At 70.8% G+C, this 102,772-nt stretch carries 87 protein-coding genes, 1 pseudogene and 1 riboswitch; of the genes and pseudogenes, 28 read left to right on the top strand and 60 right to left on the bottom strand.

Annotated features, from left to right (window positions below):
- Positions 1–517 precede the first annotated feature (517 nt).
- Positions 518–1,645 (bottom strand): WecB/TagA/CpsF family glycosyltransferase, encoded by a 1,128-nt coding sequence (locus Apa02nite_RS51045; RefSeq protein WP_239164324.1) that lies wholly within the window; start codon positions 1,643–1,645, stop codon positions 518–520.
- 62 nt (positions 1,646–1,707) lie between these two features.
- On the opposite strand from Apa02nite_RS51045, the gene Apa02nite_RS15205 reads away from it, so the two are divergent.
- The 4 genes from Apa02nite_RS15205 to galT all read left to right on the top strand — a co-directional run bounded on the left by Apa02nite_RS15205 (position 1,708) and on the right by galT (position 5,510).
- Positions 1,708–2,640: a sulfotransferase gene (locus Apa02nite_RS15205; protein WP_067688622.1), complete on the top strand. Its 933-nt coding sequence runs from the start codon at positions 1,708–1,710 to the stop codon at positions 2,638–2,640.
- Positions 2,637–3,551, top strand: coding sequence for a glycosyltransferase family A protein (locus Apa02nite_RS15200; RefSeq protein WP_203825511.1), 915 nt, complete (start codon positions 2,637–2,639; stop codon positions 3,549–3,551). Before Apa02nite_RS15205 ends, Apa02nite_RS15200 begins: the two co-directional genes overlap by 4 nt.
- A gap of 91 nt (positions 3,552–3,642) precedes the next feature.
- Complete coding sequence (locus tag Apa02nite_RS15195) at positions 3,643–4,419, top strand: DeoR/GlpR family DNA-binding transcription regulator (protein WP_067688616.1); 777 nt, start codon at positions 3,643–3,645, stop codon at positions 4,417–4,419.
- On the top strand, positions 4,416–5,510 hold the full coding sequence (gene galT, locus Apa02nite_RS15190; protein WP_067688614.1) for a galactose-1-phosphate uridylyltransferase: 1,095 nt from the start codon (positions 4,416–4,418) through the stop codon (positions 5,508–5,510). Before Apa02nite_RS15195 ends, galT begins: the two co-directional genes overlap by 4 nt.
- A gap of 250 nt (positions 5,511–5,760) precedes the next feature.
- On the opposite strand, the gene adhE is transcribed toward galT, so the two are convergent.
- Positions 5,761–8,355, bottom strand: coding sequence for a bifunctional acetaldehyde-CoA/alcohol dehydrogenase (gene adhE / locus Apa02nite_RS15185; RefSeq protein ID WP_239164323.1), 2,595 nt, complete (start codon positions 8,353–8,355; stop codon positions 5,761–5,763).
- Between the two features lie 168 nt (positions 8,356–8,523).
- On the bottom strand, positions 8,524–9,741 hold the full coding sequence (locus Apa02nite_RS15180) for an NADP-dependent isocitrate dehydrogenase (RefSeq protein WP_067688608.1): 1,218 nt from the start codon (positions 9,739–9,741) through the stop codon (positions 8,524–8,526).
- 111 nt (positions 9,742–9,852) lie between these two features.
- Here Apa02nite_RS15180 and Apa02nite_RS15175 point away from each other — a divergent pair, with 111 nt between their 5' ends.
- Positions 9,853–10,464, top strand: a complete 612-nt coding sequence (locus Apa02nite_RS15175) for a hypothetical protein (protein ID WP_203825509.1) — start codon at positions 9,853–9,855, stop codon at positions 10,462–10,464.
- A gap of 267 nt (positions 10,465–10,731) precedes the next feature.
- Here the strand turns inward: Apa02nite_RS15175 and Apa02nite_RS15170 are convergent, their stop codons facing one another.
- The 7 genes from Apa02nite_RS15170 to icmB form a co-directional block, all read right to left on the bottom strand.
- Entirely contained in the window at positions 10,732–11,325 is a 594-nt protein-coding gene (locus Apa02nite_RS15170) for a pentapeptide repeat-containing protein (protein WP_203825508.1), read from the bottom strand.
- 49 nt (positions 11,326–11,374) lie between these two features.
- Positions 11,375–12,934 carry a bifunctional phosphoribosylaminoimidazolecarboxamide formyltransferase/IMP cyclohydrolase gene (gene purH, locus Apa02nite_RS15165; protein ID WP_203825507.1) on the bottom strand — a complete coding sequence of 520 codons (1,560 nt, stop codon included), beginning with the start codon at positions 12,932–12,934 and terminating at the stop codon, positions 11,375–11,377.
- The gene (purN, locus tag Apa02nite_RS15160; protein ID WP_067688599.1) at positions 12,931–13,548 is read right to left on the bottom strand and encodes a phosphoribosylglycinamide formyltransferase; all 618 of its coding nucleotides are present in this window, start codon (positions 13,546–13,548) and stop codon (positions 12,931–12,933) included. The genes purH and purN overlap by 4 nt, the downstream gene beginning before the upstream one ends.
- Positions 13,549–13,593: 45 nt before the next feature.
- The gene (locus Apa02nite_RS15155) at positions 13,594–15,030 is read right to left on the bottom strand and encodes a cell division protein PerM (RefSeq protein WP_203825506.1); all 1,437 of its coding nucleotides are present in this window, start codon (positions 15,028–15,030) and stop codon (positions 13,594–13,596) included.
- Positions 15,031–15,139: 109 nt separating this feature from the next.
- Complete coding sequence (sucD, locus tag Apa02nite_RS15150; RefSeq protein ID WP_203825505.1) at positions 15,140–16,024, bottom strand: succinate--CoA ligase subunit alpha; 885 nt, start codon at positions 16,022–16,024, stop codon at positions 15,140–15,142.
- Between the two features lie 4 nt (positions 16,025–16,028).
- Positions 16,029–17,207: an ADP-forming succinate--CoA ligase subunit beta gene (gene sucC, locus Apa02nite_RS15145; protein ID WP_203825504.1), complete on the bottom strand. Its 1,179-nt coding sequence runs from the start codon at positions 17,205–17,207 to the stop codon at positions 16,029–16,031.
- Between the two features lie 518 nt (positions 17,208–17,725).
- On the bottom strand, positions 17,726–18,130 hold the full coding sequence (gene icmB, locus Apa02nite_RS15140; RefSeq protein ID WP_203825503.1) for a coenzyme B12-dependent isobutyryl CoA mutase small subunit: 405 nt from the start codon (positions 18,128–18,130) through the stop codon (positions 17,726–17,728).
- A gap of 391 nt (positions 18,131–18,521) precedes the next feature.
- Here icmB and Apa02nite_RS15135 point away from each other — a divergent pair, with 391 nt between their 5' ends.
- Together Apa02nite_RS15135 and Apa02nite_RS15130 are read left to right on the top strand one after the other, a co-directional pair.
- Entirely contained in the window at positions 18,522–19,277 is a 756-nt protein-coding gene (locus tag Apa02nite_RS15135; protein WP_203825502.1) for a M23 family metallopeptidase, read from the top strand.
- Between the two features lie 118 nt (positions 19,278–19,395).
- On the top strand, positions 19,396–20,232 hold the full coding sequence (locus tag Apa02nite_RS15130; protein ID WP_239164322.1) for a M23 family metallopeptidase: 837 nt from the start codon (positions 19,396–19,398) through the stop codon (positions 20,230–20,232).
- A 74-nt stretch (positions 20,233–20,306) separates the two neighbouring features.
- Here Apa02nite_RS15130 and pcrA read toward each other — a convergent pair whose 3' ends face one another.
- Complete coding sequence (gene pcrA / locus Apa02nite_RS15125; RefSeq protein WP_157441333.1) at positions 20,307–22,820, bottom strand: DNA helicase PcrA; 2,514 nt, start codon at positions 22,818–22,820, stop codon at positions 20,307–20,309.
- A 171-nt stretch (positions 22,821–22,991) separates the two neighbouring features.
- Here pcrA and Apa02nite_RS15120 point away from each other — a divergent pair, with 171 nt between their 5' ends.
- Both Apa02nite_RS15120 and Apa02nite_RS15115 read left to right on the top strand, forming a co-directional pair.
- Positions 22,992–24,833: a bifunctional metallophosphatase/5'-nucleotidase gene (locus Apa02nite_RS15120; protein ID WP_203825501.1), complete on the top strand. Its 1,842-nt coding sequence runs from the start codon at positions 22,992–22,994 to the stop codon at positions 24,831–24,833.
- Between the two features lie 295 nt (positions 24,834–25,128).
- Positions 25,129–25,443, top strand: coding sequence for a chorismate mutase (locus Apa02nite_RS15115; RefSeq protein WP_067689076.1), 315 nt, complete (start codon positions 25,129–25,131; stop codon positions 25,441–25,443).
- Between the two features lie 387 nt (positions 25,444–25,830).
- Here the strand turns inward: Apa02nite_RS15115 and Apa02nite_RS15110 are convergent, their stop codons facing one another.
- The 7 genes from Apa02nite_RS15110 to Apa02nite_RS15080 form a co-directional block, all read right to left on the bottom strand.
- The gene (locus tag Apa02nite_RS15110) at positions 25,831–26,838 is read right to left on the bottom strand and encodes an ABC transporter ATP-binding protein (protein ID WP_203825500.1); all 1,008 of its coding nucleotides are present in this window, start codon (positions 26,836–26,838) and stop codon (positions 25,831–25,833) included.
- A complete protein-coding gene (locus Apa02nite_RS15105; protein WP_067688573.1) occupies positions 26,831–27,841 on the bottom strand; it encodes an ABC transporter ATP-binding protein in 1,011 nt (336 codons plus the stop codon). Before Apa02nite_RS15105 ends, Apa02nite_RS15110 begins: the two co-directional genes overlap by 8 nt.
- Positions 27,842–27,866: 25 nt before the next feature.
- Positions 27,867–28,805, bottom strand: a complete 939-nt coding sequence (locus Apa02nite_RS15100; protein ID WP_067688571.1) for an ABC transporter permease — start codon at positions 28,803–28,805, stop codon at positions 27,867–27,869.
- Positions 28,798–29,724 carry an ABC transporter permease gene (locus tag Apa02nite_RS15095; protein WP_067688568.1) on the bottom strand — a complete coding sequence of 309 codons (927 nt, stop codon included), beginning with the start codon at positions 29,722–29,724 and terminating at the stop codon, positions 28,798–28,800. Before Apa02nite_RS15095 ends, Apa02nite_RS15100 begins: the two co-directional genes overlap by 8 nt.
- A 128-nt stretch (positions 29,725–29,852) precedes the next feature.
- The gene (locus Apa02nite_RS15090; protein WP_203825499.1) at positions 29,853–31,490 is read right to left on the bottom strand and encodes a peptide ABC transporter substrate-binding protein; all 1,638 of its coding nucleotides are present in this window, start codon (positions 31,488–31,490) and stop codon (positions 29,853–29,855) included.
- 247 nt (positions 31,491–31,737) lie between these two features.
- On the bottom strand, positions 31,738–32,403 hold the full coding sequence (locus Apa02nite_RS15085) for a response regulator (RefSeq protein WP_067688562.1): 666 nt from the start codon (positions 32,401–32,403) through the stop codon (positions 31,738–31,740).
- Positions 32,400–33,659 (bottom strand): PspC domain-containing protein, encoded by a 1,260-nt coding sequence (locus Apa02nite_RS15080; protein ID WP_067688559.1) that lies wholly within the window; start codon positions 33,657–33,659, stop codon positions 32,400–32,402. Before Apa02nite_RS15080 ends, Apa02nite_RS15085 begins: the two co-directional genes overlap by 4 nt.
- Positions 33,660–33,792: 133 nt before the next feature.
- Between Apa02nite_RS15080 and Apa02nite_RS15075 the strand changes: the two genes are divergently transcribed.
- The 3 genes from Apa02nite_RS15075 to Apa02nite_RS15065 are packed head-to-tail and all read left to right on the top strand — an operon-like array spanning position 33,793 to position 36,859.
- Positions 33,793–35,205: a PspC domain-containing protein gene (locus Apa02nite_RS15075; RefSeq protein ID WP_203825498.1), complete on the top strand. Its 1,413-nt coding sequence runs from the start codon at positions 33,793–33,795 to the stop codon at positions 35,203–35,205.
- Entirely contained in the window at positions 35,202–35,561 is a 360-nt protein-coding gene (locus Apa02nite_RS15070; protein ID WP_203825497.1) for a hypothetical protein, read from the top strand. Before Apa02nite_RS15075 ends, Apa02nite_RS15070 begins: the two co-directional genes overlap by 4 nt.
- Before the next feature lie 53 nt (positions 35,562–35,614).
- On the top strand, positions 35,615–36,859 hold the full coding sequence (locus Apa02nite_RS15065) for a phosphatidylserine decarboxylase (RefSeq protein ID WP_067688549.1): 1,245 nt from the start codon (positions 35,615–35,617) through the stop codon (positions 36,857–36,859).
- 260 nt (positions 36,860–37,119) lie between these two features.
- Here Apa02nite_RS15065 and Apa02nite_RS15060 read toward each other — a convergent pair whose 3' ends face one another.
- The 5 genes from Apa02nite_RS15060 to Apa02nite_RS15040 all read right to left on the bottom strand — a co-directional run bounded on the left by Apa02nite_RS15060 (position 37,120) and on the right by Apa02nite_RS15040 (position 43,742).
- Positions 37,120–38,028 (bottom strand): CDP-alcohol phosphatidyltransferase family protein, encoded by a 909-nt coding sequence (locus Apa02nite_RS15060; RefSeq protein ID WP_083971174.1) that lies wholly within the window; start codon positions 38,026–38,028, stop codon positions 37,120–37,122.
- A gap of 226 nt (positions 38,029–38,254) precedes the next feature.
- Positions 38,255–39,142, bottom strand: coding sequence for an NUDIX domain-containing protein (locus Apa02nite_RS15055; RefSeq protein ID WP_203825496.1), 888 nt, complete (start codon positions 39,140–39,142; stop codon positions 38,255–38,257).
- 54 nt (positions 39,143–39,196) lie between these two features.
- Positions 39,197–40,144 carry an NUDIX hydrolase gene (locus tag Apa02nite_RS15050; RefSeq protein ID WP_067688540.1) on the bottom strand — a complete coding sequence of 316 codons (948 nt, stop codon included), beginning with the start codon at positions 40,142–40,144 and terminating at the stop codon, positions 39,197–39,199.
- Positions 40,145–40,275: 131 nt separating this feature from the next.
- A complete protein-coding gene (gene guaA / locus Apa02nite_RS15045) occupies positions 40,276–41,823 on the bottom strand; it encodes a glutamine-hydrolyzing GMP synthase (RefSeq protein WP_203825495.1) in 1,548 nt (515 codons plus the stop codon).
- An 83-nt stretch (positions 41,824–41,906) separates the two neighbouring features.
- Positions 41,907–43,742, bottom strand: coding sequence for a S8 family serine peptidase (locus tag Apa02nite_RS15040; protein ID WP_203825494.1), 1,836 nt, complete (start codon positions 43,740–43,742; stop codon positions 41,907–41,909).
- Between the two features lie 145 nt (positions 43,743–43,887).
- Between Apa02nite_RS15040 and Apa02nite_RS15035 the strand changes: the two genes are divergently transcribed.
- Both Apa02nite_RS15035 and Apa02nite_RS15030 read left to right on the top strand, forming a co-directional pair.
- Positions 43,888–44,994 carry an LCP family protein gene (locus Apa02nite_RS15035; protein WP_203825493.1) on the top strand — a complete coding sequence of 369 codons (1,107 nt, stop codon included), beginning with the start codon at positions 43,888–43,890 and terminating at the stop codon, positions 44,992–44,994.
- A gap of 27 nt (positions 44,995–45,021) precedes the next feature.
- A complete protein-coding gene (locus Apa02nite_RS15030) occupies positions 45,022–46,449 on the top strand; it encodes a M1 family metallopeptidase (RefSeq protein ID WP_203825492.1) in 1,428 nt (475 codons plus the stop codon).
- Positions 46,450–46,563: 114 nt separating this feature from the next.
- On the opposite strand, the gene Apa02nite_RS15025 is transcribed toward Apa02nite_RS15030, so the two are convergent.
- Positions 46,564–47,685: a GuaB3 family IMP dehydrogenase-related protein gene (locus tag Apa02nite_RS15025; protein ID WP_203825491.1), complete on the bottom strand. Its 1,122-nt coding sequence runs from the start codon at positions 47,683–47,685 to the stop codon at positions 46,564–46,566.
- Positions 47,686–47,737: 52 nt separating this feature from the next.
- Entirely contained in the window at positions 47,738–49,225 is a 1,488-nt protein-coding gene (guaB, locus tag Apa02nite_RS15020; protein ID WP_067688517.1) for an IMP dehydrogenase, read from the bottom strand.
- A gap of 120 nt (positions 49,226–49,345) precedes the next feature.
- On the opposite strand from guaB, the gene Apa02nite_RS15015 reads away from it, so the two are divergent.
- Complete coding sequence (locus tag Apa02nite_RS15015; RefSeq protein WP_067689071.1) at positions 49,346–49,747, top strand: DUF5319 domain-containing protein; 402 nt, start codon at positions 49,346–49,348, stop codon at positions 49,745–49,747.
- Positions 49,748–49,820: 73 nt separating this feature from the next.
- Here the strand turns inward: Apa02nite_RS15015 and Apa02nite_RS15010 are convergent, their stop codons facing one another.
- Positions 49,821–50,669 (bottom strand): response regulator transcription factor, encoded by an 849-nt coding sequence (locus tag Apa02nite_RS15010; RefSeq protein WP_067688514.1) that lies wholly within the window; start codon positions 50,667–50,669, stop codon positions 49,821–49,823.
- Between the two features lie 231 nt (positions 50,670–50,900).
- Here Apa02nite_RS15010 and Apa02nite_RS15005 point away from each other — a divergent pair, with 231 nt between their 5' ends.
- Positions 50,901–51,287 carry a WhiB family transcriptional regulator gene (locus tag Apa02nite_RS15005; RefSeq protein WP_067688511.1) on the top strand — a complete coding sequence of 129 codons (387 nt, stop codon included), beginning with the start codon at positions 50,901–50,903 and terminating at the stop codon, positions 51,285–51,287.
- Between the two features lie 159 nt (positions 51,288–51,446).
- Here the strand turns inward: Apa02nite_RS15005 and Apa02nite_RS15000 are convergent, their stop codons facing one another.
- The 8 genes from Apa02nite_RS15000 to Apa02nite_RS14965 form a co-directional block, all read right to left on the bottom strand.
- Positions 51,447–53,072, bottom strand: coding sequence for a molybdopterin-dependent oxidoreductase (locus tag Apa02nite_RS15000; protein ID WP_203825490.1), 1,626 nt, complete (start codon positions 53,070–53,072; stop codon positions 51,447–51,449).
- A 63-nt stretch (positions 53,073–53,135) separates the two neighbouring features.
- A complete protein-coding gene (locus Apa02nite_RS14995; protein WP_203825489.1) occupies positions 53,136–54,608 on the bottom strand; it encodes a peptidase M16 family protein in 1,473 nt (490 codons plus the stop codon).
- Between the two features lie 46 nt (positions 54,609–54,654).
- Positions 54,655–55,833 (bottom strand): ROK family transcriptional regulator, encoded by a 1,179-nt coding sequence (locus Apa02nite_RS14990; RefSeq protein WP_203825488.1) that lies wholly within the window; start codon positions 55,831–55,833, stop codon positions 54,655–54,657.
- 31 nt (positions 55,834–55,864) lie between these two features.
- On the bottom strand, positions 55,865–57,121 hold the full coding sequence (locus tag Apa02nite_RS14985) for a sugar ABC transporter permease (RefSeq protein WP_203825487.1): 1,257 nt from the start codon (positions 57,119–57,121) through the stop codon (positions 55,865–55,867).
- On the bottom strand, positions 57,118–57,921 hold the full coding sequence (locus tag Apa02nite_RS14980) for an ATP-binding cassette domain-containing protein (RefSeq protein WP_067688500.1): 804 nt from the start codon (positions 57,919–57,921) through the stop codon (positions 57,118–57,120). Before Apa02nite_RS14980 ends, Apa02nite_RS14985 begins: the two co-directional genes overlap by 4 nt.
- A 145-nt stretch (positions 57,922–58,066) precedes the next feature.
- Positions 58,067–59,167 carry a sugar ABC transporter substrate-binding protein gene (locus Apa02nite_RS14975; RefSeq protein WP_203825486.1) on the bottom strand — a complete coding sequence of 367 codons (1,101 nt, stop codon included), beginning with the start codon at positions 59,165–59,167 and terminating at the stop codon, positions 58,067–58,069.
- A gap of 293 nt (positions 59,168–59,460) precedes the next feature.
- A complete protein-coding gene (ybaK, locus tag Apa02nite_RS14970) occupies positions 59,461–59,943 on the bottom strand; it encodes a Cys-tRNA(Pro) deacylase (protein WP_203825485.1) in 483 nt (160 codons plus the stop codon).
- A gap of 21 nt (positions 59,944–59,964) precedes the next feature.
- A complete protein-coding gene (locus Apa02nite_RS14965; protein WP_067688491.1) occupies positions 59,965–61,155 on the bottom strand; it encodes a class I SAM-dependent methyltransferase in 1,191 nt (396 codons plus the stop codon).
- A gap of 220 nt (positions 61,156–61,375) precedes the next feature.
- Here Apa02nite_RS14965 and groES point away from each other — a divergent pair, with 220 nt between their 5' ends.
- A complete protein-coding gene (groES, locus tag Apa02nite_RS14960) occupies positions 61,376–61,684 on the top strand; it encodes a co-chaperone GroES (RefSeq protein ID WP_067689062.1) in 309 nt (102 codons plus the stop codon).
- A 73-nt stretch (positions 61,685–61,757) separates the two neighbouring features.
- The gene (gene groL / locus Apa02nite_RS14955; protein ID WP_203825484.1) at positions 61,758–63,404 is read left to right on the top strand and encodes a chaperonin GroEL; all 1,647 of its coding nucleotides are present in this window, start codon (positions 61,758–61,760) and stop codon (positions 63,402–63,404) included.
- 53 nt (positions 63,405–63,457) lie between these two features.
- Here the strand turns inward: groL and Apa02nite_RS14950 are convergent, their stop codons facing one another.
- The 12 genes from Apa02nite_RS14950 to Apa02nite_RS14895 all read right to left on the bottom strand — a co-directional run bounded on the left by Apa02nite_RS14950 (position 63,458) and on the right by Apa02nite_RS14895 (position 74,732).
- Entirely contained in the window at positions 63,458–65,260 is a 1,803-nt protein-coding gene (locus tag Apa02nite_RS14950; RefSeq protein ID WP_203825483.1) for an ABC transporter ATP-binding protein, read from the bottom strand.
- The gene (locus tag Apa02nite_RS14945) at positions 65,257–66,942 is read right to left on the bottom strand and encodes an ABC transporter ATP-binding protein (protein WP_203825482.1); all 1,686 of its coding nucleotides are present in this window, start codon (positions 66,940–66,942) and stop codon (positions 65,257–65,259) included. Before Apa02nite_RS14945 ends, Apa02nite_RS14950 begins: the two co-directional genes overlap by 4 nt.
- A 42-nt stretch (positions 66,943–66,984) precedes the next feature.
- Positions 66,985–67,239 (bottom strand): hypothetical protein, encoded by a 255-nt coding sequence (locus Apa02nite_RS14940; protein WP_067688483.1) that lies wholly within the window; start codon positions 67,237–67,239, stop codon positions 66,985–66,987.
- Positions 67,240–67,248: 9 nt separating this feature from the next.
- Positions 67,249–68,301 (bottom strand): tRNA (adenosine(37)-N6)-threonylcarbamoyltransferase complex transferase subunit TsaD, encoded by a 1,053-nt coding sequence (tsaD, locus tag Apa02nite_RS14935; protein ID WP_203825481.1) that lies wholly within the window; start codon positions 68,299–68,301, stop codon positions 67,249–67,251.
- Positions 68,294–68,731, bottom strand: coding sequence for a ribosomal protein S18-alanine N-acetyltransferase (gene rimI, locus Apa02nite_RS14930; RefSeq protein WP_203825480.1), 438 nt, complete (start codon positions 68,729–68,731; stop codon positions 68,294–68,296). Before rimI ends, tsaD begins: the two co-directional genes overlap by 8 nt.
- Positions 68,731–69,387, bottom strand: a complete 657-nt coding sequence (gene tsaB / locus Apa02nite_RS14925; protein ID WP_203825479.1) for a tRNA (adenosine(37)-N6)-threonylcarbamoyltransferase complex dimerization subunit type 1 TsaB — start codon at positions 69,385–69,387, stop codon at positions 68,731–68,733. Before tsaB ends, rimI begins: the two co-directional genes overlap by 1 nt.
- A 10-nt stretch (positions 69,388–69,397) precedes the next feature.
- Positions 69,398–70,081 (bottom strand): uracil-DNA glycosylase, encoded by a 684-nt coding sequence (locus tag Apa02nite_RS14920; RefSeq protein WP_067688472.1) that lies wholly within the window; start codon positions 70,079–70,081, stop codon positions 69,398–69,400.
- Positions 70,078–70,527 (bottom strand): tRNA (adenosine(37)-N6)-threonylcarbamoyltransferase complex ATPase subunit type 1 TsaE, encoded by a 450-nt coding sequence (gene tsaE / locus Apa02nite_RS14915; protein ID WP_067688470.1) that lies wholly within the window; start codon positions 70,525–70,527, stop codon positions 70,078–70,080. Before tsaE ends, Apa02nite_RS14920 begins: the two co-directional genes overlap by 4 nt.
- Positions 70,524–71,594, bottom strand: coding sequence for an alpha/beta fold hydrolase (locus tag Apa02nite_RS14910; protein WP_067688468.1), 1,071 nt, complete (start codon positions 71,592–71,594; stop codon positions 70,524–70,526). Before Apa02nite_RS14910 ends, tsaE begins: the two co-directional genes overlap by 4 nt.
- A 46-nt stretch (positions 71,595–71,640) precedes the next feature.
- Complete coding sequence (gene alr, locus Apa02nite_RS14905; protein ID WP_203825477.1) at positions 71,641–72,762, bottom strand: alanine racemase; 1,122 nt, start codon at positions 72,760–72,762, stop codon at positions 71,641–71,643.
- 137 nt (positions 72,763–72,899) lie between these two features.
- The gene (locus Apa02nite_RS14900; RefSeq protein WP_203825476.1) at positions 72,900–74,351 is read right to left on the bottom strand and encodes an NAD(P)H-hydrate dehydratase; all 1,452 of its coding nucleotides are present in this window, start codon (positions 74,349–74,351) and stop codon (positions 72,900–72,902) included.
- A gap of 12 nt (positions 74,352–74,363) precedes the next feature.
- Positions 74,364–74,732, bottom strand: coding sequence for a holo-ACP synthase (locus Apa02nite_RS14895; protein WP_203825475.1), 369 nt, complete (start codon positions 74,730–74,732; stop codon positions 74,364–74,366).
- A 131-nt stretch (positions 74,733–74,863) separates the two neighbouring features.
- Between Apa02nite_RS14895 and Apa02nite_RS14890 the strand changes: the two genes are divergently transcribed.
- On the top strand, positions 74,864–75,151 hold the full coding sequence (locus tag Apa02nite_RS14890) for a hypothetical protein (RefSeq protein ID WP_203825474.1): 288 nt from the start codon (positions 74,864–74,866) through the stop codon (positions 75,149–75,151).
- The gene (locus Apa02nite_RS14885) at positions 75,148–76,647 is read left to right on the top strand and encodes an alpha/beta hydrolase (RefSeq protein WP_203825473.1); all 1,500 of its coding nucleotides are present in this window, start codon (positions 75,148–75,150) and stop codon (positions 76,645–76,647) included. The genes Apa02nite_RS14890 and Apa02nite_RS14885 overlap by 4 nt, the downstream gene beginning before the upstream one ends.
- A 31-nt stretch (positions 76,648–76,678) precedes the next feature.
- Here the strand turns inward: Apa02nite_RS14885 and glmS are convergent, their stop codons facing one another.
- A complete protein-coding gene (gene glmS / locus Apa02nite_RS14880; RefSeq protein WP_203825472.1) occupies positions 76,679–78,562 on the bottom strand; it encodes a glutamine--fructose-6-phosphate transaminase (isomerizing) in 1,884 nt (627 codons plus the stop codon).
- Between the two features lie 166 nt (positions 78,563–78,728).
- On the opposite strand from glmS, the gene Apa02nite_RS14875 reads away from it, so the two are divergent.
- Both Apa02nite_RS14875 and Apa02nite_RS14870 read left to right on the top strand, forming a co-directional pair.
- Positions 78,729–79,484 (top strand): MmpS family transport accessory protein, encoded by a 756-nt coding sequence (locus Apa02nite_RS14875; RefSeq protein WP_203825471.1) that lies wholly within the window; start codon positions 78,729–78,731, stop codon positions 79,482–79,484.
- Between the two features lie 29 nt (positions 79,485–79,513).
- The gene (locus Apa02nite_RS14870; protein WP_203825470.1) at positions 79,514–80,680 is read left to right on the top strand and encodes a pyridoxal phosphate-dependent aminotransferase; all 1,167 of its coding nucleotides are present in this window, start codon (positions 79,514–79,516) and stop codon (positions 80,678–80,680) included.
- Between the two features lie 45 nt (positions 80,681–80,725).
- Here Apa02nite_RS14870 and glmM read toward each other — a convergent pair whose 3' ends face one another.
- From glmM to rplM, 3 genes are all read right to left on the bottom strand, one after another.
- Positions 80,726–82,078, bottom strand: coding sequence for a phosphoglucosamine mutase (glmM, locus tag Apa02nite_RS14865; protein WP_203825469.1), 1,353 nt, complete (start codon positions 82,076–82,078; stop codon positions 80,726–80,728).
- 164 nt (positions 82,079–82,242) lie between these two features.
- Positions 82,243–82,767 carry a 30S ribosomal protein S9 gene (gene rpsI / locus Apa02nite_RS14860; protein ID WP_067688442.1) on the bottom strand — a complete coding sequence of 175 codons (525 nt, stop codon included), beginning with the start codon at positions 82,765–82,767 and terminating at the stop codon, positions 82,243–82,245.
- Between the two features lie 20 nt (positions 82,768–82,787).
- A complete protein-coding gene (gene rplM, locus Apa02nite_RS14855; protein ID WP_067688439.1) occupies positions 82,788–83,231 on the bottom strand; it encodes a 50S ribosomal protein L13 in 444 nt (147 codons plus the stop codon).
- Positions 83,232–83,880: 649 nt separating this feature from the next.
- On the opposite strand from rplM, the gene Apa02nite_RS14850 reads away from it, so the two are divergent.
- Positions 83,881–85,026, top strand: a complete 1,146-nt coding sequence (locus tag Apa02nite_RS14850) for a uroporphyrinogen-III synthase (RefSeq protein WP_203825468.1) — start codon at positions 83,881–83,883, stop codon at positions 85,024–85,026.
- A gap of 702 nt (positions 85,027–85,728) precedes the next feature.
- The gene (locus Apa02nite_RS14845; RefSeq protein WP_239164321.1) at positions 85,729–86,184 is read left to right on the top strand and encodes a nitroreductase family deazaflavin-dependent oxidoreductase; all 456 of its coding nucleotides are present in this window, start codon (positions 85,729–85,731) and stop codon (positions 86,182–86,184) included.
- A gap of 321 nt (positions 86,185–86,505) precedes the next feature.
- Here Apa02nite_RS14845 and Apa02nite_RS14840 read toward each other — a convergent pair whose 3' ends face one another.
- From Apa02nite_RS14840 to Apa02nite_RS51910, 4 genes are read right to left on the bottom strand one after another with little or no spacing between them, the layout of a single operon-like run.
- A complete protein-coding gene (locus tag Apa02nite_RS14840; protein WP_067688433.1) occupies positions 86,506–87,120 on the bottom strand; it encodes a GTP-binding protein in 615 nt (204 codons plus the stop codon).
- Positions 87,101–87,463 carry a DUF742 domain-containing protein gene (locus tag Apa02nite_RS14835; protein ID WP_067688431.1) on the bottom strand — a complete coding sequence of 121 codons (363 nt, stop codon included), beginning with the start codon at positions 87,461–87,463 and terminating at the stop codon, positions 87,101–87,103. Before Apa02nite_RS14835 ends, Apa02nite_RS14840 begins: the two co-directional genes overlap by 20 nt.
- Positions 87,464–87,507: 44 nt before the next feature.
- Positions 87,508–87,915, bottom strand: coding sequence for a roadblock/LC7 domain-containing protein (locus tag Apa02nite_RS14830; RefSeq protein ID WP_083971164.1), 408 nt, complete (start codon positions 87,913–87,915; stop codon positions 87,508–87,510).
- Entirely contained in the window at positions 87,912–90,944 is a 3,033-nt protein-coding gene (locus Apa02nite_RS51910; RefSeq protein ID WP_275412466.1) for a sensor histidine kinase, read from the bottom strand. Before Apa02nite_RS51910 ends, Apa02nite_RS14830 begins: the two co-directional genes overlap by 4 nt.
- A 660-nt stretch (positions 90,945–91,604) precedes the next feature.
- Between Apa02nite_RS51910 and Apa02nite_RS14820 the strand changes: the two genes are divergently transcribed.
- The 4 genes from Apa02nite_RS14820 (at position 91,605) to Apa02nite_RS51905 (ending at position 97,579) form a co-directional block, all read left to right on the top strand.
- Positions 91,605–93,194: a hypothetical protein gene (locus Apa02nite_RS14820; RefSeq protein ID WP_203825466.1), complete on the top strand. Its 1,590-nt coding sequence runs from the start codon at positions 91,605–91,607 to the stop codon at positions 93,192–93,194.
- 180 nt (positions 93,195–93,374) lie between these two features.
- A complete protein-coding gene (locus tag Apa02nite_RS14815; RefSeq protein WP_239164325.1) occupies positions 93,375–93,755 on the top strand; it encodes a ribonuclease domain-containing protein in 381 nt (126 codons plus the stop codon).
- Positions 93,756–93,985: 230 nt separating this feature from the next.
- Positions 93,986–94,060, top strand: a riboswitch (cyclic di-GMP riboswitch).
- A gap of 25 nt (positions 94,061–94,085) precedes the next feature.
- Positions 94,086–94,496, top strand: coding sequence for a hypothetical protein (locus tag Apa02nite_RS14810; RefSeq protein ID WP_203825464.1), 411 nt, complete (start codon positions 94,086–94,088; stop codon positions 94,494–94,496).
- Between the two features lie 110 nt (positions 94,497–94,606).
- Positions 94,607–97,579, top strand: a complete 2,973-nt coding sequence (locus tag Apa02nite_RS51905; RefSeq protein WP_203825463.1) for a DUF5305 family protein — start codon at positions 94,607–94,609, stop codon at positions 97,577–97,579.
- 35 nt (positions 97,580–97,614) lie between these two features.
- Here the strand turns inward: Apa02nite_RS51905 and thiC are convergent, their stop codons facing one another.
- The 6 genes and pseudogenes from thiC to thiO form a co-directional block, all read right to left on the bottom strand.
- The gene (gene thiC / locus Apa02nite_RS14800; protein WP_203825462.1) at positions 97,615–99,132 is read right to left on the bottom strand and encodes a phosphomethylpyrimidine synthase ThiC; all 1,518 of its coding nucleotides are present in this window, start codon (positions 99,130–99,132) and stop codon (positions 97,615–97,617) included.
- 70 nt (positions 99,133–99,202) lie between these two features.
- Positions 99,203–99,976 (bottom strand): bifunctional hydroxymethylpyrimidine kinase/phosphomethylpyrimidine kinase, encoded by a 774-nt coding sequence (thiD, locus tag Apa02nite_RS14795; RefSeq protein WP_203825461.1) that lies wholly within the window; start codon positions 99,974–99,976, stop codon positions 99,203–99,205.
- Between the two features lie 239 nt (positions 99,977–100,215).
- Positions 100,216–100,806 (bottom strand): annotated as a pseudogene (locus Apa02nite_RS14790) (thiamine phosphate synthase); the annotation flags it as partial.
- Positions 100,800–101,546 (bottom strand): thiazole synthase, encoded by a 747-nt coding sequence (locus Apa02nite_RS14785; protein ID WP_067696193.1) that lies wholly within the window; start codon positions 101,544–101,546, stop codon positions 100,800–100,802. The gene Apa02nite_RS14785 and the pseudogene Apa02nite_RS14790, both read right to left, overlap by 7 nt.
- A 2-nt stretch (positions 101,547–101,548) precedes the next feature.
- Complete coding sequence (thiS, locus tag Apa02nite_RS14780; protein WP_067696191.1) at positions 101,549–101,749, bottom strand: sulfur carrier protein ThiS; 201 nt, start codon at positions 101,747–101,749, stop codon at positions 101,549–101,551.
- Complete coding sequence (thiO, locus tag Apa02nite_RS14775; RefSeq protein ID WP_203825512.1) at positions 101,740–102,744, bottom strand: glycine oxidase ThiO; 1,005 nt, start codon at positions 102,742–102,744, stop codon at positions 101,740–101,742. Before thiO ends, thiS begins: the two co-directional genes overlap by 10 nt.
- Positions 102,745–102,772 lie beyond the last annotated feature (28 nt).

Here is a 102,772-nt window from a genome sequence, read left to right as displayed (position 1 = left end):
GGCTCGTTGTGACCTGCGCGGGTCGCGGCTTGTCGTGCTCGCTGCGTGAGGCCGCGGCCACCTCAGACACTTCCGCGGGTCCCGGCGTCGGCGTCGGGTTCGAGGGCGGTGACAGTCCTCGGTGGGGTTGTGCGTGCATATACCGCCCCCGGGCGGGCTGCAGACGCACGCGATCGGCCAATGCGGACTCCCACCGCCCTCCCCGCAGCGGCAGGCACCTCCGATCGGGCCTCAAGCACACCCCCTGCCACCACCCGAGCCGCCCGCGTGCTCCGCGTCCCCCGGCTGGCACTCAGGGGTGCCTCCAGACCGGTGAGACAACCCCCACCACCAGCCGGGACACCGCGGCTGGCACTCAGGGGTGCCTCCACGCCGTCGAGACAACCCCCACCACCAGCCGGAGTGGAAGTGAGGGGTTGGGGTGGGCTTTGGGCCGCGCCGGGGGGAAGGCGAGCTGTGTTGGGGAGGGAGGGAGGGTCGGTCGGGGTGGTCTGGGTGCCGGGTTCGCCGGAGGGGGCTAGGCGCGGCGGGCGCGGCGGCGGGCTCGGGCCAGTAGGCGCAGGGCGTAAGGGGCGTCGTCGCGGAGGTAGCGGCGGGCCAGGCGGCGGGGTTCGGTGCCGAGGCGGTGGGCCCATTCCAGGCCGGTGCGCTGCATCCAGCGCGGGGCCCGGTGCACGTCGCCGGCGACGAAGTTGACCGCCGCGCCGCAGCCGACGAACCAGGTGGCCGGGAGGTCGCGGCGGAGGCGCTCGATCACGTACTCCTGCTTGGGGAAGCCCAGGCCGACGAAGACCAGGTCCGGCCGGGCCGCGGTGACCTGCGCGCAGAACGCGGCGTAGGTCGTCTCGTCCTGCTCGAAACCGAAGGGCGGGCTGATCGTGCCGGCGATGCGCAGGCCCGGGCTCGCGGCCACGAGCCGGGCCGCGGCGCGCACCGCGCCGGACGCCCGCACCTCACGCACCCGCACCGAGCCGGCGGACACCCCCCGCTCCGCGCCGACGCCGAGCACCGCGGCCCGCTCACCGGCGACCGGCGTCTCGGCGGTCGGTTCGGTCAAGGCCGCGCTGCGCGGGCCGAACGGGGTCTCGGCGGTCGGACCGGTCAAGGCCGCGCTGCGCGGGCCGAACGGGGGCTCGGCGGTCGGTTCGGGCGAGGCCGTGGTGCGCGGGCCGAACGGGGGCTCGGCGGTCGGGCCGGTGAGGGCCGTGGTGCGTGGGGTGAGCGGGAGCTCGGCGGTCGGAGCGGTCAGGGCCGTGGTGCGGCGGCCCGGGCCGTCCGGGGTGATGACGCGCGGGGCCGGGGTGCCGCCGATGACGAAGACCGAGCGGGCGTCGCGGCCCAGGCCCTCGGAGAGGGTCCAGATCAGGCTGCTGCCGGCCACCCGTTCCGGGAGCGGCGCGCCGCCCAGCCGGCTGGCCCAGATCAGCGGCATGCCGTCGGCGACGATCAGGTCGGCGTCGTCGAGGTGGCGGCGGACCCTCGGATCGGCCGCGGCGCGGCGCAGGATGTCGATGTTCGGGGTGATGATCCGGCCACCGTGACCACGGGACAAAGCGTCCCTGACCACGGCGACCACCTCGTCCTCGGTGATCCGGTCGATGCCGGTGCCGTCCAGGTGCACACGGTCGAAAGCCTCGATTGACACCTGACGCCTCCTTTTGCCTGCTTCACTCGTTACCAGAGCGAAACGAGCGAAGGCGGGCCAAAGTGGCACAAGTGCTATTTCTGGGCGGATTGGGGCGAAGCGGCACCACTCTCGTCGAACGTCTGCTCGGCGAGCTGCCCGGGGTCTGTGCGCTCGGCGAGGTCGTGCACCTCTGGCAACGCGATCTGCGCGACGACGAACGGTGCGGCTGCGGCGCCCAGTTCTCGGCCTGCGTGTTCTGGCAGCAGGTCGGCAAGACCGCGTTCGGCGGCTGGTCCGAGGTCGACGTCGACCGGGTGCACGCGCTGCGCGACGCGGTCGAGCGGACCCGGCACATCCCGCGGCTCGCCGCCGGGGGCGCCGCCAGTGCCGAGGTCCGCGAGTACGCCTCCTTCTACGCCCGGATCTACGACGCCGCCGCCGAGGTATCCGGCGCTCAGCTGATCGTCGACTCCTCCAAACACTCCGCGCTGGCCCACCTGCTGCGCGCGGCCGGCGGCATCAACCTGCGGGTGGTGCACGTGGTCCGGGACGCGCGCGGGGTCGCCTACTCCTGGACCAAGCGGGTCGCCCGGCCGGAGAGCGACGACGGCGACGAGATGACCAGGTACTCCCCCGGCCGCTCCGCACTGCTCTGGAACGCGCACAACGCCGCGTTCGGCCTGCTCGCCCGCCGTGGCGTGCCGGTCCGCCGGATCCGTTACGAGGAGTTCCTGGCCGACCCGCGGGCCGGGCTGATCCGGTTGGCCGACTTCGCCGGTATCACCCTGCAGCCCTGCGACCTGGACTTCCTCCGGCCCGGCCACGCCGACCTGCGGGTCGGGCACAGCGCGGCCGGCAACCCGATGCGCTTCACCGTCGGCCGCCTGGCGCTGCGCCAGGACGACGCCTGGATGCGATCACTTCCGGCCGCGCAGCGCCGCCTGGTGGGCGCGGTGTGCGGACCGATGCTGCGTGCGTACGGCTACCCGCTGAACCCACAGGAGGCGCGATGAACTGGCCGTCGGTCGGGGTAGTCATCCCCACCCGGAACCGCCCGGAGCTGGTCCGGCGCTCGATCGAGGCGGTACGGGCCCAGCGCTATCCGGGCGAGCTGAAGATCGTCGTGGTCTACGACCAGACCGAGCCGGACTACCTGCTCGCCTGCGCCGAGGACGTACCGGTGCTGGTTCTGACCAACTGGCGGCCCGCCGGTCTGGCCGGCGCCCGGAACACCGGGGTCCTGGCCCTGGAGACCGAGCTGGTGGCGTTCTGTGACGACGACGACCGCTGGCTGCCGGACAAGCTGCGCCGGCAGGTGGCCGCGCTGCTGGCCGAGCCGGACGCCGAGTTCGCCACCTGCGCGATCGAGGTGGAGTTCGAGGGGCACACCACGCCGCGGCTGGCCCAGCGCAGCCGGGTGACGGTGGAGGACCTGGCCCGGTCCCGGATGGCGATGCTGCACTCGTCGTCGTTCCTGATCCGCCGGGAGGCGCTCGCCGAGGACGCCGTCGGGCTGGTCGCCGAGGACGCGCCGGGCAGCCAGAACGAGGACTGGGACCTTTTGCTCAGGGCGGCCCGCCGGACGCCGATCGTGCATGTGGACGAACCGCTGGTCCAGGTGCTCTGGGGACGCAGTTCGCACTACGCCTACGAGTACGCCACCAAGATCTCCTCGCTGCGCTGGATGATGCAGCGGCACCCGGAGATCAGTGGCTGCCGCCCCGGAGCCGCCCGGGTCTACGGGCAGTTGGCCTGCTGGTCCGCGGCGACCGGCAACCGCAGTCAGGCCTGGCAGTTCAGCAAGGAGGCGGTACGCGCGAACTGGAAGGAACCCCGTACCGCGATCGCGCTGGCCGCGATGACGGGCGCGGTGAAGGTGGAGAACGTACTTTCGGCCCTGCACAAACGGGGTAGGGGTATCTGAAGTCACTCTTCCGCGCACACCCGACCACACGGTAGTGTTCAAGTGTGTTTGAATTCGTGCGGAAACCCCGGCTAAAGATGGTGGATTGCTGATGCTCGCACAGCAGCGTCAAGCCGCGATCCTCGACCGGGTCCGTGCCACCGGCGGTGTCCGGGTCAGCGAGCTCGCCACCGAGTACGGCGTCTCCGACATGACCATCCGCCGTGATCTCGAGTCGCTCGCCGATCGTGGGCTGCTGGCGAAAGTACACGGTGGAGCCACCACGGTCAGCCCCGGTTCCGCACACGAGCCGGGTTTCGCCGCCAAGTCGGTGCGCCAGCGCGACGAGAAGGCCGCCATCGCGGCCCGCGCGGCCGCCCTGGTCTCCCCCGGCGACGCCATCGCGCTCTCGGCCGGCACCACCACGGCCGACCTGGCCCAGCGGCTGGTCGACGTCCCGTCGCTGACCGTGGTGACCAACTCGATCCCGGTCGCCGACGTGTTCTACCGCGCCGGCCGGCCGGACCAGACCGTGGTGCTCACCGGCGGCACCCGTACCCCGTCCGACGCTCTGGTCGGCCCGGTCGCGGTCGCCGCGATCGGCACCCTGCACCTGGACATGCTCTTCCTGGGCGTGCACGGGATGAGCGAGCGCGCCGGCTACACCACGCCCAACCTGATGGAGGCGGACGTGAACCGCGCCCTGGTGGAGGCCGCGGAACGCCTGGTCGTGCTCGCCGACAGCACCAAGTGGGGCACCGTCGGCATCTCCTCGATCGTGCCGCTGGAACGCGCCGACGTCCTGATCACCGACGACGGCCTGGACGCCGCCACGCGCGCGCTCCTCACCGAAACCGTCCCCGAACTCGTGGTGGTGAATCCCCAGTGACACCCCTTCGCTCCACCGTCCACCTCTCCGACGGCCGCGAACTCATCTATTTCGACGAGAAGCCGGACTCCGGCCGCGCCGAATGGAAAGACACCCGCGAGCTGCCACCGCCTCCACCGGCCTCCCAGCTGCGGTACGACCCGCTGGTCGACGAGTGGATCGCGGTCGCCGGACACCGGCAGACCCGGACCTTCCTGCCGCCCTCGGACGCCTGCCCGCTCTGCCCGACCTCGCCGCGGTTCGCCAGCGAGATCCCCGCGCCGGACTACGACGTGGTGGTCTTCGAGAATCAGTTCCCGTCGTTCAGCTACCGCGAGGTGCCGGGCGGGGAGATCACCGAGCTGACCGGCATGGTGCCGGTGCGCCCGGGGCTGGGCCGCTGCGAGGTGGTCTGCTTCACCAGCGACCACAACAGCGCGTTCGGCTCGCTGCCGCCGTCCCGGGTGCGCACCGTCGTCGACGCGCTCGCCGACCGGACCGCGGAGATGTCCGAGCTGCCGGGCGTCGCCCAGGTGTTCCCGTTCGAGAACCGGGGCGTCGAGATCGGCGTGACGCTGCACCACCCGCACGGCCAGATCTACGCGTACCCGACGGTGCCGCCGCGGACCGCCGCGATGCTGCGGGCCGCGACGAAGCACGCCGAGAAGACCGGCGGGCGCAACCTGTACGCCGACGTGCTCGCCGCCGAGCAGGAGGCGAAGGTACGGGTGATCGCGGCGAACGAGCACTGGACCGCGTACGTGCCGGCCGCCGCCCGCTGGCCGTTCGAGGTGCAGCTGGCCCCGCACCGCCGGGTCGCCGACCTGCCCGAGCTCGACGACGCGGAGCGGGACGCGTTCGGCCCGCTCTATCTCGACGTGCTGCGCCGGTTCGACGGGCTGTTCGGCAAGCCGATGCCGTACATCTCGGCCTGGCACCAGGCGGTCGTGGGCGAAGGCCGCGACCTGGGTTATCTGCACCTGCAGGTGTTCAGCATCCGGCGGGCCGCCGACAAGCTGAAGTTCCTGGCCGGCTCGGAGTCCGCGATGGGCGCGTTCGTCAGCGACGTGGTTCCGGAGAAGGCCGCTCAGCTCCTGCGTGACGCCGGCTGACCCGTTTCGCTCCAACAGGCTCTCCGCGTTCGCGCGGGGAGCCTGCTGGCGTTTCCGGGCCGTTTGCGGGGCCGAGGGGGGTGCGGGCGGCGGAGGGGGACAGCGGGGGCCCGGGACAAGGCCCCCGCTGAAGGGGACGGTGAGCGGCATACCCAAGCCCACCACCCGCACCACTGAGACAAACGAACCTGCTTACCCGGTGGTTACGATATGAAACATCCCTTTTGCGCTTTTTTGGAGACGTTCGGGCTCAGCGGCCGTAGTAGGCGTTCTCCATGAGCTGCCGGAGGTCGGCGAGCATCGGCATCCGCGGGTTGGCCGGCGCGCACTGGTCGAGGTAGGCGTTCATCGCCTGCTGCGGCAGCGCGGCCACGAACGCCGCCTCGTCCACCCCGGCGCCCTGGAACGACGGCGGGATGCCGACCGCGTCGCGCAGCCGTTCCACCGCGCGGGCGTAGGACTCGACACCCTCGGCGGGCGTGGCGGCCGGCAGGCCCAGGTGCCGGGCGATGTCCTGGAAGCGCTCCGGTGCGATGTAGCGCTCGTACTTCGGCCAGCTGTTCAGCTTGGCCGGCACGGTGCCGTTGTGCCGGATCACGTGCGGCAGCAGGATCGCGTTGGTCCGGCCGTGTGCGACGTGGAAGGTGGCGCCGAGGGTGTGCGCCATGGCGTGCACGATGCCCAGGAACGCGTTGCCGAACGACATCCCGGCGATCGTCCCGGCGTTGTGCATCTTCTCCCGGGCCAGCGGGTCGTCCCCGCCGTCGTGGACCGCGCGCTCCAGGTTCTGGAAGATCAGTTTGATCGCGTGCAGGGCCAGCCCGTCGGTGAAGTCGCTGGCGTAGACCGAGACGTACGCCTCGGTGGCGTGGGTGAGCGCGTCGAAGCCGCTGTCCGCGGTCACCACGGCCGGCAGGTCCTTGGTCAGGTGCGGGTCGATGATCGCCACGCTCGGGGTGAGCGCGTAGTCGGCCAGCGGGTACTTCTGCCCGGTGGCGGTATCGGTGATCACCGCGAACGGGGTGACCTCGGCGCCAGTGCCGGAGGTGGTCGGCACACAGACCAGCTTGGCGAGGCTGCCCAGGGTGGGGAACTTGAAGGCGCGCTTGCGTACGTCGAAGAATTTCTCCTTCATGTCGCCGAAGACCACGTCGGGGTGCTCGTAGAGCAGCCACATCACCTTGGCCGCGTCCATCGGGGAACCGCCGCCGAGCGCGATGATGGTGTCCGGGCGGAACGAGCGCATCAGCGCCGCGCCCTTCTGCACGGTGTCGATGCTCGGCTCCGGCTCCACGTTGTCGATCACCTGGATGGTCACCGGCGTGGACCGCTCGCGCAGCACGTTGCTGATCCGGTCGACGTAGCCGAGCCGGGTCATGGTGTGGTCGGTGACGATGGTGACCCGGGAGACCTCCGGCATGTCCTTGAAGTACCGGATCGCGTGCGGTTCGAAGTACATCTTCGCCGGCACCTTGAACCACTGCATGTTGTTCGTCCTACGACCGATCCGCTTGATGTTGAGCAGGTTGAGGGCGGACACGTTGTCGGAGACCGAGGTGTGCCCGTAACTGCCGCAGCCGAGGGTCAGCGACGGCCGGAACCCGTTGTAGATGTCGCCGATGCCGCCCTGCGAGGCCGGCGCGTTCCAGATGATCCGGACCGCCTTCATCCGCTTGCCGAACCGTTCGGAGAGCTCGACGTCCTTGGCGTGCACCACGGCACTGTGGCCGAGGCCGTGGAACTCGACCATCTGCTCGGCGTACCGGATGCCCTGCTCCTCGTCACTGGCCGTGAGCACGGCGAGCACCGGGCAGAGCTTCTCCCGGCTCAGCGGCTCGGCCGGGCCGACCTCGCTGATCTCGGCGAGCAGGATCGAGGTGTCCGCCGGCACGCTGAACCCGGCCTGCTCGGCGATCCAAGCCGACGACTGGCCGACGACCGCGGCGTTCAGCTTCTCGCCCACGCAGTCCTCGCCGTCACCGTCCGGCGGGAAGATGAAGTTCTGCAGGAGCTGCTTCTCCTCGGCCGACACCAGGTAGGCGTGCAGCCGGGCGAACTCGGTGAGCGCCTGCTCGGCTATGTGCCGGTCCAGGATCACGGCCTGCTCGGACGCACAGATCATGCCGTTGTCGAAGGTCTTCGACAGCACGATGTCGTGAGCGGCGCGGACCACGTCGGCGGTCGGGTGCACGTACGCCGGGACGTTGCCGGCGCCGACACCGAGGGCCGGCTTGCCCGTCGAGTACGCGGCCCGGACCATCGCGTTGCCGCCGGTGGCCAGGATGGTGGCGACTCCAGGATGGTTCATCAGCGCGCCGGTCGCCTGGATCGAGGGCTGCTCGACCCACTGGACGCAGTTCTCCGGGGCGCCGGCCTCGATCGCCGCGTCCCGGACCACCCGGGCCGCCGCCGCGCTGCACCGCTGCGCGGCCGGGTGGAAGGCGAAGATGATCGGGTTGCGGGTCTTCAGCGCCAGCAGCGCCTTGAAGATCGTGGTCGAGGTCGGGTTGGTGACCGGGGTGACCGCGCAGACCACGCCGACCGGGTCGGCGATCTCGGTGATCCCGTTGATGTCGTCACGGCGGATGATGCCGACCGTCTTCATCCCGGCCATGCTGTTCGTGACGTGCTCGCAGGCGAAGATGTTCTTGACGGCCTTGTCCTCGAACACGCCCCGGCCGGTCTCCTCGACCGCCAGCGCGGCCAGTTCCCCGTGCTTGTCGAGCGCGGCCACCGAAGCCTTGCCGACGATGTAATCGACCTGTTCCTGGGTGAAGCCGGCGTAGTCGGCCAAGGCCTTCTCCGCGCCACGCACCAGATCGTCGATCGCCGGGATGTCGCCCACGGTCATCTCCCCCTCGGGTCGGTCGGCGGATTCCTCCGCCTCCCTCATCCTTCGTGGCGAGCGTGCCGGGTCGCTGCGGCTCAAGGTCTCCGGCGTACGGGTACAAGGTCCCGAAACGGCGAGAAGCCCGCCGGCCAGTGACCGACGAGCTTCCTTCCGTACGAAGAATCAGGCGACCTTGCGGGCCAGATTCTCGTCGAGCGCGTTCATGAACTCGTCCGTCGACAGCCACGGCGCGTCCCGGCTGATCAGCAGCGCGAGGTCCTTGGTCATCTGACCGCCCTCGACGGTCTCGATGCAGACCTGCTCCAGAGCCTCGGCGAACTGGGTGACCTCCGGCGTCCCATCCAGCTTGCCGCGGTGCTTCAGGCCGCCGGTCCACGCGAAGATCGAAGCGATCGGGTTGGTCGAGGTCTTCTCGCCCTTCTGCCACTGCCGGTAGTGCCGGGTGACAGTGCCGTGCGCGGCCTCGGCCTCGACGGTCTGGCCGTCCGGGGTCATCAGCACCGAGGTCATCAGACCGAGCGAGCCGAAGCCCTGCGCGACGGTGTCGGACTGCACGTCACCGTCGTAGTTCTTGCAGGCCCAGACGTAGCCGCCCTCCCACTTCATCGCGGCGGCGACCATGTCGTCGATCAGCCGGTGCTCGTAGGTGATGCCGGCGGCCGTGAACTGGTCCGCGAACTCGGTCTCGAAGATCTCCGCGAACAGGTCCTTGAAGCGGCCGTCGTAGGCCTTCAGGATGGTGTTCTTGGTGGAGAGGTAGACCGGGTAGTTGCGGGCCAGGCCGTAACGGAACGAGGCGCGCGCGAAGTCGCGGATCGACTCGTCGTAGTTGTACATCGCCATGCCGACGCCGCCACCGGCCGGGAAGTCCGTGACGTGGAACTCCATCGGCGCCGAACCGTCCTCCGGCGTGAAGGTGACGGTCATCTTGCCGGCGCTGGGCGCGACGAAGTCGGTGGCCTTGTACTGGTCGCCGTGCGCGTGACGGCCGATGATGATCGGCTTGGTCCAGCCGGGTACCAGACGAGGCACGTTCTTCATGATGATCGGCTCGCGGAAGACCACGCCGCCGAGGATGTTACGGATGGTGCCGTTCGGCGAACGCCACATCTTCTTGAGGCCGAACTCCTCGACCCGGGCCTCGTCCGGGGTGATGGTGGCGCACTTGACGCCGACGCCGTGCCGCTTGATGGCGTTGGCGGAGTCGATCGTCACCTGGTCGTCGGTCTCGTCCCGGTACTGGATCGAGAGGTCGTAGTACTCCAGGTTGACGTCGAGGTAGGGCAGGATCAGCTGCTCACGGATCTGCTTCCAGATGATCCGGGTCATCTCGTCGCCGTCGATCTCAACGACCGGGTTCTTGACCTTGATTTTCGCCATCGGCCGGCGCTCCTCTCCCGAAACACATGCTTAGCAGTACGAGCGTACTGCCCGCCCGCTGAAGATCGCCGGGCGGCCCCGAATGGTGACCTCCCTCTACCATTCCAGGCCGTGCAGATCCGGCGTGGCGATCAGCGATACCAGCCCCAGCACGGCGGCCGGCGATACGAGACCCTGCTCCAGGTGGTACGCCTGCTCGGCGTGCTGCTGGCGGTGCTGTCGGTCGCCGCGTTCTACGTGCTCATCGGTGACCATCTGCGGGACGACGTCCTCACCCTGGCCCGCGACCTGAGCGGCGGGACCGACCGAGGCATGGCCGTCGCCGCCTGGGTGTTCCTGAGCGTCCCGGTCTGGCTCTTCGTCACCATCACGCTGGTCTTCCGGCGGTCCCGCTGGCTCGGCGTGGTTCCGGCCGGCATCGTCGCGGCTCTGCTGCTCGTTCCGATGCAGCCGTTCTGGCCGACCCGGCGCCAGGCGGTCGAGGACCTGGTACACGGTCCCGGCGCGGCCGGGTTCGCCGACGGGCTGCGCTGGAGCGGCGCCACGCTGATCCTGCTGCCGGCCCTCGTCGCCGCCCTGGAGCTCTTCGACGGGGCGGTCTACCGCCGCGGCAAGCCGGCCGACGGCCCCGCCCGGCGCGGCCACCTGGTCTGGATCGTGGTGGCGGGCGGCGCGACGCTCAGCCTGGGCGCGCTGGTCATCGGGGTCGCCGTCGCCGGCTGAGTCAACACTTGCCGGCGACGTCGCCGGGGGAACCGTGCTGCGGCTGCTCGACGTGCCGGCCGCCGGCACCCTCGGCGGGCTGGCCGCCGCCCTGGTCTGGATCGTGGGGCTGGGCCCGGCGCAGGCCGCTGCCGGCTGACCGGCGCGGGCATGACCGGCGCACGCCCGGCGGGCTTCAACGAGCTGCTGCACTTCCCGGTCCGGCTCACCATCGTGTCGCTGCTCGCACCGGCCGCGCACGTCGAGTTCAGCTTCCTGGCGGGGCGCTCAGGGACTGACGAGGGCCCCGTGCGCGCGGGCGAAGTGCGCCGCCTGCACCAGGTCGAGTTTCGCGCCGGTGATGTCGACGTCCCGCAGCGGCGCGCCGTCCAGGTCGGCGCCGCGCAGGTCGGCGCCCTTCAGGACGGCGTCCTTGAGCCGCGCGTTGGTCAGATCGGCGCCGGTCAGGTCGGCCTTCGACAGGTCCGCGCCGGTCAGGTCGGCCTCCCGCATCCGCAGCGCGCCGAACCGGATGCCGGTCAGGTCCAGCCCGCGCAGCGAGACGAAACCCCAGTCCCCGCCGTCGACGGTGAGCGGCCGCAGCACGCAGTCGATGAAACTCGTCCCGGTCAGCTTGCAGTCGACGAAGACCGCGTCGAAGAACGAGCAGCGCTGCAGCGTGCACTGCAGGAACGCGGAGCGCTGGAAGGTCACCGCGTTGAACTTGACGTTGCCGAACCCACAACCCTCGAACGTGACCGCGGTGAGCTGCGCCTCGCTCCAGTCCACGTCGTGGAAGACACAGTCCTCGTAGTGGACGTGCTCGTCCTCGGCCAAGGCCCAGTCCGTACCGGAGAATCGCTCACCCACGACGTGCCGCATCGGTCCCCCTGTGGAAGGCCCCGGGCATCGCCCGGGGCCGACCGGAAAATCAGTGGTAGAAGTGCCGAGTGCCGGTGAAGTAAACGGTCAGACCGGCCTTCTCCGCCGCCTCGATCACCAGGTTGTCACGGATCGAACCGCCCGGCTGGACGACTGCCGTGATCCCGGCCTCGATCAGCACTTCCAGGCCGTCCGGGAACGGGAAGAACGCGTCCGAGGCGGCCACGCTGCCGGCCGCCCGCTCGGCGCCGGCCCGGGAGACCGCGAGCCGGGCCGAGTCGACCCGGTTCACCTGGCCCATCCCGACGCCGACCGTGGCGCCGTCGCTGGCCAGCAGGATCGCGTTGCTCTTCACGCTGCGGATGGCCCGCCAGGCGAAGGTCAGGTCGCGGAGCACCTCGGGGGACGCCGCGGCGCCGGTCGCCAGGGTCCAGGTGGCCGGGTCGTCACCGGGGGCGTCGATCCGGTCGACGAGCTGCACCAGCGCGCCGCCACCGATCTGCCGCAGTTCGGCACGCGCCGGGCTCCACGCCGGGGCGACGAGCACCCGCAGGTTCTTCTTCTCCCGCAGCAGCGCGAGGGCCTCCGGCGCGTACGACGGCGCCACGATCACCTCGGTGAAGATCTCCGCGACCTGCTTGGCCAGCTCCGCGGTGACCTGCTGGTTGACCGCGATGACGCCGCCGAACGCGGAGACCGGGTCGCACTCGTGTGCCTTCCGGTGCGCCTCGGCGACGTCCGCGCCGATCGCCACGCCGCACGGGTTGGCGTGCTTGATGATCGCCACGGCCGGGTCGGTGAAGTCGTTCGCGGTGCGCCAGGCGGCGTCCGCGTCGACGTAGTTGTTGTAGGACATCTCCTTGCCGTTGAGCTGCTCGGCCTGAGCCAGCCCGACGGGGGCGTTCGCGTCCACGTAGAGCGCGGCCTGCTGGTGCGGGTTCTCGCCGTACCGCAGGGTGCTCTGCTTGGTCAGCGCGACACCGGCGAAGTCCGGCCAGCCGGACGGGGCCAGCACGGTGGCGGTCCAGTTGGCGACCGCGACGTCGTACTCCGCGATGTTGATGAATGCGCGGGAGGCGAGCACCTTGCGCTGATCGAGCGTGAAGCCGCCGTTCGCGAGCGCCTCCAGGATCAGCGGGTAGCCCGCGGTGGAGACCACGACCGCGACCGAGGCGTGGTTCTTGGCCGCCGCGCGGACCATGGCCGGGCCGCCGATGTCGATCTTGGCGATGCACTCCTCCTCGCCGGCGCCGGAGGCGACCGTCTCGGAGAACGGGTAGAGGCTGCTGACCAGCAGGTCGAACGGCTCGATGCCGTGCTCTTGCAGCTCCTGCGCGTGGCTGTCCAGCCGCAGGTCGGCGAGCAGACCCGCGTGCACCTTCGGGTGCAGGGTCTTGACCCGGTCACTGAGGATCTCCGGGAAGCCGGTCAGGTCCTCGACCCGGGTCACCGGCACACCGGACTTCTCCACGGTGGCGGCGGTCGAACCGGTCGAGACGATCTCCACCCCGGCGGCGTGCAGGGCCTGGGCGAGTTCGACGATCCCGGCCTTGTCCCACACGCTCAGCAGCGCCCGCTTGATCGTCCTGCGCCCGTCATCGGTGCTCACGGAATCCGTACCTTCCTGTTCTCGATGGTCCAGCCGTCGCGGACCAGCCGGCCGACGAAGTCGACAAGCTGGGCGCGCTCGGCCACCTTGATCCGCTCGGTCAGCGTCTCCTCCGTGTCACCGTCGAGCACGGGGACGCTGACCTGGGCGATGATCGGTCCGGTGTCGACACCGGCGTCGACGAAGAAGAGCGTGGCTCCGGCGAGCTTCACGCCGTAGGCGAGCGCGTCGCGCGGACCGTGGATGCCCGGGAACGACGGCAGCAGCGCGTTGTGCGTGTTGACGTACCGGTCGCCGAACGCGTCGAGGAACTGCTTGCCGACCAGTTTCAGGAAACCGGCCGAGATCACCAGGTCGGGGCGGTGCTCCGCGACGTGCGCGGTGAGCGCGGCATCCCAGTCGTCGCGGGTCGGGTAGGCCTTCACCGAGTCCACGAAGGTGGGTACGCCGGCCGCGGCCGCGTGGTCGAGACCGGCGATGCCGTCCCGGTCCGCGCCGACCGCGACCACCTCGGCACCGTACGCCGGGTCGCGGGCCGCTTCGAGAAGAGCTTGCAGGTTGCTGCCCGATCCGGAGATCAGGACGACCAGCCGGGCGGGCGCGGGGTCAGTCACCTCAGCACCCTATCCGGGCCGCCCAGGTCAACCGAAATCGGGCGGTTACTTGCGGGCGCCGGCCCGGCGGGGCGCGTTGAAGGCCCGCGCGGCGGCCGCGCCACCGAGCACCGAGACCGCGGCGACGATCGCGGCGACCACGCCCACCTGCACCGCGGCCGGCCCGATCTCCGCCAGCCGGCCACCGCCGACCGGTCCGCCGGAGCACCAGGCGAGCGCGGCCATCACCAGTCCGGTCACCGGCCCGGCCAGCAGGCTCGCGCCGAACAGCAGCGACCAGGCCGGCTCCGGCGCGTCCGCTCCCGAGCCCTCGCCCGGCCGCCAGGCGTGCGCGCGGCCGTACCGCAGCCGCTGGGTGAGGCCCCAGCCGGCCACCCCGCCGGCGATCACCGGGAGCAGCAGGAGCAGGCCACCGGCCGAGCCCATCGGACCGTTCGGCAGGCCGGCCAGCAGCGGCACGGTGGGCAGGTCACCGACCGACACCTCGGTCAGCCGGATCGCCGAGCCGGTGCCCAGCGCGAAGCCCGGCCCGAGCAGGTAGGCGGCGGCCCAGATCGCGGCGTTCGCCGCGTAGGCCACGCTGATCAGGGTGATCCCGGCCTGGCCGGCCACCCCGGTGTGATAGGCCGAGATGATCTTCGCGGCGTCGCCGCCGCCGAGCGCGATCGACAGCCCGCCGACCGCGGCGCCCGCGCCGACCATCAGGAACGCCGCGACCGTGCCGGTCCGGACACCGTGTCGCAGCGCGGGCGGCACCCGCCGGGCCAGCGTGGTGACCGCGTCGCTGCCGCGCAGCGCGCCGATCAGGGCGCCGAACAGACCGAGGACCAGGAAATGCAGCGCGGCGCGGGTGGTGGAGACGTGGGTGCCGCGGCCGTCGACCAGGTGCGCGGTCAAGGCGCCGACCATGGCGTACGACAACCCGACGCTCACCGTCACCAGCGCCGCCGAGCGGATCGAACCGGAGCGCCGGGCCCCGATCGCCCTGGTCACGTGCAGCCCGGCCCGGTTCAGCCGGCCCAGCACCAGCACGGTGAGCAGCAGCGGCGCCAGCCCGAGCGACCCGATCGAGGTGCCGATCGGCACACCGTGGCCGAGCAGCCAGGCGGCCGCACCGGCGTGCATCGCCCCGGCCAGTCCACCGGCGCCCTCCAGCGTGCGGGCCAGCCCGAGCACCGCGGCGACCGGAAGATACGTCAGCAGCGCCGCCCAGAGCGTCGCGAAGAGCACCGCCACCGGCAGAGGCGCGCCCCGCCGCTCGGACGGCCGGCGCTGGGTGGGCACCCGGACCGTCTCGTGCCGGGCCAGCATCGCCTCGTCGACGACGATGGTGTCCCGGTTCTCCGCCGCCTCGGCGGCGTCGGTTGCCGCGCGCTCCGCGGAGACGTCGAGCGCCTCGGTGTCTCGCACGACAGACTTCAGCGCCTCGGCGACCGCGAACGGGTCCTCCGAGCCGCCGGGACGGTCGGTTGTGCTGGGCATCGCGACTACCTTGTCACGCCGTGGCGCTCACGGCGATGCAGAAACAGCGGCGCGCCGCTCTTTACTGCGAGGCAGAAAGAGCGGCGCACCATCTCGTACAGATTTCCGGTCAGCTGCTCATGACCTCGCGCATGAGCTGAGCGGTCTCGCTCGGCGTCTTGCCGACCTTGACACCGGCCGCCTCGAGCGCCGACTTCTTCGCGTCGGCGGTGCCGGCCGAACCGGAGATGATCGCGCCGGCGTGACCCATGGTCTTGCCGGGCGGTGCGGTGAAGCCGGCGATGTAACCGACCACCGGCTTGGTGACGTGCTCCTTGATGAACTCGGCGGCCCGCTCCTCGGCGTCGCCACCGATCTCACCGATCATCACGATCGCGTCGGTGTCCGGGTCCTCCTGGAAGGCCCGCAGCGCGTCGATGTGGGTGGTGCCGATGATCGGGTCGCCACCGATGCCCACCGCGGTCGAGAAGCCGAACTCGCGCAGCTCGTACATGAGCTGGTAGGTCAGCGTGCCGCTCTTGCTGACCAGGCCGATCCGGCCCTGCGGGGTGATGTCGGCCGGGATGATGCCGGCGTTCGAGGCGCCCGGTGACGCGATGCCCGGGCAGTTCGGGCCGATGATCCGGGTCTTCTCACCCTTGGACACGTTGTACGACCAGAACGCCGCCGAGTCCTGCACCGGCACGCCCTCGGTGATCACGATGGCCAGCGGGATCTCGGCGTCGATCGCCTCGAGCACGGCGGCCTTGGTGAACGCCGGCGGCACGAAGATGACCGACACGTCGGCGCCGGTCTCCTTGATCGCCTCGGCGACCGTGGCGAACACCGGAAGCTCGGTGCCGTCGAAGTCCACCTTGGTGCCGGCCTTGCGCGGGTTCACGCCGCCGACCACCTGGGTGCCCGCGGCGAGCATCCGCTTGGTGTGCTTGGAGCCCTCACCACCGGTGATGCCCTGGACGATGACCTTGGAGTCCTTGGTGAGCCAGATAGCCATTAGTTCACTTCCCCGCAGCCGCGAGCTCGGCGGCCTTCTCGGCCGCTCCGTCCATCGTGTCGACCCGCGTGACGAGCGGGTTGTTGGCGCCGTCGAGGATGGCGCGGCCGGCCTCGGCGTTGTTGCCGTCGAGACGTACGACGAGCGGCTTGGTGACCGTCTCGCCCCGCTCGGCGAGCAGCTCGAGGGCCTGGATGATGCCGTTGGCCACCGCGTCACAGGCGGTGATGCCGCCGAAGACGTTCACGAAGACCGACTTCACGGCCGGGTCGCCGAGGACGATCTCGAGGCCGTTCGCCATCACCTGGGCGCTCGCGCCGCCGCCGATGTCGAGGAAGTTGGCCGGCTTGACGTTGCCGTGCCGCTCCCCGGCGTACGCGACCACGTCGAGGGTCGACATGACCAGGCCCGCGCCGTTGCCGATGATGCCGACCTCGCCGTCGAGCTTGACGTAGTTGAGGTTCTTGGCCTTGGCCGCCTGCTCGATCGGGTCGACCGCGGACTTGTCCTCGAGCGCCTCGTGGTCGGGGTGCCGGAAGCCGGCGTTCTCGTCCAGCGTGACCTTGGCGTCCAGCGCCAGCACCCGGCCGTCGCCGACCTTGGCCAGCGGGTTGACCTCGACCAGCAGGGCGTCCTCGGCGACGAACGCCTGCCACAGCTTCACCGCGATGTCGACGACCTGGTCGGCGACGTCGGCCGGGAACTTGGCGAGGGTGACGATCTCCCGCGCCTTGGCCTCGTCCACGCCCTTGCTGGCGTCGATGGCGACCTTGGCGACCCGCTCCGGGTCGGTCTCGGCGACCGTCTCGATCTCCATACCGCCGGCGACGCTGGCGATGCAGAGGAACGTGCGGTTGGCCCGGTCCAGCAGGTAGGAGAAGTAGTACTCCTCCTTGATGTCGGCCGTCTCGGCCAGCATCACCTTGTGGACCGTGTGGCCCTTGATGTCCATGCCCAGGATGTCGGTCGCCCGGGCCTCGGCCTCGTCGGCGCCGTCCGCCAGCTTGACGCCGCCGGCCTTGCCGCGGCCGCCGACCTTGACCTGCGCCTTGACGACAACCTTGCCGCCCAGCCGCTCGGCGATAGCCCGGGCTTCCTGCGGGGTCTCGGCAACGCCGCCGCCCAGCACGGGCAGCCCGTGCCGTTCGAACAGGTCGCGCCCCTGATACTCGAACAGGTCCACGTGTCTCCTTTCGCTCGCGACGCCAAGCGCCGGCAAGCCGCACCGTTGCGTCCCGACCTGTTGTGTGCGCGGCGCGTCGCAGCGGCGCCGCCAGCGTGAGGATCGTTCGGCCATCTGACAGGTCGTCGTAGAGAAGCATCCCGCCGAATGGCCTTCATCCGCAGACTAGCGACCGAATCGGGCTCCGTGCCCGCGCGGGTACACGGTGTGCAAGACCGCACACTGGAGGGACGAAATCGCAGCTCCGGGACGGTAGGGACAACAGTGCCCGGAGCGACCTGGGCGACCCCGTGCCGATCTTCCGGAGGGTCCGCGGAGAACTGGGCGGAAAAAGTCACGCGAGCGCACGTAACCCACCGGAGAAGGGCGTCGTTGAGTGTGATGTCAGCGGCCCGCTCACCCGGGCCCGCAGATGAGAACGGCCGATGCCCTGTCGGTCGAGGGGTGGCGGCGGGGCATCGCGCATAGAGAGGCCGGACGTGTGAGGGGTGCGTCCGGCCTCTCCCTATGCGAACTGCTCACGCCACTTGGGTGACTACATTCGCGCGAACCCATTCGATGATGGACGCGGTAGTAGCACCCGGCGTAAATACCTTGGCTACGCCGAGTGATTCCAATTCCGCGATGTCGCCCTCCGGAATGATGCCGCCACCGAATACCACGATGTCGGTCGCCTCGCGTTCGGCCAGCAGTTGCAGCACCCGGCGGAACAGCGTCATGTGTGCGCCGGAGAGAACCGACAGGCCCACGGCGTCGGCGTCTTCCTGAATCGCCGTCTCGACGATCTGCTCGGGTGTCTGGTGCAGCCCGGTGTAGACGACCTCCATGCCGGCGTCGCGCAGCGCCCTGGCCACCACCTTGGCGCCCCGGTCGTGCCCGTCCAGCCCGGGCTTCGCCACCACGACCCTGATCCGTGCTTGCATGCTGACCCCTCTAGAGCTCCAGGACCTCGACGTCCAGGCCACCTGAACGAACGGTAACCTGCCGCGGCCGGGGCCGGGTAGCACCCCGCACCAGGACACGGCCAGGGAATGGTTACCCCGGTCACATCACTTTCCGTTCCTAAAGCAATTACGCAACGTTGCTATTTACCACGAGCAAAAAGGTAGCCAATTCGGACAATAGCTGATCAATACCGGCGTGTAACTGTCATGAAATTGGCGCTGCGACTTGTGAGCGGGCTGCCGTTTCGTTACCGTGGCCACGGCTGTCGCACAGGTTCACCCCCCAGCGACCGCCCGGACAGCACTCGTTAACTCGCTTACGGCGGGCGTTCGAGTCTGCCGCCGCAATGCCACTGACGGAGGATCCTTCGTGCGCCAGCGCTTGTCGTCTGAGCCCGATCGCTATCGCGGTCGACGTCGCGTACCGACACCTCCGCGCAGCCGCTACGCCGCCGTCGTCACCTCCGCCTTCGTCGGCGCCGGCGTGGTCGCCCTCGGCGCCGCGTCGAACCTCCCGGACCACAAGACGGTCAACCCGGACGTCCTGTCGAGCCTGGACAAGTCCTCCCAGGTCGCTACGGACGCGCTGCAGAGCCGCTCGGACGACGCGACCCGCGCCTCCCGTGGCGAGACCCGGGACAGCACCACCAAGGCCGGCACCAAGCTCAACCAGGAGGAAGCGGCCTCCGAGGTCTACCTCCTGCCGCTCGACGACTACGAGTTCACCTCCGCGTTCGGGGTCCGGTTCGGCAAGCTGCACGCCGGCATCGACCTGGCCGCCCCGGACGGCACGCCCTACAAGGCGGTGCACGCCGGCACGGTCACCGCGGCCGGCTACAACGGCGGCTACGGCTACTCGATCACGATCCAGCAGGACGACGGCACCGAGATGATCTACGCGCACTCCCGGCGGCTGCTGGTGAAAAAGGGCGACGTGGTGAAGGCCGGGCAGGTCGTCGGCGAGGTCGGGAACACCGGGTACTCGTACGGAACGCATCTGCACCTGGAAGTGCACGTCGACGGCAAGCCGGTCGACCCGATCACCTTCCTCCGCGGTCACCAGGTCGACATCCAGCTCCAGATGGAGTCGCCGTACGCGAGCTTGGCCGCAGCCGCCGCTTCCTGACCGCAACCCCTCCGGTTGCGGGTCGGTTGAACCGGCCGCATCTCCCTCAGCGCTCCCCACATCGGGGCCGACAGAACCGTGACAGCACAGATCACGGTCGTCGGGAGGAGCATCTCGCGTGGGGCAGACTTGGGCAGCGGAGATCAACGGACCGTCGTCCGCAGCGCGTGACAACGGCCGGCACCGTCAGGAACGCCTCCACCGGCACCGCGCCCCGCTCTTCCCGGCTCTCTTCGCCAGCCGCAGCCGCTCCGCCCTCTCCCTCACCGCGCTGACCGCCACCCTGGCCACCGGCATCGGGATGGCCGGCGCCGCCGCCGCGGCCACACCCGCCGACCACGCCTCCAGTGGCGGGCACACCGCCGCGCACGCCGCCGCCACCTGGCCGATCGTCCCGCCGCTCGGTGACGACGCGCCCGCCAAGGCACACCCCCGGCAGTACGGCACCGACGACGACGCCGGCGCCGGCCCGGCCTCGGCCGACCCGGTGAAGCTCCGCAAGAAGCCGATCGCGGCCCGGACCGCCGCGATGCCGGCCGCCGCCGGCGACTGGGTGCACCCGCTGCCGCCGGCCCGGGTCACCTCCTGCTTCGGCCAGCGCTGGGGACGCCTGCACGCCGGTGTCGACCTGGCCGCCCCGAACGGCACCCCGATCGTGGCGGCCGGCGCCGGCGTGGTGGTCCGGGCCGGTGAGGCACAGGGGTACGGCAACGCGGTGCTGATCGACCACGGCAACGGCTGGCTCACCCACTACGGCCACATGTCGCGGATCGCGGTCACCGTCGGCGAGGTGGTCCGCGCCGGGCAGCAGATCGGCGACGAGGGTTCGACCGGGCACTCGACCGGCCCCCACCTGCACTTCGAGGTGCACCAGGGGCACTACAAGAACCCAGTCGAGCCGACCGCGTGGATGCACGAGCACGGGGTGGACATCCCCGGCTGCGGCGCCCTCTAGATCTTTCGATCAGGGCGCCGCTCTAGACCTTTTCGATCGGGGCGCGCTCTAGACCTTTTCGATCGGGGCGCGCTCTAGATCTTTTCGATCGGGGCGTGCCGCAGGATCAGCCACATCACCTGGTCACCGAAGTCGATCTGGGCGCGGGCGCTCGGCCCCTGCCCCTCGACCACGACGACCCGGCCCAGACCGTACCTCTGGTGGTTGACCCGATCGCCGGCCTCGACCTTCGGCGTGGACTTGAGGTCGCTGGCGGTCGCCAGCTTGCTGGCGTCGATCCCCAGGCGCTCGGCGATCTTCTGCGCCTTCGGGGTGCCACCGGCAAACCCGCCGCCGCGCTGCCGGTCGCCACCACCGCGGCCGCCGACCCCGCCACCGGTGCCGGACCACGACGTGTACGACGCGCCGGTCCGCTCCCAGCGCACCAGCTCGGGCGGCAGCTCGTCGGTGAACCGGGACGGCGGATTGTATTGCGGCTGGCCCCACGCCGAACGGGTCACCGCCCGGGAGAGGTAGAGCCGCTCCCGGGCTCGGGTGATCCCGACATACGCCAGCCGGCGCTCCTCCTCCAGCTCGGAGTTGTCGCCGAGCGCCCGCATGTGCGGGAACACGCCGTCCTCCAGCCCGGTCAGGAACACCACCGGGAACTCCAGGCCCTTCGCGGTGTGCAGGGTCATCAGCGTGACCACGCCCTGGTGATCGGGGTCGTCGCTGGGGATCTGGTCGGCGTCCGCGACCAGCGCCACCTGCTCCAGGAACCCGGCCAGGCTCGCCACCGGCGCCTCCGGATCAAAATCCTCGTCCGGCTCGCTGGGCGCGGCGGCCAGCGACTCCACCCGTTCGGTGTACTCCCGGGCGACGCTGACCAGCTCCTGGAGGTTTTCCACCCGGCCCTGGTCCTGCGGGTCGAGGCTCTCCTCCAGCTCGCTGAGCAGGCCGGAACGCTGCAGCAGTGCCTCCAGCACCTCCTCCGGCGGGGCGGTCAGGGCCAGCTCCCGCAGGTCGTCGAGGAGCTGGACGAAGTCGGTGATGCTGTTGACCGCCCGGGTGGAGATGCCCGGCGCACCCTTGGCGTGCCGCAACGCCTGGCCGAACGAGATCCGGTCCCGGTTCGACAGGGCCTCGACACAGGCCTCGGCGCGGTCACCGATCCCGCGTTTCGGGGTGTTCAGCACCCGGCGGGTGCTGACCGTGTCGTCCTCGTTCACGATCGCGCGGAGGTAGGCCAGCGCGTCGCGGACCTCCTTGCGCTCGTAGAAGCGCACCCCGCCGACCACCTTGTAGGGCAGGCCGACCCGGATGAACACCTCCTCGAACACCCGGGACTGCGCGTTGGTGCGGTAGAAGACGGCCACGTCGCCGGCCCGGACCTGGTGCCGGTCGGAGAGCCGGTCGATCTCCCGGGCCACCCAGTCGGCCTCGGCGTGCTCGGTGTCGGCGACGTACCCGACGATCTGCTCGCCGGCGCCCTGGTCGCTCCAGAGCCTTTTCGGCTTGCGGGAGGTGTTCCGGTCGATCACCGCGTTGGCCGCGGAGAGGATGGTCTGGGTGGAGCGGTAGTTCTGCTCCAGCAGGATGGTCCGGGCGTCCGGGTAGTCGCGCTCGAACTCCAGGATGTTGCGGATCGTGGCGCCGCGGAACGCGTAGATCGACTGGTCGGCGTCACCGACCACGCACAGCTCGGACGGCTCGACCTCGCCACCGGGCACGCCGACCAACTCGCGGATCAACGTGTACTGGGCGTGGTTGGTGTCCTGGTACTCGTCGACCATCACGTGGCGGAAGCGTCGCCGGTACGCCTCGGCGATCATCGGGTGCGACTGGAACAGGTGCACCACCGACATGATGATGTCGTCGAAGTCCAGCGCGTGCGCCTCGCGCAAGCGGCGCTGATAAAGCTCGTACGCCTCGGCGACGGCCCGTTCGTTCGGGCCCTTGGCGGCGGCCTTGAACTCCTCCGGGTCGGTCAGCTCGTTCTTCAGGTTCGACACCTGGGCGGCCAGGCCGCGAGCCGTGTAGCGCTTCGGGTCGAGGTCGAGCTCGCGGGCGACCATCTGCATCAGCCGGCGCGAGTCGTCCGCGTCGTAGATCGAGAAGGTGCTCTTCAGCCCGGCGTGCTCGTGCTCGGCGCGCAGGATCCGGACGCAGGCCGAGTGGAACGTCGACACCCACATCAGCCGGGCGCGCGGGCCGACCAGGTCGGCGACCCGCTCCTTCATCTCGCCGGCCGCCTTGTTGGTGAACGTGATCGCGATGATCTCGCCGGGATGCACGTTCCGCTCGGCCAGCAGGTAGGCGATCCGGTGGGTGAGCACCCGGGTCTTGCCCGAGCCGGCGCCGGCCACGATCAGCAGCGGCGAGCCGGCGTGTGTCACGGCGTCGCGCTGCGGGCCGTTCAGCCCCTCGAGCAGCTCGGCGGGGTCGGCACGCCGGTGCACCCGCGGTGCCGCGCGGGCCACCGGTGGGGCGGGCGGCGCCACCGGTGGAGTCGCCCGGGCCGGCGGACCGGCCGGTGCCGGCGGGTCCGGCGGAGCCTCGGCGGGCAGCGCGAACAGGGCGTCGTCGGAAGGTTCAAAGGAAGGTCGCATCGCGGGAGCCAGTGTATGCCGACCCCCCGACAGGAAAACGCACCCGACCGGCCCGTCCATCGGCGTCCGGCAATCGACTTGTCACCTCGAAGTGGTGGCGCCGACGCGGGCGATCCACCAGGCTGATCAGGTTGCCTGAACATCCACTCAAGACCGGGGGGATTGACCATAATGACTTCTCCGCTACGGCGGCGCCTCGCGGTGCCGGCCGTCACGCTGGCCGTCGCCGGCGTGTTCTCCGCCGTACCCGCAGCCCAGTCCGCGGCCGCCGCGCTGCCCGCCGAGTTCACCCCGGTGACCGCGTCCTACGGCGCGCCGCAGGGCGCCTCGGTGATCAAGGGCCAGTTCCTCAGCTACAACGACTTCCACGGTGCGATCGACCCACCGACCGGCAGCGGCGCGGTGGTCAACGCGAGCGGCACGAGCACCCCGGCCGGCGGGGTGGAATACCTCGCGACCTATCTGAAGAAGTTGCGCGCCGAGGCGGCGGCCGAGGGCCGGTCCACCACCACGGTCGGCGCCGGTGACCTGATCGGCGCGACCCCGCTGGTCAGTGCCGCGTTCCACGACGAGCCCACGATCGAGCTGATGAACACGGTCGGCCTGCAGGTCAGCTCGGTGGGCAACCACGAGTTCGACGAGGGTGTCGACGAGCTGATCCGGATCCAGCGCGGCGGGTGCCACCCGGTCGACGGCTGCCAGGACGGCGACGGCTTCGGCGGCGCGAAGTTCAGCTACCTCGCCGCCAACACGATCAACAACAAGACCGGGCTGCCGATCCTGCCGCCGGTCGACATCAAGTACGTCAAGGGCGTCCCGGTCGGCTTCATCGGCATGACCCTGGAGGGCACGGCCGGCATCGTCAACCCGGCCGGCATCAAGAACGTGCACTTCACCGACGAGGTGGAGACCGCCAACCGGTGGAGCAAGATCCTCAAGGTGTTCGGGGTCAAGGCCCAGGTGCTGCTGCTGCACGAAGGCGGCGCGCAGGGCACCGCCACGCCCACACCGGGTGTCTCCGACTGCACCGGCTTCACCGGTCCGATCGTGCCGATCGTGGCCGGCCTGAACCCGGAGATCGGCCTGGTCGTTTCCGGTCACACACACCGGTTCTACTCCTGCAAGCTGCCGAACAAAACCGGTCAGGACACCGTGGTGACGAGTGCCGGGACCAACGGCCAGTTGATCACCGACATCGACTACTCGGTGGACAAGCGCTCCGGCCGGTTCACCGAGATCACCGCGAAGAACGTGATCGTGGAGAACGGCGTCGCGGACGGCAACGGCGGCTGGAAGAAGGACGCGGCCGGTGTCTACCTGAAGAACCCGGACACCGTCGACCCGGCCGCGAAGAAGGTGGCCGACAAGTACCGCACCGCTGTCGCCCCGATCGCCAACAAGATCGTCGGCAGCATCAGCGGCGACATCGTGCGCACCAACAACGCCGCCGGTGAGAGCCCGCTCGGCGACGTGATCGCGGATGCCCAGCTCAAGTACACCGCGGGCGCCGGAGCGCAGCTCGCCCTGATGAACCCGGGCGGCATCCGCGCCGACCTGGACGCCGACCAGTCCTCCGGCGGCGAGGCCTACGGCCAGGTCACCTACGGCGAGGCGTTCACCGTCCAGCCGTTCAACAACCTGGTGGTCACACAGACGCTGACCGGTGCGCAGCTCAAGAGCGTGCTGGAGCAGCAGTTCGCCGGCGTCAACGGCCAGACCTCGACGAAGATCCTGCAGGTCTCGGCCGGCCTGACCTACACCTGGACCGCCTCGGCCGCGCTCGGCTCCAAGATCAGCAACCTCTCGCTGAACGGGGTCGCCATCGACCCCGCCACCAGCTACCTGGTCACCACGAACGACTTCCTGGCCAACGGCGGCGACGGTTTCAGCGTCCTCGCGCAGGGCACCGGCCGGGTCACCGCTCCGGGCTTCGACGTCGACGCGCTGACCGCTCTCCTCGGCGCCGGCACCGTCGCACCGGGCCCGGCCAACCGGATCACCACGGCCCCCTGACCGTCCGGGCTTTCTCTTTCTCGTACGAGGGAAAGCCCGGACTCCTGCCCCGCCTCGCATCCCAACGTTCGGGCGGTTTCCTTGCGGCTCGGTCCGCGAGCGGGGCATACTCGGCTCGTGATCCAGCGTGCGCGATTTTTTTACTACGGCCCCGGAAGTCCGGCAGCCGTAGGTCGCCACTGATCCACCGACCTACTTCAAGCCCCGGGCTTCTCACAGCCCGGGGCTTGTTGTCTTCCCGGGCTGGGTTGTCCGGGCCCCAGCACCCGAGGAGCACGACGTGACCGCCGACGTGATGGACCCGTCCACCAACCCTGACCCCTCCGACGCCGGGATGGACCAGACCACCGGCGCGGGCAAACCCCTGGCCGCCAACGAGATCCTCGGCATGCGCGAGCGGATCGACGAGATCGACCAGGCCCTCATCGACCTCTGGCTGGAACGCTCCCGGCTCTCCCAGGCCGTCGGCAAGACCCGGATGGCCTCCGGCGGAACCCGCCTGGTCCTGGCCCGTGAACGCGAGATCGTCGACCGCTTCCGCGCCGCCCTCGGCCCGGACGGCACCCAGGTCGCCCTGCTCCTGCTCCGCTCCGGCCGCGGCCCGCTGTAACCCCGGCGTGTGTGAACTTTCGGCGCGCTCCGCACCCAAACTCCACACACACCCGCCAACCCACCGCAGCGTGTGAAGTTTGGGCGCGCTCCGCACCTCAACTTCACACACACCCGCCGACCCACCGCAGCGTGTGAAGTTTGGGCGCGCTCCGCACCCAAATTCCACACACCGGGTTTTCCGTGACCACCCACGGACGTCGCCCCGGAGGGCTTCGCGTTCTGGACGCGCCAGCGGCCAGCGAAGCCCGCAGGGGTCCCGGCGGGAGCGACGATCCGGACCACAGCGGACGCACGACAAAAAGCTCTTGAATTTGATCTTGGAAAACGTCGCGGACATGGTGAAGGCCGGGTCGGATCGCTCCGGCCCGGCCTTGCTGCCCGTGGGTCAGCGACCTCGCACTACGTCGCGGATCTCCGCGAAGTGGCACGCGCTGGGGTGCGGGGAACGCTCCCGGATCTGCAGCAGAGGCTCCTGCTGAGCGCAGACCTCGGTGGCCTTCCAGCACCGGGTGCGGAAACGGCAACCCGACGGCGGGTTCGCCGGTGACGGGACGTCGCCCTCCAGGACGATCTGGTCACGGTGACCGCGCAGGCGCGGGTCCGGGACCGGTACGGCGGAGAGCAGCGCCTGCGTGTACGGGTGCGTCGGCTGCTCGTAGATCGCCTGGTCGTGACCGGTCTCGATGACCTTGCCGAGGTACATCACGGCGACCCGGTTGGAGATGTGCCGGACCACCGACAGGTCGTGCGCGATGAAGATGTACGACAGGCCGAACTCTTTCTGCAGCCGCTCCAGCAGGTTGATCACCTGGGCCTGGATGGACACGTCGAGCGCCGACACCGGCTCGTCACAGACGATGATCTCGGGCTTGAGCGCGAGCGCGCGGGCGATGCCGATGCGCTGACGCTGGCCGCCGGAGAACTGGTGCGGGTACCTGTTGATGTGGTCGGGGTTGAGACCGACCGTGTCCAGCAGGTCCTGCACCGCGCGCTGCCGGCCCTCCTTCGGGACGACCTCCGGGTGGATCGCGAACGGCTCCCCGATGATGTCGCCGACCGTCATGCGCGGGTTCAGCGACGTGTACGGGTCCTGCAGCACCATCTGGATGTTGCGGCGGGCCCGGCGCAGGGCCGAACCCCGCAGCTTGACCATGTCCTGACCGCGGACGTTGATCGAGCCGGCGGTCGGCTTCTCCAAGCCGACGAGCAGCTTGGCCAGGGTCGACTTGCCGCAGCCGGACTCGCCGACCACGCCGAGCGTCTCGCCCCGGCGCAGCTGGAGGTCGACACCGTCGACGGCGCGGACCGCGCCGACCTTGCTCTTCAGCAGGATGCCCTGGGTGATCGGGAAGTGCTTGACCAGACCCTTGGTCTCGAGGACTACGTCACTCACCGATGACCTCCCGGAAGAAGTGGCAACGGGCCGTGCGGTTCGGTGCGACGGCGTACGCCGGCGGCGCCGGGTCCTGCCGGCAGGCGTCCCGGGCGTAGCGGCAGCGCGGGTTGAACGCGCAGCCCTTCGGGACGTCGGTCAGCAGCGGCGGCAGGCCCTGGATGACGCTGAGCTGCTGCCCCTTCATGTCGAGCCGGGGGATCGACTCGAGAAGTGCCTTGGTGTACGGGTGCGCCGGGCGGGCGTAGATGTCGTAGATGCCCGCCTCTTCGACGACCTTGCCCGCGTACATGACCGAGATCCGGTCGGCCACGTCCGCGACCACGCCCATGTCGTGCGTGATCAGGATGAGGCCCATGTTGCGCTGCTGCTGCAGGTCGGCGAGCAGGCCCATGATCTGCGCCTGCACCGTGACGTCGAGAGCCGTGGTCGGCTCGTCGGCGATCAGCACCTCCGGGTCGAGCGCCAGCGCCATGGCGATCATGACGCGCTGCCGCATACCACCCGAGAACTGGTGCGGGTAGTCGTCGACGCGGGTCCGGGCCGCCGGGATCTTCACCTGCTCGAGCAGGTCGATCGAGCGCTTCTTGGCATCCGCACGGGACATTCCGCGGTGTTTGCGGAACAGCTCGCCGAGCTGGAAACCGACCGTGTAGACCGGGTTCAGCGAGGAGAGCGCGTCCTGGAAAATCATCGCGATCCGGTTGGCCCGGACCTTGCGACGCTTCTCCTCGGTCAGCTTCAGCAGGTCGACACCGCGGTAGCGGATCTCGCCCTGCGTGACGTAACCGGGCGGCGTGTCCAGAATGCCCATGATCGCCTGCGCGGTCACCGACTTGCCACAGCCGGACTCACCCAGGATGGCGAGGGTCTCGCCCGGGGCGAGCCGGAAGTTGGCGCCGTTGACGGCCTTGGCCACGCCGTACTGGGTGCGGAACTCGACGTGCAGGTTCGTCACGTCGAGCAGGGGTGCGCGCGGGTCGATGCCCGGTAGGACATCCATTTGCGCCGAAATATCAGTCACAGGGTCACCGCAACTTCGGGTCGAAGGCGTCGCGGACGGCGTCGCCGAGCATGATGAAGGCGAGCACCGTCACGCCGAGGAACAGAGCCGGCCAGACCAGCGGCCACGGCTCGCTCCGGGCGAACTGCGTGCCCTCGGAGATCATGATGCCCCAGCTGATCGCGCCGTTCTTCAAACCGACGCCGAGGAACGACAGGGTCGCCTCGCTGGAGATGTTGATGCCCAGGAGCAGGGTCAGCAGCACGATGTACGACGCGATGGAGTTCGGCAGGATGTGCCGCAGCATCAGACGTCCCGGGGTGGCGCCGAGCATCCGGGCCGCCGCCACGTAGTCCTGCTGCTTCGCCGAGATGACCGCGGACCGCATGACGCGCGCGCCGGAGGTCCAGCTCAGCAGGCCCAGCGTCAGGGTGACCGCGAGAACGCCGTCCGACTTCGGGTCGCCACCGAGCCGGCGGGACAGCACGATGCCGGCCAGCAGGAACGGGACGCCGAGCATGATGTCGACGAACCGGGACAGGATCGCGTCCACCCAGCCGCCGAAGTAACCCGCCGCGAGCCCGAAGAGCAGGCCGATCACGCCGGAGAGCAGCGTGGAGAGCACACCGACCTTGATCGAGTTCCAGGCGCCGTTGACGACCTTGGCGTAGATGTCGCAACCCTGGAAGTCGTACCCGAACAGGGCGTTGCCGGCCGGGCCCTTGAACTGGTTGGACAGCGCGCACTGCGACGGGTCGGCGGAGGTGAACAGCGTCGGGAAGATCGCCATCACCAGGATCGCCGCCACCATCACGATGGCCACCCAGAACATCTTGCGCTTGCGCAGATCGTTCCAGGCGTCGCCGGCCAGGCTGCGCGGCTTGTCCCGCTTGACCCGGCCGTGCGGAACGTTCGGCTGACCGCCCGGCGCCTCGGCCGCGGTCACGGTGTTCAAGTCACTCATAGCGGATCCTGGGGTCGAGGGCGGCGTACAGCAGGTCGACGAGCAGGTTGATGAACAGGAACAAGATCACCAAGATGCTCACGAAACCGACCACGAGCGGGCCGTCCTCGGTGTTGATCGCACGGGCCAGGTTGAAGCCGACGCCGGGGATGTTGAAGACGTGCTCGGTGACGATGGCCCCGGCCAGCAGGCCGCCCAGGTCCACGCCGATCAGCGTGACCACGGGGATCAGCGAGTTGCGCAGGACGTGCACCCAGATGACGCGCATCCGGGTCAGGCCCTTGGCCCGCGCCGTCCGCACGTAGTCGGCGCGCAGGTTCTCCACCACCGAGGTTCGGGTCACCCGCATCTCCGGCGCGATCACGATGCATGCGAGCACGATCGCCGGTAAAAGCAGTTGATAGAAGGTCGCGTCCCGTGTTGCGGTAGGAGCGAACCAACCGAGCTGGATGCCGAAGATCAGCTGAGCCAGGGGGGCGATGACGACGATCGGCATGGCGAGCAGCACGAGCGTGATCAGCAGGGTGGAGTTGTCGAAGATGCCACCCCGCTTGATCGCGGAGTACACACCGGCGGTGACGGAGAAGGCGGCGGCGATGACAATCGCGATGATCGCGAGCCGGAAGGTGACCGGCCAGGCGTCGGACATCATGTCGTAGATCTTGCGGCCGGTCATCGAGGTGCCGAAATCGCCGGTCAGCACCCCCTTCATGTAGTACCAGTACTGCATGAAGAAACCTTCATCCAGGTGGTACCGCTCGGTCAGCGCGATGCGCTGACTCTCGGAGACGGGTCGTTCGCCCACCAGTGCCTGGATCGGGTCTTTCTGGTTGGCGAACATCAGCGCGTATACCAGGAAGGTGGCCCCGAAGAACGTCAGGACCATCTGTAGTAAGCGCCGCACGATATAGCGGAACATACGGGTTTAGCCTCTTCCGCGGAAGAGCGCCGGCCTCGTGAGCACGGCGACGATGAGGTTGGGGTAACACAGTGGTGGCGCCACGGTTTCATATTCTCCGTGACGCCACCACCGGTCTAGCAGTCAGATCAGCTGACAACTTCGATCTTGTAGATGTCGACCTTCGAGAAGAGGTCCAGGGTCACGTTGGACACCTTCTCGGAGTAACCGAACACGTTCTGGCCGTTACGCAGCGGGATGACCGGCATCTCCTTGGCGAGGATGTCCTCGGCCGCCTGCCACTTCTTGATGGCCTCCTCCGGCGTCGCCGCCGCGGAGCCCTCCTTGACCAGGTTGTCGAAGGTGGCGTTGCTGTACCCGTAGTAGTTGGAGGAACCGTCGGTGCTGTACAGCGGGCCGAGGTAGTTCTCCATCAGCGGGTAGTCCATGATCCAGCCGAGGCGGATCAGGCCGACCGGCTGGTGCTTCTCAACCTTGGTCAGCAGGTCGGCGAACTTGGGCTCCTCGCCACCGACGCAGTTGATGCCCAGGGAAGCCTTGATCTGGTTGCACGTCGCGTCCACCCACGCCTTGTGGTTGCCGTCGACGTTGTACGTGATCTTGATTTCCTTGGGACCCTTGGCCGCCTCGTAGAGCTCCTTGGCCTTGGTCGGGTTGTACTCGCAGTTCTCGCCACAGGTGTTGGCGCGGTAACCCGCGACGACCGGGGAGACGAACGAGGTGGCCGGCGACTGCGAACCGAGGAAGATCTGGTCGGTGATCTCCTGGCGGTTGATCGCCATCGAGATCGCCCGGCGGACGTCGACGTTCTGGTACTCCTTCTGGAACGTCGGGAAACCGACGAACTGGAAGGTGGAGTTCGGGCTCTTCTTGAACCGGTCACCCAGGTCGGCAGAAGCCTTGGCCAGGCTCTCGATCGGGATGGTGGTCTGAACGTCCACGTTGTTGGCAACCAGGTCGGCGTACTCGGCCTGCTGGTCCTGGTAGATCTTCCAGGTGATGCCGTCAACCTTCGGAGCGGTGCCCTTGAAGTCGGCGACCTTCTCCACGACCAGCTGGGAGTCGTGCTCCCACTTGCCCTTCAGCTTGAAGGGACCGTTGCCGATGATGGCGTCCTCGAAGCCGTCGGCGATGACGCCGTCGGACTTCCAGGCGGCCTTCGGCAGCGGGAAGAAGGCGGTGTAACCCATGACCGACTCCCAGCCGGCGAACGGCGCCGAGAGGGTGACGGTGAAGGTGGTGTCGTCGACCTTGGCCAGACCGGTCAGGGTCTTCGCCTTGGGCTCGGGGGCCTTCTGCGGGCCCTCCTCGCCGTCCGGGTCCTTCGACTGAAGGTCCGCGTAGCCCTTGATCTTGTCGAAGAAGTACGACGCACCCTGAGCGTTCGGACCGTACGCGCCGTAGTTCCAGGCGTTGATGTAGTTGTCCGAGGTGACCGGCTCGCCGTTACTGAACGTGAAGCCAGACTTCAGCTTGATCGTCCAGACGGTGTTGGCCTTGTCCGGCGTGATCGACTCGGCGGCGACCGGGTTCGGGTTGTTCTGGGCGTCGAAGTCGACGAGCGGGTAGAACAGCGAGGCCAGAACCTCGGCGCCGTTCGACTCGGTGGCGTTCGACGGGATGAGGTGCTGCGGTTCGCCAATACCGATCACGACCGTGTTCGAAGTGGACGACGAGTCGTCAGACCCGCCGCCACCGCAACCAGCGGCCAACAAGGCGATGGCGGTCGCGCCGGCCGCCATCTTCCATGGGGTTTTCCCAGGCATGGGAGTGTCTCCTTCAGGGGCGCTCACGAGGGGTTGTGTGAGTAGCTGCCACTGTGACACAGGGGCACGGAAACCAATGAGCGCCGTTATCAAGCCGATATTAGCCGTTTACGTCCGTACGCACTCCCAAAGATCGTCCTTTCGGACGATCTGGCGGGCCTGAGCTGGGAGTACTCCCCGCAGTGGCCAAACGTACACCGAGCGCAGGCGTCCGTGTGGCGTTCGGTGACGCTCGGTTGATCACGGGTCAGACGAGCCGACGGTCAGCCGCCCACCGTGACAACTCGTAACGGTTACTCATCTGGAGCTTTCGCAGCACATTGGACACGTGCGTCTCAACCGTCTTGATCGAGATGAAAAGCTCCTTGGCGATCTCTTTGTACGCATACCCCCGCGCGAGCAGCCGCAGCACTTCGCGCTCCCGGTTGGTGAGCTGATCGAGCTCGGGGTCGGCGACCGGCACGTCGGGCCGGGAGGCGAACGCGTCGAGCACGAACCCGGCGAGCCGCGGACTGAACACCGCGTCGCCGTCGGCCACCCGGCGCACCGCGGCGGCCAGCTCGTCCGGCGAGATGGTCTTGGTGACATACCCCCGGGCGCCGGCCCGGATCAGGCCGATCACATCCTCGGCCGCGTCCGAGACGGAGAGCGCCAGGAACTTGACCTGCGGATGGGTCCGCCGGATCGCCTCCAGCACCGCGCGCCCGCCACCGTCCGGCATGTGCACGTCGAGCAGCACGACGTCGGGCTGGATCGCGCCGATCCGGCTGATCGCCTCGGCCACCGTGCTCGCCTCGCCCACCACCTCGACGTGCTGGCCCAGCTCGGCGCGCACGCCGGCGCGGAACATCGCATGGTCGTCGACCAGGAAGACGGTCAGCCGGCTGCTGGACTGGGTAACGGGCTCGGTCATCGTGCTGACTCCTTACCGGCGGTCACGCTCTCCCGGGAGACCGGAAGCGTGAGACGCACCTCGGTACCGCTGCCGGCGGCGCTGCGGATCTCCGCGCGCCCGCCGTGGCGCTGCATGCGCCCGATGATCGAACCACGGACGCCGTGCCGGGTTTCCGCCACACCGCTCAACTCGAACCCCGCGCCCCGGTCTCGGACGAACACGCTCAACTCGTCCGGTTCGACCTCGGCGTAGAGCGAGACGGTCTGCACGCCGGCGTGCCGGGCAGCGTTGACCAGCGCCTCGCGCGCCGCGGCGACGAGAGCCGCGACCCGCTCGTCGCACTGGGTGTCACCGACCACGACGGTCTCGACACTTATCGCATAGGTGTCCTCGACCTCGGCCGACGCCTGCTCGAGCGCTGCCGCGAACCGCTCGGTCGGCGAGGCGGTGGGTTTGTACAGCCAGTTTCGCAGGCTGCGCTCCTGGCCGCGGGCGAGCCGCTGAACCTCTTTGATGTCGGCCGAGTTGCGCTGGATCAGGGCCAGGGTGTGCAGCACCTGGTCGTGGATCATCGCGGCCACCTCGGCGCGCTCCTGCTCCCGGATCCGGCCCTCGCGCTCGGCGCGCAGCTGGCCGAAGGTGCGCCAGACCAGCGGCGCCACCACCACGCCGACGCCGAGCAGGCCGACCAGCGCGAAGATCAGGCCGTTCAGCACCGAGGAGAACGAGTCGTTCGGCGAGTAGATCGCGACCACGCCGATCACGCCGACCGCGACCAGCACGCCGCCGCCGACGAAGCGGAACATGAACGAGCGCCGGTCGGTCTCGCCGACGATCGCGGCCAGCCACGGTGTCGGCGCGTTCGGGTCGATCCACTGCTCGCGGCGGCTCGGGTCGGCCTGGTGCCAGATCACCCCGGCGCCGACCGCGACCACCGCGATCATCCAGCCCACCGTGGTGCGCACCTGATCGCCGAAGACCAGCGCCTGCAGCAGCACCACGCCCAGGCCGATCGCGGCGAACGGGAGCAGCGCGAGAAGGTCACGCCGGGGCGGGGGCTCCTCGCCCCGGGCCTCCTGCGGCAGCACCGCCCAGTAGGCCGCGTAGAGCAGCAGGCCGAGCGCGTTGAAGCCGAGCAGGACCACGAGACTGATGCGCACCGCGATGACCGGCAGCCCCAGATGGCGCGCCAGCCCGGCGGCGACACCGGCCACGATGCGGTGCTCGCGGGGGCGGTCGAGCCGGCGGGGCTGCGGCGGGGCTGCGGTTGTCACCCTCCGATCGTCACACGTGCGGCGGGCTGCGGCCACGGGGAACTTCCCCGGTAACGGCGGCTCAGGATCTCAGGGTGGCCTCAGGGTCACATCCTGAGGCGGCTGGGGCCCGCCGGGGCACAGGATCGAAGGCATGAACGACGAAGCTGCCGAACCCCGTACCCCGGGTGCCGGTCCCGAGGGTGGGCCGGCGCCTTCCACCTCCGACTACCCGCCGCCGCCTCCGCCCCCGCCGGGTGCGAACGTGCCGCCGTGGCTCTCCGCCGCCGGCGCCGCGTTCGCCCGTCAGCAGCTGATCCGCCCCCGCGAGGGGCGGTACATCGCCGGCGTCTGCGGCGCGCTGGCCCGGCGTACCAACACCGACCCGGTGCTGTGGCGCGTACTGCTGGCCGTGCTCGGCGTGCTCGGCGGCGCGGGCGTGCTGTTCTACCTGATCGGCTGGCTGGTCATCCCGTCCGAGGGCGACACCGCCTCGCCGGTGGAGTCGCTGCTCGGCAAGGGCCACTCCGGGATGACCCCGCTCTCCGTGGTGCTGCTCGGCAGCGCCGCCCTGCTCACGTTCTCGTTCGTGGTCAGCGACGGCGCCCGGGCCAGCATGCTCGCGGCCGCCGTCCTGGTCGGCGCGTTCCTGCTGATCAAGCGGGGTGCGCCGGCGGGCATCTTTCCGCACATCCCGCAGCCACCGCCGCCACCGCCGCCCGGCCCGGCCGGCGCGACCGGCCCGGCGGCTGAGGACCCGACGATGGCGTTCACGGCGCCGGCCACCTCCGCACCGACCGGCGAACCGGTGACCCCGCCGACCCCGCCGCCGTACGAGCCGCCGCGCTGGACCCCGCCGACCGAGTCGGGCTACCGCCCGCCGTTCGCGCCGCACGGGCCGTTCGCCGGGAACAGTGCGTACCCGGCGCCGCCCACACCGTCGAAACCGGCGAAACCCCCCAAGCCGCCGAAGGAGCGTTCGATCCTGGGCCGGCTGACCTTCTTCGCCGCGCTCATGGTGATCGGCGTGCTGGCCGCGCTGGACATGGCCGGGCTGAACGTGGCGGTCTCCGCGTACTTCGCGGCCGTGCTGGCCACCCTCGGATTCGGCCTGCTGCTCGGCGCCTGGTTCGGCCGGGCCCGCGGTTTGATCTTCCTGGCCCTGCTGACCACGATCGGTCTGCTGATCTCGACCGGCACCGAGCGCTGGGGCAGCGAGTTCCGGGACAGCGTGTACCGCCCGGCCACCCTCGCCGAGGTCGCCGACTCCTACGAGTTCACCCTCGGCAACGTCACCCTGGACCTGCGCGCCGTCGACTTCACCGGCGCCGACCAGACCACCGCGGTCACCATGAAGGTCGGCCAGCTGCGGGTGCTGCTGCCGGACTCGGTGGACACCACCGCGTCGGTCCGGGTCGGCGGCCGCGCCGTGGTGTTCGGCCAGGAGACCAGCGGTTCCGCGGCGGAATCGCAGGCAGTCACCGACCTCGGCGCGGACGGCGCCGGCGGCGGCAAGCTCCAGCTCGACCTGCGGCTGGACACCGGAAACCTGGAGGTGATCCGATGAAACCGCACCGGATGGATGGCGTCTCGCTCACCTTCGGCCTGCTCTTCCTGCTCATCGCGGCGTGGTGGGGACTCTCCGCGGTGATCACCCTGCACCTGCCCGCGCTGGGCTGGACGGTCGCCGGCGGCCTGATCCTGTTCGGGGTGATCGGCCTGCTCGGGGCGATCACTTCCGGACGCCGGGACCAGCAGCCGCTCCCGGTCGCCGCCGAGGCACGGGTCGAGACCACCCCCGGCGACCTGTCGCCCGAGGTGCACGCCTCGATCGTTCAGGAGCTGCTGGAGGACCCCGGAGTGCGGTTCACCAAGGAGCACGGCGCGGCCGGCCGCGAGGCGAAGGCAGAGCCGGAGAAGTGACCGATGCCCCGCCCACGGGCCACCGCTCGTGGGCGGGGCAATATGCTCGCGGAATGAGCCAGTTTCCCGACGTGTCCGCCACGCCCGTTCCGGCCGTGGGAGCCCGGGCCGCTCGTGCCCTGACCGCCGAGTTCGCCCGGCAGAACGCGGCCACCACCGCCCTGCTGATCGGCGCCGACCACTATTCCGCCGTGGTGGCGGCCGCCGTCGAGGCGCTGCTGCCCGGTGACACCCTGATCCTGGTGGCCGGCGAGCACAGCAGCGCCGACCTGCTCCGCGGCCACATCACCGGCCTGGGCAGCTGGGTGGCCGACCGCGTGAAGATCGTCGAGTCGCTGGACGAGGTCCAGGGCGCCGACGTGGTGATCGTCGGCGAGCCGCAGACCGGCACCGCCGAGGACACCCGCGGCCTGATCGAGAAGCTCACCAAGCACCTGAACGACGGCGCCGTGCTCAGCCTCGCCACCCCGGCCGGCCCGGGCCGCACCCAGGGTGCCGCGGCCGAGCTGTTCCGGCAGGGCTCGCTCTTCGGTGTCGGCTCCGACCTGGTGGTCCGCAACCAGCCGCCGCTGCGCGTGCACAAGCTCCGGTTCACCCCGGCCGACGTGGCCACCGCGGCCGGGCTGGCCCCGGCCTACCGGCCGTCCAGCGTCCCGGTCACCCGGACCATGCACATCGACTCGAACGGCGTCGCCGCCGCCGGCATCGCGCTCGGCCTGGCCGCGCTGGCCCGCCGGGCCCGGCCCAAGTCGAAGCTCTGGCTGATCCCGGCGCTGGCCGCCGGCCCGGTCGCGGCGTTCTTCCGGGACCCGGAGCGGGACGTGCCGACCGACCCGGCGGCCGTGATCTCGGCCGCCGACGGCAAGGTGCTCTCGGTCGAGCGGATGCACGACGAGCGGTTCGGGCCGGGCGAGTTCCTCCGCATCGCGGTCTTCCTCTCCGTGTTCGACGTGCACGTCAACCGCACGCCGGTGGCCGGCCGGGTGGCCGACTACTTCGTCGAGGAGGGTGGCTACGCGAACGCGGCGACGGCCGCCGCCGAGCACAACGTGGCCGCCTACACCGTGCTGGACACCGACAACGGCACGGTCGTGGTGGCGCAGCGGACCGGGCTGATCGCCCGGCGGATCGTGCAGCGGGCACCGGTGGGCACGCTGCTCGCCAAGGGTGAGCGCTACGGGCTGATCCGTTTCGGCTCGCGCACCGACGTCTACCTGCCGGCCGACAAGGCCGAGGCACTGGTCAGCGTCGACGAGCGGGTCGTCGGCGGCTCCACGATCATCGCCCGCTGGCGCTGATCCGACGATCACCGAGATGAGGTCGCGGTCCATCGAGGTCCGCGGCCTCTCCCGGCACCAGGGCCGCTGAGACTGCGACACCCCTCACGGTACGTGGTCAAAACGGTCTTTCCGTGACGTCCCGCACATCCCAGCCGCACAACGCCGTACCCAGGGGTTTCGGGCTTCCGAACGGACCGTGACGTCACCCACAACCGTGCCCATCGCGCAAAAAAGGGGCCGCCTCCCATCGGGAGACGGCCCCTTTTCAGGTCAGGGGATCAGGCGCGCTTGGCCCGCATCCACATGATCGGGCCGCTGACGAGGTACGTCGCGACGACCATCACGAACGTCATCCGCACGTCCTGCAGCGCACCGACGACCGGCAGCAGCCACAACCACGGCGGCAGCTTGATGATCCGGGCGAGCTTCGCGTACGGGAAGCTCGACACCATGGCGAAGGCCAGCAGCGCGACACCGGCCAGCACCGCGAACCCGGGCAGCGGCTGCAGACCGATCAGCACCGCCAGAGCGAGCACCGCGGCGGTCATCGTGGTCGGCACGCCGGAGAAGTAGCGACCGTCCTTCGGCGACACGTTGAAGCGGGCCAGCCGGATCGCGGCACAGCCGGCGACCAGCGCGGCAGCCACCGCGGCGGCCGCGGGCGGCACCCGACCGGCCAGCGAGGCGTAGACCACGACCGGCGCGGCCAGGCCGAACGAGCACATGTCGGCCAGCGAGTCCATCTGCGCGCCGAACGGGCTGGCGACACCGAGCTTGCGAGCCAGCGCGCCGTCCAGGCCGTCGAAGGCCACGCAGGCGATCAGGCAGGCGGCCGCGATCTGCGGACGACCGGCCATCGCCAGGAAGATGGCGAACAGGCCGAGCCCGAGGCTGCTCAGGGTGCACGCGTTGACCAGGGCGAAGCGCACCCGGCGAGCCATGGTGGGCTCGCCCGGCAGCAACGGGATGGTCGCCGGGATCGACTCCTCGTCAGCCGGGACGGCGTCGAAGGCGGGGGTGGTGTCCAGTGGAACTCCGGGGGCGGGGAGGGTACGGATCAACCCAGGCTCCGACCCGGTGTAGAGCACCTCGGCACGGGTCGCGGTGGCGGCCCGGCTCGTCTCGGTGGACCGGCGGCCCACCCGAACCAGTAGGGCTTGCCGGGCGAGAGACCCGCCTCGGCGCAAGCGGCCTGCCCAACGACGACCGGCGGGACGGGGGCTATCCGTCGATCGACGCCGGCGCCAAGGGGTACTCGGCACGTGCTTCCTCCATGGAGTTCGGGGTTCCACCGGCATCGTGACGAGCCCGGCGAAATTGCGGGTTACACCATCGCACAGCGAAACGGCCTTGGCGAGAGGCCGATTAGTTGCGCTGCGCAACGGGCCGCTCTCCATCTTCCTGGTAACGATTTTAGCCCGTGTGGGCCAGTGCTTCCTGGGCCAGTTCGGTCAAGGGCAGTTCGCCCACCTCACCGAGGGTGAACCAGGACGCCCGGTCGGTGGATCCGCCGGCCGCCTCGGTGACCGATGCGGTGACCGGTTCATCCACCCTTACCCGGTAAACGACGCGGATCACATGCCAATCCATCGGAATGCCCTCGGGCCCGAGTGCCGCCGGGTCGTAGCGGTGGCCGACGGTGAGCAATCCGTCCACCCGGCCGCGCTGCGAGGTCTCCTCGTCGAGCTCGCGGAGCAGACCCTGCTCGGGCGTCTCGCCGAAGTCGGTGCCGCCGCCCGGCAGGTGCCACTGGCCGCCGCCGGGGTAACCCTCGGTGATCCGGGCCAGCAGGACCCGGCCGGCCGGGTCGGTGACCAGACCGTACGCCCCGAACCGCTGCACCCGGGTGCCCCGGCGCACCGGCTCGTCGTCGTCCGGCACGGCCGGCAGGGCGGACGGTGCGCCGAGGGCGTGTGCGGTGAACGGCAGCAGCGGCACCTCGGCGACGGTGGCGGGCGTCAGCCACGCGGCCAGGTCGGTGGTGCCGTCGGCCTCGGCGCGCAGCACGCCGTCCTGGACCGTGACGTCGTAGATGATCCGGTCGGTGTGCTCGACCGGCCCGTCCGGCAGGGCGATCACGTCGGCCACCACGGCCCGGACCCCGGTGACCGCGACCAGCAGCCCGGTCTCCTCGCCGAACTCCCGGACGACCGCGTCGGCCGGGTGCTCGCCGTGCTCGACGCCGCCGCCGGGCAGCGACCAGACGCCGGGGAACGCGCTGAGCTCCGATCCGCGGGCGAGCAGGACGCTGCCGTCGGCGGAGCGGCACACGCCGTACGCCGCGGCCCTTCTGATCTTCACGGGCCGACGTCCTGTCCTCGCGGGTCGCGTCCCGCGCGACCCGCGAGACCTGACCTAGATTAGCCGCGCCGCGCGCAGGGCGTCCGCGGTGACGTCGGTGAGCTGGTCGGAGGCCAGTTCGGCGACCTCCTTGAGCGGCATCCAGCGGGCATCCGAGGTGGAGCCGCCGACGTCGTGGATGGTCACCTCGGTCGGCTGGTCCACCACCACCCGGTAGAACGCCCGGACGCCGTGCCAGTCGATCGGGTAGCCCTCCGGGCCGAGCGAGGCCGCGTCGCGGTGGCTGGCCACCCCGAGCAGCTCGATCAGCCGGCCGGCCTGCCCGGTCTCCTCGACGAGTTCGCGGAGCAGCGCGGTGCCGGGCTGCTCGCCGTAGTCGGTGCCGCCGCCGGGCAGGTGCCAGCAACCGGCGCCGGGATAGCCCGGGGCGATTCGCGTCAAAAGAAGGTTTTCGTACGGGTCAGTGGCGATCGCGTACGCCGCGAAGCGCTGCGCCCGGTGCAGCCCGTCCGGCCCCTCGTACGCGTAGAACGACGGGAAGGTCGGCGGCACGTCGGGGCGCAGGTCGGCGGAGGCGGCGCTGAGCCCGAGCGCGGCGGCGGCGAACGGCCGCAGCTTCAGCCCCTCGGCCTCTTCCAGGGTGGTCCAGCGCGCCAGGTCGGTGGGGTGGCCGACCCGGTCGATCAGGTTGCCGCCGCGGACCGACACGGTGTAGATCAGCCGGTCGGTGTGGATGGTGACGCCGCGGTGCGGCAGCGAGCGCATGTCGGCCAGGACGTCACGCAACCCGGTGACGGCGACGGAGAGCCCGGTCTCCGCCGCGGTCTCGCGGACGACGGTGTGGTTGGGGTCTTCGCCGTGGTCGACGGCGCCGCCGGGCAACGACCAGATCCCGGGCGTACCGGATTTGGCCGAGGCCCGGACCAGGAGGACCCGGCCTTCGTCGTCAGTCGCGACGGCGTAGGCGGCGATCCTGCGGAGCGGTTCCAGTGCGGGGGTCACGAAGCGGCATTCTGCCCGGATTATGTTACCTATCCGGGGCGTCTGTCGGGTTCCTGACAGTTGGATAGCGCTGTGTAACCGCAGCTCAGGGCGTTTTTACCCGCCCTGAGCTATAGATCCACTACTGACCGTCACTCCCACTCGATGGTGCCCGGGGGCTTGCTCGTGACGTCCAGCACGACCCGGTTGACCTCCCGGACCTCGTTGGTGATCCGGTTCGAGATCTTGGCGATCACGTCGTACGGCAGGCGGGACCAATCGGCGGTCATCGCGTCCTCCGAGGAGACCGGACGCAGCACCACCGGGTGCCCGTAGGTCCGGCCGTCGCCCTGCACGCCGACACTGCGCACGTCGGCCAGCAGCACCACCGGGAACTGCCAGACGTCCCGGTCCAGACCGGCCGCGGTGAGCTCCTCGCGGGCGATCAGGTCGGCCTGGCGCAGCAGGTCCAGCCGCTCCCGGTCGACCGCGCCGATGATCCGGATGGCCAGGCCGGGACCCGGGAACGGGTGCCGCTGCACGATCTCGTCGGGCAGGCCGAGCTCCGAGCCGATCGCGCGCACCTCGTCCTTGAAGAGCGTGCGCAGCGGCTCGATCAGCGCGAACTGCAGGTCGTCGGGGAGGCCACCGACGTTGTGGTGCGACTTGATGTTCGCGGTGCCGGTGCCGCCGCCGGACTCCACCACGTCGGGGTAGAGCGTGCCCTGCACGAGGAACTCGATGTGCCGCTCGGCGTCCAGGTCGCGGGCCGCGGCCTCGAACGACCGGATGAACTCCCGGCCGATGATCTTGCGCTTCTGCTCGGGGTCGATGACACCCGCCAGGTGGCCGAGGAACTGCTCCTCCGCGTTGACGACGACCAGCCGGACCCCGGTGGACGCCACGTAGTCCTTCTCGACCTGCTCGGCCTCGCCGGCGCGCAGCAGGCCGTGGTCGACGAAGACACAGGTGAGCTGGTCACCGATGGCCTTCTGGACGAGCGCCGCGGCGACCGCCGAGTCGACACCGCCGGAGAGGCCGCAGATGACCTGCTTGTCGCCGACCTGCTCGCGGATCAGCGCGACCTGCTCGTCGATGATGTTGCTCGGCGTCCAGGTGGGCTCGATGCCGGCGATGTCGTACAGGAAGCGCTTGAGCATTTCCTGGCCCTGCTCGGTGTGCGCCACCTCGGGGTGGAACTGCACGCCGGCGCGCTTGGCGGTGAGGTCCTCGAACGCCGCGACCGGCGCGCCCGGGGTGGACGCGGTGACCGCGAAGCCGGCGGGGGCGACCGCGACGCTGTCGCCGTGGCTCATCCAGACCGGCAGGTCGGCCGGCAGGTCGCGGAGCAGGGTGCCGCCCTGCGCGGCGAGCAGGGTCCGGCCGTACTCCCGGGAGCCGGTCTGCGCGACCGTGCCGCCGAGGGCCTGTGCCATCGCCTGGAAGCCGTAACAGATGCCGAAGACCGGGACGTCATGATCGAACAGGCCCGGGTCGAGCGAGGGCGCGCCCGGCTCGTAGACGCTGGAGGGGCCGCCGGACAGGATGATCGCGGCGGGGTTCTTCGCCAGCATCTCGGCCACCGGCATCGAGTGCGGGACGATCTCCGAATAGACGCGGGCCTCACGGACCCGGCGGGCGATCAACTGGGCGTACTGGGCGCCGAAGTCGACGACGAGAACGGGACGCGGGGTACTCACCCGGCGAGTTTACCGACGGCGGCCCGGCCGGAAGACGACGAGGGGCCGGTCGTCACCGACCGGCCCCTCGTTGGTGCGATGCGTCAGGCGCGGTAGTACGTGCGCAGGACCGCGGTGGTGAGGTAGTTGCCCGCCTTGTCGTACGCCCGGAGGCGCACGTTCATCTTCTTGGCCTGGTTCTTGACCTTGAAGCTCAGCGAGTAACCGGCGGTGGTGTCGGTCGCCACCACCTTGCCGTTGACCAGCAGCTGCACCTTGCTGATCCCGGACACGTCACTGGCCTTCGCCTTGATCGTGACGGTGCCGGACACCTTCGCCTTGTTCTTCTTGGCGCTGGTGAGCGCGACCTTGGGCTTGATGTTGTCCGCGATCACCGTGCGCTCACCGGTCCAGGCCGCGTTGCCGGCCTTGTCGGTGACCTTCAGCTTGACCTTGATCGGGCCGTTGCGGGTCCCGGTCTTCAGCGTGGGCGCGAACGGCGCCTTGTAGGCCCAGTCGGCCCACTTGCCGTTGACGTACAGCTCCGCCTTCATCACACCGGACCAGCTGTCGGTCGCGCCGACCGGCTTGATCGCGACGTTGCCGTGCACCTTGGCGTTCTGTCCCGGCGAGATGTACCCGATGGTCGGCACCCGGGCGTCGGTGTCCATGGTGAGCGCCTTGGCTGCGTCCACCAGGCCGTACCGGGTCCAGTTGCGGGCCGTTCCGGTCTTGGTCGAGCGGGTGATGGCGCTCTGCAAGGCCCAGCCGGTGTAGGTCGGGTGCGCCGACTTGACCAGCCCGGCGATACCGGCCACCAGCGGCGACGCGAACGACGTGCCCTGCACGTAGTAGTACCGCGTGCCGTTGATGATCTCCCCGCACGACGTGTCGTCCGGGGTGGTGTCGTCGCCGTGGCAGTACTTGCCGGTCTTGGTCATGCCGGCCGTGATGCCCGGCGCCGCCACGTCGACCCAGTTCGTCCCGTAGTTGGAGAAGCTGGACTTCTTCTGGACGTCGGGGGTGTTGTAGGTGTTCGTGCCGCCGACCGACAGCACGTCCGGGTACGCCGCCGGATAGAACTTGCTGGTCTTGTTGTCGTTGCCGGCCGCGGCCACCACCAGCACGCCGCGCGCGTTGGCGTAGGCCACCGCGTTCGCGACCACCGGGTCGTTGTAGGGCGAACCCAGCGACAGGTTGATGATGTCGGCGTTGTTCTGGGCCGCGTAGACGATGCCCTGGGCGATGGTCGAGAACGGACCGGAGCCCGTGTGGTCCATCACCCGGACCGGCATGATCTTGCACTCCCAGCAGACACCGGCCATGCCGGTGCCGTTGTTGCCCTTGGCCGCGATCAGCGACGCGACGACCGTCCCGTGCGGGAAGTCGCCACCGTCGCGCGGGTCGTTGTCGCCGGCGACGAAGTCCGTGCCGGGCACGAGCTGGTCGGCCAGGTCGCCGACCGGGGTCACTCCGCTGTCGACGACCGCGACGACGACGGAATCCGTACCGGTGGTGGTGTCCCAGGCGGCCGGCACGTTCAGCTGCGGCAGCTCGGGCTGACCCTTGGCGTACACCGTGTCGTTCGGCGTGACGTCGACGACCTTGGCCACATGGTCGACCGAGGCGTAGGCGACCGCCGGGTCCTGCCGCAGCAGGGCCAGCGCGAGGTCGACCCGGTTGGCCGGAACACTGATTGCTTTGGCGCCGATCTCGGCGAGCAGTCCCTTGCGGGCCTGTCCCTGCGCCTCGGCGCCCTGCAGACCGAGCCGGGCCAGGGTGGCCAGCTTGGCGGAGGCGTCGTGGCCGGGCTTGAGGCCGATCACCAGCGGTACCGGCGCGACTTCCGCAGCGCTGGCCGGACCGGCGATGGCGCCCGCCCCGGTGATCAGAGTTGCGGAAAGAAGTCCGACGGTCCACCGCCGGGCTTGAGGGTTCATATGCGAGTGCCTCCCCGTGGCGATCGCCGCGAACCGGCGAATCGCCCGGCCAGAGTACTGGTGATCATAAATTTCGCAAGACCCCTTCCAGAGAACGGGATGAATGGGGATTGAGCACGTCACGGCAGTGACTTAGGGTGCCGCTATGCGGAACAGCAAGATCACGTGGGCCGTGGTGATCGGGGCAGTGGTGGCCCTGCTCGCCGGCATCGGTGTGGCGATCGCCGTCAACCGGGGCTCGGACAGCACCGACGCCGCTCCGGTGGGTTCGGCGCCGGCCTCCGCGCCGGTGCTGGAGTCGACACCGAGCCCGTCGGCGTCACCGGCACCCTCCCCCGGCGCCGACATCACCGGCCCGCTGGACCTGCTGCTGGTCGGCGTGGACACCCGGATCACCATTTCGGACTGGGAGTCGCACTCCGACACGATCATGCTGTTGCACGTCGACACCGGCCTGAAGTCCGCGTACCTCTACTCGCTCCCCCGGGACCTGCGGGTGGTCATCCCGGCGTTCAAGAAGTCCGGCTTCGCCGGCGGGCGCCACAAGATCACCGAGGCGATGGCATACGGCTCCCGGTTGCCCGGCAAGAAGACCAAGAACATCCAGAACGGGTACGAGCTGCTGGCCAAGACCATCGGCAACTACACCGGCATCAAGACCATCCAGGCCGGGGCGATCCTCAACTTCGGCGGTCTGGACAAGCTCGTCGACAAGCTCGGTGGCATCGACCTCACCGTGGATCAGAAGGTCAAGTCCCGGCACCGCACCCCGGACGGCAAGGCCCGCAAGCTGGTCGGTCACGACTACGTCGGCCCGCAGGCGGTCTACCTGCCCGGCAAGCGGCACCTGACCGGCTGGCAGGCGATCGACTACGCCCGCCAGCGGTACGGCCTGCCGAACGGCGACTACGACCGGACCCGCCATCAGCGGCAGCTGGTCAAGGCGATCCTCACCAAGGCGCTGAGCGAGCAGCTGACCGACGCGACGAAGCTGGAAGCGGTGATCACCGCGCTCGGCAAGACCCTCGTCACGGTGGGCGGGCGTCGCCCGGTCGAGTACGCGTACGCCTTGCGTGACCTCGCACCGGCGAAGGTCACCATGGTCCACCTGGACGGCAGCGGAGTCGGCAGCGGCGGCGGCTACCTGGGCGAACAGCTGAACACCGAGGCTCGCGGCTTCCTCAGCGCGGTGGCCAAGGGCAAGATCCCGGCATACCTGAAGGCGCACCCGAAGCTGGTCAACAAGGGCTGATCGGGCGGCCGGTCTTAACCTCGCCTTATGAGACGACGGGGTTTGCTGCCGGCCGCCGCGCTGGCCGTCCTGCTGACGGCCGGGGCCTGCACATCGGACGACGATCCGCCGGAGCCGGGATCCTCGGCCGCGCCGACCGCCGCACCGGACTTCCGGCCCGGCGCGGACGGCGCCGGCGACCCGTACTTCCCGAAGTACGGCAACGGCGGCTACGACGTGGCCGGGTACGACCTCGACCTGCGCTACGACCCGAAGACCGGGAAGCTGACCGGCCGGGCGACGATCACCGCGACCGCGACACAGGACCTGTCCAGCCTGAACTTCGACCTGGCCCACCTGACCGCCGCCACGATCACTGTGGACGGCGCGGCGGCGACCGGGCGGGCGGCCGGCAACGAGCTGACCGTCACACCGGCCGCCGGCATCCCGGCCGGGCGGGCGTTCACCGTGGTCGTCGACTACGGCGGCACGCCGGACCAGCTGGAGAACAAGTCGCTGGGCAACGGCGGCTGGATCCGTACCGCCGACGGCGGTATCGCGCTCGGCCAGCCGGAGTCGGCCAGCACCTGGTACCCGGTGAACGACCACCCGTCGGACAAGGCCACGTTCGCGCTCGCGATGACCGTGCCGGACGGGCTGGAAGTGATCAGCAACGGGGTGCCCGGGCCGCGCGCGACGAAGGCCGGCTGGACCACCTGGCGGTGGAGCGAGGGCTCACCGATGGCCAGCTACCTCTCCACCGTGGTGATCGGGCAGTACCGGGTCACCACGTCCACCCACGACGGCAAACCGATGATCGTCGCGGTGCCCGAGTCGATGGCGGCCACCAGCCCGGCCGCCACGTCACTGGCCCGGACCGGGGAGATCACCGACTACCTGGCGAGCGTGTTCGGGCCGTACCCGTTCGACGCGAACGGTGGCGTGGTGGTCAGCGACAAACGCATCGGGTACGCCCTGGAGACGCAGACCCGGCCGGTCTACGGCGACACGTTCTTCGCCGGCGAGCCGAACCCCGGTGTGGTCGCGCACGAGCTGGCGCACCAGTGGTTCGGCGACAGTGTGGCGCTGCGCCGCTGGCAGGACATCTGGCTCAACGAGGGGTTCGCGACGTACGCGGAGTGGCTCTGGTCGGAGCACGACGGGCAGGATTCCGCGCAGAAGCTCTTCGACAAGTCGTACGCGGCGTTCGACTGGTCCACCCCGCCCGGCGATCCGGGAGCGGCCCGGATCTTCGGCGCTCCGGTCTACCAGCGCGGCGGGATGACCGTGCACGCGCTGCGCAAGACGATCGGCGACGACGCGTTCTTCCGGCTCTTGAAGACCTGGACCACCGACCACAAGGACGGCAACGCCGACACCGCCCAGTTCATCACCACGGCGGAGCAGGTGTCCGGAAAGGACCTGAAAGCCTTCTTCGACGCCTGGCTGAACGGCACCACCCGCCCCGCGCTCTAACCAATGTGTGAAGTTTGGGCGCGGAGCGCACCCAAACTTCACACATTGCGGGCTCTCGGCCTGAGGTGTGGGGAGTTTGGGCGCGGAGCGCACCCAAACTTCACACACTCGCGGTCAGCTCTGGTCGAGGACCAGCGCTACCTTCTGGAACTCCTTGACGTCGCGGTAGCCGCACTTGGCCATCGCGCGGCGCAGGCCGCCGAACAGGTTGAGCTGGCCGTTCGGGCTGTTCGCCGGGCCGTAGAGCAGCTGCTCGAGGCTGCCGTCCGGCTCGCCGGCGATGCAGAACCCGCCCCGCGGCAGAGCCGGGTGGCTGGCCGCCGAGTGCCACCAGGCGCCACCGGCCGGCGCGCCCTCGGCCAGCGAGAGCGGCTCGCCCAGCATCACCGCGTCGGCGCCGCAGCCGATCGCCTTGGCGATGTCGCCGGAGGTGGCGATGCCGCCGTCGGCGATCAGGTGCACGTAGCGGCCACCGGTCTCGTCCAGGTAGTCGCGGCGGGCGGCCGCGGCGTCGGCGATCGCGGTCGCCATCGGCACCCGGATCCCGAGCACGGTGTCGGTGGTCGCCCACTCGTCCGCGCCCACCCCGACGATCACGCCGGCCGCACCGGTGCGCATCAGGTGCAGGGCGGTCTTGTAGTCGGTGCAGCCGCCGACGATGACCGGGAGGTCGAGGTCGGCGATGAACTCCTTGAGGTTCAGCGGCTCGTCGGTGGTCGAGACGTGCTCGGCCGAGACCAGGGTGCCCTGGATGACCAGCAGGTCCACGCCGGCGTCGAGGATCACCGGTGCGAGCGCCAGGGTGTGCTGCGGCGACACCCGGACCGCGACGGTGACACCGCCCTCACGGATCTGCCGGACCCGCTCGGCGATCAGCTCCGGCTTGATCGGCTCGGAGTAGACCTCCTGCAGCCGCTTGGTGGCGTCCGCCTCCTCGTCCAGCGAGGCGAGCTCCTCGAGGATCTTGCTGGGGTCCTCGTAGCGCGTCCAGAGGCCCTCGGCGTTGAGCACGCCCAGGCCGCCGAGGCGGCCCAGGGCGATCGCCGAGTCCGGGCTCATGGTGGCGTCCGACGGGTGCGCGACGCAGGGGATCTTGAATGGGTACGCGTCGAGCTTCCACTCGGTCGACACGTCGTCCACGTCCCGGGTCCGCCGGCTCGGCACGATCGCGATGTCATCCAGGTGGTAGCCGCGCTGAGCGGTCTTACCTAGGCCGATCTCCACTACGTCACGCATGGCAGGGCGCCTTCAGTCCTTTTTCGGGCGGCGGGTGGGGTGGTTGGAGGCTCTAGCGGGAGTGGTAATTCGGGGCCTCGACCGTCATCTGGATGTCGTGCGGGTGGGACTCCTTGAGGCCCGCCGCAGTGATCCGGATGAGCTGACCCCGCGCCTGGAGGTCGGGGATGGTCTCCGCACCCACGTAGCCCATGGCCGCGCGCAGCCCGCCGATCAGCTGGTGCGCCACCCTGGACAGAGGACCACGATAGGGCACCTGGCCCTCGACGCCCTCGGGGACCAGCTTGTCCTCATTCACATCCTGCTGGAAATACCGGTCCTTGGAGTACGACTTCGCCTGACCACGCGACTGCATCGCGCCCAGCGAGCCCATCCCCCGGTACGACTTGAACTGCTTGCCGTTCATGAAGATCAGCTCGCCGGGGCTCTCCTCCGAGCCCGCCAGCAGGCTGCCCAGCATCACGGTGCTGGCGCCGGCCACGATCGCCTTGGCGATGTCACCGCTGTACTGGATGCCGCCGTCACCGATCACCGGCACACCGGCCGGAGCGCACGCCCGGCTGGCCTCCATGATCGCGGTAATCTGCGGCACACCCACGCCCGCGACGATCCGGGTGGTGCAGATCGCGCCCGGGCCGACACCCACCTTCACAGCGTCGGCGCCCGCCTCGACCAGTGCCTTGGCACCCGCGAACGTCGCGATGTTGCCGCCCACGATGTCGATCGGGGTGTCCTTCTTCAGCCGGGCCACCATCTCCAGCACGGCCCGCTGGTGACCGTGCGCGGTGTCGACGATGACCACGTCCACGCCCGCGTCGACCAGGGCCCGGGCCCGCTTGTACGACTCGTCGCCGACGCCGACCGCGGCGGCCACCCGCAGGCGGCCCTGACCGTCCTTGGCCGCGTTCGGGAACTGCTCGCTCTTGGTGAAGTCCTTGACCGTGATCAGGCCGCGCAGGTGGCCGCCCTCGTCGATCAGCGGCAGCTTCTCCACCTTGTGCCGGCTCAGCAGCGCCAGCGCCTGGTCCTTGGTCACCCCGACCGGCGCGGTGATCAGCGGGGCCTTGGTCATCACGTCCCGGACCTTGGCGTCCATATCGCTGACGAACCGCATGTCCCGGTTGGTGACGATGCCGACGAGCACACCGGACGCGTCGACCACCGGGGCGCCGGAGATCCGGTACTGCCCGCAGAGCGCGTCGACCTGGCCCAGGGTGTCGTCCGGGCTACAGGTGATCGGGTTGGTGATCATGCCGGACTCGGACCGCTTCACCAGGTCGACCTGGGTGGCCTGGTCCTCCACCGAGAGGTTGCGGTGCAGCACGCCGATGCCACCCTGGCGGGCCATGGCGATCGCCATCCGCGCCTCGGTGACGGTGTCCATGCCGGCCGAGAGCAGCGGGATGGACAACTCGACGTTGCGGGTCAGTCGCGTCACCGTGTTGACCCGGCTGGGCACGACATCCGACTCACCTGGCTGCAGCAGCACGTCGTCGAAAGTCAGACCGAGAGGAACAGTGCGAGCGCTGTCAGTTTCCACAGATCATTCCCTAGAGAAGAGGCGGAGTTCATCATCCTACCCAGCCCGGAGGGGCCACCCAGGCGGCGGACAGAACGTGCGGGCCAGCACACCCGGCCGGGAGGTGAGTACGGTATGGGGGTGCAAGAAGAGCCGATCGACCCCTTCAACGGCGACCCCGCCGACCCGGCTGCGGAACTCGACGACCTCAACGAGGACGCCGAGAGCGAACCGCTGACCGAGGAGGAGCGGCAGGACGTCCTGGAGGACCTCTCCGATCTGGAGATCTACCAGGCGTTGCTGAGCCCGACCGGCATCCGTGGTCTGGTCATCGAGTGCGAGGACTGCCACGAGCCGCACTACTTCGACTGGGATCTGCTCCGGGGCAACCTGCGCCACCTGTTGAGCAGCGGCCGGCCCCGGGTCCACGAGCCGGCCTACGACCCCGACCCGGATCACTACGTCACCTGGGAGTACGCCCGGGGCTACGCCGACGGCGTCCACGACACCCTCACCGAGGGCAGCGACGAGGACGCGAGCTAGAGAGCTCTGACATCGGTACGGGGCAGGCGGTTGTTCTCCGCCTGCCCCGTACCGATTCTGTCGAACCTGTCGTTCAGGCCACCAGGCCCGCCCGGAATCCCGCGGCCACCGCGTGTGCGCGGTCGCGGGCGCCCAGCTTGCGGAACAAGCGGCGGGCGTGCGTCTTGACGGTGTCCTCCGAGACGAAGAGCTCGCGCCCGATCTCGGCGTTGCTCTTCCCGTCCGCCATCCCGCGCAGCACCTGCAACTCGCGCTCGGTGAGCGTGAGCCGCCGCCCGGTCGGCGGAGCGTCGGCCATCACCGCGCCCTCGTTGCCCGGCCAGGCCACCATCGGCCGTCCGGTGGCCGGGTCGATCGGCGCGTCACCGCGCTGCACCGGCACCATCGGCGCGTTCGGCCCGAGCATGGCCGGTACGGACGCCGCGTTCGCGACCGTCATGCCGATCCCGTCGCGGTACTGCCCGCGAGTCGCCGGAGAATTGCTGTTGCGCATCCCACCGGCGACGCCGGCCGGCTGAGCGTTCGCGCCGTTGATCGGCATGCCCTGCGGGCGTACCGGCAACAGCAGTAGGAGCAGCGCCTTGGCGACGACGCTGACCAGGTCGTGTTCGACGCCACGGATCACTCCGCGGGCGCCGGCGGCGACGGCTGCCGCCGCCACTCGGGGGTCTTCAGCACCGAAGAGCACCAGCTGCGCCTGTGGGGCACGAGCGAGTACGCGCCGGGTGAAGCCGACGCTGTCAGGGCGGGTCACGGCGGTATCGGCCAGAACCACTTCGGCCGGCCGTTCCGCCAGTCGGATCATGGCCTCGGTCTCGCTGACCGCAGTCCGGACGACGCCGGTCATGCCGAGCCGGGCCGCGGTGGACGCGACGGTCTGGGCCGCCAGCGGGGTTCGGACGCACACGAGGACGGTACGCACAGTGATCCTCCTTCTCTCTCAGAGGAGATCACGCGAGGGCCGCAGCATTACGCGCTTTAGATGGAAAAAACAGGAAAGAAAGGTATGACTTGCCACCTCTTTGCCACACGGCTCGCAGAGACATCGACATGTTGCGTGTGAGCCGGCTTTTGCCGGGGTACACCCGCGTGAGGCCTGTGACGGGCCCCCGTGTCGACCAATCCGCGGTGCCGCGCGGTGAGGAGGGTGTTGATGTCGAACGTTCGCAGGCTGCCCGGGCCGATCGCCGATCTGTGGGACTGGCAGCGGCTGGGACTGTGCCGTGGCCGGGACAGTGCGCAGTTCTTCCACCCGGACGGCGAGCGCGGTTCGTCCCGCAATCGCCGCGAGGCCAAGGCCAAGACGATGTGCGGAGCATGCCCGGTCAGGGCCGAGTGCGCCGCGCAAGCCCTCGCGGTGCGCGAGCCGTACGGGGTCTGGGGAGGTTTCAGCGAATCGGAGCGGCTGCGGCTGCTCGCGGTCGGCTGGGAGGATCTGGCAGACCGTCACGGACGGGTCGACCTGGTCCGGCTCGAGGCACGCCTCGGACGTCCCCACAAATCGGCAGTGCCCGCACAGCGGCAGGCACCGGCGGCCTGAATTCGCCCGACGCGCGGCATCACCACACGACTGGCGACACGGTCCTCCCCTGAGGGCCGTGTCGAGTGGTTCAGCGGTTCTTCAACCGCATCGGTGGACATGCAACCCACCGTATGAGCGACTTGCGTTTTCGAGTCGGACCGAAAGTGCGGCTTTCAACTACCCGACAGAGACCGTCACCTCGTGCCATCCGGTGGCACCGTCCGGCGCAGGATAGGCCTGCTCGGACGTCTGCGTGTAGCCGTCGAGATCGGTGGCACGGACCCGCAGGACGTGCTTGCCGGGCGTGGCCGTCCAGGAGTGTTTCCACTCCCGCCAGGTGTCGTCGGACACCGCCGGCGCCAGCGACGCCACCGCCCACGGACCGTCGTCGACCTGCACCTCGACCTTGGCGACCCCGCGGTGCTGCGCCCAGGCCACGCCGGCCACCACGACCTCGCCGGCATGCCGGGTGGCACCGTCGCGGGGCGTGTCGATCCGGGACTGTGTCTTGATCGGCGCCTGTGCCGCCCAGCCGCGCGGCACCCAGTAGGCATCGAAGTCCGAGAATCGAGTCAGCTCGATCTCGGTGATCCACTTGCAGGCGGAGACGTAGCCGTACAGTCCGGGAACGATCATCCGGACCGGGAAGCCGTGCGGCACCGGCAGCGGCTCGCCGTTCATGCCGACGGCCAGCAGCGCATCCCGTCCGTCGCGCAGCACCGCGGTCGGGGTGCCGCAGGTCCAGCCGTCCACCGAGCGCTGCACCGCCTGGTCCGCGCCGGGCAGCGGGTCGGCCTCGTCGAGCAGCGCTTTGATCGGGGTGCCCAGCCAGAGCGCGTTCCCGATCAGGTCGCCGCCCACGTCGTTGGAGACGCAGGCGAGCGTGACATACCGCTCGACCATCGGCCGCTGCAGCAGCTCCGCCCAGGTGATGGTGATCGGGTTGCGGACCATCCCGTGGATCCGCAGGGTCCAGTCCGACGGGTCGACCTGCGGCGTGATCAGCGCGGTGTCGATCCGGTAGAAGTCCCGGTTCGGCGTCACGTAGGGCACCGCGCCGGTCACCTGGGCACCGGCCGGTACGACCGGCGCGGCCGCGATCGGGGCCGGCAGGGTGACCGCCCCGCGGGCCGAGGTCACCGCGCCCCGGTCGCTCAGCCACCGGCCGGCGATCCCGCCGCCGGCCGCGACGGCCGCCACGATCCCCAGGTCCCGGACGAAACGACGGCGGCTCTCCTCGACGTACGCCACGTCGGGGAGCGACCGCTCGCGCACGGCCGGCGCCGCCGACCCCGGCGCACTGCCGGCCTGCGCGGACGAAACGGTGCCGCCGGGCGAAACGGTGCCGGCGGGCGCGGGGGTGCCGGCGGGCTGGGCCGCAGCGGCGCGGCGGAGCAGGTGCCGGAGCACCGGGACGGCCAGCGCCGCGCCGATCAGGGCCGGCAGCGCCGCACCGGCACCCGCGCCCGGGCGGGTCAGCGCCGCGACCGCGCCGAGCACGCCGAACACCGCGATCCCGCCGATCGCGACCGGCCACCAGCGCCGGGCCAGCACCCCGACGCCGTACGCATAGAGCCCGAGAAGGATCGCCGTCCCGGTGAGCAGCGCGGTCTTGTCGTGCACCCCGAACACCGAGATGCCGAAGTCCTTGACCGCGGGTGGCACGTGATCGACGACCACACCGCCGACCGCGATCAGCGGGGCCGAGCGGGCACCGGCGACCACCGCGAGCAGTTCGGCCACCCCGAGGGCGACCGCGGCCGCCGCCACACCGGACAACCCGGCCCGGATCGTTGTTCTCACCGGGCCATCCTGCCTCGCAAAACTGAAAGGCGGCCCCTGGAGTTCTTACGATCTGAAGATCTTTCAGCCGCGGCGGAACCACCGGGTGGGCGCCGGCGGCTGCGGGACCGTCTCCGGCTCACGGGCCGCGAGGTCGACCCGCGACTCGGCCGGCACCCGGGCATCGATCTCGGCCGGCAGCCCGTCGGCCCCGCGGTAGAGCGTGGGCTCGGCCCGGACCACCAGCGCGTCCTGGCCGATCAGCTGCCGGCCGCCGTCCGGCCAGGTCAGCAGCGCGGCGCAGGCGTCGTACCGGACGGTCGTGACGGTGTCGCCGTCGAGCACGCTCACCCCGTCCGGACCGGCGACGAGCCGGAGGCCGCGGTTGTTCCGGCCACGGTGCGTCCGGCCGGTCACCATCTCGGCCGAGGTGGCCGTCGCCGGCGTGTATCCGGGCAGGTCCGCGTCGGTGCCGGCCGGTGTCATCAGCAGCCCGGCCCGGTACGCCGTCCCGGCCACCTCGGCCACGTCGTCCCGGGTCAGCGCCCGCACCCCGGCCAACGCCTCGTCGAGGCTCTGCACCGGGTGCCCGGCGAGCAGGTTGAACGCCTGGCCGGGCAGCCGGGCGCCACGCTCGTCGGCCGCCCGCAGACCGTCACAGGTCAGCTCGGCCACCGCGGTGACGTCGTCCTGGTCGATCTGGCCGGCACCGACCGCGGAGAGCAGGCCGACGAGTCCGGTGAGGGTCCGGTCCGGACCGGGTTCCAGGGTGGCGACGATCCGGGCGGTCCCGTCGGCGCGGGGCTCGTACCGGGTCCGGATCCGTTGCGCGCCGGTGTCCCGCAGGTCCCGGGTCATCCGGCGTTCCAGCACGTTGGCGAGGACCGCGGCGCGTGGCTCCCGCCGGACGACGGTGTCCCAGGCCAGGTCACCGGAGCCACCGGCGAAGGAAGCCGGTGTGTTCGGCAGCGCCACCGAGGCGACCGGCGCCGGGCGTCGCTCACCGCCCGGCAGGTCGAGCCGCAGCCCGGCCGGGATCGCCTCGCCGGCTACCCAGAGCACGGCGTTCTCCCTGGTGAAGTAGCGGGCCACCCACGCGTTCAGCTGGTCCGCGCCGAGCTGGTCGAGACCCAGCTCGGGGTAGCTCGGCAGGCCGTAGTCACGGGCGCCGTGCCGCCACATCGGCAGCGGATCGGCGGCGGGCCGGCCGGCCGCCTCGGCCCGCAGCGCGTCCCGTTCCTCGGCGATCCGCCCGAGCGGCAGGTTCCGCAGCCGCTCGCCGATCCCGGTCAGGAACTCGGCGACCTCGCTCTCGGTGCCCTGCACGTGGAAATAGGTGTGCTCGACCCCGGTCCGGCCGTTCCGGTGCGCACCGGCCCGGCCCGGCCCGTGCGCCACCAGGTGCTCGACCAGGTGGGTGATCCCGCGCCGGGCCAGTGGCTCGTCCACCAGGCCGACCCGGAAGACCAGGCCCGCGTGCATCGGGCCGGTGGTCGGCGCGAGGAGCGTACGGACACCGTCCACTTCGAGCGGTGAATCGGCAAGGGGCGGGGGCATGCGCGGCAGCATAGATCTTCCGCGATGACACACGCCTGCCGGGTGATCACGAGACCAGTGGATCGTCCAGGAGGTGTTCGAACGCGAGTTCGGCCGCCCCGATCAGCGCGGCGTCCGCGCCGAGCTCCGGGGTACGCAGCCGGACGTGCTCCCGGCAGGCCGGCAGCCCGACCGAGTTGAGCCGGCTGCGGATCTGGGCGGCCGCGACCAGGTAGACGTCGCGCAGGGTGCCCCCGAAGATCACCACCTCCGGGTTGAAGATGTTGACCAGGTTGCCGACGCCGAAACCGATCCAGTCGCCGACGTGCCGCAGCGCGTGCTGGGCCTGGATGTCACCGCGTACCGCGGCGTCCACCACTTCGAGTACCACGTCCCGCCCGCTGCGGTCGGCGCGACCGGACAGGCGCAGCAGCGCGTGCTCGCCGATCTCGGTCTCCCAGCAGCCCCGGGAGCCGCAGTCGCACGGCCGGCCGTACGGGTTGACCACCATGTGGCCGACCTCGCCGCCGTAGCCGCCGTGACCGGTGACGCGGCGGCCGCCGGCCACGATGCCCGCGCCGACGCCGACGTCCCCGTACAGATAAATGACGTTGTCGCAGGCGACTGCCGCACCGCGCGCATGTTCGGCGAGCGCGCAGACGTCGGCGTGATTGCCGACCGTCAGCCGGCCCGGATCGCCCAGTTCGGCCCGCAGCACCGCGCCCACCGGTTCCTCGACCCAGCCGATGGTCGGCGCCAGCCGGACCATCCCGTCCTCCCGGCGGACCATGCCGGCCACCGCGAGGCCACTGCCCACGCAGCGGGCGTCGGACGGGGTCCGGTCGTGCATCGCGTGGACGAACCGGGCCAGCGGCTCGACCGCCTCGTCCGCGCTCATCCCGGGCGGGCGCCGGGTCTCGTGCTGTTCCAGGATCCGGCCGCCCAGCCCGACCCGGGCGGCACGCACCCGGTCCACCTCGATGCTCAGCGCGTACGCGAAGATCCGCTCCGACTCGGGCCGGACGACCAGCGAGGGTCGCCCGGCCCGGCCGGTCTCCTTCGGCACCGCCTCGCTGACCAGCCCCGCGCCGATCAGCTCGGTGGTGAGCGCCCCGATCGTGCTGCGGTTGAGACCGAGCCGGCTGGTGAGCTCCGCCCGGGACGTGGCGCCGTGCACATGCACATATCGGAGCAGCGTCCCGAGGTTGTGCCGGCGGACCTCGTCCTGGCTGGGGCCCGTGCGCATCAGCCTTCCGTTCCCCGCTCCCGCCGCTCGCTCATCGGTTGCCGGACGCCGCAGCCCGGCGCCGGGCCAGCGCGTCCACGCCGGCCGCGATGAGCAGGATGATGCCGGTGAACATGTAGCGGGTGCCGGACGAGTACTCCAGCAGGAACATCCCGTTGTCGATCACCGCGATCACCGCACCACCGATCACCGCGTGGATGATCTTGCCCTTGCCGCCGAAGAGGCTGGTGCCACCGATCACCGCGGCGCCCACCGAGTAGAGCAGCGTGCTGCTGCCACCGGTGTTCGGGTCGACCGAGCCGGCCCGGCTGACCAGCATGACGCCGCCGACCGCGGCCATGAACGAACCGATCACGAACACCGAGATCCGGATCCGGTCGACCGGGATACCGGCGCGCCGGGCGGCCTCGGCGTTGCCACCGACCGCGTAGACGTGCCGGCCGTAGGTGGTGCGGCCCAGTACGAACGTCCAGAGCACCAGGAAGCCGCCGATCACCGGCGCCGCGATCGGGACACCCTTCAGCGAGGCGATCGCCGTGTTGATCGCCCGTTCCTGGGTCAGCACGGCGGTGGTGGTCAGCAGCAGCGCCGCGATGCCGGCGATCCGGAGCAGAATGATGCCGATCGGCTCGGTCACCAGGCCGCGGGAGGCCCGGCCGCGGAACCGCAGGAACTGGACCAGGGCGAAGATCGCCACCGAACCGATGGCCAGGATCCAGCTCCAGGTCACCGGGAGGCTGTCCTTGTTCAGCGACTTGATGAAGCCGTCCGGGATCGAGATGTTCTTGCCCTCGCCGAGGATGTTCAGCAGGACGCCCTGGAAGGCCAGGAACGAGGCCAGCGTGACCACGAACGACGGAATGTTGACCTTCGCCACCAGCACGCCGAGCAGCAGGCCGATCACCACGCCGGTGACCAGGGCGGCCACCAGCGCGACGACCTCGGGGTAACCCTTCTCGGTGAGCAGGATCGCCATCACCGCGCCGCAGACGCCGGAGGCGAAACCGGCGGAGAGGTCGATCTCGCCCAGCAGCAGGACGAAGATCAGGCCCATCGCGATCATCGTGACCCCGGCGGCCTGGTTGAACAGGTTCGCGAAGTTGCCCGGGCTGAAGAACGTGTCCGGCCGGGCCGAGCCGAAGATCGCCACGAGGATGACCAGGCCCAGCGCGGCGGGCAGCGAGCCGAGGTCACCGCCACGGACCCGGCCCCAGTAGTCCCTGATGTGTGAGGCGACGGTCGGCTTGACGACCTTGACGCCACCGGCGGTCTCGAGCGTGGTGGTCACTGGTCGGCTCCCGGCGTGATGTCGACGAAGTCGGTGGGCTTCTCCGGCGGGAGGCCCAGGTTGCCACTGCGCCCGCCGGTGATCAGCTCGACGATCTGCGCGTGGGTGACGTCACTCGCCTTCACCTGTGCGGCCATCCGGCCCAGGTAGAGCGCGGCGATCCGGTCCGAGACCGCGAAGACGTCGTTCATGTTGTGCGAGATGAGCACCACGCCGAGGCCGTTGTCGGCCAGCCGGCGGACCAGCTCGAGCACCTGGGCGGTCTGTGCCACGCCCAGCGCCGCGGTCGGCTCGTCCAGGATGACCACCCGGCTGTTCCAGAGCACGGCCTTGGCGATCGCGACGGTCTGCCGCTGGCCGCCGGAGAGACTCGCGACCAGCTGGCGCAGCGACTTGACGGTCCGTACCGAAAGGCTCGCCAGCGTCTCGCCGGCCATCTGCTCCATGGTCGGCTCGTCCAGGACGATGCCCCGGGTCTTCTCCCGGCCCAGGAACATGTTCTGGACGATGTCCAGGTTGTCGCAGAGCGCGAGGTCCTGGTAGACGACCTCGATGCCGAGGTCGGCGGCTTCCCGGGGGCTGTGGATGGAGACCTGCTTGCCGTCGAAGGTCACCGTGCCCGCGTCGATCGGGTAGATGCCACTGACGCACTTGACCAGCGTCGACTTGCCGGCGCCGTTGTCGCCCACCAGGGCGGTCACCTCGCCGGGAAAGACGCTCAGCTCGACGTCGTGCAGGACCTGTACGGGACCGAAACTCTTGTCGATCCCGCGCAGCTCCAGAAGGGGTGTCGCGGCCACGGGTGGTTCTCCTTCGTTCGGTGACCGGCCGTTCGGGGGGTACGCGGAACCGGCACCGGCGCCACCCACGCGGACGTGAGCGGCGCCGGTGCCGGGTTCAGCGGAGGTGCTGTCGCGTCAGCGTCAGCTTCAGCTTCAGCGAAAGTCAGCTGATGCCCGCGTCGGTGCACGCCTTCGCGAACGCGGCGGTGCACAGCTCGGCCTTGGTCACGAAGCCGTCGTCGATCACGGTCTTGACGTTCGCCTTGGTGATCGACTCCGGCTTGAGCAGCACGGACTTGACCGCCGCCTTCGACTCCGGGTCGGTCACGGTGCTGGTGGCCGTGGTCGGGGTGTCGCCCTTGGCGAGCGCGATCGCCAGCTCGGCGGCCGCGTCGGCCTCCTTCTTGATCGCCTTGTAGACCGTCATGCACTGGTCGCCGGCGAGGATGTTCTGCAGGCCCTGCACGGTGGCGTCCTGGCCGGTCACCGGGACCTTGCCGTTCAGCTTGTTCTTCTTCAGCACCTCGATCGCGGCGTTGCCGAGGCCGTCGTTCGCGGCGAGCACGCCGGCGATCTTCGGGTCCTTGGTGAGCTGCTGCTCGAAGATCGTGCCGCCCTTGGCGTTGTCCCAGTCCGGCACGGCGTCGTCCGGGCCCTTGACGTACTCGTTCGCGTCGAACTTCGGCTTGAGGACCGAGTCGTAGCCCTCCTTGAACAGGGTGGCGTTGTTGTCGGTCGGCGAGCCGTTCAGGTACGAGACGACCGGCTTGACGGCCTTCGCCGCGGTCAGGCAGTCCACCAGGCCCTGGCCCTGCAGCTTGCCGACCTCGTTGTTGTCGAACGACACGTAGTAGTTGGCGCCACCGCTGAGCGTGAGACGGTCGTAGTCGATCGTCGCGATGCCGGCCTTCGTCGCGTTCTCCAGGACGTTCTTGCCAGTGCCCGAGTCCAGGTTGACGATCATCAGGACCTTGACGCCGCTCTGGATCATGCCGTCGGCGATGGTCTGGAACGAGGCCTTGTCACCCTGCGCGTTCTTGATCTCGGCGTCCACGCCCGCGGCCTTGAACGCCTCGGTCAGGTACTTGAGGTCCGCCGTCTCCCAGCGGGCCGAGCTCTTGGTGTCCGGCAGGATGACGCCGACCTTGCCGGCCTTCTTCTCGCCACCGGCGGTGGAGGTGTCGTCACTCTTATCGCCACAAGCGGCCATGCTGCCGGTCGCCAGCAGCCCGACCGCGGCAAGGGCGAACAGTCCCTTACGCATACCGTATGTCCTTTCGGGGGGTAAATCCGGAGCCATCATCGGATTTCGCAGGAATGGGACGTGCCTGGGAGCGTCGTCCCCGTGCGCCGATGGACCAGGTGCCGGTTTGTTGTGCCCGGCAACGTATTCCGGATGTGGCCTGGAACACAAGGCACCCCGGTGATCTATCTCGTAACGAGGGATAACAATCCGGCAACACGTCAGGCGTCATGGGAGCGCGGCCGGGCCGGAAAAGTCGCTAATCGCATCAAAAGAGGTCACTCAGAGTGACCTCGGAGCCCGCCGAGCCGGGGTCAGGCCCGGATCGCCGCCACGGTCGCGCTCGTCAGCCGGATCAGGTCGGCCGGCGCCAGGCAGAGCTGGAGACCGCGCCGGCCCGCCGAGACATACATCAGATCCAATGCCTGTGCCGAGTCGTCGATCACCGTGGGCAGCCGCTTGCGCTGGCCCAGCGGGCTGATGCCGCCGCGCACGTACCCACTGCTCCGCTCGGCCGCCGCCCGGTCGGCCAGCGCCGCCCGCTTGCCGCCGGCCGCCTGGGCCAGCGCCTTCAGATCAAGATCGCCAGTGACCGGTACGACACCGACCACGAGCCTGGCGTCCACCTCGGCCACCAGCGTCTTGAACATCAGCGCGGGCGCCACCCCGAGCGCCGCCGCGACCAGGGCGCCGTAGTTCGGCGCGTCCGGCGACACCTCGTACGGATGCAGGGTGAACGCCACTCGCTCCGCGGTCAGCAGCACAGTGGCCGGGGTGCCGGCCGCCTTCTTCGGCATGTGCCGCACGTTACCCAGCCGTCAGGAGTGCGCCGTCAGCAGCACGGTGGGCGCGCCGGCCACCTTGGTCAGCACCAGCCCGGCCGCGTGCGGCCCGGACAGCTTCAGGTCCTTGCGCAGCTGGTCGGGGACCAGGGCCGAGCCCCGCTTACGGATCTCCAGGGTGCCCACGCCCCGCTCGCGCAGCAGCGCCCGCAGCCGCTTCAGCGAGAACGGCAGCATGTCGGTCACCGCCAGCCGCCGGGCGTACGGCGTGTCGACCGGGTCGTCGGTGTAGACGTAGGCGATCTCCGGGTCGCCCAGCCGGCCGCCGATCGACGCGGCGAACTCGGCGACCAGATGCGAACGCACCACTGCCGGATCCGGGTCGTAGAACCAGGCGCCGACCGGGCCGACAGTGCCCCGCTCGACACCCGAACCGGTGAGTTCGGCCACGTCCGGGCCCGAGCCGAGCAGGGTCGCCCGCCGCTGTGCCGACGCCAGCGGGCCGCACCAGAACGCCGCCTCGACCAGGTCGCCGCCGACGCTCACCCACTCGCCCTCGGCGCCCGGCGGCAGCAGGCCGTGGTCGATGCCCGGCGCCAGTTTGAGCACAGTGCGCGGAACCCGATCGGCCAGCCCGGCGACGAAGTCCCACGGCGGCGAGTACGACTTCGGGTCGAACACCCGCCCCCGGCCGGCCTGCCGGCGGGCCGGGTCGGCGAACACCGCGTCGTACTTCTCCACCTCGACGGTGGTGGCGTCGGCGCAGGTCACCGTGATCCGGTCGGCCAGGCCCGCGGTGCGCGCGTTCGCGGCGGCCAGCGCGGCGGTGGCCGGGTCGGCGTCGACGGCGTACACGGTGATCCCGTGCCGGGCCGCGGCCATCGCGTCGGACCCCAGCCCGCAGCCGAGATCGGCGAGGGTCTCGACGCCGGCCGCGGCGAGCCTCGCGGCCCGCCGGTCGGCGACCACCGCGCGGGTGGCCTGTTCCAGGCCGGGCCGGGTGAAGAACATTCCGGAGGCGTCCGGGCCGAACTTCACCGCCGCACGGCGGCGCAAACTAGCCTGGGTGAGTGCGGCTGCGGCCAGCTCCGCGCCGAAGCCCCGGGCCCGAAGGGCCGAGGCCGCGGCGAGTGGCTCGCCGTCGCCGACCTCGGCCGCCGCGGCCAGGGCTTCCACCCCTAACGGGGTCTGCAGCAGAGCAAGAAGTTCAGGGGTCACACCAGGCATTCTCCCCGGCGTGACAGGTTGGCACTCTGGTTGACGGAGTGCTAGTTCCGGCATAATCTCCGGTTAGCACTCTCAACATGAGGGTGCCAGCCGCCCGGCCCGTCCGTGCGGTTAGGCACCAGGCGGACCGGCACCCGCGACGACGGCCCCGCCCGGTGGCATGAGGCATTGACCGGCCTGGTTCAAGGCCGGCGAAACCTGTACCCAGGAGGGTATGCCCGTGACTACCGCGACCAAGGTTGCGATCAAGCCGCTCGAGGACCGCATCGTGGTCCAGGCGAACGAGGCTGAGACCACGACCGCTTCCGGCATCGTGATCCCCGACACCGCCAAGGAGAAGCCGCAGGAGGGCACCGTCCTTGCTGTCGGCCCCGGCCGGATCGACGACAAGGGCAACCGAGTTCCGCTCGACGTCACTGTCGGCGACGTGGTCCTCTACTCGAAGTACGGCGGCACCGAGGTCAAGTACGCCGGCGAGGAGTACCTCGTGCTCTCCGCCCGCGACGTCCTCGCGGTCATCGAGAAGTAAGACCTAACTGACTGCACAGGCGCCCTGTTCCGGCATTTCGGGGCAGGGCGCCGGTGCGTGAAGGGACCAATACATGGCGAAGATTCTCAGCTTCTCTGACGACGCCCGGCACCTGCTGGAGCACGGCGTCAACACGCTCGCCGACACGGTCAAGGTCACTCTCGGCCCGCGCGGCCGCAACGTCGTCCTGGACAAGAAGTTCGGCGCTCCCACGATCACCAACGACGGTGTCACCATCGCCAAGGAGATCGAGCTCAGCGACCCGTACGAGAACCTCGGCGCGCAGCTGGTCAAGGAGGTGGCGACCAAGACCAACGACGTCGCCGGCGACGGGACCACCACCGCGACCGTGCTCGCGCAGGCGCTGGTCCGCGAGGGCCTGCGCAACGTCACGGCGGGCGCCAACCCGATCGGCCTCAAGCGCGGCATGGACAAGGCCTCCGAGGCCGTCTCCAAGGCGCTGCTGGCGAAGGCCGTCGAGGTCGCCGACCACAAGGCGATCGCCAACGTGGCCGCCATCTCGGCGCAGGACACCACCATCGGCGAGCTGATCGCCGAGGCGATGGACCGCGTCGGCCGCGACGGTGTGCTCACCGTCGAGGAGGGCTCGGCGCTGCAGACCGAGCTCGAGGTGACCGAGGGTCTGCAGTTCGACAAGGGCTTCATCTCCCCGAACTTCGTGACCGACGCCGAGTCGCAGGAGGCGGTGCTCGAGGACGCTCACATCCTCATCACCACCCAGAAGATCTCCAGCATCGAGGAGCTCCTCCCGCTGCTGGAGAAGGTGCTGCAGGACAGCAAGCCGCTGCTCATCGTGGCCGAGGACGTGGAGGGCCAGGCGCTCTCCACCCTGGTGGTCAACGCCCTGCGGAAGACCATCAAGGTCGCCGCGGTGAAGGCTCCCGGCTTCGGTGACCGCCGCAAGGCGATCCTGCAGGACCTGGCGATCGCGACCGGTGGCGAGCTGATCGCCCCCGAGCTCGGTTACAAGCTCGACCAGGTCGGCGTCGAGCAGCTGGGCAGCGCCCGGCGGATCGTCGTCGACAAGGAGAGCACCACCATCGTCGACGGTGGCGGCAACGCCTCCGACATCGCCGACCGGGTCTCGCAGATCCGCAAGGAGATCGAGGCGTCAGACTCCGACTGGGACCGCGAGAAGCTCTCGGAGCGGCTGGCCAAGCTCTCCGGTGGCATCGCGGTGATCAAGGTCGGTGCCGCGACCGAGGTCGAGATGAAGGAGCGCAAGCACCGCATCGAGGACGCCATCGCGGCGACCAAGGCGGCTGTCGAGGAGGGCACCGTCCCCGGCGGCGGCGCCGCCCTCGCGCAGGTCGCCAAGGAGCTCGACGGCGGCCTCGGCCTGACCGGCGAGGAGGCGATCGGTGTCTCGATCGTCCGCAAGGCGCTCGTCGAGCCGCTGCGCTGGATCGCTCAGAACGCCGGTCACGACGGCTACGTCGTGGTCAACAAGGTCGCTGAGCTGGGTTGGGGCCACGGCCTCAACGCGGCCACCGACGAGTACGTCGACCTGGCCGCGGCCGGCATCATCGACCCGGTGAAGGTGACCCGCAACGCGGTCGCCAACGCCGTCTCGATCGCCGGTCTGCTGCTGACCACCGAGAGCCTCGTGGTGGAGAAGCCGGCCGAGGCCGCTCCCGCCTCCGGCGGTGGGCACGGTCACGGTCATGGGCACGGCCACCAGCACGGTCCGGGCTTCTGATCGGTTGTTCCTGACAAGGCGCGTCTCCCTACGGGACGCGCCTTGTCGGCTTTTCAGTGACTCTCCAGCAGGCGGTCGTCTTCCGGCCGCCGCTGGTCCGGCGGCTTCTCCGGTACGCCACCGCCCTGCCACGACCGCCACAACGCCGCGTACGGCCCGTTCGCCGCGACCAGCTCGTCGTGCGACCCCAGCTCGGTGATCCGCCCGTTCTCCACCACCGCGACCCGGTCGGCGTCGTGTGCCGAGAACAACCGGTGTGCGATCGCTACCACGGTCCGCCCGTGCACCACCGCGGCCAGCGACCGTTCCAGGTCCCGGGCCGCCCGGGGGTCCAGCAGCGCGGTCGCCTCGTCCAGCACCAGCGTGTGCGGATCGGCGAGGATCAGCCGGGCCAGCGCCACCTGCTGCGCCTGAGCCGCGGTCAGCGGCAGCCCACCGTCGCCGACCACGGTGTCCAGCCCGTCCGGCAGCCCGTCCGCCCACTCCAGGGCGTGCACGGCGGCGAGCGCGGTCCGGACGTCCGGCTCCGGCGCCTGCGGCCGGGCCATCGCCACGTTGTCCCGCAGGGTGCCGATGAACACGTGATGCTCCTGGCTGACCAGCGCCACCTCGGTGCGCAACCGGTCCGGGCCGAGCGCGCCGAGCGGCACCCCGCCGACCGTCACGCTGCCCTCGGTGGGCTGGTGGATCCCGGCCAGCAGGCGGCCCAGCGTGGACTTGCCGGCGCCGGACGGGCCGACCACGGCGAGCCGCTCCCCCGGGCGCAGGGTCAGGTCGACGCCGTGCAGCACCTCCCGGCCCTCGACGTAGCCGAACCGCACGCCGCGCACCTCGATCCGAGGGCCGTCCGGTACCGGCGCGTCGCGGTGGTCCGCCTCCGGCGCGGCGGCCACCCCCAGCAGCCGGGCCAGTGAGGCCGCGCCCACCTGCAGCTCGTCCAGCCAGGAGAGCAGCCGGTCGAGCGGGTGGATCAGCTGCTGGACGTAGACCACGGCGGCGGTCAGCTGGCCCAGCGTGACCACACCGCGCAGGTAGAGCCAGCCGCCGGTGAGCAGGGTGAGCACCATCGGGATCACGTAACTGACCTCGATCACCGGCCACCAGACGGTCCGCAGGAACAGGGTGTAGCGCTCGGCACGCCAGGAGCGGCTCAGGTCCCGGTCGGTCCGGGCGATCCGCTGCTGCTGCCGGCCCAGCGCCTCGACCGTGCGGGCGCCCTCGACCGTCTCGGTGAGCCCGTCGGTCACCTCCGAGTAGGCCGCGTTCTGCCGCAGGTAGCCCGACGGGGCGCGGCGGACGTACCAGCGGGTGCCGGCCACCGTGATCGGCACACCGACCAGCAGCGGTACGGCCAGCACCGGGGACACCGCGATCAGCGCCACCACCACCAGCCCGCCGGTGAGCAGCGCGATCATCGTCTCCGGCACGGCCAGCCGGACGCACTTGGAGAGCGCGTCCACGTCCCGGGTGGTCCGGGTCAGCAGGTCACCGGTGCCGGCCGACTCCACGGTGCCGAGCGGCAGGGTCAGCACCCGGGCGATGAACTCCTCCCGCAGCTGGGCCAGCACCTGCTCGCCGAGCCGGGCCGAGGCCAGGTACGCGAACCGGATCAGCACCGCCTGCACCAGCACGAACCCGGCCAGGGTGCCGGCCAGGCGGTTCAGCTCGGCGCCCGGCACCCCGCGCTGGACCGCCTGGACCAGCGCGCCGAGCAGCCGGGGACCGGCCAGCCCGGCCAGCGCGGCGAACAGGTGCAGGCCGATCGTGGCCCGGAACATGCCCGGGTGGTCGCGGAACAGGGCGCGGGCGTACCGCCAGGCCTGTTCACGGGTGGCGACCGGCAGCGCGTGGCTCACGACGCGTCCCCGCGCAGCACCACGCGGGCGTATCCCGGTGCCCCGGCGAGCAGCTCACGATGGGTGCCGGCGGCCGTCACCCGGCCCCGCTCCAGGTACAGCACCCGGTCGGCGTGGCCGAGGACGAGCGGGCTGGACGTGCAGACCACCGTGGTGCGGCCGGCCCGGACGGCCCGGATCCGCTCGGCGATCCGTACCTCGGTGTGCGCGTCGACCGCGTTCGTCGGCTCCACCAGGATCAGGATCTCCGGGTCGGCGACCAGCGCCCGGGCCAGCCGCAGCCGTTGCTGCTGCCCTCCGGAGAACGATCGGCCCCGCCCGGCGACCACGCTGTCCAGGCCGCGGGGCAGACCGTCCACGATGTCCTGTGCGGCGGCCGCGTCCAGGGCCTCGGTCAGCCGGCCGCTCTGTTCCGGGTCCAGGTCGGTGCGCAGCCGCCCGGAGAAGAGCCGTGCCTCGTTCTCGGCGACCAGGATCCGCTTGCGCACCACCGCCAGGGGCAGCTCGGACAGTGGCACCCCGCCCAGGGTGGCGCCCTCGGCGTAGCGGCCCAGCCGGTCGGCGAGCCGGGCCGCGTCGGCCGGGTCCTCGGCCACGATCGCGGTCAGCAGGCCGGGGGGTACCCGCACGCCGGAGGCCGGGTCGGCCAGCTCACCGTCCGGCTCGGCGGGTGCCCCGGGTGGGTCCGGCAGTTCGCCCGCCATGCCCAGCATGGCCACCACCCGGCGAGCCGACACGTGGCCCCGGGTCAGCTTGTCGATCGAGTCGGTGAGCTGACGCAGCGGGGCGACCAGGAACGCGGCGTAGGCGTAGAACGAGACCAGCTGGCCGACGGTGATCCGGCCGTCGGCGGCGAGCCGCGAGCCCAGCCAGGTGACCAGGACCAGGAACGTGCCGGGCAGGAGCACCTGGGCGGCCTCCAGCAGCGACTCGACGGCTGCGGTGCGTACCCCTGCCGCGCGCAGCGCCTGGGACTGCGCGCGATAGCGCGCCACCATCACCGCCTCGCCGCCCACGCCGCGCAGCACCCGAAGCCCGGTCACCAGGTCCGCGGCCTGACCCGTCAGCCGGCCCTGCTGCTCCCGGTACGCCTGCTGGCGCCGGTGCAGCGGCCGGATCAGTCCACCCGCGACGATCATCAAGGCCGGTACGCCGACCAGCACCACCAGGCCGAGCGGGACCGAGGTGTGCAGCAGCAGCACGGTGACCGTGGTGACCGCGATCAGCGCGCCGGTCCCCCGGGCCGCGACGTCGACCGCGCCGCCGATGTGGTTGATGTCCGAGGTGCCGATCGCCACCACCTCGCCGGCCTCCAGCCGGCCCGGCAGCGACGAGCCGAGCCGGTTCGCCTGGCGCACGGTGACCTGCACGGTGCGGAACCCCGCGCCCAGCCAGTTGACCACCGCGAACCGGTGCCGGGTGATCCCGGTCAGTGCCTGCAGGACGCCGACCACGAACAGGGCCAGCCCCCAGCCGAGCAGGGCCCGGCCACGCTCCTGCGCGGCCGCGTCGATGGCCCGGCCGACCATCGCGGGCACCAGTGACTGGCACCCCATCCAGGCCACCGCCAGCGCGATCGCCGTGACGATCGTCATACGGGAGCGGCGGACCAGCCAGCTGAGGTAACGGGTGGCGGATCGGGCGTCGGGCAGGCCGGGATCGGCCACGGGCAGTCTGCGCATCAGGCCCCGACGGTAAGGCCCGAATGCCGTTGCTGCGACTACTCAGCGATCGACCGGAGTGAAATCCCAGACGTGCGGAGCGCGTGCTACCAGCTTGTCCGGCGGCGCAGGCAGGCTCTCCGGGGTGTTTCGCCATTTGGTGATGACGACGATGCGATGATCCGTGGACGAATAGACGTCACTCGACACATGTTGTGGCAGTACCTCGAGTCCCGGCACCGCCGTATCGCAGACCCAGCTCAGCAGCTCGTCGAAGCCGCTGCGCGAGGCCCGCACCTCCCACATCCGCGCGATCATGAAGGCTTCCTACCCCGGCACGCTGACCGAGGTCAAACTCATCGCGGAATCGGCGGGCAGATCGAGACGGCTCGGCGCGATGCCGGCCGCGACCAGATGTGAGCCGAGCGCGGCCACCATCGCGCCGTTGTCGGTGCACAGCTGCGGACGCGGCACGCGCACCAGGATCCCGTGCTTGGCGGCCCGCTGCTCGGCCAGCACCCGCAACCGCGAGTTGGCCGCCACCCCGCCGCCGATCACCAGCGTCCCGACCCCGTTGGTCAGGCAGGCGTCAATCGCCTTGCGGGTGAGCACGTCGCAGACCGCCTCCTGGAAGCTGGCCGAGACGTCGGCGATCGGCACCGGCTCGCCGGCCCGCTCGCGTGCCTCGACCCAGCGGGCCACCGCGGTCTTCAGGCCGGAGAAGGAGAAGTCGAAGCGGTGCGCCGCCTGGTCCTTGGCCGCGGTCAGCCCGCGCGGGAAGGCGATCGAGCCCGGGTCGCCGTCGCGCGCCGACCGGTCGATGATCGGGCCGCCCGGGAAGCCCAGTCCGAGCAGCCGGGCCACCTTGTCGAACGCCTCGCCGGCCGCGTCGTCGATGGTCGCGCCGAGCGGGGTCACCCCGGCGGTCAGGTCGTCGACGAGCAGCAGCGACGAGTGGCCACCGGAGACCAGCATGGCGATCGCCGGCTCGGGCAGCGGGCCGTGCTCCAGGGTGTCCACCGCGACGTGCGCGGCCAGGTGGTTCACGCCGTAGATCGGCTTCTCGGCGGCGATCGCGTACCCCTTGGCCGCGGCCACCCCGACCAGCAGCGCGCCGGCCAGGCCGGGGCCGCTGGTCACCGCGATCGCGTCGATGTCGGCGAGCGTGACACCGGCCTCGTCGAGGGCCCGCTGCATGGTCGGCACCAGCGCTTCCAGATGCGCGCGGCTGGCCACCTCGGGCACCACCCCGCCGAACCGGGCGTGCTGCTCCACACTGGACGCCAGCGCGTCGGCGAGCAGGGTGTGGCCGCGCACGATGCCGATGCCGGTCTCGTCGCAGGAGGTCTCGATCCCGAGGACCAGGGGTTCGTCAGGCATCTCGCATCATCACCAGGGCGTCGGTGTTGCTGGGTTGGTAGTAGCCGCGCCGGATCCCGACCGGCTCGAAGCCGTAGCTGGCGTACAGCTTCTGCGCCGGGTGGTTGTCGATCGCCACCTCAAGCAGGGTCTTGCGCACGTTCTGCCGGGCCGCCTCGGCGAGCAGGTCCTCCAGCAGGGCCCGGCCGATGCCGAGCCGCTGGGCGTCCCGCCGGACCGCGATGTTCTGCACCCAGGACTCCTCGCGATCCACAACGGACAGCCCGGCATACCCGACGACCTGGTCGTCACGCGTCGCGACGACGTAGTGGTGGCCCTGCGCGAGCTCGTTCCAGAACATCGCCGCGGACCACTTCTCCGGGCCGAAGAGGTCCTCCTCCATCGGGATGACCTCGTCGATGTGCCACCACCGGAACCGTTCGATCCGCATCAGGTGAGCACCGGCTTGCGGCCGGCCGGCTCGACCGCGTCGGGGCGGCGCAGGTAGAGGGGGGTGAGGATCTCGCTCGGCGCCTTCGCCCGGACCCGGTCGGCGGCGAGCGCGACCAGGGCCGCACCGGGCGGGTAGAGCAGGTGCTCCTCGACCGGGAGGCCGAAGACGTCGCCGTACTTCAGCGCACCCTCACCCGCCATTTTGTCCGAATTTATTTCGACATCAGATGGCTTGGCGACATCGGGTCCGACATCGCGCACTCCATCGATATAAGTCGCGTAATACACCTCACGACGGCGCGCGTCCGTGGCGACCAGGACCCGCCCCGGGCCGGCCGCCCGGCCCAGCGCGTCCAGCGAGCAGACACCGTAGGTCGGGATGCCGAGCGCCTGACCCATGGCGGCCGCGGTGGCCAGCCCCACCCGCAAGCCGGTGTAGGGCCCGGGGCCCAGCCCGGCCACGATCGCGGTCAGGTCACGTGGCCGGAACCCGGCGCCGGCGAGCACCGCCGCGATCTCCGGCGCCAGCTTCTCGCCGTGCGCACGGGGATCGACGGTACGGTTCTCGGCCACCCCGAACAGACCGTCCGCGGTGACCTCGACAAGCGCCGCCGTCGAAGCGGGCGTCGCGGTGTCCAGAGCGAGTACGAGCACGCCTGAAACCCTAGACGGTGCCCCGGGGATCCCAGTTCACCACCGGGCGGCCACCGTCGGCGAGCGCCTTGTTGGCCGCGCTGAACGGGCGGCTGCCGAGAAAACCGGCCGGGTTCATCGGGCTCGGGTGACCGGCTTCGATCACCGCGTGCACCGGGTTGGTGACCAGCACCGCCTTCTTCTTCGCGTAGTTGCCCCAGAGCAGGAAGACGACCCGCTCGTTCCGCTCGTTCAGCGCACGGATGGTGGCGTCGGTGAACGTCTCCCAGCCCTTGTTCGCGTGCGAGGCGGCCTTGGTGGCCCGCACCGTCAGCACCGCGTTGAGCAGCAGCACGCCCTGCTCCGCCCAGCCGGTGAGGTTGCCGCTCTTCGGCGGGGCGATGTTGACGTCCTCGGCGAGCTCCTTGAAGACGTTGCGCAGCGACGGCGGCACCCGGACGCCGTCGCGCACGCTGAAGCTCAGCCCGTGCGCCTGCCCGGCGCCGTGGTACGGGTCCTGGCCCAGGATCAGCACCCGGGTCTGCTCCGGCGAGCACAGCCGGTACGCCGTGAACAGGTCCTCCAGCGGCGGGTAGACGGTCTGCTCGGCGTACTCAGCGGTCACGAACTCACTGAGCGCCGCGGTGGCCGCCTCGTCCAGGAAGGGTGCCAGCTCGGCGCGCCAGTCGGCGGGCAGGTGCTCGGTCAGGTTCACATTTTCTCCAGTCGGTGTGCCCAGTCGCCGCCGTGCGGCACCAGTTCGATCACTCGGGTGTCGTCGTCCAGCCGGTCGATGCGGACCAGCAGATATTCGTCGTTGAGCTGCTCGACCAGCCCGGCGCCCCACTCCACGACGGTGACCGCCTCGTCGGCCGAGGCGTCCAGGTCCAGGTCGTCGATCTCGGCGCGCGGGTCGGGCCGGTCACCCAGCCGGTACGCGTCGGCGTGCACCATCGCGACCGGGCCGCGGTGCACCCGGGCGATCACGAAGGTGGGCGAGGTGATCGGCCCCTGCACGCCCAGCCCGGCGCCGATGCCCTGTGCCAGCGCGGTCTTGCCGGCACCCAGCGGCCCGGTCAGCAGCAGCAGGTCACCGGGGCGCAGCACGGTGGCGAGCCGCCGGCCGAAGGCCTGGGTCTGCTCGACGGACGTCAGTTTCACGAAATCTTCTCCAGGAACGGGATCAGGGCCGCGTTCACCTCGTCGGACTTCTCCAGCATCACCACGTGACCACTGTTCTCGATCTTCAGAAGCTCGGCCTCGGGCAGCTCATGGATGATCTCCTCGGAGTGCGTCACCGGGGTCAGGTAGTCCCGGGTGCCGACGATCACCAGCACCGGCACGCCGCGCAGCGCGGACAGCGCCGGCAGCCGGCTGTGCCGATAGAGCGTGTTCAGATATTTGGTGAGCGTCTCGGCCGAGGTCTTGGAATTCATGCTCTCCACGAACGTGACGAGCGTCGGGCTGGGCCGGGCCTCGCCGAAGCCGTACCGCCGGGTGAGCAGCCAGGCCAGGTCGGAGGAGGCCACCCGGGCCCGCTCGATGGTGCCGCCGCCGAGCTTGGCCGCCTTGTCCCAGAGCGGGAAGAACGGCGCGCTGGCCCGGGCCACCACGCTGCTCACCCCGAGCGTCGCCTTGTCGAACAGACCGGCCGAGGTGGACATCAGCACCACGCCGGTGACCCGGTTGCCGAACCACTCCGGATATTGCTCGGCGAAGGCCATGATGGTCATCCCGCCCATCGAGTGGCCGACCAGGATGATGTGCCCCTCCGGCACCACCGCGTCGAGCACGGCGGCCAGCGAGCGGCCGAGCGCGGCGATGTCATACGTCCCGGCCTGCAGCTTGCCGGACCGGCCGTGACCGGGCTGGTCGTAGAAGACCAGCCGGTGGTCGCCGCGGTCGGCGAGCGCCTGGCGCTGGAAGTAGAACGTGCCCATGTCCAGGGCGAAACCGTGCACGAAGACGATCGTCGGCTTCGTGGCCTTGCCCGCGGCGGGCTCGATGATCTCGACGTGCAGGTCGGTGCCGTCCGGCGCGGTGACCGTCAGCTGCTCGTCGAACGGCTGGTCGCCGAAGGGCTCCTCGACATAGGGGTCGCCGGGTTTGTTGACCGAGCGGCGCACCAGCACTCGCTCCACAGCGAACGCGGTGGCCAGCCCGGCCGCCGCGACCCCGAACACCGCGCCGGCTATCCCGGCCCGCTTGGCCACCCTGGACGGACTCACGGCTCGACCTCCCCCGGTACAGACCTTGGGGACCCGTACAAAAGACTCACGGCTCCACCTCCCCCACATAGACCCTCGGGACCCGGCTGCTGCCGAACCGGGTGACGATCTCGTAGTTGATGGTGCCGGTGGCGGCGGCCCAGTCGTCGGCGGTCGGCCCGCCGTCGTCACCCGGGCCGAACAGGGTCGCCACGTCACCGGCCACCACCGGGGTGTCGCCGACGTCGACCACCAACTGATCCATGCAGACCCGGCCGGCGATCCGGGCGGTGGTGCCGCCGATCCGCACCGGGCCGGTGCTCGACGCGTGCCGGGGCACGCCGTCGCCATAACCCAGCGGGACCACGGCCAGCGTGGTCTCCTCGGTGGTCCGGTACGTCAGCCCGTACGAGACGCCCTGACCGGCCGGCACCCGCTTGGTCAGGGTGACCCGGGCCTGTGCGGTCATCGCGGGCCGCAGCCCGTCGGCCCGGCCGGCGATCGGGGACAGCCCGTAGGCCGCGATGCCGACCCGGACCAGGTCGAAGTGCGCGTCCGGCCGGGTCAGGGTGGCCGCCGAGTTGGCGATGTGCCGGTGGGCCGGCCGCAGGTCATAGCTCTCGGCCAGGGCCAGCCCGGCGGTGAACGCGGCGAGCTGCCGGTCGATCGACTCGTGGCCCGGCTCATCGGCGCAGGCGAAGTGGCTCCAGATGCCGACGATCTGCACGTCGCCGTCGGACTGGGCCTTGGCCGCCGCCTCGAACAGCGCCGGCCACTCGGACTCCACCGCGCCGCCCCGGGCCAGCCCGGTGTCCAGCTTCAGGTGCACCCGGGCGGGCTGCCCGGCCCGACCGGCGGCGGCGATCAGCTCGTCGAGCAGGGCCGGGGTGGCGGCGCTCAGGTCGATCCCGGCCGTGATGCCCTCGTGCAGCGGCAGCCCGGGGGCGAGCAGCCAGGCCAGCACCCGGGCGCCGAGACCGGCCCGGCGCAGCTCCAGCGCCTCGTCGAGGGTGGCCACGCCGAGCCAGGTGGCGCCACCGGCCACCGCGGCGCGGGCGGCCGGGACCATGCCGTGGCCATACCCATCGGCTTTGACCGCGACCAGCACCTCGGCGGAGGTGCCGGCGCGCAGCGTCGCGACGTTGTCCCGGATGGCGTCCAGATCGACGCGAACTTCGGCCTGCCACATGCCATCCACCCTACTGAGAGGTATGACAGTTTCGGTCGGCTAGCCCAGGAGCCCGGTCCAGCAGGCCGCACCGGCCCAGGAGGCCGCCCCAGGAGGCCGCATCGGCCTCAGGAGGTCGCGCCGGCCCCGGGGACCGGTTATCCCAGGAGCTCGGCCAGCACCGGGCGGACCGCGGCGGCCACGTCCGGTGCGGTCACCGGGCCGTCCAGCGCCGCACGCCGCCCGGCCAGGCCGTGCACGTACGCCGCGGCCACCGCCGCCCGGACCGGCGGCAGCCCGGCCGCCAGCAGCGACCCGAGCAGCCCGGCCAGCACGTCGCCGCTGCCCGCGGTGGCCAGCACCGCCGAGCCGGTGGGGTTCGCCCAGGTCTCGCCGCCCGGGGTGGCCACGATCGTCCGGTCGCCCTTGAGCAGCACCACCGCGTTGGTCCAGACCGCCAGCCGGGCCGCCGCGGCCATCCGGTCGGCGCCCGGCGCCTCCCCGGCCAGCCTCGTGAACTCCCCGTCGTGCGGGGTCAGCACGAGCGGCGCGTCCCGGCGCAGGTGCTCGGCGTGCTCGCCGCCGACCAGCAGGGTGATCGCGTCCGCGTCCAGCAGCACCGGCAACGCGGTGGCGAGCACGCTGCGCAGCTCGGTCCGGGCCCCGTCGTCGGTGCCCAGCCCGGAGCCGCAGACCCAGGCCTGCACCCGGCCGGTGGCGGCGACCTTCGGCGCGGCCACCACGGACGGGTGCGCGCGGACCACCTCGCGGTGGGCGCTGCCCGCGTAGCGGACCATGCCGGTCGGGCCGGCCAGCGCGCCCGAGGTGGAGAGCAGCGCGGCGCCCGGGTACCGGGCCGAGCCGGTGGCCAGGCCGACCACGCCGCGGGTGTACTTGTCCGAGGTGGTGCCGGGCACCGGCCACCAGGCCGCGATGTCGGCGGCCTCGGCCACCCGGACCGCCGGGTCGGCGACCAGCACCGGGCCGAGCCCGATGTCGACGAGCTCGACCTGGCCGCAGCGGGCCGCCGCCGGGCCGACCACGTGCGCCGGTTTCCGGCAGCCGAAGGTCACCGTGACGTCCGCGGTGACCGCGTCGCCAGGCACGTCGCCGGTGTCCACGCTCACCCCGCTGGGCACGTCGACGGCCACCACCGGCGCCCGCTCACCGTTGCGGGCGCGCAGCCCGCCGAGCGCGCGGACCAGCGCGGCCGCCGGTGGCCGCAGACCGCCGGACGCACCGATGCCGACGATCCCGTCGAGCACCAGGTCGGCCCGGGTCGGCAGGTCGACGACGGTGAACCCGCCGGCCTGGCGCAGCGCGGCGAGACCGGCCAGGTGCACCCGTTCCGGCTGGAGCAGCAGCGCCCGGACCTGTGCGCCCCGCTTGGCCAGCAGCGCGCCCGCATAGAGCGTGTCGCCGCCGTTGTCGCCGCTGCCGACCAGCAGCAGCACCCGGGCCCCGTACACACCGCCGGAATCGGTCAGCAGCAGCGCGCAGCGCCGGGCCAGGCCGGCCGCGGCGCGCTGCATCAGCGTCCCGTCCGGCAGCGTCACCATCAGCGTCTTCTCCGCCGCGCGTACGTCAGCGACCCGAAATGCCTGCCGCATACCGACCCCTTCCTAGGCCTCGGCGACCACCATCGCCGACGCGATCCCGCCGTCGTGCGACAGGGACAGATGCCATCGATTGATCCCGCGCTGCGACGCGGCGGCGGCGACCGTACCGGAGACGGTCAACCAGGGCCGCCCGTCCGGGTCGGTGACGATCTCGCAGTCGTGCCAGCGCAGCCCGGCCGGCGCGCCGAGCGCCTTGGCCACCGCCTCCTTCGCGGCGAACCGCGCGGCCAGGGACTCCGCCGAGCGGGGACTGCCCGACCCGGTCAGCCGCTCGTCCTCGGTGAACAGCCGGTTCCCGAGCAGCGGAGTGCGGTCCAGCGCCCGGGCGAAGCGGCTCACCAGGACGACGTCGATGCCGACAGACACGATCACAACGGACACCCTAACGGTCACCGAGCGCCTGTGGACAAGGTGCGGAGCGTTGTCCACAGGGCGTCCCGGCGCCCGGCCGGAACCGCCTACCTTCGGCGCATCCCGTCCCCGCCGCACCGGAGGTAACCGTCATGAATCCCGACCTCGACGTCGACGCCGACCAGCTGCGTCAGGCCGCCGCGTCCATCACCGGCACGGCGGCCCGGGTGCGGGAGGCGGCGGCCGTGGCGCCGGGGCCGATCGCCGGGCCGCGCTGGGTGACGACCGACGCCGCGACCACGGCCGCCGACGCGGCCGAAACCCGGCTTCGCGAGCTCAGCGCCGACCTGTCCGCCGCCGGGCAGCTGATGGAGGAAACCCTTTCCGCGTACGCCGAAGCCGACGCCCGAGCGGCCGCCCGCCTCCGGTCCACCCGATGACCGTCGCCGCCCTCCCGGTGCCGCCCCGGGTCACCTACGCCCGGCTGCGGGCCACCGACCCGGCCCGCTGGTCGGCCGCGGCGCTCGCCTGGCGGCGCTGGGCCGCGCTGGCCGGAGTCCTCGGCGACGAGTTCGGTCCCCTCGCCGACCGGCTGCGCGCGGCCTGGTCCGGAGCGGCCGCCGACGCCGCGGTCGCCCGGCTCGGTGTGCTGCGGCGGCGGCTGGCGCTGTTCCGGCTGCTCTGCTGGCGGGCCGATCAGGTGCTGAGCGAGTTCGCGGCGGCGCTGGTGCGCGCCCGGGCGCTGCTCGATCGGGCCCGCGCCACCGCGCTGGCCACCCACCAAGTGATCACCGAAGCCGGCACGGTCGCGCCAGGGCCGGCCGCGTCCGAGCTGGCCGCCGCCCTTCACCTCGCCGACACCGCCGATCACGGCGCCGCGACCAGCCTGGCCGAGCTCGCGATCACCGCGACCGCACCGGCCGCCACCGACCGGCCGGACTGCACGGCGAGCCCGGCGCAGGTCCGCCGATGGTGGGCCGGCCTGTCGCCGGCCGAGCGGCTGTGGATGCTGGGCGACGAGCCGGCCGCGGTCGCCGGGCTGAACGGGATCCCGGTGGCCGACCGGGACCTGGCGAACCGGTTGCTGCTGGCCGAGCGCCGCGCCTACCTGACCCGCACCGGCGGTGACCGGGACACGCTGCGCGGGCTGGACCGGCTGGCCGCCCGGCTGGAGGACGACCGGGTGCCCAGGGCGTACCTCATGGGGTTGGACGTCTCCGGCGACGGCCGTGCGGTGATCGCCCTCGGTGACCCGGACCGCGCCGCCAACGTGCTGACCCACGTGCCCGGGATGACCGCGGACCTGGCCTCGCTGGGCGGTGAGCTGACCCGGGCCGAGCGGGTCGCGGCCCGCGCCGGTGAGCTGGGGCCGGACGCCGCGACCAGCTCGGTGCTGTGGCTGGACTACGACGCGCCGGACTTCCTGGACGAGGCCTGGTCGGCGCGGCAGGCCACCACCGGCGCGAGCGGGCTGCAGCGGTTCCAGGAGGGTCTGCGCGCCACCCATGACGGCCCGGAGGCGCGGCAGACCGTGCTCGGGCACAGCTACGGGTCGCTGGTGGTGGGCAAGGCCGCGGCCGGCGGGCTGGACGCCGACCGGGTGGTGTTCGTCGGCTCGCCCGGTGTCGGTGTCGACGCGGCGGAGCAGTTGCGGCTCCCGGCCGGCCAGGTCTTCGCCTCGACCTCGGTGTCCGACCCGATCCAGTGGCTCGCGGTCTCCCCCGGCACGATGGTCCGGAATCTGGCGATCGGCCTGCCCGGTGCGGCGCTCGCCGGGCCGGCCGACGACCTGTGGTTCGGGCACAACCCGAACGATCCCGGCTTCGGCGCGCGGGTCTTCGGCAGTCAGTGGGACGCCGGCCACCTGGGGTACTGGGAACCGGGCCGGCCGGCCCTGGACGCCCTCGCCACGATCACCCTGGGCGGGACGCCGTGACGGGCCGCCGGACCGGCGACCCGTCCGCGGATCATTCGACGGTGACCGACTTGGCCAGGTTGCGCGGCTGGTCCACGTCGTTGCCGCGGGCGGCGGCGATCTCGCAGGCCAGGATCTGCAGCGGCACGGTGGTCATCAGCGGGGCGAGCAGCGTCGGGGTCGGCGGCACCGTGATCAGGTGGTCGGCGAACGCCCGGACGTCCTCGTCGCCCTCCTCGGCGATCACGATGGTCCGGGCGCCACGGGCGCGGACCTCCTGGATGTTGGAGACCACCTTGTCGCGGATCACACCGCGGCCGGCCGGGGACGGCACCACGCAGACCACCGGGGTGCCCTCGTCGATCAGCGAGATCGGGCCGTGCTTGAGCTCACCGGCGGCGAAGCCCTCGGCGTGCATGTAGGCGAGCTCCTTGAGCTTGAGCGCGCCCTCCAGGGCCACCGGGAAGCCGACGTGCCGGCCGATGAACAGCACCGTCGACGCGGTCCGCAGGTCGCGTCCCAGCGCCCGGACGTCCTCCATCCGGCCCAGCAGGGTGCGCAGGCTGTCCGGGGTGGCCTGGAGCTTCTCGACCACGGCGGCGACCTCGTCGGCGTACATCACGCCGCGGATCTGGGCCAGGTGCAGGCCGATCAGGTAACACGCGACCAGCTGGGTGAGGAACGCCTTGGTCGAGGCGACCGCGATCTCCGGGCCGCCGTGGGTGTAGAGCACGGCGTCCGACTCGCGCGGGATGGTGGAGCCGTTGGAGTTGCAGATGGCCAGCACCCGGGCCTTCTGCTCCTTGGCGTGCCGCAGCGCCATCAGGGTGTCCATGGTCTCGCCGGACTGGCTGATCACGATCACCAGGGTGGAGCGGTCCAGGATCGGGTCGCGGTAGCGGAACTCGCTGGCCAGCTCGACCTCGCAGGGGATCCGCACCCAGTGCTCGATGGCGTACTTGGCGACCATGCCGGCGTGGAACGAGGTGCCGCAGGCCACGATGAAGACCTTGTCCACGTCCCGCAGGTCCTGGTCGGTGAGCCGCACCTCGTCCAGGATGATCTCGCCGCGCTCGCTCAGCCGGCCCAGCAGGGTGTCCGCGATGGCCTGCGGCTGCTCGGCGATCTCCTTGAGCATGAAGTACTCGTAGCCACCCTTCTCGGCGGCGGACAGGTCCCAGTCGACGTGGAACTCCTTGCCGGTCGCCGGGGCGCCGTCGAAGTCGGTGATCTCGATCTGGTCCGGGGTGATCAGGACGACCTGGTCCTGGCCCAGCTCGACCGCTTCCCGGGTGTGCTCGATGAACGCCGAGACGTCACTGGCCAGGAAGTTCTCCCCGTTGCCGCGGCCGACCACGAGCGGCGAGTTGCGCCGGGCGGCGACCACCGCGCCGGGCACCTCGACGTCGATCGCGAGCAGCGTGAACGCGCCCTCCAGCCGGCGCACGACCCGCCGCATGCCCTCGGCGAGCAGGGCCGGGCCGGGCTCCCCGCCGGCCTCGCGCAGCGCGCGCATCTCCGCGGCGAGCAGGTGCGCCGCGCACTCGGTGTCGGTGTCACTGCGGAACTCGACGCCACCGGCCTCGAGCTCGGCGCGCAGCCGGGAGAAGTTCTCGATGATGCCGTTGTGGATCACGGCGACCCGGCCGTCGGCGGACAGGTGCGGGTGGGCGTTACGGTCGGTCGGCCCGCCGTGCGTGGCCCAGCGGGTGTGCCCGATGGCCGTCCGGCCCGCGGCGATGCCGTCGTCGGCCCGCTCCGCGAGCGCCTTCTCCAGATTGGCCAGCTTGCCGGCCCGCTTCTCGGTCCGGACCTCGTCATTGTCGATGACGGCGATACCCGCGGAGTCGTATCCGCGGTACTCCAGCCGCCGGAGGCCATCGAGGACGATGCTCAGGGCCGGACGATTGCCTACGTAACCCACGATCCCACACATGCGGGGCAGCGTAGCCGACTTTCACGCAAACGTCATGCTCGAGAAGCACACTTACGAGCATGGTACGTGATCGGAAGCATAGACCAGCAGGGCAGACCCCCATCGGGTGAATGCCTTTCGGATGCGCATCTCGCGTACCGTCGGTTTCGGCTACCAGGAGGGGAAAATGAGCGATCAGCGCGAGCCGTCTCGGCCGCCGGAGTTCCAGCCGGGGCACGCTCCGCTGCCGTACCGCGGTCCGGAGCCGGAATATCCGCCGACATCGGCCTTCCCACCGGTCGGTTACGGACACACGCCGCCTTCCGGCTACGGCCCGCCACCGCCCGATGGTTATGGGCCACCGCCACCCGCCGGCTACGGGCCGCCGCCTGACGGTTATGGGCCGCCGCCCGCCGGCTACGGGCCACCGCCACCGCACCGGCGCAGCAACACCCCGCTCATCGCCCTGGTCCTGGCGATCGGCCTGCTGCTCTGCGGTGGGCTGGCGACCGCCGGCGTGCAGCTCTACCAGCGCGGCCGGGACAAGGTGGCGGAGGCCACCGACAAGATCCCCACCGCCCTGCCGACAGTGCTGCCCACCACCGCGCCGACCGAGCTGCCGACCGGCCTGCCCAACCTGCCGGGCCTGCCCGCCGGGCAGAAGATCACCGTGAAGTACGAGGTGACCGGCGACGGCCCGGCCACCGTCTTCTACACCGAGAAGCTCAACGGCCTGCCCCAGACGATCAGCGACGCGAAGCTGCCGTGGAAGCTGACACTCACCATGGAGGGTCCGTCGGTGGTCTCGGTGTGGGCGATCCGCCGCTCGATCCACGACGGCAGCATCAGCTGCCGGGCCACCATCGACGGCGAGACGGTGTCCGAGCACACCGCGTCCGGCCGGATCGCGACGGCCACCTGCAACAAGCTGACCCTGAACTGAACTGAGCCGTTGGAGAACCGGGAGCCCAGGTGACCACCGACCCCCTCGTCGAACGGATGCGCCCGTTCGGGACCACGATCTTCGCCGAGATGTCCGCCCTCGCGGTGCGCACCGGGGCGGTCAATCTCGGACAGGGCTTCCCGGACACCGACGGCCCACCGGAGATGCTGGCGGCCGCCGCGCAGGCCCTGGCCGGTGGCGCCAATCAATACCCGCCGCTGGCCGGCATCCCGGCGCTGCGGCATGCGATCGTCGAGCACGAGCAACGGTTCTGGGGCCTCGCCCGGGACCCGGACACCGAGGTCGTGGTCACCGCGGGCGCCACCGAGGCGGTCGCGGCGGCGATCCTGGCGCTCTGCGAGCCGGGTGACGAGGTGGTCTGCTTCGAGCCGTACTACGACTCGTACGCGGCCTCGATCACCCTGGCCGGAGCGGTCCGCCGGCCGGTCACGCTGCGGCCCGGCCCGGACGGGCGGTACGCGTTCGACGAGGCGGAGCTGCGCGCGGCGTTCGGCCCGCGGACCCGGCTGGTGCTGCTCAACACGCCGCACAACCCGACGGGCAAGGTGTTCACCCCGGCCGAGCTGGCCCTGATCGCCGACCTCTGCCAGCGGCACGACACGTACGCGGTGACCGACGAGGTCTACGAGCACCTGGTCTTCGACGCACCGCACACCCCGCTGGCCGGGCTGCCCGGGATGCGCGAGCGCACCCTGCGCATCTCGTCGGCCGGCAAGACCTTCTCCTGCACCGGTTGGAAGGTCGGCTGGGCCACCGGACCGGCCCGGCTGGTCTCCGCGGTGCTGCGGGTCAAGCAGTTCCTGACGTTCGTGAACGCGGCGCCCCTGCAACCGGCCGTGGCGGTCGCCCTGCGCCTGCCGGACGCGTATTTCACCGGCTTCACGGCCACGCTGCGGGCGAACCAGGACCGGCTGGTGGCCGGGCTCACCGCGGCCGGGTTCGGCGTGCTGCCGGCCGAGGGGACGTATTTCGTGACCGCCGACATCCGGCCGCTGGGCGGGACCGACGGTGTCGAGTTCTGCCGGGAGCTGCCCGGCCGGGCCGGGGTGGTGGCGGTGCCGACCCAGGTCTTCTACGACCACCAGGACGCCGGGCGGCACCTGATCCGGTTCGCGTTCTGCAAACGCGCCGAGGTGATCGACGACGCCGTCGACCGGCTCCGCAAGCTGGCGTAACAGCAAAAAGGGCCCCGGGAGACCGGGGCCCTTCTAAGCTGAGGATCAGATCGGGCTGGCGGCCCGGACCTCGTCGGCGATCCGCTCGGCGACGGTGCGCGCCTTCTCCTCGGTGGCGGCCTCGACCATCACCCGCACCAGCAGCTCGGTGCCGGAGGGGCGCAGCAGCACCCGGCCGGTCTCGCCCAGCTCGTTCTCGGCCAGCGCCACCGCGGCCTGCACGGTCGGCGCCGCGGCGCCGGCTTCCCGGTCGCCCACCTTGACGTTGATCAGCACCTGCGGCAGCGGGTGCACCACGGCGGCCAGGTCGGCCAGGGACTTGCCGCTCGCGGCCAGCTGCGCCATCAGGTGCAGGCCGGTCAGCACGCCGTCGCCGGTGGTGGCGAACGCCGGCATCACGATGTGCCCGCTCTGCTCGCCGCCCAGGGCCAGCCCGCCGCTCTGCAGCTCCTCGAGCACGTACCGGTCGCCGACCTTGGTCTCGAGCAGCGTGATGCCGGACTGCTTCATCGCGATCCGCAGACCCAGGTTGCTCATCACGGTCGCGACCAGGGTGTTCTCGGTCAGCGTGCCGGCGTCGCGCATGGCCAGCGCCAGGATCGCCATGATCTGGTCGCCGTCCACGACGTCACCGGCCGCGGTGACGGCCAGGCAGCGGTCGGCGTCGCCGTCGTGGGCCAGGCCCAGGTCGGCGCCGTGCTCCAGCACCGCGTCGCGGACCTTGTCGAGGTGTGTCGAGCCGCACTCCTCGTTGATGTTCAGGCCGTCCGGCTCGGCGTGGATCGCGATCACCTCGGCACCGGCCTCCCGGTACGCCACCGGGCCGACCTCGCTGGCCGCGCCGTTCGCGCAGTCCACCACGACCTTGACGCCTTCCAGGCGGTGCGGGAGCGATTCGATCAGATGCTTGATGTAGTGCTCGGCGCCGTCCAGCAGGTCGTGCACCCGCCCGATCGCCGCGCCGATGGGCCGGCCGACCAGGCCGTGCCCGTCCTCGACCGCCTTCTCGATGCGCTCCTCGAGCTCGTCCGGCAGCTTCTGGCCACCGGAGGCGAAGAGCTTGATGCCGTTGTCCGGCATGGGGTTGTGCGACGCCGAGAGCATCACACCCAGGTCGGCGCCGGTCTGCCCCACCAGGTACGCGACCGCGGGCGTCGGCAGCACGCCGACCCGGACCACGTTGGCTCCCGCACTGGTCAGGCCGGCGACGACGGCCGCCTCCAGCATCTCGCCACTGGCCCGTGGATCACGGCCCACGATGGCGAGCGGCTGATGACTGCTGTCGCTCTCGACCAGGACCCGAGCCGCCGCGACAGCGACCTTCAGGGCGAGTTCCGGGGTGAGCAGATCGCCGTTCGCGAGACCGCGAACGCCGTCGGTGCCGAAGAGTCGCCCCATGGCGGCTTCCTTTCGCCGGTGACACGTGCCCCCCAGCGTGCATCACCATGCGGCAAGGGCAGGAGTACCGAAACAGCTAGTTGGGGGGAGGGAGGTGCCACAAACCAACGACGGCCGAGCACGCACCCCGATAATCGGGGGCGGACTCGGCCGTCGTAGGGAAATCAGCGCTTCGAGTACTGCGGAGCCTTACGGGCCTTCTTGAGACCGTACTTCTTGCTCTCCTTGACCCGGGCGTCACGGGTCAGGAAGCCGGCCTTCTTCAGGGCCGGGCGGTCGTCGGGCTCGTTGGTGATCAGGGCCCGGGCGATGCCGAGACGCAGCGCGCCGGCCTGGCCGGTGATGCCACCGCCGTGCAGGTTCGCGTAGACGTCGAACTGCTCGGCGCGCTCAACGGTGCCCAGCGGCTCGCGGATCAGCTGCTGGTGGACCTTGCTCGGGAAATAGTTCTCGAGCTCCCGGCCGTTGCAGGTGATCTTGCCGGTGCCGGGGACGAGACGGACCCGGACGATGGCCTGCTTGCGCCGGCCCACCGTCTGGATCGGCCGGTCGCCGGGACGCGGGGCGCGAACCGGAGCCGGAGCGGCCTCGACGACGACCGTCTCGGCGGGCTCTTCGACAGTCTCGACGGTCTCTTCGACAGTCTCGACGGCCTCGACGGCCTCGGGCTCAACGATGTTGTCGGTCATGCTGCTGCCTTCTCCCGCGCTCACTGCGCGATCTGCTTGATTTCGAACGGCTGCGGCTGCTGCGCGGCGTGCGGGTGCTCAGCACCCGGGTAGATCTTCAGCTTCTTGAGGATCTGCGCGGCGAGCTTGTTGTGCGGCAGCATGCCCTTGACGGCCAGCTCGACCGCCTTCTCGGGGCGCTTGGACAGCAGCTCCTCGTAGCCGATCTGCTTCAGACCGCCCGGGTAACCGGAGTGCCGGTAAGCGACCTTGGTCTGCCGCTTGTTGCCGGTCAGCGCGACCTTGCCAGCGTTGATGATCACCACGAAGTCGCCGGTGTCGACGTGCGGGGCGAACGTCGGCTTGTGCTTCCCCCGCAGAAGGGTCGCAGTGTGGGTAGCCAGGCGGCCCAGAACGACGTCAGAAGCGTCGATAATGTGCCACTGACGCTCGATCTCACCCGGCTTCGGGCTGTACGTACGCACAGAATTACCTTGTCTCGTCGTCGGTCTGGGGCGCGCGCTGGTCGTGTCGAGCATCGGCGTCGACGCGACTGTCAAGCACACCCCAGAGGGCGCGCCCGCAGCTATCGCATAACAGCAGGCAACAATACCCGGCCGCGCGGCGCGTGGTCAAAACAGGCTGCCCGCGGGTGAATAGCCCGAGGCGGGACCTCAAACGGTATCCAGCATACTCGGCCCGGCGGGTCAGCCCGGCGGGGGTTCGACAAGTCCCGCTGGATGCCTCTTAGCAGGCTCGAAACAAATGGGACGCTTAGCCGAAATTCCCCACCGGCAGGCTTCCCGGCATGGCCATCGGTGCGGAACCACGGACGACGCGGCCCGGCATTGGCCGACGCGGCGTCTCGAGGCGCACCATGGAGAGACCATCGTCAGGGTTGAGGACGGACCTGACGGTGTTCACCACACCGGTTCGCCGGAGTGGTGGGGAGAAGTCGCGGCGTGCCCCGGACGGAGGCATGGCGAGGACCGTAAGCGTGACATGGGAGCGGGTCAACGCTGAGGACGACGGTCTTCGAGCGTGCCCTTCGGTGGACCGCCCGGCCACGTCGCGACTTCTCGACCCCACGTTCTCCTTACACGGCGTCGCCGGCCGCCACGGGATCGCTGCCGGATGACCGACCGGACCCCGGGGGCCCGCCGGCCGGTGCTGACCGCGGCCGCGCTGGCCGAACCGACCGCTGCCCTCTCCGGGTACACCATCGGCGTCACCTCCGACCGCCGCCGCGACGAGCTGGCCGGTCTGCTGGAGAGCCGAGGCGCCCGGATCGTGCTGGCGCCCGCGCTGCGGATCGTCCCGATCGCCGACGACGCCGAGCTGCGCGCCGCCACCCGCGCCTGCCTCGACACCCCGCCCGACATCGTGCTGGTCAACACCGGCATCGGGATGCGCGGCTGGCTGGAGGCCGCCGAGGGCTGGGGCCTCGCCGAACCGTTGCGCGCCGTGCTCAGCCGCTCCTACCTGGTGGCCCGCGGCCCGAAAGCACGCGCCGCGGTCCACGCCGCCGGGCTGCAGGACCAGTGGACCCCGGACGGCGAGGGCTATGAGGAGGTCGTCGAGCACCTGACCGCCCGCGGCATCGCCGGCCTCACCGTCGCCATGCAGCTGCACGGCGAGAGCCAGCCGGAATACACCGACGCGCTGGAGGGCGCCGGCGCCCGGGTGATCGAGGTGCCGGTCTACCGCTGGGCGCCACCGACCGACCCGGCCCCGCTGCACCGGCTGGTCGACCTGATCGCCGGCCGCCTGGTCGACGCCGTGACGTTCACCTCCGCTGCCGCGGTCCAGGCTCTGCTCCGCGCTGCCGGGCCGGCTGTCGACCCGGTGCTGGACGCGCTGCGCTCCGACGTACTGGCCGCTTGTGTGGGGCCGGTCACCGCGTCGCCGCTGCGCCGTCACGACGTACCGGTCTCCACGCCGAACCGCGCCCGCCTCACCGCCCTGGTCCGCACCCTGGTCGAGGAACTCCCCAAGCGCGCGGTGTCCCTGCAGGTCAACGGCCACGCCATCACTCTGCGCGGACACGCCGCGGTGGTCGACGGCGACCTGCGACCACTCGCGCCCGGTCCGATGGCGGTCCTCCGCGCGCTGGCCACCTCACCGGGCCGGGTCCTCTCCCGCGCCGCACTGCTGCAGGCCCTCCCCCGCAACGCCGACGAGCACGCGGTCGAGATGGCCGTCGCCCGCCTCCGCGCCGGGCTCGCGGTCCCCGGCATCGTCCAGACCGTCGTCAAACGCGGCTACCGCATCCCCATCTGAAGCCCCGAAACGCTCCGCGCCAAAATCAAGATCAAATTCTTGATGTCGTGCGTCCGCCGGGGTACAGACCGCCGCTCCCGCCGGGACCCTTCCAGGCTTTGCTGGCCGCTACGCGTCCAAACCACAAACCCTTCCAGGGCGACGCCCGCGCTCCCCAGGGTCACCCCACCCCAAGCCCCACCCCGCACGTGAAGTTACGGCGCCCCCGCACCCAAACCCCCCACGCAGCACCTCAACCCACGTTGCGTGTGAAGTTGCGGCGCCCCCCGCACCCAAAGTCCCCACGCAACAGCTCAACCCACCCTGCGTGGGGAGTTACGGCGCCCTCCGCACCCAAAGTCCCCACACAACAGCTCAACCCACCCTGCGTGGGGAGTTACGGTGCGCTCCGCACCCAAACTCCCCACGCAACACCTCAACCCACCCTGCGTGGGGAGTTGCGGTGCGCTCCGCACCCAAAGTCCCCACGCAACAGCTCAACCCACCCTGCGTGGGGAGTTGCGGTGCGCTCCGCACCCGAAGTCCCCACGCAACAGCTCAACCCACCCTGCGTGGGGAGTTGTGGTGCGGGTCGCGGCTGGAGGCTCCGCGCTGCGGGTGGGACGGGGGTGTGGATCGGTCAGGAAACGAGAAGCGGGGTGAGAGGGGGCGGGCCTAGCGTGGATTTCGCGGGTGACCGCTACCAGCGAGGGGGAGGCAGTTGTGGGTTCGGAGCAGCAGGTGGGTGGGCGTGGGCCGGGGGCGTTCTCGCGGTGGGTGCAGCGGACCATGAACGGCCGGGCCAGTCGCCGGATTCGCGGCGGGAAGGGCTCGATGATGGGGATGGACGTGCTGGTGCTGAACACCGTCGGGCGCCGGAGCGGGCAGTCGCGGGAGACGCCGCTGGCCTGGTTCCCGGACGGCGGGGACGGGTGGCTGGTCGTCGCCTCGGGTGGGGGCGGGCAGCACCCTGACTGGCACGCCAACCTGGTGGCCCACCCGGACCGGGCGTCGATCGAACTGCCCGGCCGGGGTGTCGTGCCGGTGACGCCGCACCGGCTCGACGGCGCCGACCGCGAGCAGGCCTGGCAGCGCATCACCGCCGCGCAGCCCCGTATCGCGAAATATCAGGCCAAGTCCGCCCGCCAGTACCCGGTGATCCGCCTCACGCCGAGCTGAAGCCGGACCGCGCCTGAACAACCGGCCGGGCTCGAGCCAGGCCGCGCCTGAGCAGCCAGGCCGCGCCGGGCTGGAGCCGGCCGCGCCGGAACAGCCGGGCACGGGCGGACGAGCGCGGGCCGCGGCGGCTCGTGGACCACGGGACGTGGGGTTGGGACCGTGACCACCCGCGGACGTCGCCCCGGAGGTCTTCGCGTTCTGGACGCGCAGCGGCCAGCGAAGACCGCAGGGGTCCCGGCGGGAGCGACGATCCGCACCCCAGCGGACGCACGACAAAAAGCTCTTGATTTTGGGTTTCCCCGGCTGGCCTGAAACGGTCAGTCAGCCGACGACGGCCCCCTGTTCATGTTCGGTCACCAGGGTGGCCATGGCGTGCTCGACGACGCCGATGAGCACGGCCTTGACCGACTCACGGTGCCGGGCGTCGCACATGATCAGCGGAACCCGGGCCGGGATGGCGAGCGCCTCCCGCACCTCCTCCGCCTCGTAGCGCGGCGACTCGTCGAAGCAGTTCACCGCCACGAGGTAGGGCAGGTGCCGGTTCTCGAAGTAGTCGAGCGGCGCGAACGCGTCGGTCAGCCGGCGCGTGTCGACCAGGACCGCGGCGCCGACCGCGCCCCGGATCAACTCGTCCCACATGAACCAGAAGCGGGTCTGTCCGGGCGTGCCGAACAGGTAGAGGATCAGGTCGTCGGCCATGGTGATCCGGCCGAAGTCCATCGCCACCGTGGTGGTGCCCTTCTCGGGCACCTTGGAGGCGTCGTCGATCCCGGCGCCGGCCGCGGTCATCACGGCCTCGGTCGTCAGCGGCTCGATCTCGGAGACCGCGCCGACCAGGGTCGTCTTCCCGACGCCGAAGCCACCGGCGACGACGATTTTCGCGGAGGTGATCTCCGAAGAAGGCGTACCCGCCCGCTCAGAGCTTGCGAAGTCCACTCAAAACCCTTCCCAGCAGATCCATTCGCTGTGTGTAGCCCTTACGAGGAGCGGCACTGTGCAGCGTGAGCAAACCGTCGGCGACCATGTCGGCGACGAGGACCCGGGCCACCCCGAGAGGCAGCCGGGTCAGCGCCGCGAGTTCGGCGAGCGATTGGGCTTTCGGCTCACACAACACGGCGATGCGGTACTTGTCATGCCCGGCGAAACGCGCTTCCTGTACGGCCGGCGGGCTGGCGACCAGGACCGCTTCGATCGGGATGTCCCGGATCGGCTCGGTCCGGCCGCGGGTCACCGCGTACGGCCGCACCAGGTTGCCCCGGGGATCGTGCGGCTCTGTCATGTCGCGGTCACCTCATCTCCACCGGGGCTCAGCGGCCCCGGCGCCTAGTGGCTGACGGCTTCGCGCGTCGCCGGTGACAAAGCTGCACCGACGCGCTCCACCAGCAGAGCCATCTCGTAACCGACCTGGCCGACGTCGCAACTGCGCGCCGCCAGCACGGCCATCGATGACCCGTCGCTGATGGACATCAGGAAAAGATAGCCGCTATCCATTTCGATGATGGTCTGCATGACCTTTCCGGCGGTGAACATCCGGGACGCGCCGTCGGTCAGACTGACCACACCGGACGTGATCGCGGCCAGCTGATCGGCCCGGTCACTCGGCAGATCCCGCGAGCACGCCAGCAACAGACCGTCCGCGGAGACCGCGACGACGTGCGCGATACCCGCGATGCTGTCAGCGAAGTTGTTGAGCAGCCAGCCCATGTCCTGCATGGTGGGAGACCTGGTCACTGTTCGTTCTCCTTAGGAGCCTGTGGTGCCACGGCGGCGGAATCGGCGACGCCGTCCGTCCGTCCTCGGTGCACCCCACGGGTATACGCGGAGAGCAGTCCACGCACGTCGTCGGGGCTGCGACGGTTCTGTGCCCGGGGCGCCTCCTGCACCCCGCCCGGAACGAGTTGCGCCTGCGGGATGCGTTTCGGCAGGCCGGTACGGGTGATGCCGGCGTCCACCGGTGCGGAGGCCGCCATGGCGCGGTGCCAGCCCTCGTCCGCGGCGGTGCGCCACCGGTCCTCGGGGGCGGTACGGGGTCGAGGCACGGCGTGTCCCTCGGTGGTCGGAGCGGCGGCCGGCCGCTGCGGCGGGGCGCTGACCGGCGCCGCGGAGACCGGGGCCGGAGCGTAACCGGCGGTCGGCATGCCACGCAGAGTCGGGGCTTCGACTTCCGGCTCGAACCAGCCGTGCTGCATCTCGACCTGGATCGGCGCCTCGATCGGTGCCGACGGCGCCGTCGTCGCGTGGCCGTTCGCGTGGCCGTTCGCGTGGCCGTTGACCGGGCCGCCCGCCGTGGGCATGCCCACCTGCGGCGCGGTCCTCGGTGCGGTCAGCGGCGCGTCCCTCGGGAAGGCCGGCTGCGCGGAAACCGGCGCGTCCCTCCGGTAGGCCGGCTGCGCGGAAACCGGCGCAGAACCCGGCGCGGAGGCCGGTGGCGCCGAGAACGGCCGGGCCGAAACCGGCTGCGCGGAGATCGGCCGGGCCACCAGAGGCTGCGCGGAGATCGGCCGGGCGACCAGCGGCTGCGCCGAAACCGGCGCCGCCGAAACCGGCGCCGCCGAAACCGGCGCCGCCGAAACCGGCGCCGCGGAAACCGGCGCGGCCGAGGAAGCGGGCACGAACAGCGGCGCCGACGGCAGCTCGGGCGTGGTCGGCTTCGGCACCCGGGTGGGCAGCGGCGGCCGGTCCGGTGTCGGCTTCAGATCCAGGTCGTCCTGCGGCCCGACCACCATCTGCGCCCACCGCGGCATGGCCTGCGACGGCGCCGGCGCGGACCGGATCGGCGGACGAACCTCGGCCGGACGGTCCGGACCGGCCGTGGTCTGCGGCGCCGGACCGGGCCGGGTCCAGCTGGCCGCCCGGCCGGGCGCGGCCGGCGCGCCGGGCAGCGCCACGATGTCGGGCGGCAGGGTGATCTCGGCGATCGTCCCGCCCTCGCGGCTGGGCAGCAGGCGCACCTCGATGCCGTGCCGGGCCGCCAGCCGGGCGATGACCGCGAAACCCATCAGCCGGAACGCACTGACGTCGACCTCGGTCGGCTCGGCCAGTCGCCGGTTGATCAGCTCCAGCTGCTCGGACGAGACTCCGAGACCGTGGTCCTCGACCTGGACCACGGCGTGGTCGCCGGAACGTCGCCCGTGCGCCATCACCACGGTCGTCGGCGGGGAGAACCGGGTCGCGTTGTCCAGCAGTTCGGCGATCAGCCGGACCACGTCGTTGACCGCGGCGGCGGTGACCGAGACGTCGGTGTCGATCGCACCGAACTCGATCCGGTGGTACATCTCCACCTCGGACTGGGCGGCCCGCAGCGCGTCGATCAGCAGCGCGTCCTCGCGGCGCGGCGCGCCCACGTCCGCGCCCGCCAGCACCAGCAGGTTCTCGTCGTTGCGGCGCATCCGGGTGGCGAGGTGGTCCAGGTCGAAGAGCTTGGCCAGCCGCTTCGGGTCCTCCTCGGTGCGCTCGATCTGGTCCAGCTCGCCGATCATCCGGTCGACCAGCGCCTGACTGCGCCGGGCCAGGCTGAGGAACATCGCGGAGACGCTGGTCCGCAGCGCGGCCTGCTCGGCCGCGACCCGGATGGCCTCCCGGTGCACCATGTTGAACGCCTCGGCCACCTGGCCGAACTCGTCGCGCTCGGCGAGCCGGATCGGGTCCCGGGTCTGCGCGATGATCCGGTCGACACCGCCCTCGCCCAGGCTCTCCACGTCCTGCAGCTGGCTGACCGCCTCGGGCAGGTCCCGGTGGGCCACCAGGAGTGCGCCCTCACGCAGCCGGCGCAGCGACAGGTGCAGGTTGCGTCCGATGTAGAAGGCCAACCCGATCGCGCCGAGCAGGACCAGCAGCACCACCACGAACTCGAGGGTGGCGCGCTGGGTGCTGGCTTTGCTCTCGTCCTCGGCGACCTGGACGACCTCGGTCTCGAGCTGGGTCTCGGCGCTCCGGAAGAGCGCGAGGACCTCCGCGTACGTCTTGATCAGGTCGGTCGTCCGCACCGCCGAGGGCCCGGTGAGCCGGGTAAGCAGCCCGTCGGCGCGCGCCACCACGGCGTTCGCCAGCGTCGCCTCGACCAGGCCGACCTGGTTCGTGGTGGCAATCCGCCGGAAGTCGTCGAGCGCGTCCTGCCGGGACGTCTGCGCGCCGATCAGCTCCTGCTGCCAGGACGCGCTGAACACCCCGGTGGCCCGGACCACGTACGCGGCGGCCTCCTGGTCACCGGCGGCCGCCTGGATCCGGGTGAAGGCGGCGAGGGCGCGCAGCCCGTCGGCGACCGGACCGGGGTCGGCGACTTCGCTGACAATATCGTCATAATCGGACAACCCGTCGAGGATGTCGCTGTACTGCCGGACCGCCGAGGTGACCGTCACGTCGTCACGGGCGGACACCGCGGTCCGGACCTCGGCGAGCTTGCCGAGCCGTTCCTGGATCAGCTGGAGCCCGTCACGGACCCGGGCGGGTACATCGGTGATCTCGCCACGGTGCTCGCGGAACACCTGAACCTGACCGTCCACCGCCTGGCCCGCCGAGGTGAACGGCTCGGACCCCGCCTTCGGCGACGTCAGGAACGCGGCGGCGGCCATCCGCTCGCGGTGCAGCAGCAGGCCCAAGCCGGAGAGGTCGGTACCCAGCTGGGTCAAATCGGCCACCCGGGCCGCGTCGGTGGCCCGGCCGCGGACGTCGGCCAGCCGCACCGAGGCGAGCACCAGCACGGCCACCAGCGGAATGATCAAAAGTCCGGCGAGCTTGGCGCGGACGCTTGCGTCCCGCAACCGCGGGAAAGAAGCACGTCGCACAGCCAGGCCCGAGGATCCCGCGCTCACGACATCTCCTTCGCGATCGTCCAGCCTCACTGGGCACCCCGGAATATTGTCTTCGGTGACGCCGGCGCGAAGCCGTCCGAGGGCTGCGGTCCGGCCCCGTCCGGCGCGCGCAGCAAGGTCCGTGCCGTTATCGGCACGGCGGCGATTTCATCAGAACCCTGTGCGGTTTGGGAAGCCTGGATCCTCCCGGAAACCGCCGGGCTGTCCGGGTGGTAACCGCGCGCGAACTCCACCCACAGCCGCCGCCGTGGCGTTGACGTGCGCAAATACCTCATTCGTGGCCACCCACGCGGCCAGAGCTGCCGCACACTTTCACGATTCCAACCACTATGTGAGAGTCCCGTCCCGCGTTTCACGTACCCGCGGCTTCTGAGCAGGGTTCTCACGTTCGCAAGGATTGGCACGACACGACGGACACGTTGTCCGTGGCCGACAGTGTCCACTCTGGAGGGTTGGTCTGGCAACCATTCCGTACGTCGTCTCAGAGTTACCGAGGGTTACCCTAATTGATCGATGTATTTCGATTTATGAAGATCCAGACTTTAGGCTGCCTTAAGAAGCCGGTCTCCCACTGGCGTACCGGCCACCGGATTACGTAACGTGCGCGGCATGGCATTTCGGAGCTGGGTGAAGCTGCTGGCCGCCACCGCCCTCGCGGCCGCGGTGATCGGAGCCGGCCAACTCGGCATCGCCTACGGACTCGGCGTCGTGCGACTCGACCGCATCCTCGATGTCACTGCGCGTGACCAATGGACCGCGCAGCTCGCCTGGGTCGCCTGGATCACGATGACCGCCGCGGCCATCGGCGCGACGATCGCCACCGGTTTGCGACCACGGTGGCTGCCCCGCCCGGTCGGCGGTGGCGGCGCGCTCGGCGTGGGCATCGCGGCCGGCCTCGGCTCGCTCGCCGTCCTCCCGCTGACCATGCAGCCGGCTCGGGCCGCCCAGGTCGCCGGGGTGCAGCCGGTCTTCGTGATCGGCCTGGCCGCCGGGCTCGGCGCGGCGGCCGGCATCTTCGCCGGCTGGGCCGCCGCCGCGAAGCCCGCCGCGCGCTGGAACGTGGCCGCGCTGAGCTCGCTGATGTGGATCGTCGCGCTGGTCTCGGTCGTCCCGTCGCTGCTGCCCGGCCACACCCCGATCGCGATCCGGCTCGGCGTGCTGAGCGGCAGCCTGATCCCGGCGGCCGTGGCCGGGCACACCGCGTTCCTCACCATGCCGACGCTCGCCCTGCTGGCCGGTCTGGCGGTCGGCTGGGCGGCCCGCGGGAACCGGCTGCCGACGCTGGCCGTGGGCCTGGCCGGGCTGGCCGGCCCGGCGCTGCTGACCGTGGCGTACCTGATCGCCGGGCCGGAAGGCGCCGCGACCGGTTTCCGGGCCGACCCGTACTGGTCGGCGATGACCGCGTGCGGCGCCGGGGTGCTCGGTTCGGTGCTCGTCGCGATCGTCCGCGGCGCTCCGGCCACCACTGCTTCTTCCGCGCCTGCGGCCGCTCCGGTTTCTCAACCCCCTTCGGTACGGGAGGAAGAGGATCCGCCGCCCGCTCTCCCGCACCGGGACGCACCCGCGCAGTCGGCCATCGCCCAGGCCTCAGCCGCGGCGGCGGTGCACCCGGCCGACACCGGGGTGATCGCGACCGCGGCGGGCACGCCGAACAACCCGTTCTCCGGCGGCACCGGCAGCCCGTTCCGCTCCGGCGCGCCGTTCCCGCCCGCACCGGTCGCCGCGCCGTACCCGACTCACCCGGCTCCCACGCCGTACCCGTCCCACCCGGCGCCCACCCCGAACCAGGCGCCGCCGCAGGCGCCGGCCCCGGAGAACCCGCCGCGCTTCTCCGGCCAGCAGCCGACCCCGGCCTCCGGTGGCCGTGGCTGGCGCTCCCGGGGGAAGGCCACCCCACCGCCGCCCCCGCCCGCGCCGGGCGCCGACTCGTTCAACGGTTTCACCGCCGGCCCGCCGAGTGGCCGTTCCGGCTCGGTCACGGCCGAGCAGCCCCGGGTCCCGGCACCACGCGGGTCGGCGTCTCACGGTTCGACGTCTCACGGGCCGGCGTCTCACGGGCCGGCGTCTCACGGGCCGGCGTCTCACGGGCCGGTTGTGGAACCCACCTCGATCAGTGGCCCGCACGGCTCCGGCCCCGGGCGCAAGCCTCGCCAGGAAACAGATTATGTCGATTGGGTAAGCGGGCTCGGAGGGCAGTAAAACATTCGTTAACTCCGATGGAATGACTCGATTGAGAGCTACCGCGGCGCGGCACAGACCGAGACTATGGTCGATGTCCGAGGCCCATCCCCTCTCCTCGCATCGGAGTTCGACGTGACTCATCCCCGCACGCTCCCCCGCTCCCTGCCGCGCGGTCGCAAGCTGCTGCTCAGCCTCGCCATGGTCTTCGGGCTGGCCGGCACCGCGCTGGTCGCACCCGCCGTGGTCGCGCCCACGCACACCTCGGCCGCCCAGGCCGCCGTCTACTCGACGTGCACGATCAGCCGCTGTTCGGCCGCGCGTACCGCGGTCACCGGCTGGTCCTCGCTCGGCTGGCCGACCAGCTCGGGCTGGTACTCCTGGCCGTACGGCAACTACAACTACACCGGCGGCACGTTCCAGAACCGCGAGGGCTACCTGCCGACGGCGACCTACAACGAGTACGACGTCTACTCCCGCGCCCGGGGTGCCGCGCGTGACGCCTACCGGATCGTGGTCAACCGCAGCACCAAGGTCGCCTACTTCACCCCGGACCACTACGTGACCTTCTACAAACTCTGAACCCGATTTTGTACGTTCGCGGCGGCCGTCTGGTGACGGCCGCCGCGTCGCGTTCGGCCCCGCTTCGGTCCCGCTGCCGGGTCATCCGCAACCGGCGCGCAACCAATAGCACCCGTTCCGCACTAAGGCACTGGAAATCAAAAAATCTGCTTGAGAAAGTTCCCGCTAACGCTCACCCACAGCGCGGCCACGACCGAAACACTTGCTGCCAGGGGATGACGAAGTCCGCTCGGCGAGAAAGGCAAACCCGGTGCGAACCGGGGACGCAAAGCCTCAGGACCCACGAGGTCGGCTGGGCTACCACCGAACGAACAAAGGGACACGATCTATATGCGCAACATCATGCAGCTTCTTGGTGGCGTCGCTGTCGCCGGTGTCGTCGCGGCCGGCAGCACCGCCTTCACCGCCGGCTCGGGCTTCTTCAGCGGCGCATCGGGAGCCGCACCGGTCATCGTCGGCGGCACACTGGCCGCCCCGATCACGGTGACTGGAGCCACGATCGACACCCTGGTCTTCGCCCACGACGCCACCGTCAAGAACAACATCGACTACTTCGACGTCGCGCTGGTGGAGGACGACGGAACCACCGCGATCACCACGGGCACTGTCTACGCCACCGTCACCGCGACCAGCGGCACCGCCACTGAGGTCACCTGCGCCTTGAGCACCGCCGTCTTCCGCTGCACCGCGGGCGCGGACTGGGTCAAGATCACCGCAATCGCGGCCCGATACGTGGAGTGATCCAGTAGCTCGATAACTCCTTAGCGCCCCTCCCCTTCGACGTAGGATTTCGCTGGAGAACTCATCGATTCCAGTGGAGTATTCCCATATCGAAGTTCCGGCGCTTAGCGATGGCCGCCATCATCACGATGGCGGCCATCGGCGTTTGGGCGATTTCAACTCATCGCGTTTCCTATGTCGTCACACACGGCATCAGCATGCAACCCCTGTACCACGCGAACGATCTGATCATCGTGGTCAAGTCCAAGTCGTACAAGGTCGGCGACATTGCCGCATACGATGGTGCGCACGGCCAGCTCCAGGTGTTGCACCGCATTATCGGTGGCGATGCTGATAGCGGATTTGACTTCAAGGGAGACAACAACACGTCGGTCGATAGTGCCCATCCGACTGCCGACGAGCTGATCGGCCGGGCCTTCCTTCACATCCCGAAGGGCGGCACGTGGCTGCAACCTCTGCTCAGCCCGACCGGACTGGGCATGATGGGCTTCCTGTTCTTCAGCGGGGCGGCCACCGCCAAGAACCGGCGCGCGATCGCACGTGGTCGCCGGAAGAAGAAAGTGAAGGCTATGGCTGGTAGTGGCGGCTCTTGGGCCGCGGCCACGGCCGTGATCAAGGTCGTCAGCCGCCTGAACCCGGCCCTCCGGCTTCTCGCCGTGGTGACCGCCCTCTGCGCTGCAGCAGGGCTCGTGCTCGGTGTGCTCGGGTGGATCAAGCCGGCCACTCAAGCAACCCCGAGCAGTGCGCTGGGCGGGGAGTCGATGACATTCTCCTACTCGGCCAAGGTCGACTCGTCGGCTGCCTATGACGGCACTGTCGCCTACTCCCCCGATCCGATCTATCGGAAGCTTGCCGACTTCGTCGACCTGCGACTGCAGTACCAGGGTGAACCCGGCAGCATCACCGTCACCGCCCGCCTCTCCTCCCCCGCCGGCTGGCACTCGACGATGCAGTTGTCGCAGGACCGGAAGTTCACCGCCGAGCGCTACACCGGCACGGTCCTGCTCGACCTCGACGGCATCAACGAGCGGGTCCAGGCCGCGGGCAAGGCGATCGGTACCGACCTCGGCCAGATCACCATCGCGGTGACCGCGCATGTCGAGCACGGCGACGGGTCCTCGTTCGACCCGCAGCTCGCCCTCGCGCTCAACCCGATGCAGCTCGCCCTCGCCGGCGGCGCTGACAGCCTGGTCGTCAACCAGTCCGGGACGACTTCAGGCGGCGGGATCTACCCCCGGCAGATCAGCGTGCTGGGCCGGGATCTGCTGACCGCCGCGGTGGCCCGCAAATATGCCGTCTGGCTGCTGCTGATCGCCCTCGCCGGCGCGATCGGGGTCGGGATGGCCGCGCTGCGCGGCGTTCCGCTGCAGACCCGGGCGCAGATCCAGCGCCGCTACGGTCACCTGCTCGTCCCGGTCGAACCGATCAACAACAAGCAGGACGAGCCGGTCGTCGCGGTCGCCACGTTCCCGGCGCTGGTCAAGCTGGCCGAGAAATACGGCCAGATGATCCTCACCTGGACCCGCCCGGACGGCGCCGACGACTTCGTAGTCCGCGACGACGGTGTCCTCTACCGCTACCGGATCACCGCGCTCCGACCGACAGCCGCAAAGCCCCCGCTCTCCGGCCTCCCCCACCCGGCCCGCCGCGCCCAGAAGTCGGCCGCCCTGGGCATCGCCTCGGTCATCAGCACCACCTCACAGACCACGCCGGCACAGCCCCCGCCGACCCCCACCGCAGATCCCCTCCCGCCGAAGCCCCCGGCCGAGCAGCTCCCCGAAGACGGCCCCACCCCGCCCGCCGAGAAGCCCACCCCCGAACAAACCCAAGAACTGAACGTCGCTCTCCTCAACAAAGCCCCCACCCCCGAACGCCCCGCCGAGCCCAACCTCAGCGAGCCCACGGCGCAGCCGTCCCCGGAGCAGCCCACCACCAAACCCGACCCCACCTCCGGCAAGCAGGCCGAACCCACCACCCCGGAAGCCAAGGCCACCACCGAGCAAGCCAAGCCCACCGCTCCCGACCCCAAGCCCACCGCGCCCAAGCCCGAGCCCACCGCGAAGCAAACCGAAGCCGCCGCGAAGCAAACCGAACCCGCCGCGAGGCAAGCCGAAGCCGTCGCGAAGCAAACCGAACCCGCCGTCCCCGTCACCAAGCGGGCCGAAGCCGCCAAGCCCGCTGCCGACCAGGCCGAAAACGCCGCTCAAACCGTCGATGCCGCCATCACCAAGGCAGCATCCGCGCCCTCCGCCGAGGAGCCGCCGGCGTCCCTGAAGCCAGCCGCGCAAACGAAAGAACCCACCACCACCCCGGAACCGGCCGCCGAAACGAACGAACCCGCCGCCACCCCGGCGCCCACCGCCACGGAACCGGCCGCCGAAGAGGAAGAAGCCGCCACCTCGGGAGTTGATCCAGTACCGGCCGCCGAGCAGGAAGCAACCCCGGAGCCCGCCACCGAGGAAACCCTGAGGACGGCACCCGCCGAAGAGCCGTCCGCGCAGGCCGACACCGCCAAGCCACTCCCCGAACCGGCCGCGCCCACCGCCCCGGAGCCCGAAGCCGCCCAAGAGCTCGACAAGACCGCGGAGACCCCGCCACCCCCGGCCCGCAAGACGGCACCCCGAGCGCCCCGAGCACCCCGCAAAGCAGCACCCAAATCCCCACCCCCGGCCACCGGTGACAAAACACCCGCCACCCAGGACATCCCGGCTATGGCCGTACCGGAAAAAGACGCCGCGGCGAACGACGCGCCCGGACCGAAGCCACCAACTCCCCGGAAGCGCGCCGCCCGCCGCAAGCCCCGCAAAACCGCGGCAGCCGAAACCGACCCGCAGACCGAAACCGCAAAGGCCGACACCACAACGGCCGACAAGACGAAGGCCGAAGCGGAACGCCAAGCCGCCACCGACCTCGCCACCCGCAACCAGGCCGTCGACGCCGCCATCACCCGCAAAGCCGAGCGCGACCAGGCCGCCGCCGACCGCGCCCGCCGCGAGCGTGTGGCCCGCCGCACCGCCCCCCGCGATCCGGTCTTCGACTTCCTCCCCCGCGCCGCCAACCAGCCCCCGGACGAAACCGACTAGCTCGCGCCGCCAATCAGCCTCCTGGACGACACCGGCTAGTTCGTGATCGGCAGGTAGACCCGCGCGCCGCCGTCCACGAACTCGGTCGACTTGGCCTTCATCCCGGCCGCCCGCAACTCGTGGCTGATCTTCATGGAGCAGAATTTCGGGCCGCACATCGAGCAGAAGTGCGCCGTTTTCGCGGGTGCCGCCGGCAGCGTCTCGTCGTGGTAGGCGCGGGCGGTCTCCGGGTCGAGGGCGAGCTCGAACTGGTCCTCCCAGCGGAAGTCGAACCGGGCGTGCGACAGCGCATCGTCCCAGTCCTGCGCGCCGGGGTGGCCTTTCGCCAGGTCCGCGGCGTGTGCCGCGATCTTGTATGCGATCATCCCGGCCTTGACGTCCTCCTTGTTCGGCAGTCCCAGGTGCTCCTTCGGGGTCACGTAGCAGAGCATCGCGGTGCCGAACATCCCGATCATCGCGGCGCCGATCGCGGACGTGATGTGGTCGTAGGCGGGCGCGATGTCGGTGGTCAGCGGCCCGAGCGTGTAGAACGGCGCGCCGGCGCACAGTTCGACCTGCAGGTCCACGTTCTCCTTGATCTTGTGCATCGGCACGTGGCCGGGGCCCTCGACCATCACCTGGACGTCGTACTCCCAGGCGATGTGGGTCAGCTCGCCGAGCGTGCGCAGCTCGGCGAACTGGGCCTCGTCGTTGGCGTCGGCGATCGATCCGGGGCGCAGGCCGTCGCCGAGGGAGAACGTGATGTCGTACTCCCGGAAGATCTCGCACAGTTCCCGGTAGTGCTCGTAGAGGAAGTTCTGCCGGTGCTCGGCCAGACACCAGGCCGCCATGATCGAGCCGCCGCGGGAGACGATGCCGGTGACCCGTTCGGCGGCCAGCGGCACGTATTCGAGCAGCACCCCGGCGTGGATCGTCATGTAGTCGACGCCCTGCTCGGCCTGTTCGATAACGGTCTCCCGGAACAGCTCCCAGGTCAGCTTGAGCGGGTCGCCATTAACCTTCTCGAGGGCCTGGTAGATCGGCACGGTCCCGATCGGCACCGGCGAGTTCCGGACGATCGCCTCCCGGGTCTCGTGGATCCGCGGCCCGGTGGACAGGTCCATCACGGTGTCCGCGCCCCACCGGGTGGCCCAGGTCAGTTTCTCCACCTCCTCGGCGACCGACGAGGTCACCGCGGAGGTGCCGATGTTCGCGTTGACCTTCACCAGGAACTTCGACCCGATGATCATCGGCTCGGACTCCGGGTGGTTGCGGTTGACCGGGAGCACCGCGCGCCCGGCGGCGATCTCGTCGCGCACCAGCTCGGGGTCGACGCCCTCGCGGACCGCCACGAACTCCATCTCCGGCGTGATGTCACCGGCGCGGGCGGCGGCCAGCTGTGTCCGTCCGTCCCACCAGGGTTTCCGCAGTTGCGGCAGCCCGACGGTCGGCTCGCTGCCCGGGCCGGCCGTGTCGTAGAGCCGGACCGGTGCGTTGTCACCGGTCAGCACGACCTCGGTGAACGGCACCTGGATCTCGGGACGGGAGCCTTCGACGTAGACCTTGCGCCTCATGTTTCCTCCTAATTAGGTACAAAACCACCGGAAAAAGGCAGCACGGAACCCCGGCCGCCCTCACAGAGCCTCAGAAGGAGCGGCTGTTCCAGAAGTGATCAAGCGGTCCGGGACCCGCGCCCAGCCGCCATCGAGCGCCACCCAGCAGCGCCCCGCGCACGTACCGTTTCGCCGCCGCGACCGCCTCCGGCACCGGATCACCGGCCGCCAGCCGCACCGCGATCGCGGACGAGAACGTGCACCCCGACCCGTGGTTGTTCCGCGTCGGCACCGGTTCCCCGCGCAGCGTCGTCACGTCGCCGCCGTGCCAGAGCACGTCGCACGCGAGTTCGCTTCCGGTCACCACCACGGCGCGCGGCCCGGTCGCGCCGATCTCCGCCGCTGCCGCGGCCATCTCCGAGGTGGTCTCGACCCGGCGTCCGATCAGGGCGCCGGCTTCCTGCCGGTTCGGCGTGACAACTGATGCGTACGGCATGAGCACCGCCACCACCCCCGCCTCCCCGAGCCGGCTGCCCGACGTCGACACCAGCACCGGGTCCACCACGAGGTTCGGCAGATCCGCGACCCGTTCCGCGATCACCTTCGCCACGGCCGGGTCAGCGATCATCCCGACCTTGACCGCGGCCACCGGCAGATCACTGAGCACCGCGTCGAGTTGCGCGGCCACGCTCTCGGCCGGCACCGGGTGGATCCCGGTCACCCCGAGCGTGTTCTGCGCCGTGATCGCGGTGACCACCGAGACGCCGTAGGCCCCGAGCGCCGCAAAAGTCTTCAGATCCGCCTGGATCCCGGCTCCCCCACCGGAGTCCGACCCGGCAATGGTCAACACCACCCGCGGCGTCACCCGCCCACCCCCAGCTCCGGCAGCCGGCTGGCTCCCAGAGGTGCCTCCGGCAGCCCGAGAGACCCCTCAGAACCAGCCGGGCCCCGCGAGCCTGCCAAACGCCCGGACCACCGGCTGGCCGTGAGGGGTGCCTCCGGCCCCCCGACACACCCCTCAGAACCAGCCGGGCCCCGCGAGCCTGCCAAACGCCCGGACCCCCGGCTGGTCGTGAGGGGTGCCTCCGGCCCCCCGACACACCCCCCAGGACCAGCCGGCAGGCGGGGGCGGGCGGCGGCGAACGCGCCGGCCAGAGTGCGGGCGACCCGCTCCGGGTTGGCGGCTCGCATGATCGCGCCGAGGACGGCGATCCCGGCCGCGCCGGCCGCCGCGCACTCGGCCGCCCGGGCCGCCGAGTCGATACCGCCGAGCGCCAGCCACGACACCGCGCCGGCCAGTGCCGCCGCGCGATCGGGGCCCAGTGCCGGCCCGTATCCGGGCTTGGTCGCGGTCGGGTAGATCGGCGAGAGCATCACGTAGTCCACGTCGGACATCGACTCGGTGCCGTGGCAGGAGCGCCCGACCAGCGGCACCCCGGCCGGCACCGGGTCGGCCGCGGCCAGGTGCACGGCACCGCCGCCGAACGGGTCCGGGCCGGCCACGATCAGCCGTCCGGACGGGACCACCCGACGGAGGGCGGTGATCAGGGCGGCTCTTTCGTCGTACGGTAAATCGCGCTCCCGGAGGACCACCCACCCGGCGCCGCCGCGGACCGCCGCGGCCACCACCTCGATCAGCGGCCCGGCAGCGGACCGCCGGTCGGTGAGCACCACGAGCCCGCCCGGCGTCACCACACCGGGATCCCTTCATCCTGAGTGGACGCCACGGCGTGGAAGCGGCGCGGGATCCGGCCGGCCTGCCGAGCGAGTCGCCCGGCCGCCACCGCGTGCCGCATCGCGGCCGCCATCACGGCCGGCTCGTCGGACCGGGTGATCGCGCTGGCGACCAGTACCGCGTCGCAGCCCAGCTCCATCGCGAGCGCGGCGTCCGAGGCGGTGCCGATCCCGGCGTCCAGCACCACCGGCACGTCGACGGTCTGCCGGATCAACTCGATGTGGTGCGGGTTGGCGATCCCGAGTCCGGAACCGATCGGCGAACCGGCGGGCATCACCGCGGCGCATCCGGCGTCGGCCAGCCGGCGGGCCAGGATCGGGTCGTCGGTGGTGTACGGCAGGACCGTGAACCCGTCGGCGACCAGCACCTCCGCCGCCCGGAGCAGCTCGACGCCGTCCGGCAGCAGGGTCCGCTCGTCGCCGATCACCTCCAGCTTGATCAGGTCGGTCTCGAACGCCTCCCGGGCCATCTGCGCGGTCTTCACCGCGTCCCCGGCGGTGAAGCAGCCGGCCGTGTTCGGCAGGATCCGCACCTTGAGCCGCTCCAGCATCGGCAGCAGCCCCGGCCCGGCCGCCTCGACCCGCCGCAGCGCGACGGTGACCAGGTCGGTTTCCGAGGCGACGATCGCGTCCTCGAGCGCGGCGAGGCTGTGCGCGCCGCCGGTGCCGAGGATCAGTCCGTTCGGTGGCAGCAGGCTCATGCTCAGCCGCCCTGTGCCGCGGTGAGCACTTCGACCGCGTCCCCGTCGGCCAGATCGACCTGCGCCCAGGTGGAGCGCGGGACGACCGAGCCGTTCACGGCGACCGCGACGCCGCGGTGCGCGTCGGTGATCTCGGCGACCAGGGTGGCCACCGAGCAGACGTCAGGCCGGGTCTCGTGCCGGCCGTTGACCATCAGGCGCATCCGAACCTCCCGGGGGTGAAATCCTCGATGATCGGGTCGGCCGAGCCGGTCAGGACCAGGTCGGCGATGAGCTGGGCGGTGATCGGCGCGAGCAGGATCCCGTTGCGGTGGTGCCCGGAGGCGACCACCACCCGGCCGGTGAGCCGGCCCAGGACCGGCGCGTTGTCCGGGGTGCCGGGGCGGTGCCCGACGGTGACCTCGGCCAGTTCGTGCTCGGACAGGCCGGGCACCAGGTCGAGGGCGGCGCGCAGCAGGTCGTGCACCCCGCCGGCGGTGGGCCGGGAGTCGGTGCGCTCCTCCTGGGTGGCGCCGACCACCACCTCGCCGTCGGCGCGGGGCACCAGATAGACGTGCCGGCCGTCGGCGGCGCCGTCGATCACGTGCCGCAGGATGCCGGGTTCGCCGCGGAGGCGGAGCACCTGACCCTTGATCGGCCGGATCGGCAGGCCGGTGAGGGCGGCGGTGCCGCAGCCGGCCGCGACGACGATGGTTTCTTCGTCCAATTCGGACAAATTGCCGACTTCTTGCCGGCGGAGATGCCCGGCGAGGATCGCCCGGAGGCGGGTGACGACCCGCCGCGGATCCACCTGCCGCTCGGTCGGTGCATAGGCGCCGGCTCGGATCCGCGGCGACAGCGCCGGCTCCCGGTCCCGCACCTGTGACCCGGTCAGCGGCGACAGTTTCTGGTGCTTCCACTCCCGCGCCATCTCGGCCACGTCGTCGGCGGTCAGCGCGACCCCGAGCGTCCCCACCTCGTCGTAGCCCACGTCACCGAGCGACGCGGCGAACGCCGGCCACAGCTGGTTGGACGCGTCGAGCAGCCGCTCCAGCTGCGGAAACTCGAAGAATGACTCACCGCCCGGCGCGAGCATCCCGGCGGCGACGTGCCACGCTCCGGCGGATCCGTCCGGCGCCGGGTCATAGACGGTGACGTCCGCCCCGCGCCGCAGCAGTTCCGCGCCGATCGCCAGCCCGATGATCCCGCCACCGACGATCCCGACCCGCTGGCCGTTCTTGTCAGGG

Origin of the sequence: Actinoplanes palleronii, assembly GCF_016862315.1 — a bacterium.
Taxonomy (GTDB): domain Bacteria; phylum Actinomycetota; class Actinomycetes; order Mycobacteriales; family Micromonosporaceae; genus Actinoplanes; species Actinoplanes palleronii.
The sequence above is the reverse complement of the archived record's forward strand: the minus strand, read 5'-3'. Positions and strand labels throughout refer to the sequence as shown.

Excerpts from the sequence above, each read along its gene's own strand:
- Apa02nite_RS14875 (WP_203825471.1), top strand. The coding sequence starts at position 78,729 with ATGAGCGATCAGCGCGAGCCGTCTCGGCCGCCGGAGTTCCAGCCGGGG.
- sucD (WP_203825505.1), bottom strand. The coding sequence starts at position 16,024 with ATGGCTATCTGGCTCACCAAGGACTCCAAGGTCATCGTCCAGGGCATC.
- alr (WP_203825477.1), bottom strand. The coding sequence starts at position 72,762 with ATGTGGCAGGCCGAAGTTCGCGTCGATCTGGACGCCATCCGGGACAAC.
- Apa02nite_RS14940 (WP_067688483.1), bottom strand. The coding sequence starts at position 67,239 with ATGATCGCGCGGATGTGGGAGGTGCGGGCCTCGCGCAGCGGCTTCGAC.
- thiC (WP_203825462.1), bottom strand. The coding sequence starts at position 99,132 with ATGAGGCGCAAGGTCTACGTCGAAGGCTCCCGTCCCGAGATCCAGGTG.
- Apa02nite_RS14835 (WP_067688431.1), bottom strand. The coding sequence starts at position 87,463 with ATGACAGAGCCGCACGATCCCCGGGGCAACCTGGTGCGGCCGTACGCG.
- thiS (WP_067696191.1), bottom strand. The coding sequence starts at position 101,749 with ATGCGCCTGATGGTCAACGGCCGGCACGAGACCCGGCCTGACGTCTGC.
- Apa02nite_RS14990 (WP_203825488.1), bottom strand. The coding sequence starts at position 55,833 with ATGCGCACGGGCCCCAGCCAGGACGAGGTCCGCCGGCACAACCTCGGG.
- groL (WP_203825484.1), top strand. The coding sequence starts at position 61,758 with ATGGCGAAGATTCTCAGCTTCTCTGACGACGCCCGGCACCTGCTGGAG.
- Apa02nite_RS15170 (WP_203825508.1), bottom strand. The coding sequence starts at position 11,325 with ATGCGGCACGTCGTGGGTGAGCGATTCTCCGGTACGGACTGGGCCTTG.
- Apa02nite_RS14995 (WP_203825489.1), bottom strand. The coding sequence starts at position 54,608 with ATGCCCCCGCCCCTTGCCGATTCACCGCTCGAAGTGGACGGTGTCCGT.
- icmB (WP_203825503.1), bottom strand. The coding sequence starts at position 18,130 with ATGCAAGCACGGATCAGGGTCGTGGTGGCGAAGCCCGGGCTGGACGGG.
- Apa02nite_RS15070 (WP_203825497.1), top strand. The coding sequence starts at position 35,202 with ATGAAACCGCACCGGATGGATGGCGTCTCGCTCACCTTCGGCCTGCTC.
- Apa02nite_RS14900 (WP_203825476.1), bottom strand. The coding sequence starts at position 74,351 with ATGCGGCAGGCATTTCGGGTCGCTGACGTACGCGCGGCGGAGAAGACG.
- Apa02nite_RS15035 (WP_203825493.1), top strand. The coding sequence starts at position 43,888 with ATGCGGAACAGCAAGATCACGTGGGCCGTGGTGATCGGGGCAGTGGTG.
- glmM (WP_203825469.1), bottom strand. The coding sequence starts at position 82,078 with ATGGGGCGACTCTTCGGCACCGACGGCGTTCGCGGTCTCGCGAACGGC.
- Apa02nite_RS14785 (WP_067696193.1), bottom strand. The coding sequence starts at position 101,546 with ATGAGCCTGCTGCCACCGAACGGACTGATCCTCGGCACCGGCGGCGCG.
- Apa02nite_RS15025 (WP_203825491.1), bottom strand. The coding sequence starts at position 47,685 with ATGCGTGACGTAGTGGAGATCGGCCTAGGTAAGACCGCTCAGCGCGGC.
- Apa02nite_RS15095 (WP_067688568.1), bottom strand. The coding sequence starts at position 29,724 with ATGTTCCGCTATATCGTGCGGCGCTTACTACAGATGGTCCTGACGTTC.
- tsaD (WP_203825481.1), bottom strand. The coding sequence starts at position 68,301 with ATGCCTGACGAACCCCTGGTCCTCGGGATCGAGACCTCCTGCGACGAG.
- rpsI (WP_067688442.1), bottom strand. The coding sequence starts at position 82,767 with ATGACCGACAACATCGTTGAGCCCGAGGCCGTCGAGGCCGTCGAGACT.
- Apa02nite_RS15030 (WP_203825492.1), top strand. The coding sequence starts at position 45,022 with ATGAGACGACGGGGTTTGCTGCCGGCCGCCGCGCTGGCCGTCCTGCTG.
- Apa02nite_RS14890 (WP_203825474.1), top strand. The coding sequence starts at position 74,864 with ATGAATCCCGACCTCGACGTCGACGCCGACCAGCTGCGTCAGGCCGCC.
- Apa02nite_RS14810 (WP_203825464.1), top strand. The coding sequence starts at position 94,086 with ATGCGCAACATCATGCAGCTTCTTGGTGGCGTCGCTGTCGCCGGTGTC.
- Apa02nite_RS15155 (WP_203825506.1), bottom strand. The coding sequence starts at position 15,030 with ATGCCCAGCACAACCGACCGTCCCGGCGGCTCGGAGGACCCGTTCGCG.
- Apa02nite_RS14945 (WP_203825482.1), bottom strand. The coding sequence starts at position 66,942 with ATGCGCAGACTGCCCGTGGCCGATCCCGGCCTGCCCGACGCCCGATCC.
- Apa02nite_RS15195 (WP_067688616.1), top strand. The coding sequence starts at position 3,643 with ATGCTCGCACAGCAGCGTCAAGCCGCGATCCTCGACCGGGTCCGTGCC.
- Apa02nite_RS15200 (WP_203825511.1), top strand. The coding sequence starts at position 2,637 with ATGAACTGGCCGTCGGTCGGGGTAGTCATCCCCACCCGGAACCGCCCG.
- Apa02nite_RS15005 (WP_067688511.1), top strand. The coding sequence starts at position 50,901 with ATGTCGAACGTTCGCAGGCTGCCCGGGCCGATCGCCGATCTGTGGGAC.
- ybaK (WP_203825485.1), bottom strand. The coding sequence starts at position 59,943 with ATGCCGAAGAAGGCGGCCGGCACCCCGGCCACTGTGCTGCTGACCGCG.
- Apa02nite_RS14850 (WP_203825468.1), top strand. The coding sequence starts at position 83,881 with ATGACCGACCGGACCCCGGGGGCCCGCCGGCCGGTGCTGACCGCGGCC.
- Apa02nite_RS15100 (WP_067688571.1), bottom strand. The coding sequence starts at position 28,805 with ATGAGTGACTTGAACACCGTGACCGCGGCCGAGGCGCCGGGCGGTCAG.
- pcrA (WP_157441333.1), bottom strand. The coding sequence starts at position 22,820 with ATGCGACCTTCCTTTGAACCTTCCGACGACGCCCTGTTCGCGCTGCCC.
- Apa02nite_RS15105 (WP_067688573.1), bottom strand. The coding sequence starts at position 27,841 with ATGGATGTCCTACCGGGCATCGACCCGCGCGCACCCCTGCTCGACGTG.
- Apa02nite_RS15180 (WP_067688608.1), bottom strand. The coding sequence starts at position 9,741 with ATGGCGAAAATCAAGGTCAAGAACCCGGTCGTTGAGATCGACGGCGAC.
- Apa02nite_RS15090 (WP_203825499.1), bottom strand. The coding sequence starts at position 31,490 with ATGCCTGGGAAAACCCCATGGAAGATGGCGGCCGGCGCGACCGCCATC.
- Apa02nite_RS14965 (WP_067688491.1), bottom strand. The coding sequence starts at position 61,155 with ATGCCTGGTGTGACCCCTGAACTTCTTGCTCTGCTGCAGACCCCGTTA.
- Apa02nite_RS14815 (WP_239164325.1), top strand. The coding sequence starts at position 93,375 with ATGGTCTTCGGGCTGGCCGGCACCGCGCTGGTCGCACCCGCCGTGGTC.
- Apa02nite_RS14975 (WP_203825486.1), bottom strand. The coding sequence starts at position 59,167 with ATGCGTAAGGGACTGTTCGCCCTTGCCGCGGTCGGGCTGCTGGCGACC.
- rimI (WP_203825480.1), bottom strand. The coding sequence starts at position 68,731 with ATGCGGATCGAACGGTTCCGGTGGTGGCACATCGACGAGGTCATCCCG.
- Apa02nite_RS15120 (WP_203825501.1), top strand. The coding sequence starts at position 22,992 with ATGACTTCTCCGCTACGGCGGCGCCTCGCGGTGCCGGCCGTCACGCTG.
- Apa02nite_RS51905 (WP_203825463.1), top strand. The coding sequence starts at position 94,607 with ATGGCCGCCATCATCACGATGGCGGCCATCGGCGTTTGGGCGATTTCA.
- Apa02nite_RS15115 (WP_067689076.1), top strand. The coding sequence starts at position 25,129 with ATGGACCCGTCCACCAACCCTGACCCCTCCGACGCCGGGATGGACCAG.
- Apa02nite_RS14820 (WP_203825466.1), top strand. The coding sequence starts at position 91,605 with ATGGCATTTCGGAGCTGGGTGAAGCTGCTGGCCGCCACCGCCCTCGCG.
- Apa02nite_RS14885 (WP_203825473.1), top strand. The coding sequence starts at position 75,148 with ATGACCGTCGCCGCCCTCCCGGTGCCGCCCCGGGTCACCTACGCCCGG.
- Apa02nite_RS15040 (WP_203825494.1), bottom strand. The coding sequence starts at position 43,742 with ATGAACCCTCAAGCCCGGCGGTGGACCGTCGGACTTCTTTCCGCAACT.
- Apa02nite_RS15075 (WP_203825498.1), top strand. The coding sequence starts at position 33,793 with ATGAACGACGAAGCTGCCGAACCCCGTACCCCGGGTGCCGGTCCCGAG.
- Apa02nite_RS15085 (WP_067688562.1), bottom strand. The coding sequence starts at position 32,403 with ATGACCGAGCCCGTTACCCAGTCCAGCAGCCGGCTGACCGTCTTCCTG.
- glmS (WP_203825472.1), bottom strand. The coding sequence starts at position 78,562 with ATGTGTGGGATCGTGGGTTACGTAGGCAATCGTCCGGCCCTGAGCATC.
- Apa02nite_RS15065 (WP_067688549.1), top strand. The coding sequence starts at position 35,615 with ATGAGCCAGTTTCCCGACGTGTCCGCCACGCCCGTTCCGGCCGTGGGA.